The organism is Acidobacteriota bacterium, assembly GCA_009861545.1.
In the GTDB taxonomy this organism is placed as follows: Bacteria; Acidobacteriota; Vicinamibacteria; order Vicinamibacterales; family UBA8438; genus WTFV01.
Genome location: VXME01000042.1, coordinates 57,672 through 141,319 on the forward strand (window position 1 = coordinate 57,672; position 83,648 = coordinate 141,319).

The 83,648-nt window shown below is 69.4% G+C and carries 75 protein-coding genes and 3 pseudogenes (1 of these 78 only partly in view); 47 read left to right on the plus strand and 31 right to left on the minus strand.

All coding sequences use genetic code 11. The features are described from left to right. The 6 genes from F4X11_06580 to F4X11_06605 all read right to left on the minus strand — a co-directional run. On the minus strand, positions 1–466 hold the 5' portion of the coding sequence (locus tag F4X11_06580) for an OmpA family protein (protein MYN64680.1). 209 nt of this gene lie to the left of the window's left edge; the window shows 466 of its 675 coding nt (coding positions 1–466); it begins with the start codon at positions 464–466; its stop codon lies beyond the left edge, outside the window. Positions 467–494: 28 nt separating this feature from the next. Continuing rightward, a complete protein-coding gene (locus F4X11_06585) occupies positions 495–1,454 on the minus strand; it encodes a VWA domain-containing protein (GenBank protein MYN64681.1) in 960 nt (319 codons plus the stop codon). Between the two features lie 61 nt (positions 1,455–1,515). Continuing rightward, positions 1,516–3,933: a carbohydrate binding family 9 domain-containing protein gene (locus F4X11_06590; protein ID MYN64682.1), complete on the minus strand. Its 2,418-nt coding sequence runs from the start codon at positions 3,931–3,933 to the stop codon at positions 1,516–1,518. Positions 3,934–4,072: 139 nt separating this feature from the next. Further along, complete coding sequence (locus tag F4X11_06595; GenBank protein ID MYN64683.1) at positions 4,073–5,131, minus strand: hypothetical protein; 1,059 nt, start codon at positions 5,129–5,131, stop codon at positions 4,073–4,075. A 131-nt stretch (positions 5,132–5,262) separates the two neighbouring features. Continuing rightward, entirely contained in the window at positions 5,263–6,423 is a 1,161-nt protein-coding gene (locus tag F4X11_06600) for an aminotransferase class I/II-fold pyridoxal phosphate-dependent enzyme (GenBank protein MYN64684.1), read from the minus strand. Between the two features lie 77 nt (positions 6,424–6,500). Further along, positions 6,501–7,916, minus strand: coding sequence for an MATE family efflux transporter (locus F4X11_06605; protein ID MYN64685.1), 1,416 nt, complete (start codon positions 7,914–7,916; stop codon positions 6,501–6,503). Between the two features lie 32 nt (positions 7,917–7,948). Here F4X11_06605 and F4X11_06610 point away from each other — a divergent pair, with 32 nt between their 5' ends. The 6 genes from F4X11_06610 to F4X11_06635 all read left to right on the plus strand — a co-directional run bounded on the left by F4X11_06610 (position 7,949) and on the right by F4X11_06635 (position 17,475). After that, positions 7,949–8,617, plus strand: a complete 669-nt coding sequence (locus tag F4X11_06610; GenBank protein ID MYN64686.1) for a CoA pyrophosphatase — start codon at positions 7,949–7,951, stop codon at positions 8,615–8,617. A gap of 116 nt (positions 8,618–8,733) precedes the next feature. Further along, positions 8,734–11,154 carry a DNA topoisomerase 4 subunit A gene (locus F4X11_06615; GenBank protein ID MYN64687.1) on the plus strand — a complete coding sequence of 807 codons (2,421 nt, stop codon included), beginning with the start codon at positions 8,734–8,736 and terminating at the stop codon, positions 11,152–11,154. Positions 11,155–11,197: 43 nt separating this feature from the next. Further along, on the plus strand, positions 11,198–12,616 hold the full coding sequence (locus tag F4X11_06620; GenBank protein ID MYN64688.1) for an alanine:cation symporter family protein: 1,419 nt from the start codon (positions 11,198–11,200) through the stop codon (positions 12,614–12,616). Positions 12,617–12,758: 142 nt separating this feature from the next. Beyond that, complete coding sequence (locus F4X11_06625; protein ID MYN64689.1) at positions 12,759–14,675, plus strand: type IIA DNA topoisomerase subunit B; 1,917 nt, start codon at positions 12,759–12,761, stop codon at positions 14,673–14,675. 557 nt (positions 14,676–15,232) lie between these two features. Next, complete coding sequence (locus F4X11_06630) at positions 15,233–16,327, plus strand: hypothetical protein (protein MYN64690.1); 1,095 nt, start codon at positions 15,233–15,235, stop codon at positions 16,325–16,327. Positions 16,328–16,359: 32 nt separating this feature from the next. After that, positions 16,360–17,475, plus strand: coding sequence for an AAA family ATPase (locus tag F4X11_06635; GenBank protein ID MYN64691.1), 1,116 nt, complete (start codon positions 16,360–16,362; stop codon positions 17,473–17,475). Positions 17,476–17,666: 191 nt separating this feature from the next. On the opposite strand, the pseudogene F4X11_06640 reads toward F4X11_06635, so the two are convergent. From F4X11_06640 to F4X11_06650, 3 genes and pseudogenes are all read right to left on the minus strand, one after another. Beyond that, positions 17,667–17,756 (minus strand): annotated as a pseudogene (locus F4X11_06640) (type II toxin-antitoxin system VapC family toxin). Then, positions 17,753–17,998, minus strand: coding sequence for a type II toxin-antitoxin system Phd/YefM family antitoxin (locus F4X11_06645; GenBank protein MYN64692.1), 246 nt, complete (start codon positions 17,996–17,998; stop codon positions 17,753–17,755). The pseudogene F4X11_06640 and the gene F4X11_06645 overlap by 4 nt, the downstream one beginning before the upstream one ends. A gap of 350 nt (positions 17,999–18,348) precedes the next feature. Beyond that, positions 18,349–19,242, minus strand: coding sequence for a hypothetical protein (locus tag F4X11_06650; GenBank protein MYN64693.1), 894 nt, complete (start codon positions 19,240–19,242; stop codon positions 18,349–18,351). On the opposite strand from F4X11_06650, the gene F4X11_06655 reads away from it, so the two are divergent. The 14 genes and pseudogenes from F4X11_06655 to F4X11_06720 all read left to right on the plus strand — a co-directional run bounded on the left by F4X11_06655 (position 19,184) and on the right by F4X11_06720 (position 33,830). After that, positions 19,184–20,359, plus strand: coding sequence for an aminotransferase class V-fold PLP-dependent enzyme (locus tag F4X11_06655; GenBank protein ID MYN64694.1), 1,176 nt, complete (start codon positions 19,184–19,186; stop codon positions 20,357–20,359). The genes F4X11_06650 and F4X11_06655 overlap by 59 nt on opposite strands. Beyond that, a complete protein-coding gene (locus F4X11_06660; GenBank protein MYN64695.1) occupies positions 20,356–20,835 on the plus strand; it encodes a glycine cleavage system protein H in 480 nt (159 codons plus the stop codon). The genes F4X11_06655 and F4X11_06660 overlap by 4 nt, the downstream gene beginning before the upstream one ends. Before the next feature lie 55 nt (positions 20,836–20,890). Next, a complete protein-coding gene (locus tag F4X11_06665) occupies positions 20,891–21,976 on the plus strand; it encodes a cobalamin biosynthesis protein P47K (GenBank protein ID MYN64696.1) in 1,086 nt (361 codons plus the stop codon). After that, a pseudogene (locus F4X11_06670) lies at positions 21,973–22,314 on the plus strand (hypothetical protein). The gene F4X11_06665 and the pseudogene F4X11_06670 overlap by 4 nt, the downstream one beginning before the upstream one ends. 107 nt (positions 22,315–22,421) lie before the next feature. Continuing rightward, a complete protein-coding gene (locus F4X11_06675) occupies positions 22,422–23,309 on the plus strand; it encodes a ferredoxin family protein (protein ID MYN64697.1) in 888 nt (295 codons plus the stop codon). Positions 23,310–23,313: 4 nt separating this feature from the next. After that, positions 23,314–24,507 (plus strand): radical SAM protein, encoded by a 1,194-nt coding sequence (locus F4X11_06680; GenBank protein ID MYN64698.1) that lies wholly within the window; start codon positions 23,314–23,316, stop codon positions 24,505–24,507. 125 nt (positions 24,508–24,632) lie between these two features. Next, positions 24,633–26,324 (plus strand): DUF116 domain-containing protein, encoded by a 1,692-nt coding sequence (locus F4X11_06685; protein ID MYN64699.1) that lies wholly within the window; start codon positions 24,633–24,635, stop codon positions 26,322–26,324. Further along, positions 26,284–27,144, plus strand: coding sequence for a hypothetical protein (locus tag F4X11_06690; GenBank protein MYN64700.1), 861 nt, complete (start codon positions 26,284–26,286; stop codon positions 27,142–27,144). The genes F4X11_06685 and F4X11_06690 overlap by 41 nt, the downstream gene beginning before the upstream one ends. A 106-nt stretch (positions 27,145–27,250) precedes the next feature. Then, a complete protein-coding gene (locus F4X11_06695) occupies positions 27,251–29,218 on the plus strand; it encodes a squalene--hopene cyclase (GenBank protein MYN64701.1) in 1,968 nt (655 codons plus the stop codon). Positions 29,219–29,259: 41 nt separating this feature from the next. Beyond that, complete coding sequence (locus F4X11_06700; protein MYN64702.1) at positions 29,260–30,465, plus strand: DUF262 domain-containing protein; 1,206 nt, start codon at positions 29,260–29,262, stop codon at positions 30,463–30,465. 21 nt (positions 30,466–30,486) lie between these two features. Beyond that, the gene (locus F4X11_06705; GenBank protein ID MYN64703.1) at positions 30,487–31,026 is read left to right on the plus strand and encodes a hypothetical protein; all 540 of its coding nucleotides are present in this window, start codon (positions 30,487–30,489) and stop codon (positions 31,024–31,026) included. Positions 31,027–31,099: 73 nt separating this feature from the next. Next, positions 31,100–31,435 (plus strand): toxin-antitoxin system HicB family antitoxin, encoded by a 336-nt coding sequence (locus F4X11_06710; protein ID MYN64704.1) that lies wholly within the window; start codon positions 31,100–31,102, stop codon positions 31,433–31,435. A gap of 98 nt (positions 31,436–31,533) precedes the next feature. Beyond that, on the plus strand, positions 31,534–32,676 hold the full coding sequence (locus F4X11_06715; GenBank protein MYN64705.1) for an iron-containing alcohol dehydrogenase: 1,143 nt from the start codon (positions 31,534–31,536) through the stop codon (positions 32,674–32,676). Then, entirely contained in the window at positions 32,604–33,830 is a 1,227-nt protein-coding gene (locus F4X11_06720; GenBank protein MYN64706.1) for a PQQ-binding-like beta-propeller repeat protein, read from the plus strand. The genes F4X11_06715 and F4X11_06720 overlap by 73 nt, the downstream gene beginning before the upstream one ends. Before the next feature lie 28 nt (positions 33,831–33,858). On the opposite strand, the gene F4X11_06725 is transcribed toward F4X11_06720, so the two are convergent. After that, a complete protein-coding gene (locus tag F4X11_06725) occupies positions 33,859–34,422 on the minus strand; it encodes a Uma2 family endonuclease (GenBank protein MYN64707.1) in 564 nt (187 codons plus the stop codon). Between the two features lie 89 nt (positions 34,423–34,511). Continuing rightward, positions 34,512–35,189: a Uma2 family endonuclease gene (locus F4X11_06730; protein ID MYN64708.1), complete on the minus strand. Its 678-nt coding sequence runs from the start codon at positions 35,187–35,189 to the stop codon at positions 34,512–34,514. On the opposite strand from F4X11_06730, the gene F4X11_06735 reads away from it, so the two are divergent. The 11 genes from F4X11_06735 (at position 35,188) to F4X11_06785 (ending at position 48,305) form a co-directional block, all read left to right on the plus strand. Then, complete coding sequence (locus tag F4X11_06735) at positions 35,188–36,534, plus strand: coproporphyrinogen III oxidase family protein (GenBank protein MYN64709.1); 1,347 nt, start codon at positions 35,188–35,190, stop codon at positions 36,532–36,534. The genes F4X11_06730 and F4X11_06735 overlap by 2 nt on opposite strands. Position 36,535: 1 nt before the next feature. After that, positions 36,536–37,087 carry a hypothetical protein gene (locus F4X11_06740; protein MYN64710.1) on the plus strand — a complete coding sequence of 184 codons (552 nt, stop codon included), beginning with the start codon at positions 36,536–36,538 and terminating at the stop codon, positions 37,085–37,087. Positions 37,088–37,092: 5 nt separating this feature from the next. After that, complete coding sequence (locus F4X11_06745; protein MYN64711.1) at positions 37,093–38,352, plus strand: NAD(P)/FAD-dependent oxidoreductase; 1,260 nt, start codon at positions 37,093–37,095, stop codon at positions 38,350–38,352. A gap of 77 nt (positions 38,353–38,429) precedes the next feature. Then, positions 38,430–38,861, plus strand: a complete 432-nt coding sequence (locus tag F4X11_06750) for an acyl-CoA thioesterase (GenBank protein MYN64712.1) — start codon at positions 38,430–38,432, stop codon at positions 38,859–38,861. Then, entirely contained in the window at positions 38,858–40,288 is a 1,431-nt protein-coding gene (locus tag F4X11_06755) for a phenylacetate--CoA ligase (GenBank protein MYN64713.1), read from the plus strand. Before F4X11_06750 ends, F4X11_06755 begins: the two co-directional genes overlap by 4 nt. Then, positions 40,285–40,638 carry a hypothetical protein gene (locus tag F4X11_06760; GenBank protein MYN64714.1) on the plus strand — a complete coding sequence of 118 codons (354 nt, stop codon included), beginning with the start codon at positions 40,285–40,287 and terminating at the stop codon, positions 40,636–40,638. The genes F4X11_06755 and F4X11_06760 overlap by 4 nt, the downstream gene beginning before the upstream one ends. A gap of 61 nt (positions 40,639–40,699) precedes the next feature. After that, positions 40,700–43,678, plus strand: coding sequence for a TRAP transporter fused permease subunit (locus F4X11_06765; protein ID MYN64715.1), 2,979 nt, complete (start codon positions 40,700–40,702; stop codon positions 43,676–43,678). A gap of 168 nt (positions 43,679–43,846) precedes the next feature. Next, positions 43,847–45,280, plus strand: a complete 1,434-nt coding sequence (locus F4X11_06770; protein MYN64716.1) for a circularly permuted type 2 ATP-grasp protein — start codon at positions 43,847–43,849, stop codon at positions 45,278–45,280. Position 45,281: 1 nt separating this feature from the next. Further along, the gene (locus F4X11_06775; protein MYN64717.1) at positions 45,282–46,256 is read left to right on the plus strand and encodes an alpha-E domain-containing protein; all 975 of its coding nucleotides are present in this window, start codon (positions 45,282–45,284) and stop codon (positions 46,254–46,256) included. Between the two features lie 97 nt (positions 46,257–46,353). Next, a complete protein-coding gene (locus tag F4X11_06780) occupies positions 46,354–47,634 on the plus strand; it encodes an ammonium transporter (GenBank protein MYN64718.1) in 1,281 nt (426 codons plus the stop codon). Between the two features lie 11 nt (positions 47,635–47,645). Then, complete coding sequence (locus tag F4X11_06785) at positions 47,646–48,305, plus strand: TIGR00730 family Rossman fold protein (protein MYN64719.1); 660 nt, start codon at positions 47,646–47,648, stop codon at positions 48,303–48,305. Positions 48,306–48,393: 88 nt separating this feature from the next. Here F4X11_06785 and F4X11_06790 read toward each other — a convergent pair whose 3' ends face one another. The 6 genes from F4X11_06790 to F4X11_06815 form a co-directional block, all read right to left on the minus strand. Then, positions 48,394–48,729 carry an STAS domain-containing protein gene (locus F4X11_06790; GenBank protein ID MYN64720.1) on the minus strand — a complete coding sequence of 112 codons (336 nt, stop codon included), beginning with the start codon at positions 48,727–48,729 and terminating at the stop codon, positions 48,394–48,396. A gap of 35 nt (positions 48,730–48,764) precedes the next feature. Further along, positions 48,765–49,190: an ATP-binding protein gene (locus tag F4X11_06795; protein ID MYN64721.1), complete on the minus strand. Its 426-nt coding sequence runs from the start codon at positions 49,188–49,190 to the stop codon at positions 48,765–48,767. A 112-nt stretch (positions 49,191–49,302) separates the two neighbouring features. Then, complete coding sequence (locus F4X11_06800) at positions 49,303–49,641, minus strand: STAS domain-containing protein (protein ID MYN64722.1); 339 nt, start codon at positions 49,639–49,641, stop codon at positions 49,303–49,305. A 46-nt stretch (positions 49,642–49,687) separates the two neighbouring features. Beyond that, positions 49,688–50,116 (minus strand): ATP-binding protein, encoded by a 429-nt coding sequence (locus tag F4X11_06805; GenBank protein MYN64723.1) that lies wholly within the window; start codon positions 50,114–50,116, stop codon positions 49,688–49,690. A gap of 85 nt (positions 50,117–50,201) precedes the next feature. Next, complete coding sequence (locus F4X11_06810) at positions 50,202–52,739, minus strand: SpoIIE family protein phosphatase (protein MYN64724.1); 2,538 nt, start codon at positions 52,737–52,739, stop codon at positions 50,202–50,204. A 27-nt stretch (positions 52,740–52,766) separates the two neighbouring features. Then, a complete protein-coding gene (locus tag F4X11_06815) occupies positions 52,767–53,561 on the minus strand; it encodes a nucleoside-binding protein (GenBank protein ID MYN64725.1) in 795 nt (264 codons plus the stop codon). 179 nt (positions 53,562–53,740) lie between these two features. On the opposite strand from F4X11_06815, the gene recQ reads away from it, so the two are divergent. From recQ to F4X11_06845, 6 genes are all read left to right on the plus strand, one after another. Continuing rightward, a complete protein-coding gene (gene recQ, locus F4X11_06820) occupies positions 53,741–55,585 on the plus strand; it encodes a DNA helicase RecQ (GenBank protein MYN64726.1) in 1,845 nt (614 codons plus the stop codon). Positions 55,586–55,611: 26 nt separating this feature from the next. Next, positions 55,612–56,337, plus strand: a complete 726-nt coding sequence (locus F4X11_06825; GenBank protein MYN64727.1) for a Lon family ATP-dependent protease — start codon at positions 55,612–55,614, stop codon at positions 56,335–56,337. A 202-nt stretch (positions 56,338–56,539) separates the two neighbouring features. Then, entirely contained in the window at positions 56,540–57,763 is a 1,224-nt protein-coding gene (locus F4X11_06830) for an alpha/beta fold hydrolase (GenBank protein MYN64728.1), read from the plus strand. A gap of 32 nt (positions 57,764–57,795) precedes the next feature. Beyond that, positions 57,796–58,197 carry a hypothetical protein gene (locus tag F4X11_06835; GenBank protein ID MYN64729.1) on the plus strand — a complete coding sequence of 134 codons (402 nt, stop codon included), beginning with the start codon at positions 57,796–57,798 and terminating at the stop codon, positions 58,195–58,197. 28 nt (positions 58,198–58,225) lie between these two features. Beyond that, positions 58,226–58,945, plus strand: coding sequence for a matrixin family metalloprotease (locus F4X11_06840; protein MYN64730.1), 720 nt, complete (start codon positions 58,226–58,228; stop codon positions 58,943–58,945). Between the two features lie 46 nt (positions 58,946–58,991). Continuing rightward, positions 58,992–59,435, plus strand: coding sequence for an NIPSNAP family protein (locus F4X11_06845; GenBank protein ID MYN64731.1), 444 nt, complete (start codon positions 58,992–58,994; stop codon positions 59,433–59,435). A 73-nt stretch (positions 59,436–59,508) separates the two neighbouring features. Here the strand turns inward: F4X11_06845 and F4X11_06850 are convergent, their stop codons facing one another. The 4 genes from F4X11_06850 to F4X11_06865 all read right to left on the minus strand — a co-directional run bounded on the left by F4X11_06850 (position 59,509) and on the right by F4X11_06865 (position 63,137). Next, positions 59,509–59,937 carry a type II toxin-antitoxin system HicB family antitoxin gene (locus tag F4X11_06850; protein MYN64732.1) on the minus strand — a complete coding sequence of 143 codons (429 nt, stop codon included), beginning with the start codon at positions 59,935–59,937 and terminating at the stop codon, positions 59,509–59,511. Next, complete coding sequence (locus tag F4X11_06855) at positions 59,937–60,065, minus strand: type II toxin-antitoxin system HicA family toxin (GenBank protein MYN64733.1); 129 nt, start codon at positions 60,063–60,065, stop codon at positions 59,937–59,939. The genes F4X11_06850 and F4X11_06855 overlap by 1 nt, the downstream gene beginning before the upstream one ends. A 247-nt stretch (positions 60,066–60,312) precedes the next feature. Further along, positions 60,313–61,449, minus strand: coding sequence for an ATP-binding protein (locus tag F4X11_06860; GenBank protein MYN64734.1), 1,137 nt, complete (start codon positions 61,447–61,449; stop codon positions 60,313–60,315). Positions 61,450–61,514: 65 nt separating this feature from the next. Continuing rightward, positions 61,515–63,137: a hypothetical protein gene (locus tag F4X11_06865; protein ID MYN64735.1), complete on the minus strand. Its 1,623-nt coding sequence runs from the start codon at positions 63,135–63,137 to the stop codon at positions 61,515–61,517. Positions 63,138–63,369: 232 nt separating this feature from the next. Here F4X11_06865 and F4X11_06870 point away from each other — a divergent pair, with 232 nt between their 5' ends. The 4 genes from F4X11_06870 (at position 63,370) to F4X11_06885 (ending at position 67,482) form a co-directional block, all read left to right on the plus strand. Beyond that, complete coding sequence (locus tag F4X11_06870) at positions 63,370–64,203, plus strand: DUF4159 domain-containing protein (protein MYN64736.1); 834 nt, start codon at positions 63,370–63,372, stop codon at positions 64,201–64,203. Between the two features lie 286 nt (positions 64,204–64,489). Then, positions 64,490–65,710 carry a mandelate racemase/muconate lactonizing enzyme family protein gene (locus F4X11_06875; GenBank protein ID MYN64737.1) on the plus strand — a complete coding sequence of 407 codons (1,221 nt, stop codon included), beginning with the start codon at positions 64,490–64,492 and terminating at the stop codon, positions 65,708–65,710. Positions 65,711–65,771: 61 nt separating this feature from the next. Then, on the plus strand, positions 65,772–67,061 hold the full coding sequence (locus F4X11_06880) for a phosphopyruvate hydratase (GenBank protein MYN64738.1): 1,290 nt from the start codon (positions 65,772–65,774) through the stop codon (positions 67,059–67,061). A 1-nt stretch (position 67,062) separates the two neighbouring features. Beyond that, positions 67,063–67,482, plus strand: coding sequence for an ester cyclase (locus F4X11_06885; GenBank protein ID MYN64739.1), 420 nt, complete (start codon positions 67,063–67,065; stop codon positions 67,480–67,482). A 7-nt stretch (positions 67,483–67,489) separates the two neighbouring features. Here F4X11_06885 and F4X11_06890 read toward each other — a convergent pair whose 3' ends face one another. From F4X11_06890 to F4X11_06920, 7 genes are all read right to left on the minus strand, one after another. Further along, positions 67,490–68,374 (minus strand): hypothetical protein, encoded by an 885-nt coding sequence (locus tag F4X11_06890; protein ID MYN64740.1) that lies wholly within the window; start codon positions 68,372–68,374, stop codon positions 67,490–67,492. Positions 68,375–68,497: 123 nt separating this feature from the next. Then, positions 68,498–68,857, minus strand: a complete 360-nt coding sequence (locus F4X11_06895) for a hypothetical protein (protein MYN64741.1) — start codon at positions 68,855–68,857, stop codon at positions 68,498–68,500. 115 nt (positions 68,858–68,972) lie between these two features. Then, on the minus strand, positions 68,973–69,956 hold the full coding sequence (locus tag F4X11_06900) for a DUF547 domain-containing protein (protein MYN64742.1): 984 nt from the start codon (positions 69,954–69,956) through the stop codon (positions 68,973–68,975). A gap of 55 nt (positions 69,957–70,011) precedes the next feature. After that, positions 70,012–70,740 carry a glycosyltransferase family 2 protein gene (locus F4X11_06905; GenBank protein ID MYN64743.1) on the minus strand — a complete coding sequence of 243 codons (729 nt, stop codon included), beginning with the start codon at positions 70,738–70,740 and terminating at the stop codon, positions 70,012–70,014. Continuing rightward, entirely contained in the window at positions 70,710–72,011 is a 1,302-nt protein-coding gene (locus F4X11_06910) for a hypothetical protein (protein ID MYN64744.1), read from the minus strand. Before F4X11_06910 ends, F4X11_06905 begins: the two co-directional genes overlap by 31 nt. A 16-nt stretch (positions 72,012–72,027) precedes the next feature. Further along, positions 72,028–73,770 carry a sodium:solute symporter family protein gene (locus F4X11_06915; protein MYN64745.1) on the minus strand — a complete coding sequence of 581 codons (1,743 nt, stop codon included), beginning with the start codon at positions 73,768–73,770 and terminating at the stop codon, positions 72,028–72,030. Continuing rightward, positions 73,668–73,925 (minus strand): hypothetical protein, encoded by a 258-nt coding sequence (locus F4X11_06920; GenBank protein ID MYN64746.1) that lies wholly within the window; start codon positions 73,923–73,925, stop codon positions 73,668–73,670. The genes F4X11_06915 and F4X11_06920 overlap by 103 nt, the downstream gene beginning before the upstream one ends. Before the next feature lie 338 nt (positions 73,926–74,263). Here F4X11_06920 and F4X11_06925 point away from each other — a divergent pair, with 338 nt between their 5' ends. The 4 genes from F4X11_06925 to F4X11_06940 all read left to right on the plus strand — a co-directional run bounded on the left by F4X11_06925 (position 74,264) and on the right by F4X11_06940 (position 80,388). Beyond that, entirely contained in the window at positions 74,264–76,471 is a 2,208-nt protein-coding gene (locus tag F4X11_06925; protein ID MYN64747.1) for a PQQ-binding-like beta-propeller repeat protein, read from the plus strand. 120 nt (positions 76,472–76,591) lie between these two features. Then, the gene (locus F4X11_06930) at positions 76,592–78,916 is read left to right on the plus strand and encodes a TonB-dependent hemoglobin/transferrin/lactoferrin family receptor (GenBank protein ID MYN64748.1); all 2,325 of its coding nucleotides are present in this window, start codon (positions 76,592–76,594) and stop codon (positions 78,914–78,916) included. 13 nt (positions 78,917–78,929) lie between these two features. Then, a complete protein-coding gene (locus F4X11_06935) occupies positions 78,930–79,625 on the plus strand; it encodes a hypothetical protein (GenBank protein MYN64749.1) in 696 nt (231 codons plus the stop codon). A 268-nt stretch (positions 79,626–79,893) separates the two neighbouring features. Then, on the plus strand, positions 79,894–80,388 hold the full coding sequence (locus F4X11_06940; protein MYN64750.1) for a hypothetical protein: 495 nt from the start codon (positions 79,894–79,896) through the stop codon (positions 80,386–80,388). Here F4X11_06940 and F4X11_06945 read toward each other — a convergent pair. The 3 genes from F4X11_06945 to F4X11_06955 all read right to left on the minus strand — a co-directional run bounded on the left by F4X11_06945 (position 80,369) and on the right by F4X11_06955 (position 82,628). After that, positions 80,369–80,950 carry a flavodoxin gene (locus F4X11_06945; protein MYN64751.1) on the minus strand — a complete coding sequence of 194 codons (582 nt, stop codon included), beginning with the start codon at positions 80,948–80,950 and terminating at the stop codon, positions 80,369–80,371. The two genes, F4X11_06940 and F4X11_06945, sit on opposite strands and share 20 nt — an antisense overlap. An 80-nt stretch (positions 80,951–81,030) precedes the next feature. Continuing rightward, positions 81,031–81,447, minus strand: a complete 417-nt coding sequence (locus F4X11_06950) for a TonB-dependent receptor (protein ID MYN64752.1) — start codon at positions 81,445–81,447, stop codon at positions 81,031–81,033. After that, the gene (locus F4X11_06955) at positions 81,222–82,628 is read right to left on the minus strand and encodes a TonB-dependent receptor plug domain-containing protein (GenBank protein MYN64753.1); all 1,407 of its coding nucleotides are present in this window, start codon (positions 82,626–82,628) and stop codon (positions 81,222–81,224) included. The genes F4X11_06950 and F4X11_06955 overlap by 226 nt, the downstream gene beginning before the upstream one ends. A gap of 502 nt (positions 82,629–83,130) precedes the next feature. Here F4X11_06955 and F4X11_06960 point away from each other — a divergent pair. Next, positions 83,131–83,469: a DUF3649 domain-containing protein gene (locus tag F4X11_06960; GenBank protein ID MYN64754.1), complete on the plus strand. Its 339-nt coding sequence runs from the start codon at positions 83,131–83,133 to the stop codon at positions 83,467–83,469. After that, positions 83,466–83,585, plus strand: a pseudogene (locus tag F4X11_06965) (PepSY domain-containing protein). The gene F4X11_06960 and the pseudogene F4X11_06965 overlap by 4 nt, the downstream one beginning before the upstream one ends. Positions 83,586–83,648: the final 63 nt, after the last annotated feature.

An 83,648-nucleotide genomic window follows, 5' to 3' on the forward strand; every position in this document is an offset into this window, starting at 1 on the left:
GGCCTTCGATCTCGATGAACCCGCCGTCCCCCGCCGCGTGAATCTGGGCCACCAGTTGGTCGAGGCGCGACTGCGCGGCCGGCGGCAGATCCGCCCGGCCACTGTCGAAGTTGCCCTGCGCCTCGTTGAGGGTGACCTCCATGATCAGCCGCCCGATCCGGTTCTCGACCTGATCGACGCGCCCGTCGGCGTCGTCGGCCGCCATCTGCGCCGCGTCGGCCGCCGCCTGCGACGTCTGGGCCGCCATGTTGGCCGACTGCGCCCGCTGATCGACCTGGTCGATCCGCTCCGCGTTCTGGACCGTCCGCTCCTGGGTCTCCTCCACGGTGCCCGCCAGCGTGTCCACCTTGGCGTCCACCACGGCGTCCTCGGTGCGTACGAAGCCCCGCGTTGCGCAGGCCGATGCGACCAGAACGATCACCGCCGCCAGCGCCATCATCTTCACCGTCGTCCGCATCTTCCGCATGATTCCTCCTGAAACGATTCTTGTGACCCTACCACTTCAGCCGGGCCCGCCCCGCCACGTAACCGCCGCGGGCGTGAACCACCAGATTATCATCAGCCGTCCGTATCTCGATGGGATGCCATCCGCGGCGGAAGCCGGGCTGGAACGTCAGGACGTACTGGTAGCGCAAGCCGGTCAGCAACTCGGCCAGCGCCGCAAGCAGATCGTCGCGGGTTCCGGTGGCGCGCACGCTGCCGCCGGTCCAGCGGGCGAGGTCCGCCAGCGAGGCCGCCACGATCTCGCCGTCGGCGCCCGCCGCGCCGCCGATGCCGTCGCGCCGGTCCAGGGGTCCACCCACCGTCATCACGTGAACCGGCACGGCGATGGCGCTTGCGACGCTCGACACCTCCCCCGCCGTGCGGAGGCTGCCGTTGTCCACGCCGTCGGTCACCACGAGCAACGCACGGTGGCGGTTGCCGCGCCGGCCCACGAGCGTGGCCGCGTCGGCGACCGCGTCGTAGAGCGATGTCTGGCCGAAGGGCGACTCCGTCAGGGTCGGGACACCGATCCGCGCCAGGTCGCTCGTGAAAGGCGCGATCTCCCGCAGCACGGTGTCGAAGGTGAAGAGCGCCAGCTCGTCGCGCCCGGACTGCAGCGAGTCGACCAACGCCTCGACCGCGCGCCGGGCCCTGTCGATGTTGCGGTCAATCGCCATGCTGCCGCTGATGTCGACGAGCACGGCGACGCTGAGCGCCGCGTCGCTGGCGAAGACGCTCTCGATGGGGCGGCCGAAGCCGCTGTCGATCAGCCGGAAGTCGTCACGGGAGAGATCGCGAACGATGCGTCCGTTCCGATCCCGCACGGAGACGCGCACCGTCACCATCTCGACGCCCGACCTGAACGTCGGCGCCGGGTCGCGCTCGACCGGGACGGGCCGGCCCTGCGCCGCCGCTCCGGAAGCGGCAAGCGCGGCGAGGCCGAGAATTGCGAATAGGGTGCGAACGCGCATCGTGTCGAATCGAGGCGGCCCCGCGCCGAAGGCTCCCGCAGTGATTCTACGGGTTTTCGCGCTAGAAGCGGAACAGCCGGTTCATCTTCACCACGAAACCGCGATTGCGAAGTGCGGAGAAACGGTCGAAGCGGTCCGGCCGCAACGGGTCGCTGTCGCGATCCTCCGTGTAGACGACGAAGAGCTCGCTGCCGGGGCTGTACTCCCAGCGCAGGCGGAGGTTGGTGCTCACGCTGTTGGCGGCGGAGTTGTACTGGATGAGCCCGCCGAAGAACATGCGGGGCGAGAACGTGTAGGTGACGCGGGAGACGATCAGGCGGGTGTGGAACGAGCCCGCCGGCGTGTCGATCCAGTTCTCCGATACGGTCGGCTCGATGGACAGCTCCGGGGTCACCGCCAGGCGACCCTGGCTGAAGCCGATGGAGCGGATGTTCCCGTTGAAGTACTCGCCGCCCCGCACCGTGACGATGCCGGTCAGCCGGCGCTGCGCCCCGACCTGGTACGTCGCCTCGATGTCGCGGAACCCGTAGCCGCCCACCGGCAGCACGACGCCCGGTCCCGGCTCGAACGGCCGCACCAGGAACTCGTAGTTGTCCGCGAGCGTCATTCCCAACCGGTCGCTGGTCTCGAACTCGGTGCTGAAGCCCACCTGCGCCTGCTTCGTCTCCAGAATGCCGGTATCGGCGGTCAGTATGTGGTCGTAGCTCGCCTCGAGCCGGAACTGCCGCACCGCCTCCAGCGACGCCGGGCGCGGACTGAAGCGTCCCGCGAGGTACGATCGCCGGAAGTTGTCGCGCCGCAGGAAGCCCACCTCGGGAATGAAGTTGTCTTCGACGACGAGGTGCTCGGCGGTGACGCCGTAGCGGTCCCCGGCGTACATGAACTGGCCCTGGTAGCTCGTGTCGCGCCCTTCGAAGCCGGGCGTCTGCGTCCTGGCGGCATACCCGACCACGCTCACGTTCTCGTAGAACGCCATCGTGGCGTCGGCGCCGAACACCCGGTTGGCGCCGGCCCCGTTGCCGACGACCGAGACGGAGCGGTTCGTGAACAGGGCGCCGACGGCGCTGCGGCGCAGCACGTCGCGCTTCAGCCGCACGACCGTGAAGTTCGTCGACTCGACGCCGGCCGCGCCCCGGGTCCCCGGTGACAGCTCGCCGGTCTGGATGTTCAGTAGTCCCACATCGAAGTCGCCTGCTTTCCCCGTGACCCGGCCACCGCCGACAATCGGCACCACCGCGCCGTCCTGGAGCCCGATCCGCCGCGAGTAGAAGAGCGTCGGCGCGTTGCCGCTGCCGCGCGAGCTGCGGCCGCCGCCGCCGATCTGGCGCAGGGCGCTCGACCGCGAGCTCGGGCCGCCGCCGCGGGCGAACTCGAAGATGCCCCGGCCTTCGAGAAAGAACTCGCGCTTCTCGGGAAAGAACAGGCTGAAGCGGGTCAGGTTCACCTGCTGCTCGTCCACCTCTACCTGCGCGAAGTCCGTGTTGTACGTGAAGTCGGCCGTCAGGTTCTGGGTGATGCCGTACTTGAGGTCCACGCCGCCGTCGCCGTCCCAGGCCGTCGCGGGGCTGGCGGTGACGTCGGTGGTGGACCCGCCGATGCCGTACGGCTTGACTTCGAGAACGTTGCCCTCGTCCGGCACTTCCAGACCGACCAGCATCGCCGCGTCGGACAGACGGAAGATGCCGCGTCGTCCGGCCGAGATGGGCACGGGCGTGAGGTAGGAGCGTTCGTTCTTGCGGCGCACCATGCGGCGGAACTGGATCCCCCAGACCGGCGCCGGTCCCGGCCGGTAACGCACCGACTTGAAGGGAATCTCCATCTCGACCGTCCAGCCGCCCGCGAAGCGCCCCGTGCGCACGTCCCACACCGGATTCCAGTCGCCGTTCGGATTGCCCTCGTTGGTGATCTGGAAGTCCCCGAGCGCGCCGAGCGGGTTCGTGTAGAACGCGATGCCGTTGCGCCGGTCGTTGAACGTATCGAAGGCCACCCAGAAGGTGTCGTTCTCGCGGAGCTGGGGCGTGTCCCGCTGCATCTCGTTGGCCACCCACGCGCCCGGGGGCGCCGAGTCCCACAGGCGGGCGGCGACGTAGAGGCTCGCCGCGTCGAAGAAGACCCAGGCTTCGGTTCTCTCGCTGGCCGGCGCGCCCTCGTTCGGCTCCTGCTGGATGAAATCGTCCATGGCGGGGACGATCTCGTACGCCGGCTCGTCGAGGACGCCGTCCAGACGCAGCCCGGCGGCCAGCTTGACGGCGCGGACGGTGGCGCGCCGCAGCGCATCGCGCGCGATCACCGCGGGCGGCGACGGCGGGGGCGGGCGATCGACTGCCCCGGTCACTGTGAATCCGGCGCCGGCGGCGGCCACCGGGCTCGCCGTTTCGAGCAGATCCGGCGTGCCCGGAACGGGATCGGACTGCGCGTGGGCGACATCGGCGCTGCCGGCCGCAGCGAGCAAGGCCAGGAGCGCGCCGACACCGGCCACGATTCGGCAGCGCCCGCGGGGGCGATGCGTGTGACCGGACGAGCCGCGGTCGACCGCGCCGGAAATCATGGGAGCAGGAACGCTTGGTTGGTCGCGTTTCCGGCAACGCATCGCTGCTCGAACCTGCCGGCGCCGCCTCTCACCGGCCGCCGGCGGCCTCGGCGGCCTCCCGCTCCTCGGCGCGATGGCCGGCGAGGATCCCCTCCATGCCGATGTTGCCCTCGTGGCAGGCGTACTCGAAGAGCGCCTCGTCCTTGCGCGACAACGGAATCATGGCCGTCCATTCGGCAGCGTAGGTGCCCGGATCGTCGACCGTGAACTCGTGCTGCAGCGTGTCGGGTCCGACGCGCGTGAATCGCTCGACCAGGCGCAACCGCTCCGCAGAGCCGCGTTGCCGCTGGTAGAGGGCGGCCGGGGATTCGCTGCCGGCGGAGAAGTTGGTGGTCTCGACGACCAGCGTGTCCCCGTCCCAGTAACCCCGCGCGTCGCCGTGCCACTGGCGGATGGCGTCGTCGGCGTGGGGCGAGCCGTCCAGCGGAATGATGCGCGCGTCGTGGATCATCTCGTGCAGGAACACGACGTGGTCGGGCGTCTGGACGATCTGGTAGTAGGTGTTGTAGCCGGCGAACAGGTTCGGCATCCCGAAGGTGATGCAGCGCTCCTGGAGCCGCCGGTCGGTCCACGAGGACGCCGGGTTGTCGGCGATATGGGCGACCCGGGCGTCGATCCACCGTTGCGCCTCCGCGGTGAAGGCCGGCAGCCGCCCGTTCGGGGGATCGATCACCAGCGAGGTCCGGTTGTCGAACTCGCGGTCGACCAGCCAGAACTGGTTGTAGTTGCCGGTCGCCGCGTCACGGGAGGAGAACTCGTCCTGCTCGCCGAGCGCGGCCACGAATACGCTGTCGGCGAATGCCGCATCGCTCTCGCCGCTCGCGAAGAGCTCTGCATAGCGCGCCTCCAGGCGGGCCAGCTCCTCGTCGGTCAGCGTCGCCTTGTCGCCGAGGACCTCCGGGCGCTCGAGCGGCGTGGCGGTGTTGTTGGCCCACACGCCCTGCAGGTCGGGCCGCCCGTCCGGGGTCCGCGGCATGGTCCACTGCGCGTCCTGCGACGACTGCGCCCCGCTCGCCGCCGGCACGACCAGCATCGCTGCCGTGACAACGCCGCCGATCACGCGGCGCACGGCTCGTGACTGACTCATCCTCTGCCTCCCGGTTCGGACTTCCGCTTTCCGAAATTATATGGCGCGAGCCGCACGCGCACCCATGGGTCGACCGCGGCCGGGCCACACTGCCCGCAGCAGCGCGTTCGCTCGTCGCGCCGCGGCTCTGCTCACCGTGGAACCACCGCGTCGAGCGCCCGATCGAGGTCGGCGATGAGGTCGCCGGCATCCTCGATCCCGATGGACAGGCGGACCAGATCGTCGGGCACCGGCGAGCCGGGTCCCTCGACCAGGCCCCGGGCCTCCGCGAGACTCTCGACCCCGCCGAGCGACGTCGCGTTGTGGAACAGTCGCAGCTCGCGCACCACCCGGCGCGCGGCTTCGGCGCCGCCCTTCATCCGCAGCGAAACGACCGCCCCGAAGCCGCCGTCCATCTGCCGCGCCGCCACGTCGTGGCCGGGGTGTCCCGGCAGCCCCGGATAGAGAACGGCGGATACCGCGGGATGCCCGTCGAGCGCCTCGGCGATCCGCTGCGCGTTCCGCGCGGACGCGGCGACCCGCAGGCAGACGGTGCGCATGCCGCGCAGCAGCAGCCAGCTCTCGAAGGGGCCGATGACGGCGCCGCGGTACGCGCGCTCGCGGCGGCAGCGCTTCCACAGGTCGTCCTCGCGCGCCGTGACCAGCGCGCCGGCCAGAACATCCGAGTGCCCGTTGAGCTGCTTGGTGGCCGAGTGCATGACCAGGTCGGCGCCATGCTCGAGCGGCCGGCTGAGCACCGGCGTCGGCAGGGTGTTGTCGACGACGAAGCGGGCTCCCGCTTCATGCGCGGCGGCGGCGGCGGCAGCGAGATCGGTGACCGCTCCGTTCGGGTTGGCCGGCGTCTCGGCCCAGACGATCTTCGTGGCTCCGGGCCGCAGCGCCCGCCGCAGCGCGGCCATGTCCCCGTTCGGCACGAGATCGAGAGTGATCCTGCCCCGCCCCGCCTCGCCCTGCAGCCAGCGGCGCAGCATCCAGTACATCTGCTCCGGCGCCACGACGTGATCCCCGACGTCCAACGTCTCGAACACCGTGGTGGCCGCCGCCATGCCCGCGCTGAACAGCATCGCCGCCCGCCCGCCTTCCAGCGACGCGAGCAGCGCCTCGGACTGGTCGTAGGTCGGATTCTGGTCGCGCGTGTAGACCCGCCCGCCGGTCGGCGCGCCCTCGGCCGTCCGCTCGTACTGCACGGCCGGGTAGATGGGCGGCACGAGCGAGCCGGTCGCCGGATCCACCGCGCCGAGCGCCTGCGCGGCCCGTGTGGAGGGTTTCTGGCCGGCTGGAAAACGGGACATGCGGAACCTCCGAGAACGAGAACCGTGGACGACTCGTGCGCGGATACCGGCGCGCCCGGCGGGAACCGGCGCTCCCCTCAGGCACGCGCGGGACCGATGTCGACCGCGATGTCGCGCCACTTGCCCTGACGGAAGCGCATCACGCTCAGGCTCGCGCGGGCGACGTGGCCGAGCACGATGGCCAGCCATATGCCGGACGCCTCCAGCTCCCCGGTCATCTGCAGGTAGGTGCAGAGGCCGATGGGAATGACGACCTGCGACACCATCGAGATGTAGAGCGGGCTGCGTGTGTCGCCGGTCCCCTGCAGGCCGCCGGTATAGACGAGCGCCACGGTGACGAAGAGCCCGGAGACGGCCAGGTAGGCCAGGAGCTGCCGGCCCAGCTCGAACTGGATCCCGTCGGCCATGCCGAACACGCCGAGCAGCGCCCGCGGCACGGTGACCAGCGCGAGGCCGATGACGCACGCCACGCCCACGCCGATCGACGACGCCACGAGGGCGGCGCGCTGGCTCCGCTCGGGTCGGCCGGCCCCGAGGTTCTGCCCCGCCACCGCGGCCGTCGCGCTCATCAGGCCGACCGACGTCCAGGTGATCAGGGCGAAGAGCTGCGTGTAGCCCACCGCGTAGGCCGCCTGCGCCTCGGCGCTCTGCTCCAGCGATCCGACGAAGCGCAGCATCAGGACCCCGGCCAGGTTCATCACGATGCCCTGGAATCCGGTCGGCAGGCCGAAGCGGAAGAGCTCGCGAATGATGTGCCAGTCGGGCGCGAACGACATGCTGCGCGAGAACCGGACGACCAGGCGCCCCGAAAAGAGCAGCCAGAGGAACGCCGCGGCCGTCACGCCCGCGGCGATCGCGGAACCCATCGCCGCGCCGACCGTGCCGAACGCGGGAATCGGGCCGAGCCCGCGGATCAGCACGACGTTCAGCACGACGTTCAGCACCGTCATGGCGACGCCGAGGCGCAACGGGGTCCGCGCATCGCCGGCGGACCGCAGCGCACCGCTCATCATGAAGAAGATGAGCATCCCGATGCTGAAGACGAACATGACGCGGATGTAGCCCAGCGCCTCGCCCTGCACCTCGGGCGCGGCGTTGATGAGGTTCAGCAGCGTCGGGGCGAGGAAGTAGCCGAGCGGCGCCAGCACGCCAACCGCCATGAACACCGCGGTCAGGAAGGCCTGGTAGACCGTCCGGTTGACCTTGTCGGGCTCGTTCGCGCCGGCGAAGCGCGCCACCAGCACGCCCATGCCGCTGAAGACCGACGCGACGAACACGATGACGAGGATGAAGATCTGGACGCTGACGCCGATCGCGGCGTTGCCGACGTAGCCGACGTAATGGCCGACCATCGCCTGGTCGACGATGCCCTGGATGCCGCCGAACACGTTCTGCAGCATCGTCGGCCAGGCGAGCTTCCAGACCGTGCGCGCGAGCGGCCCTTCGACGATCGCCCGGTCAAACGCTTTCTGTGGAGGGCCCTTTGCGCTCATGTCAGCGGGAGGTCGGCGCGGGCCGCAGTAAGATGGGAAGTCTCACCGTGCCGGTCGAATCTCCGAAACTCTATCAGATCGACGCGCTGCTCCGGTCGGCGTTCCGGGCGCCCCTCCCCGGCGGGGACGCGCACCGGCGGCTCGCACCGAAACCGCGCCCCGGCTGGCGGCCCGGCGTGGTGCCCGACCACGCCACGCCCGCCGCCGCTCTCGTGCTTCTCTATCCTCTAGACGACGCACCGCACGTTCTGTTGACCGTCCGGGCCGGCCGACTGGGAAAGCACGCCGGCCAGGTGTCGTTCCCCGGCGGCCTGATCGACGCCGGCGAATCGGTTCGCGACGCGGCGCTGCGCGAGGCGTTCGAGGAGGTCGGCCTCGACCCGGCGGCCGTGCGCGTGGCCGGTGCGCTGTCCCCGCTCTACATCACGGTCAGCAACTTCGCGATCCACCCGGTGGCCGGGGTCGCGGCGTCGACGCCGCGCCTGCGTCCTTCGGCCGCGGAGGTGGCGCGCCTGCTGCCGGCGCCGCTGGCCGCCCTGGCCGATCCCGCCAACCTGCGGCGCGGGACGCGCTGGCGCGGCGATCTCCCGTGCGACGTGCCGTACTTCGAGGTGCGCAACGAGCGCGTCTGGGGCGCCACCGCGATGGTGCTGGCGGAACTGCTGACGCTGCTCGATCTCGCCCCCCGCAACCCGTGGTGACATGGTAGATTGACGGTGGCCCCCGTGCGGCCCCCACCGTCTTCCTCCCGCCCCCGGCGGCGGCGCGTTCCCGGACGCCGCCAGCAGCAACGCGACGTTCGAGGAGACCGGATCCGATGGCGAAACGGACCAGCAGGCGAACCGGGACCGGAAAACGCGGCACGCGCGACGCGCCGCTGTTCGACGCCGCCGGCGACGGCGACGGGATCGACGTGCTCGCGCGACGGGGCGGCGGAGACACCGTCGTCGGGCTCCACGAGGCGGCCCAGGCCCGCTATCTCAACTACGCGCTGTCGGTCATCACGTCGCGGGCCCTGCCCGACGTGCGGGACGGCCTGAAGCCGGTGCAGCGGCGCATCCTGTACACGATGTGGCAACAACGGCTGCGCGCCGACGCCAAGCCCCGCAAGTGCGCGAAGGTGGTCGGCGACGTGATGGGAAGCTACCACCCGCACGGAGATGCGGCCATCTACGACACCCTCGTGCGCATGGCGCAGCCCTTCACGCTCCGCGCGCCGCTCGTGGACGGCTCGGGCAACTTCGGATCGCTCGACGGCGACGGCGCCGCCGCCATGCGCTACACCGAGTGCCGGCTGGCCGCGATCAGCGCCGAGCTGCTGCGCGAGATCGACGAGGAGACGGTCGCCTTCCAGCCGAACTACGACGGCACGCGCCAGGAGCCGGTGGTGCTGCCGGCCCGCGTGCCGAACCTGCTCGTCAACGGCGCCACCGGCATCGCGGTGGGCATGGCGACCAACATCCCCCCGCACAACCTCGGCGAGGTGGCGACGGCGCTCGTCAACCTGCTCGACGACCCGGACCTCACCAGCGCCCGGCTGGCCCGCGACGTCCGCGGCCCGGACTTCCCGACCGGCGGGCGGCTGGTGAACACCACCGAGGAGCTGACGCAGATCTACACCACCGGGAGCGGCACGGTGCGCGTCCGCGCGACGTGGGCGACCGGCGAGCGGCGCCGGTCGTCGAAGACCGTCCACGTCACCAGCGTGCCCTACGGCGTGAACAAGGCGCAGCTCGTGGAACGCATCGCCGAGGTGGTCGTCGGCCGCAAGCTGCCGCCCCTGCTCGACGTCAAGGACGTCTCGACCGACGACGTGCGCATCGAGCTCGAGATGAAGGCCGACGCCGACGAGCGGATGGTGATGGCCTACCTGTTCAAGCACACGCCGCTGCAGACGACCTTCCCGGTCAACCTCACCTGCCTGGTCCCGACCGACCAGCCCGGGGTCGGCCGGCCGGAACGGCTCGACCTGCAGCAGATGCTGTGGCGCTTCCTGCTGTTCCGCCTCGAGGTGGTCACGCGGCGGCTCGAGCACGAGCGCGCGGCCCTCGGCAGGCGGATCCACATCCTGGAGGGGTTCGAGAAGGTCTTCGACGCGCTCGACGCCATCATCGCGATGATCCGGCAGTCGGACGGCAAGGCCGACGCGGCGGCGAAGATCATGCAGATCTTCGGGCTCGACGCCGAGCAGACCGACGCGATCCTGGAGCTGAAGATCTACCGCCTGGCGCGGCTGGAGATCCTGATCATCCGCAAGGAGCTGGCGGAGAAGCAGGAACGCGCCCGGCAGATCGATACGGAGCTCGGCGACGAGGAGCGCCGGTGGCGGATCGTGCGAGACGAGCTCGTCGAGGTTCGGGAGACCTACGGCGAGCCCCGCCGGACCGCCATCGACGGCCCGGCCGACGACGATCTGGTGTTCAGCGCGGACGACTTCATCGTCGACGAGGATGCCGTCGTGCTGGTTTCCCGCGACGGCTGGGTGAAGCGGCAGCGGGAAGTGCGCGACCCGGCGGCGACACGACTGCGCGAGGGCGACGCCCTGCTGACCGCGGTGGCCGGCAGCACACGCGCCACGGTCGTCTTCTTCACCAACTTCGGGGTCGCCTACAGTTGCCGGCTGATCGACATACCCGCCACCACGGGCTACGGCGAGCCGATCCAGCGGCTGTTCAAGCTGAAGGACCGGGAACGGGTGGCCACCGTGCTCAGCCTCGACCCGCGCGTCGCGGGCGAGATCGCGGCCACGCCGTCGCGGCCGGAGCCGCCGACTCACGCGGTGGCGGTGTCCAGCGACGGCTACAGCCTGCGGTTCGGACTCGAGGCGTTCAACGAGCCGAGCACGCGCGCCGGGCGCCGGTTCGCGCGGCCCGCCAGGGGCGCCGAGATCGTGGGCGTGGCCGCGATTACGGGTGACGAGACGCTGATCGCCGCCACTCGCGAGGCGCGCGCCATGCTCTGCCCGGCGCGGGAGGTCAACTTCCTGTCCGGCCCAGGCAAGGGCGTGCTGCTCATCAAGCTGGCGAAGGACCGCGACCACGTCATCGGCTTCATCGCCTCGCGCGGCGACCGCGACCTGCTGACGGTGGAAACGAGCCGCGGCGCCGAGCAGAACATCAGCACCGCGAAGTACGATCCGGTAAGCCGCGGCGGCAAGGGCCGCGAGCTGCTGCAGCGCGGTCAGCTCACCCGTATCGTCCCGAGACCGATCGCGACGCCCGACATCGAGGAGGGCTGAAACCGCGGCGACGGTGTCGGGAACCTCGGAGAACGTCTACCTCATGGGCATCGACCAACTGATCGACCGGATCATGCGTCCGGTGGCGGACGCCGTGTCCGGCTTCGTTTTCTACCCGATCCCGCTCTTCGGGGCCGAGATGCCGCTCATCGTGCTGTGGCTGGTGGCCGGCGGGCTCTTCTTCACCTTCTACCTGAACTTCATCAACGTGCGGGGATTCGCGCAGGCGCTGCGCATCGTCTCCGGCCGCTACGCGCGCGAAGGCGACCCGGGCGAGATCTCGCAGTTCAGCGCGCTGTCCACCGCGGTCTCCGGCACCGTCGGCATCGGGAACATGGCCGGCGTGGCCGTCGCCATCTCCACCGGCGGGCCCGGCGCCACGTTCTGGTTGATGGCCGCCGGGCTGCTCGGCATGTCGTCCAAGTTCGCCGAGTGCACGCTCGGCGTGCTGTACCGGCGGCGCAACCCCGACGGCTCCGTCTCCGGCGGGCCGATGCACTACCTCGAGCGTGGCCTCGGCGAGCGCGGCTGGCCGGCGCTCGGCCGGAGTCTCGGACTCTTCTACGCCGCCGCCATGGTGTTCGGCTGCCTCGGCATCGGGAACATGTTCCAGTCGAACCAGGCCGCCGCCATCTTCATCGACATCACCGGCGCCGACGCCAGCTTCTTCGCCGGCCGGGGCTGGCTGTTCGGACTGCTGCTCGCCGCGATCGTCGCGCTGGTGATCATCGGCGGCATCCGTTCCATCGCCCGCACGACGGTCCGGCTGGTGCCCACGATGGCGCTGCTCTACGTATCGCTGGCCCTGCTGACCATCGCCCTCAACGCGGACCGGCTGCCGGGAGCCGTCGCGGCCATCTGGCACGGCGCGTTCACGTCGGAGGGGATGGCCGGCGGCGGCCTGGGCGCGCTGGTCATCGGCTTCCGGCGCGCCGTCTTCTCCAACGAGGCGGGGCTGGGCAGCGCCGCCATCGCTCACGCCACCGCCCGCACCCCCCAGCCGGCCAGCGAGGGCTTCGTCGCCCTGCTCGAGCCGTTCATCGACACCGTGGTGATCTGCACGTTGTCGGCCCTTGTCATCACCACCACGGTCTACGATCCGGCGCTCGCCACGGGCGACATCACCGGCATCGAGCTGACGACCCGGGCGTTCGCCTCGACCCTGCCCTGGTCCCCGGTCCCGCTGGCCGTCGCGGCCATCCTGTTCGCCTTCTCGACGATGATCGCCTGGGCCTACTACGGCCTGAAAGCCTTCACCTATCTGGCCGGGGAAGGCCGCCTGCAGCACCTCGGCTTCAACGCCTTCTTCTGCGCGTTCGTCGTCGTGGGGGCGAGCATCAATCTCGAGGCGCTCATCGACCTGTCCGACGCCCTGGTCTTCGTGGTCGCCATCCCGAACCTGATCGGGCTCTACCTGATGGCGCCGGTCGTGAGGCGGGAGCTCGCACGCTACCGGTGGTGACCGGCACGCACCCCCGGCCGGGGGCGTGGCCCATGCTAAACTGAGGCTCCTTCCCTGTAAGGCTCGCTGCAGCCACCGTCACCGCGGTGCGCGGCGGGTCGTACGCCGGCCTGGAGCCCAGCCGGGTCGCCCGGAAGACGCAATGGCGAGTTCATATTCGGCAAAGGACATCACCGTCCTCGAGGGCCTGGAGCCGGTGCGCAAGCGTCCCGGCATGTACATCGGGGGCGTTGGCTCGGCCGGCCTGCATCACCTCGTCTGGGAGATCCTCGACAACGCGGTCGACGAGGCCATGAACGGCCATGCCGCGAACGTCCAGGTGACGCTGCACGGCGACGGCTCGACGGTAACCGTGGTAGACGACGGCCGCGGCATGCCGGTCGACCGCCACCCGAAGACGGGCCAGAACGCGCTGGAGGTGATATTCACCACCCTGCACGCCGGCGGGAAGTTCGAGAACCGGACCTACCGCACGGCCGGCGGGCTGCACGGCGTCGGCGCCAGCGTGGTCAACGCCCTGTCGCAGGAGTTGGTCGCCACGTCGAAGCGGGATGGCTTCCTGTGGCAGCAGACCTTCCGGCGCGGAAGACCGGTGGCGGCGCTGCGGCAACTGAAGCCGGCGCGCGGCACCGGCACCACGATCCGTTTCCACCCGGATCCGCGAATCTTCCCCAGGACCACGTTCGATGCCGGGCTCATTCGGCAGCGGCTCGAAATCGCCAGCTACGTCCACGGCGGGGTGAGGTTCGTGTTCACGGACGAGGCGCAGGACTCCAGGGAGGAGTTCCGCCACGAGCACGGCCTGCCGGACTACCTCGCACGGCTCGTGAAGGAGCGCGGCGCCAACCCCGTGCACGAGGCGCCGTTCCTTCTCGTGCGGGAGCACGCGGACACGGGCTCGCGGATCGAGGTCGTGCTGCAGTGGACGGAGGCTACCGACGAGCACCTGCGCAGCTACGTGAACGGGATTCCGACCGGGTCCGGCGGCACCCACGAGACCGGCGTGCGGGCCGGCCTCGGCAAGGCCGTCCGCAACTTCATCGAGACGCACGGCCTGTCGCCGAAGGGCGTGACCCTGACCGCGGACGACATCCGCGAGGGACTGACCGGCGTCATCTCGATCTTCGTCCCGGAACCCCAGTTCCAGGGGCAGACCAAGGACCGCCTGAACAATCCGGAGCTCGCACCGGTCCTCGACGGGGCGGTACGGCCGGCCCTCGAGCACTGGCTGAACCACAACATCAGCATGGCCGAGGCGATCGTCGCCCGGATCATCCTGGCCGCGCGCGCCCGCGAGGCGAGCCGCGCGGCCCAGCAGGCCGTCTCGCGCAAGAGCGCGACCTCGAACCGGCTCAACCTGCCCGGCAAGCTGAGCGACTGCACGGGCAGCGCCCGCGGCGACAGCGAGCTGTTCATCGTCGAGGGGGACTCGGCCGGCGGCTCCGCCAAGCAGGGGCGGGACCGGACCCGGCAGGCGATCCTGCCGTTGCGCGGGAAGGTGCTGAACGTGGAGAGCGCGTCGGCGTCGAAGGTGCTGGCGAACAAGGAGCTGTCGGACGTCGTGACCGCGCTCGGCTGCGGCCTCGGGAAGAACTTCGACCTCGCGAAGCTGCGCTACGACCGCATCATCATCCTGGCCGACGCCGACTCGGACGGCAACCACATCGCCACGTTGCTGCTCACATTCTTCTACCGCTTCCTGCCCGGGCTCATCGCCCACGGGAAGGTCTTTCTGGCGCAGCCGCCCCTCTACCGCATCGACGTCGGCAAGGAGACGTTCTGGGCGCTCGACGACGTGCACCGCGACGCCATCGTCAAGGCGCACACCAACGGCCGCGGCGCCCCCGAGATCACCCGCTTCAAGGGACTCGGCGAGATGATGCCGAAGGTGCTGTGGGAAACGACCCTGAATCCGGACACGCGGCGCCTTCTGCGGGTCGCCGTCAGCGACCAGCTTCTGACGGACCGGGTCATCGCGGACCTGATGGGCAAGGATGCCTCGGCGCGATTCCGTTTCATCATGGAGCGCGCCGACGAGGCGCTCGATCTCGACGTCTAGGAATCTGCGCCGCAGAACGCAGCGAAGCGAAGCGCCGTGGCGCGCAGAGTCATGGAGCGGGGGGGATGGGCCGAAACACCGAACCGGCGAGGCTTTTCGGGGCGCTGGATTGATATGAATCAACTCGGCCTTGCGCGTATCGTCTTCTCTATCTATCGCGCGTCCCGACTACCGGCCCTGGCAACCACTCTACTCGCCAACAAACTCCACCGTTCCGACGGCGTGCGAATTCGTGCGATCACGCTATCGTTTGGTCTCGATATCTCTCAAGCCTACGCGCAGGCGCAGTGTACCTGCCCCGCCGGCTCACTTGACATTCCCGCCGCCACGGCGCATTGTAATTGCACGCTGCTCCGCACCGAGTACCGGAGCGCCCGCGGGGCGTGCTTCCCGCTGCGCCCGAGCCGGTCCATCCCGGTGCCGGAACTTCGGAAGAACGTGACGCAATCGACTCGACCTGTGTCGGCCAGCACGGACCATGCGGCGACTTGCGCGCGCAACGGTCGCGTCGTCGCTCACGCCGGCCAGCCCCTCGAAAGAAACGACAGGATCTAGAAGTGCATTGGTACCCACGCTATGTGCCGGTCGACGAGCAGCGCGCGCGAACCGTGTCCGAGATGCACGAATTGCGCGCCCGCGGCGTAAGGGTGCAGCCGGTCGAGCTGCGGGGACGGACCATCGCACAGCGCTTCTGGGGCCGCCATTGGTGCGAGCACCTCGAGTCGTTCTCGGAATACACGGCCCGTCTCGCACACGGTCGCGCCTACGTGCGCAACGGCTCCGTCTGTCACCTGGCGATAGAGGCCGGCGGTGTCGACGCGATGGTTGTCGGCTCGACGCTCTACCACGTCGTGATTCGCGTACGGCAACTGGACAGAAGCGCCTGGACCGCCATCGCGGCCGCGTGCGCCGGCGAGATCGGATCCGTGCGCGAGTTGCGAGAGGGTCGGTTCTCCGATCGAGTCGCCGAGGTCCTCACCGACCGCGACACGGGCCTGTTCCCGCATCCGAGCGAGATCGTGCCGGAGTGCGAGTGCTCCGACAGAGCGACGATGTGCAAACATGCGGCAGCGGCCCTCTCCGGGGTCGGCCGCCGACTCGACGACCACCCGGAACTTCTCTTCCTCCTGCGCGGTGTCGACGAGGCGGAGCTGATTGGAACGACCGCGACGCCTGCACGCGGGCACGCGGCGAGCGACCCGGCGGCCAACGGCAGCGTCGGCACGTTCTTCGACGTCCATCCCGGCGCCGGCGGCACGGCCGCGCCGGAATCCGCGATGACACTGCACCTCGCCGGACCGGCCGCTTCGGACGCGCCTGCGTTCGGAGCTTCGATGCCGGCTGCCCCTGCGGCACCCCGCAAGGTCAAGAAGACGCTCACCTATCGACCTCCCACCCCGACCGCCGCCCTCCCGGCCCGCGCACCGGCCGCCGGGGACGATGGAACGAACGAATTTCAGCCCACGGGCGAGCTGGTTTTCAGCCTGCGCGAGCGGTGCGGGTGCTCGGTAGCCGAGTTCGCGGATCTGATCCAGGTCACCGCGACCACGGTCCGCCGCTGGGAGACCACGTCCGGACCGCTCAACCTGCACGCCCGCCCCTGGGAAGCCCTGCTGGCGCTGCACCAGGAAATCGAGAGACACGCGGGATAGTTCCGCGACCGGTGTGAACCGGACAGGTTGCCATGGCCGCGCTCGACTGGATCACCGTCGAGGGATTCAAGAGCATCAAGCGCATCGAGCGCTTGCACCTCAAGCCCATCAATTTGCTGATCGGGTCCAACGGCTCCGGAAAATCGAACTTCATCGGCGTGTTCGCGTTGCTTCGCGAGATCCGATGCGGGCGGTTGCAGGAGTACGTGAGGCGGTCCGGCGGCGCGGACAAGGTCCTGCATTTCGGGTCCCGCAACACGTCGAGGTTGAACATCCACGCTTCGTTGGGCGACGAGGCGAACCAATACGTGCTCACACTGGCCTCGAACGCAGAGGACAGTCTCTTTCCGTTGCGGGAAGAGTGTCACGGAAGTGGACGAAGACACATCCTGTCACCATCGGGACCGGAAACCTGGATCAGCGACCCCGACCCGCGCAATCTCGATCGCGATGCGGCGATCCAGGACGTCCGCATGCACCTCGATAGTTGGCGTGTCTACCACCTGCACGACACCAGCTCCACGTCCCCGATCAAGAAGACGGCCGACGTGGACGACAACAGGTTCCTGCGTCACGACGGCGCCAACCTCGCGGCGTTTCTGTACTTCCTGTCTAACAAGCACGGGGACTCGTACGACCTGATCCGACGAACCGTGCACCTCGTCGCACCGTTCTTCGACGACTTCCAACTCCAACCGCAGGCGTTGAACCAGGACAAGATCCGCCTCGAATGGCGGCACCGTGGCTCGGACGCCTATTTCGACGCCTCGTCGCTGTCGGACGGAACCCTGCGCTTCATCGTGCTTGCGACGCTGCTGCTTCAGCCGGTATCGCTCCGACCCTCGGTGATCCTGCTAGACGAACCGGAACTCGGACTGCACCCCTACGCGATCACGATGCTGGCGTCGCTGGTCAGACAGGCCTCCGTCGAGACCCAGGTAGTCTTCGCGACTCAATCGACGCTGCTGTTGGATCACTTTCAACCTGAAGACGTTCTCGTGGCAGACCGCGTGGACGGCGGGACGAAGTTCACCAGGCTGGATGCCGCGGATCTTCAGGAATGGCTGCAGGACTACAGCCTCGGCCAGTTGTGGGAAAAGAACCAGTTTGGCGGCCGGCCCGTCCGTAGCGGCGCCGAGCGGCAGTAGATCCGATGTCCCGGCTGCTGGTTCACGTCGAGGGCCAGACCGAGGAGACCTTCGTCAACGAGCTGCTCTGCCCGCACCTCACGCGGTTCGATGCACGAGTCGAGGCGATGCTCTTCAGCGATTGCACGGCGTTCGGACGCGGAATCAGTCGCCCGCACCTTGGGGGTGTCAAAGATCGGATCCGTTCCCGGGTCCTCGATCAGCGCACGCGCATCCTCCGACAACTTCTCCGGAAAACCGGACGCCCAAAGCAGAACATGCGTGTCGAGGAGGACCTTCACTTGCCGCCCTCGAACCGAGCTTCGATCTCGGCGGACCCCATGCGGTCGAAATCTTCTGGCACCGAGATTCTACCGGCCAGAAATCCAAGCCGCCGTATCTCTCCGGACACCTGCGCCTCCACCGCGATGACTTTGACGACGGCCTTGCCGGCGCGCGTGATGATGAACGGCTGCCCCTCGGCAGCCGCGTCGACGAGACTCGACAGATGTGCCCTAGCTTCATCCATGTTAACGGTGCGCATGACTTCCCCTCCATCGCTCGGATTCCCGGATGTTACAGCCACGGTCCGCCCCGCTCGCAGGAACTCCGTCCGGCCGTACGAGCCGCGCTTGAAAGACGGCCGCGGACTCCTGTTCTTCGCGGGTCAGGAAATTGAAGCATCCGCTTCGCAAGGGCCTCAAGCTCCAAATCCGGCACGCCCGCACGCGCAAGTGTAGCGACTCCAAAGCGGATCGAGGTCGTTCTCATGCGACGCCTCCGATGTCGGTGTGCCCTGTTGCCGCGCCGGCGATGAGGACATCCCGTCTTTCTCTCGGCAGCGCGCTGGTGAGCGCGGACGGGACGTGCACCGTCGCGAACGACCGCACGGCTTCAGCCGGACGCACACCGCGCGCTGAGCGCGGGGAGCCGCCCGAGACGGCGCACGATTTCGGCGCGCGGCAGCGGCGCGTTGATCAGGAACTCGCGGTGGGTCCGCCGCCCGCGCCAGGCCGGGCGGCGCGGCGGCTCCGGCAGCAGCGCGTCGACGAGGTCGAGGTCGAAGTCGTAGAGCAGCACCCCGTGGTGGAGGAGGGCGCCGCGCACCCGCCGCTGGGCGTGCCCGGCGAACTTCCGCTCGCGAACCGCGAGGTCGGTCGACCGGATCGCGACGCCGTCGATGGCCAGAACGCCGGCCAGCCCGCCGAGCACCCACGCGTAGCTGCGTTCGACGTCGGCCAGCCAGGGGCGGGCGCCGAGCGACAGGACCAGGGCTATGTTCAGGCATCCGGGACCGACGACGACCGCACCGCCGCCCGACTCCCGGTACAGCAACGGAACCTCGCGCGAGACGCATGCGGGCACGCATGCCCACGCTTCGGGCTCGCCGTGCCGGGGCAGTACCACCGCCGGGCGGTCGGACTCCCAGATGAGCAATCGCTCGCCGGCGACCGCCGACGCGGTAGTGTCCCCCGATGCGCCGTGAGCTTGGCCGTGCGCTCGCGGGTTCATGCGCCGCGACGCGTCATGCTCCAGCCGACGCAGGGCCTCGATTTCGAGTCTGAGACCGCGCTCGGGCGGAACCAATCCGTAGTCCTCGACCTGCATGGGCAACGGCTTCAAGAAGATGCGTGGCAGGTTGACGGCAAGGTCGCATCCGGAAGGGCGCGGCGCGACGGTCGGGCCGCGGTAGCGTGCGCCGGCGTTCCAGGTACAATCCGGATCCACCGTGCCGGCACCTGAACGCTCCGGGCCAGTGTATCTGGACTGCGCGGCCACCTGCCCCATCGATCCGCGCGTGCAGGCCGAGTTGCGTCGCTTCAGCGAGGTGGACTTCGGCAACGCCGGTAGCCGCACGCACGCCCACGGTCGCGTCGCGCGGCAGGCGGTGGAACAGGCTCGCGCGCACGTGGCGCGGGTGGCCGGCGTCCGCCGCAACGAGGTGATCTTCACGAGCGGCGCCACGGAGTCGAACAACCTCGCAATCCTCGGGCTGGAGGCCTGCGGCCGCACCGAGGAGCGGACCCATCTCGTCAGCACCACGATCGAGCACCACGCGGTGCTGGAACCGTTGCGCGTGCTCGCCGCGCGCGGCTTCGATCTGACGCTGGTGGATCCGGAGCCCGGCGGCTGGGTCGACGCCGACCGCGTGGCCGCGGCGATTCGGCCCGACACGCTGCTGGTCTCGGTGATGCAGGTCAACAACGAGACCGGCGTTCAGCAACCGATCGGGGAGATCGCCGACCGGCTCGCCGCGTCCCCGGCCTTCCTGCATGTCGACGCCGCGCAGGGATTCGGGAAGGCGCTCGCCGCGCTCCGGCATCCCCGGGTCGATCTCGTCAGCGCGAGCGGCCACAAGCTCTGCGGCCCCAAGGGAACGGGCGCCCTGATCGCGCGGCATCGTGACGGGCGGCGGCCCCCGCTGACCCCGCTGCTCCACGGCGGCGGGCAGGAACTCGGGCTGCGGCCCGGCACGCTGCCGGTGGCGCTGATCGCGGCGTTCGGCAAGGCAGCCGAGCTCGCCCTGGACGAGCACGACGCCCGCCTGGCGGGGGCGAACGCCTTTCAGCAACGCCTGCTCGCGGGACTGGCCCCGCTCGCTCCCCGGGTGCACGGCGATCCCGACCACCGTCTGCCTTACATCCTGAACCTCTCGATTCCCGGCTGCGACAAGGAAACGCTGATCGAGGCCTGGGCCGATCTGGCCGCCATCTCGGACGGGGCCGCCTGCACGTCGCAGTCCTACACCTGCAGCCACGTGCTGGCCGCGATGGGTCTGTCCCCGGAGGACGAGGCCGGCGCCGTGCGGCTCTCCTGGTGCCACCTGTCCGAGGCGCCGGACGTCGAGGCGATGATCGGCGCCCTGGTCGCCGGCGCCGCATCCGGAGCCTCACGGTCATCATGACGACGTCGCCCGCGAGCCGATTCATCCGCTACAAGCGCTCCCGGTTCGCCACGCGGCTCCCGGTCGACCACCGCTACACGCGGTCGCACTACTGGCTGAAGCGGGACGATTCGGGATGCTGGCGCATCGGATTGACGACCTTCGCCACCCGCATGCTGGGCGACCTAGTAGAATGCACGTTTGCGGTGGGGCCGGGCGACCCGGTCGAGATCGGCCAACCGATTGGCTCGATCGAGGGCTTCAAGGCGATCTCCGACATCTACGCCGTGGCGTCGGGGCGCTTCGTGGGAGCCAACGAAGCCCTGGACACGGATATCACGCTGGTCGAATCGGCCCCGTACGGCGACGGATGGCTCTACGTCGTCGACGGGACGGCCGATCCGGAGAACCTCGACGTCGACGAGTACGTGCACGTGCTCGACGCGACCGTCGACCGCATGCTGGCGAGCCGCCGCGAGGGTGACAAGGATGCCTGACCTCGAACCGGAACCGAAGACACGCGGGTCGGACGAAGCGCGCGCCCGCTACGTCATGGTCGGCGGCTTCCTCGGGGCCGGCAAGACGACGGCCATCATCCGGCTGGCGCGGTTCCTGACCGACCGGGGCCGGCGCGTCGGGTTGATCACCAACGATCAGAGCGTCGGCCTCGTAGACACGACTCTCGCCCGCGCGCAGGGATTCCCGGTGGAGGAGATCACCGGCGGCTGCTTCTGCTGCCGGTTCAACACCTTGATGGACGCGGCGGACCGGCTGAACGCCGAGGCGCGGCCCGACGTCTTCATCGCCGAGCCGGTCGGAAGCTGCACCGACCTGCGGGCCGCGGTCAGCTATCCCTTGCGGCGGATGTACGGAGACGCGTTCGAGATCGCGCCGCTGAGCGTGCTCGTCGATCCGCTTCGGGCGCTGCGGGTGCTCGGTCTGGAAGCCGGCCGGTCGTTCTCGAAGAAGGTGCTGTACGTCTACGACCGGCAGCTCGCCGAGGCGGACGTCATCGTGGTGAACAAGGTCGACCTGCTCGACGAGACGCGCCTGGAGCGCCTGCGGGAGGCGCTGGCGACCCGGTATCCCCAGGCGGACGTGCTCGCCATGTCGGCCCGCGCGGGAGACGGCGCGGCGTCCTGGTTCGAGCGGGTGACCCGCGGTGCGATGGGTCTCGGGGCGTCCCCGGACGTCGACTACGCCGTGTACGCCGAAGGCGAGGCGCTGCTCGGCTGGCTGAACGCGACGGTGCGCGTCTCTTCCGGCACGCCGTTCGACGGCAATGCCCTGCTGCGCGACCTCGCCGGACACATGGCGCACGCCATCGGCACGGCGGAGATCGCACACCTGAAGATGACGCTGACGGCGGAGGAGCTGCCCTCGGACATCGCGGTGCTGAACCTGGTCGCCGGCGATCGGGGCGCGGAGCTGGCCCACACGCTGAAGGCGCCGGTCGACGCGGGCGAGCTGATCGTCAACCTGCGGGCCGAGGAAGACCCGCGGCGCCTGCACGACGCGGCCCTGGCGGCCCTTGCGGCTTGGGAAACGGGCGGCGCCGGCCGCCGGGCCGCCATCGACCACATCGAGCATTTCCGGCCGGCCAAGCCGACTCCGACCTGGCGACTGGCGACGGCATGAAGCGCGAGAACGAGGCATCGGCGGCGGCCCCGAACCTGGTCTACTGCCGCTGCACCTACGCGCGGGTGGTGCCGCGGCAGGTGAAGGACGGCGTCCTCGAGGCGCTGTCCGCCTCCGGCGTCGACTTCGACGCCGTGCCCGACCTGTGCGAGATGTCGGCGCGCAGGGACCCGCGGCTGGCGGAGATCGCCGGGGGCGAGGCGGTGACCATCGCCGCCTGCTATCCACGCGCCGTGCGCTGGCTGTTCTCGTCGGCCGGGTCGCCGCTGGACAAGGAACGGGTCACGATTCTCAACATGCGCGAAGAGACATCCGAAACGGTGGCTGCCTCGATGCTGGCGCCCGACGGCGACGGCGCGGCAGCCGACGATCCGGACACGGATCCTGCGGGCGACGCCGACCGGTCCGCGAAGAGCCGCTCCGGCGACGGCGGCGGAGGTGAGCTATGAGCCGCACCAGCACCCTGTCACTCCCCGTGCTGCGGGTGGCGCTGTACGAGGGCCGCGGCGCCGAGCCGCTGGACGGCGCGCACCGCTTCGCCCTCATGCAGACGCTGCTCGACAAGGGCTACCGGGTGACGCGCGTCGGGTCGGGCGCGGCAACCGCGGCCGCGGCCCGCGCCGACGACGGCAACGCGCTGGCGGTGCTCGGCCGTTTCACCGAGCGCCAGCCGGCCGAGGCGGTCGGCGCCGAATCCGGGGGCCGGGTCTGGTTCCGCGACATCGGCGACCAGACGCCCGACGGGGTGGCGGCGCTGGTCGAGGCCATCCGGGCCGATTGCGAGGTCCACGAGCCGGGCAAGTGGAAACCGTGGTTCCCGGTCATCGACTTCGACCGCTGCACCAACTGCATGCAGTGCCTGAGCTTCTGCCTCTTCGACGTCTACGGCGTCTCGAAGGGCGGCCAGATCCAGGTCCAGAACCACGACAACTGCAAGACCGACTGCCCCGCCTGCTCGCGCGTCTGCCCGGAGGTCGCGATCCTCTTTCCGAAGTACCGCCACGGCCCGATCCACGGCGGCGAGGTGAACACCGACGACGTGCGGCGCGAGGCGATGAAGGTGGACATCTCCGCCCTCCTCGGCGGCGACATCTACGCCGCCCTGCGCGACCGGAGCGCGAAGGCGAAGTCGCGTTTCTCGAAGGAACGCGACGAGGAACGGGCGCTCAAGGAGCGCCAGAAATGCCTGGTCAAGCTGCAGCAGAATCTCGACATCCCGGCCGAGGTGCTGGCGAGCCTGCCTACGCTCGACGAGATCCAGGCCAAGGCCGAGACCGCCAAGGCCCGGGCCCAGGCCGCCATCGACGCCGCCGCGGCGCGGCAGGAGGGCTGACGACGTGGTAGTGGAATTGGCCAGACGGATGCTCACCGAGCCGGACCCGCGCGCGTTGCGCAAGCTGGTCTGGAACATGGGCGTCAAGGGCGTCCGCTCGGTTCAGCTCTACAAGCAGCGGCTGAAGCGCGGCGAGCACTTCCCGCCGTTCCTCTTCATCTCGGTGATCTCGGGCTGCCAGTTGCGCTGCCAGGGGTGCTGGGTGGACGTCGAGGCGCAGAGCCGGAAGATCGAGATCGACGAGCTGAACCGCATCGTCGGCGACGCCAAGCGCCACGGCAACAGCTACTTCGGCATCCTGGGGGGCGAGCCGCTGCTCCACCCGGATCTGTTCGACCTGTTCGCCGCGCACCAGGACTGCTACTTTCAGCTCTTCACCAACGGACACCTGATCGACGACGCGCGGGCGGCCGAGCTGCGCCGTCTCGGCAACGTGACGCCGCTGGTCAGCATCGAGGGCACCTCGGTGGTGAGCGACGAGCGCCGCGGCCGGAGCGACGTCCTCGACAAGTCGCTGGCCGGGCTGGAAGCCTGCACGCGCAACCGGCTCGTCACCGGCGTGGCCACCAGCGTCTGCAAGACGAACATCGACGACCTCGTGCAGGAATCGTGGCTGCGGCGGCTCATCGGGATGGGCGTGCACTATGCCTGGTTCCACACCTACCGCGTCGTCGGGCCCAAGCCGACCGAAGCGATCGCCCTGACCCCGGAGGAGGTGCTCCGGGTGCGCCGGTTCATCGTGCGCATGCGCGCGAAGCTGCCGATCGCCATCGTCGACGCGTACTGGGACGACGAGGGGCAGGCGCTCTGCCCGATGGCTACCGGGGTGAGCCACCACATCAGTCCCTACGGGGACATCGAGCCGTGCCCGATCATCCAGTTCGCCACCGAAACGGTCTATGATCGACCGAGCGTCTACGAGACCATGACGAGCTCGTCGTTCCTCAAGGACTTCCGGGAGACCGCGGCGAAGACGACCCGCGGCTGCATCGTGCTGGAGCGGCCGGATCTGGTGCGCGAGCTCGTGGAGCGCCACGGCGCCCGGGACACGACGCAGCGGCAGACCGCCTCGGCGGAGCTGGCGCAGCTCACCGGCCGCAGCAGCCAGCACAACCCCGGGAACGAGATCCCGGAGGAGCACTGGGCCTACGCCTTCGCCAAGAAGCACTGGTTCTTTGGATTCGGGGCGTACAGCTAACGGCCGACAGGCTCCCGCGGCCAAGAGAAAACAACCAGCGAGAACGCTGAACATCGACGGAAGAGATTCCTGTGAGTTATCAACTGCCGGTCGTTTCGCTCCCGCGCGCGGTGCCGCCGACGGTCATGAGACCGCCGCAGGAGAACATTCCGCAGACCCGTTCGGAGCGCGAGGTGATGCTGCGGCAGGTCCAGGACTACGTCGCGGCGCGCCGCAGCGAGATCACGCCGCCGCTGGTCATGGGCGAGCTGCAGGCGCGGTCCGACGAGATCCTGGGCGCGCACGGCATCGACGGCAAGTACCGCGACTACGTCGGCGTGATCCTCGGCAACGAGGTGTGGCGCGAGCATCTGGCCGCGGTGCCGTACGACAAGCGCCTGCTCTTGCTGCCGAAGTGCCTGCGCGTCGAGGACCGCTGCCCCGCCCCGTTCGACGAGTTCGGCCTGCTGTGCAAGCAGTGCGGCCTGTGCACGATCCAGGACCTGCAGGAAGAAGCGGAGAAGCTCGGCTACGCGGTGCTCGTCGCCGAGGGCTCGGCGCTCGTCATGGCGCTGATCCAGACCGGCAAGATCGAGGCCATCGTCGGCGTGAGCTGCCTCTCGGTACTCGAACGGGCGTTCCCCTACATGGAGGCGGCGGCGATCCCCGGCGTCGCCATCCCGCTGCTGCAGGACGACTGCAAGGACACCGGCGTCGACGTCGAGTGGGTCTGGGACTTCATTCACGCCACCAGCGACGACCGGACGCGCCGGCTCGACCTCGACGCCCTGCGCCGGGACGTGGAGAGCTGGTTCGCGCCCGATGCCCTCGAGGCGGTGTTCGGCGGCCCGCCGGCCGGCGAGACCGAGACGCTCGCGCGCGCCGAGCTGACCCGCGCCGGCAAGCGCTGGCGGCCCTTCCTCAGCGTCTGCGTCTACCAGGCGCTGCAGGACGACCCGCACGCGACGCCGCCCGACGCGCTTCGCAAGGTGGCGGTGGCGGTGGAGTGCTTCCACAAGGCCTCGCTGGTGCACGACGACATCGAGGACGGCGACGCGCGCCGCTACGGCGAGCCGACGCTGCACGCCTCGCACGGGATTCCCGCGGCGCTCAACGCCGGCGACTACCTGATCGGCGAGGGCTACCGGCTGCTCGCGGAGAGCGACTTCGCCCCCGAGATCCGCGCCGAGATGACGGCCATCGCCGCGCGCGGCCACCGCACGCTCTGTCTCGGGCAGGGCGAGGAGCTGGCCTGGGCGCGCAGTCCGAAGCCGCTCAGCTCGCAGCAGGTGTTGCAGATCTTCCGCCAGAAGACGGCGCCCGCGTTCGGCGTGGCGCTCGAGCTCGGGGCGGCCTGCGCCCGCGCCGACGAGGACGTGTTCGAGAAGCTGCGGGCGTACAGCGACGCACTGGGGATCGCATACCAGATCCGCGACGACCTCGACGACTTCGAGCCATCCGCCGATGCCCCGGACGACGTGGCCGCGCTGCGCCCGTCGCTGCCGCTCGCGGTCGGCTACGAGCAGGCCAAGTCCGAGCCGGAGGCGCGCTCCACCCTCGAGGCGGCGTGGCGTCGCGAGCAGGCCGTCGACGGCCGCTCGGACGAGGTGCGCGAGGTGCTGACGCGATTCGACGCAGCCGACCGCAGCCGCCGGCTGATGGAGGGCTACAAGGAAGAGGCCATTCGCTGCCTGCCCGGCCTGACCAACCCGAGCCTCAAGGGGTTGCTGCGCCGGGTCATCGGCAAGATCTTCAGCGTCGAGATTCAAGGCTGGTGCAGTGAGTTCGAGGCTCGAAATGCTGCAGGTGGCCAGGCTGTCGCCGACGCTGCTCGGTGACGCGGCGGACCTGACGGCGGATTTCCTTTCCACCAGGCTGAATCCGGACGGCGGCTTCCAGGATCGCGACGGCGCGAGCGACCTCTACTACACCGTCTTCGGTCTCGAAGCGCTGACCGCCCTGCGGCGCGACCTGCCGGCTCCCGCCGTGCGGCGGTTTCTCGAGCGCCACGAGGACCCGGCCGAGCTCGACTTCGTGCACGCCGCCTGTCTCGCCCGCTGCTGGGCCGACATCGGGGCCGCGAGCGATGCGCCGGCCCAGGCGCTCCTCGCCCGCCTCGAGTCCTTCCGCACGCCGGACGGCGGTTACAGCCCGACCGACGGCGCCGACCATGGCACGGCGTACGGCTGCTTCCTGGCCCTCGGGGCGTACGAGGACCTCGGCGCCGCGCTGGACAACCCCGATCGCCTCCTGGCGTGCCTGGCCGCGCTGCGCGCCGCGGACGGCGGGTACGGGAACCGGCCCGGCGTACCGACGGGGCTGACGCCGCCGACCGCCGCGGCGGTGACCGTGCAACGCCGCCTCTCCCGGCCGGCCGACCGCGAGGCGGCGGAATGGCTCCGGGCGCGCCATCTTCCGGCCGGCGGGTTCTGCGCGTCGCCTTCGACGCCGATGCCGGACCTGCTCTCTACCGCCACCGCGCTGCATGCGCTGGCCGGCGCCCACGCGCCGCTCGAGCCGATCCGGGAGCCGTGCCTCGACTTCGTCGACAGCCTCTGGAGCAACTCCGGCGGCTTCTACGGAAGCTGGGGCGACGACGTGCAGGACTGCGAGTACACCTTCTATGCCCTGCTCGCCCTGGGGCACCTGAGCCTGTGAGCGTGCATCCCCTGTCGCGCCTTGGTGTACCCGTGCCCGCTCACTATCGCCGTCACGCGCGGCTGCACCACGGGCTCGCAGGAATCCAGCGGTGGGAACCGCTCCCATGAAGCCGGCAGCGCCGGCTCCCACCGACCATGCCGAATGGCTCGCAACGCTCGACCGGCTCACGGACGGACTGCTCGCCGCGCGCAACGCGGACGGCCACTGGGACGGCGAGCTGTCGTCGTCGGCGCTGTCCACGGCCGTCGCAATCATCGCGCTCACGCTGGTCGACCGCTCTCGATCGCGGGCCGCGTACGGCGCCCTCGTCGGCGGCGGCGCGGCATGGTTGATCCGGACCCAGAACGCGGACGGCGGCTGGGGCGACACCACCGACAGCCCCGGCAACGTCAGCACCACCGCTCTCTGCTGGGCCGCGCTCACCATCGCCGGGACGGACGACCCGCCGTGCGCCGCCGCGCTCGGGCGGGCGCGCGACTGGATGCGGCGCGCGGCCGGCGACCTGGGTCCGCGGGCCCTCGCCGAGACGATCAGCCGGCGGTACGGCAGGGACCGCACGTTCTCGGTGCCGATCCTGACCGTGCTCGCGCTGGCCGGACTTCTGGACGGAGACGAACAGCGGGCCGACGGTAGCGACGACGAACCGCGCGCCGCCGCGGGAAACCTGCGCGCCCCCGGCGCCGGCGATGGTCTGCCGGGCGGGGCCGGCGGCGTCATCGGCAGCGGCTGGCGCCACGTTCCGCAACTCCCGTTCGAGCTGGCCGCCGTGCCGCCGTCCTGGTACCGTTGGCTGCGGCTCCCGGTGGTCAGCTACGCGCTGCCGGCCCTGATCGCCATCGGGCAGGCCCGCCACCGGCAACGCCCCACGCGCAATCCCCTGACGCGTCTCGTGCGCCAGGCGTCTCGCAAGCACACCCTGCGCCGTCTGGAGGCGATCCAGCCGCGCGGCGGAGGGTTCCTCGAGGCGACGCCGCTGACGAGCTTCGTCGTCATGAGCCTGGTCGCGGCCGGCGAATCGACGCACCCCGTGGTGGAGCGCGGCGTGGCGTTCCTGGCACGGTCGGTGCGCGCCGACGGGAGCTGGCCCATCGACACCAACCTCGCCACGTGGGTGACGACGCTCGGCATCAACGCGCTGGCCCGCCGGCCCGACTGGGCCGATCTGCTCCGCCCTGCGGAGCGTTCGGCGCTGAGCCGCTGGCTTCTCGATCAGCAGTACCGCGAGCCGCACGTCTACACCGACGCCGATCCGGGCGGGTGGGCCTGGACCGACCTGCCGGGCGGGGTTCCCGACGCCGACGACACGCCCGGCGCGCTGCTGGCTCTCCATGCGCTGGGCGCCGACGAACCTGCGCACCGGGAGGCCGCTTGCGCCGGCATCGGCTGGCTGCTGGACCTGCAGAACGCCGACGGCGGAATACCGACCTTCTGCCGCGGCTGGGGAGCGCTGCCGTTCGACCGCAGCAGCCCCGACCTGACCGCCCACACGCTGCGGGCGTGGACCGCCTGGCGGCGGTTGCTGCCCGACACGCTACGGACCCGCACCGAGCGCGCCACCACGCGCGCCGTCCGATTCCTGGAGAAGGCGCAGCGGCCCGATGGGTCGTGGATTCCCTTGTGGTTCGGAAACCAGGGCGCCCCGGACGAGGCCAACCCGGTCTACGGCACGGCGCGGGTGATAGAGGGGCTCGCCGCTCTGCCCGAGGCGGAGGCGATTCCGGCGTCCGAGCAGCGGGCGGCGCGCTGGCTCGTCGATGTCCAAGGAGACGGCGGCGGCTGGGGCGGCACGCCCGGCGTCTCGCCGTCCATCGAGGAAACGGCGCTGGCGGTCTCCGCGCTGGCGACGTTCGGACGGCTGCCACGGGCCGCGGTAGTCCAGGGCATCGACGAGGCTGTCGCCGGGGGCATACGGTGGCTCGTGGACGTCACCGACGGCGGGCGGCAGGCTCCGGCCACTCCCATCGGGCTCTATTTTGCCAAGCTCTGGTACTCCGAGAAGCTCTACCCGTGGACCTTCGCGCTCGGCGCACTGGCGGCTGTCCGGAACGCCAATCTCCGGTACGATGAATAGAGACCGCGACGACCCAGGAGACCGGGACGGGTTTGCAGAACATGGACGTACACAGAATCGACAGGCCGGAGCCGGAAATGGACAATCAGTCGAACACTTGGTTCGCAGACGATGCGGAGGACGACGACGGGATTCACATCGACCAGTACGACATCACCGCCTCCCCAAACGACTTCAACCTCGTGACGCTCGGCAGCTTCATCGACCGCGGCGCCGTCAGGATCCCCGGGTTTCAACGACACTTCGTCTGGGATCTTCCTCGCGCGTCCAGGCTCATCGAGTCACTCATCCTCGGTCTGCCTGTGCCGCAGTTGTTCCTGTACGAGGAGTCCCGCAACCGATTCCTGGTCATCGACGGCCAGCAGCGGCTGATGTCCATCTACTACTTCATCAAGCGGCGGTTCCCGCGCCAGGAAAGCCGTCAGGAGCTGCGAGCCGTCTTCGACGAAGCAGGACACATCCCGGACGAGGTGCTGAACGACGACAAGTACTTTCGGCCATTCAAGCTGCAGTTGTCGGGGCGGTTCTCCGATCGGCCCAGCAGGTTCCATGGCGTCGACTACGATTCGCTCGATGAATACCAGTCGCAGTTCGATCTGCGTCCGCTCCGAAACATCATCGTGAAGCAGGTGTCACCCTCGGACGACGACTCGTCTATTTTCGAGATCTTCAATCGACTGAACACAGGGGGGATGAATCTTCGGCCCCAAGAGATCCGGACCAGCATGTACCACTCCACCTTCTACTCGATGCTGTACGACGTCAATGTCGAATCGACGTGGCGTTCGCTCCTCGGAGCACCGGCGCCGGATCTCCATCTCAAGGACATCGAGGTTCTTCTTCGCGGATTCGCCATGCTCGTGGACGGCGACAAGTACGCACCGTCGATGCTCAGATTCCTGAACCGCTTCTCGAAGAAGTGCAGAACGCACGACAGCCAGCAGAATGAATACCTGAAGGAGCTCTTCCTGTCCTTTCTGGAAGCGTGCAGCGAACTGCCCGATGATGCCTTCCAGAACCCGCATGACAATCGCTTCAACATAACGCTGTACGAGGCCGTCTTCACGGCCGTCTGCGGACGGGCATTCGAGGAGCGGCGCCGTGTCGCCGGCGAGCTGACGTTGGACCGCGTACGCGCGCTGAGAAAGGACCGGGAGTTCACCGCGGCGGCGGCTTTCGACACGACGAGTACGGCGAACGTCAGGAAGCGTCTGTCCAGATCCCGTGAAATCGTCGGCGCCCTGTGACGACTGAAGGGAGTGGACGGCGTGCCAGCCACCGTGGTCGACGAGTTGCACGAAAGCTTTGCCGGTCTGCTATCGGTCCTCGACAAAGCCGGCGAGGTCTCTTTGCGCGCCGTCGCGGACGAGAATTTCCGCAAGTCACTGCTGCTCGCCGCCGCGAGCTACTTCGAGCATCGAATGACGGACACGGTGATGTCCTTCGTCGAAGATGCGACGAACCGCAACCTGCTGGTCGCAGCGCTGGTGCGCAATAAGGCGGTACGCCGCCAGTACCATACGTGGTTCCAATGGGAGGAGAGCAACGCCAACAGCTTCTTCGGGCTGTTCGGAAGCGACTTTCGCGACTTCATGAAGCAGAGAGTCAAGACGAACGACGAGCTCGACAGCTCCGTCCGGGCGTTCCTCGAGCTCGGAAGGGAACGCAATCGACTCGTGCATCAGGACTTCGGTACCTTCCCGCTGGAGAAAACGACGCGGGAGATTCACGCCCTGTACACGCGCGCCATGCTGTTCGTCGACGCCGTTCCGGGCGCCTTGCGGGAGTTCGACGCCGACCGCGCCTGACGGTTCCCATGCGCAAGCCGATCAAGCCGTTCTACATCAGACGGCTGACGGGGCTCATCGAGGAGGCCGCGACATGAGATTCGAAGACTATCCGATCACGCTCAGCCCGATCCCGCAAGACGAGGGCGGCGGCTACATGGTCACCATCCCCGACCTGCCCGGATGCATCGCGGACGGCGAAACCGTCGAGGAGGCAATCGCCGAAGCCCGCGACGCTTTCGAGGCATGGACGATCGCGGAACAGGAGGATGCCGGCACGTTGCCGGCACCGAAGACCTATAGCGGACAGTTCGTGCAACGCATCCCCAAGACCCTGCATATGCGACTTGCGAGGCGGGCCGAGAGCGAGGGCGTCAGCTTGAATCACCTCGCTGCAACGCTCCTTGCGGAAGGGCTTGCCGGCCGATGAACGCCACCGACTGGAGTGCTGCACGAGCACGCCGGGAGATCGATCGTACCCCCGCGCCGTCGGGGTATATTCGGGTGGCGGACGGCTCCGCACGAGCGATGACACCCTTCGATTTTCACGCGCCTACGCGCCTCGTGTTCGGGTCCGGCACGCTGGACCGCCTGGGGATGCTCGCGCGGGAACTCGGCTTCTCGAAGCCGCTGCTGGTCTCCGACCGCGGCCTGGAGGAGGCCGGCCACGTCGACCGCGCGCTCGGCCTGCTGCGGAGCGCCGGACTGGAGGCGGCAGTCTTCGACGACTTCGACGTCAACCCGGACGCCGCGATGGTGGAACGGGGCGTCGCGTTCGCGCGCGCACGCCGGCCGGACTCGGTGATCGGCCTGGGCGGCGGCAGCTCGCTGGACTGCGCCAAGGGGATCAATCTGCTGCTGACGAACGGCGGCGCCATGGCCGACTACCGCGGCTACGGGCTCGCCCACAAGCCGCTGCTGCCGATGATTGCCGTCCCCACCACCGCGGGCACCGGCTCGGAAGCGCAGAGCTACGCGGTGGTCGCCGATGCCGAGACGCACATGAAGATGGCGTGCGGCGATCCGCAGCTCGCGTTCCGGGTGGCGGTTCTCGACCCGGACCTCACCCTGTCGCAGCCGGCCGCCGTCACCGCCGCCGGTGGATTCGATGCGATCGCCCATGCGGTGGAGACGGCGGTGACCAAGCGCCGCACCGCGATCTCGACACTCTTCTCGCGCGAAGCCTTCCGCCTGTTGAACGCCAACTACGAACGCGTGCTGGACCAGCCGGACGATGTCGCGGCGCGCGGCGCGATGCAGCTCGGCGCGTTCTACGCGGGAGTGGCGATCGAGCAATCGATGCTCGGGGCGGCCCACGCGTGCGCCAACCCGCTGACGGCGCGCTACGCCATGACGCACGGCGTGGCGCTGGCGATACTGCTGCCCCACGTCGTGCGGTGGAACGCACAGGCTACGGACGATCTCTACCGCGAGCTCGTCAACGGGGCGCCCCAGCCGTCCGCCGTTCCGAGCGCCGGAGAGCATCTGGCCGAGCGTCTCGTCGCCATCGGCAGGTCGGGCGGTTTCCCCGCCGATCTGCGCACGACCGGCGTGCCGGAGCGCGACCTGTCGGCACTCGCCGAGGCCGCGGCCACGCAATGGACCGGCACGTTCAACCCAAGACCCTTCGGGGCGCGCGAAGCGTTGGAGGTATATCAATGCGCCTACTGAGCCAGTCATACCGAGATTCGTGCTCGACCACTCCAGCCGCAATCACCGTGCTCGCGGCGTTCGCGCTGCTGGCCGGCGCGGGCGCGGCAGCCGCCCAGGACGCGGCGCCGCCGGACGCCTGGACGCAGTTCCGCGGCACGGCCGGCCTGACCGGGGTTTCTTCGGCCACGGTCCCGGAGAATCCCCGGCTGCTCTGGTCGTTCGAGGCGGGCGAATCCATCGACTCGTCGGCCGCCATCGCCGACGGGACGGTCTACGTCGGCACCTACACCGGGGAACTCATCGCCCTCGATCTCGACACCGGCGAGCTGAAATGGCGCTACCGCGCGAGCGAGCGTATGGGCATCGGCGAATCGTCGCCGGCCGTCGGGCACGGCCTGGTCTTCGTCGGCGACCTCGCCGGCGTGCTGCACGCCGTCGACGCCGACACCGGCGAGGAGGTCTGGACCTATGCGACGCAGGGCGAGATCAAGTCCTCGCCGGTGCTGGCGCAGGGCCGCGTGATGATCGGCTCGTACGACGGCTACCTGTACGGGCTCGATGCAGCCACCGGCGAGCTGGCGTGGCAGGTCGAGACCCAGAACTACGTTCATGCCACTCCGGCCGTCGCCGACGGCGTCGCCTACTTCGGCGGCTGCGACGAGACCTTCCACGGGGTCCGGATCTCGGACGGCACGGAGATCACGAGCGTGCCGGCCGGCGCCTACACCGCGGCGTCCTCCGCCATCCACGACGGACACGCCTACTTCGGCACGTTCGACAACGAGGTGGTCAGCCTCGACCTGGAAACGGGCGACATCGTCTGGAGCTACGAGCATCCGCGGCGGCACTTCCCCTTCTATTCGTCGGCGCTCAACGTGGACGGCACCGTCGTCATCGGCGGCCGCGACCGGATGGTGCACGGCATCGACGCCGAGACCGGCGCGATGCGCTGGACGTTCATGACCCGCGCGCGCGTGGATTCGTCTCCCGCCGCCGCCGGCGGACGCGTCTACGTCGGCTCCGGGGACGGGCGGTTCTACATCCTCGATCTGGAGAGCGGCGAGAAGCACTGGGAGTTCGACACCGGCGCACCGCTGTCGGCGTCCCCAGCGATCGCGGACGGCAAGGTGGTGATCGGCTCGCAGGACGGCGTGCTCTACTGCTTCGGGTGACGGTCGGAGTGTGTCCTGCTGTCGCCGGCTACGGGAAGGTGAAGATGGCCGCGGCTGCGAACGACAGGTCCGGGAGCAGGACCGAGCGTACGATGTCGCCCCCGGTTGCCAATTGCGCCTGACGGTAGGCGCCCTTTTCGAGCGTGTGGACCTCGACCTGCAGGGCGACGGGGTCGACGATCCAGTACTCGGGCACGCCGTACCGCGCGAACATCCGCATCTTCCGCCCGCGGTCGATGGCGGCGGTCGAGGGGGAGAGCACCTCGACGACGATGTCCGGCACCGCCCGCGCCACCGAGTTCGGGTCAAGCAGATGAAGCCGCTCGGCGCGGAAGAACACAACGTCGGGCTGCACCACGTCGTACTCGTCGAACACGACGTCGAACGGGGCCGTGACCGCGACTCCACCGAACTTCCGGCGGTAGTCGTTCAGCAGGGTGACGATCTCCATGGCGGCGATCTGATGACGCAGCAGGGGTGACGGAACCACGACGAGCTCGCCTCCATGGATCTCGTAGCGGCGCCCGTCGTCCGGCATGGCCAGGAGATCGGTGTAGCCGAAACGCGGCTGCACGTCCTGCATGGACGCCATCGTACCACCGCTTGGGCTTCGAAATCCGTGCCGACACCGCGCGCGGATGGCGATGCCCCGGATACACGACGGGAGGCCGAACCAGAAACCTACGCGAACGGAAAGATGCCGGCGGCGGGGAACGACAGGTCCGGGAGAAGAACGGAGCGCACGGTGTCTACTCCGGTTGCGAGCTGCGCGCGACGATAGGCACCGTCCTCGAGAACGTGCACTTCGATCTCCAGCCGGACCGGGTCGACGATCCAGTACTCCGGAACGCCGTAGCGCGCGAAAATGCGCATCTTGCGACCACGGTCGACCGATGCCGTGGAAGGCGAGAGCACCTCGACAGCGATGTCCGGCGCCACGCGGGTCGCCGCGTACGGCTGCACCAGGTGGCGCCGCGAAGCCCGGAAGAAGACAACGTCCGGTTGCACCACGTCGTGCTCGTCCAGCACGATGTCGAGCGGCGCGGCCAGTGCGATGCCACCCGACCTGCGCCCGTACTCGCACAACAGCGTAACGAGCTCGGTGACCGCGATCTGGTGGCACGGCAGCGGCGACGGAACCACGACGAGCGCTCCTCCGTGGATCTCGTAGCGGCGCCCGTCCTCCGGCATGACCAGAAGGTCGCGGTAGCCGAAGCGCGGCTGCACGTCCTGCATGGGCGCCATGCTATCACCGCCGCCTGCATGCGAAGCGCGTGCCGGGGCAAGCGCTCGGGACGGAGATCCGGGCGGCGACGGGGAACCGGCGTCCCCGTGCACGGCGCAGCGGGCTGCTATCATGAACGCTATGAGCGAAGCGGCAGCGGCAGCGACGGCCCCCAGCGATACGGAGGTCGGGAGCTACTTCGTCGCCAACTACCCGCCGTTCTCCACCTGGACGACCGACGCGGTCGCCGGTGCGGCCCGGCCCGCGCTAGCCACGCCCGGCGCGAAAGACGTCCCGCTCGGGCTGTACCTGCACATCCCGTTCTGCCGCAAGCGCTGCCACTTCTGCTACTTTCGGGTCTATACGGACAAGAACGCGGCCGAGGTGCAGTCGTACCTCGACGTGCTGGGCCGCGAGTGGGAGCTGTACGCCGGGCAGCCGGCCATCGCCGGACGCCCGCTCGACTTCATCTACTTCGGGGGCGGCACGCCGTCGTTCCTCTCGGTGCGGCAGCTCCGCGGCCTGGTCGACCGGCTCTCGGCCGTCAGCCCCTGGTCGGACGCGAGCGAGATCACGTTCGAGTGCGAGCCGGGTACGCTGACCGAGCCGAAGCTGCGCGCCATCCGCGACATGGGCGTGACGCGGCTCAGTCTCGGCGTCGAGCACTTCGACGACCACGTACTGGAACTGAACGGCCGCGCGCACCGGTCGGCCGAGATCTTCCGGGCCTACGAGTTCGCCCGCTCGATCGACTTCCCGCAGATCAACATCGACCTGATCGCGGGCATGCTCGGCGAGACCGACGAGAAATGGCAGCATGCCGTCGACAGGACCGTGGCGCTCGATCCGGACAGCGTGACCATCTACCAGATGGAGCTGCCCTTCAACACCACCATCAGCAGCGACCGACTGCACGGCAACGGACAGTTTCAGGAGACCGTCGCCCCCTGGGCGACGAAGCGCCGCTGGGTGGACGAGGCGTTCGCCGCGCTGGAACGAGCCGGCTACACGGTGGGCAGCGCCTACACGGCCGTGAAGCACCCCGGCCGCACGAGCTTCGTGTACCGCGACCGGCTCTGGCAGGGCGCGGACCTCGCGGGCCTCGGCGTGGCGTCGTTCGGGCACGTCAACGGCGTCCACATGCAGAACCTCGACTCCTGGGGCGCCTACGCGCAGGCGATCGAGGAAGGACGCATCCCGCTCAACCGGGCCTACCGGCCGACCGACGAGGAACGCCTGATTCGCGAGCTCGTGCTGCAGCTCAAGCTCGGCTCCATCCGCCCGGCCTACTTCCGCGACAAGTACGGCGTCGACGTGCGGGAGCGGTTCACGGACCCGTTCGCGTCGTTGGCTTCCGACGGCTACCTGGCCGACTCGTCGCCGGAACGGGTCCGGTTGTCGCGCGAGGGCCTGCTGCGCGTGGACAGCCTGCTGCCCCGCTTCTTCCTGCCGGCGCACACCGACATCCGCTACACGTAGGATGCCGGACGAATCGCCGGAAGGCGGCCTCCTCTACCCGCTCGACCTGGTCTACGAGCGGGCCGGCATCGAGGTGCCGCGGGTGGAGGTGGTCCGGCCGGACGACATCCCGCTCCCCTACCGTTCGCTGCTCGTGCACGACATCGACATGACGCTGACCCTCGAGCGCCATTTCGGCGGGCGCGTGGTGCTGCGGCCGCTGTCGACCTTCACCGAGGGCGGTTCCTATTTCCGCCGCGTCCTGCTGGTGCAGGAGTACGCCGGCCAGCCGGTCGAGATGGGGGCGATCCGGATGCGGCTCGATGCGTTCGACGACGGGATCCGCCGCCAGATCCTGGAGAACGAGGTGCCGCTCGGACGCATTCTCCGCGACGGGCGCTTCGAGTACCGGAGCCGCGTCAAGGCGTTCCTCGCCGTCACCCCGAACCCCGAGATGATGGGCGTCTTCTGGATGCGCGAGCCGCGCGTGCTCTACGGCCGGCGCACCGAGGTCGTCCGAAAGGGCGCCAGGATCGGCGACATCGTCGAGGTGCTGCCGCTCGTATTACGATGAACGGCATGGACACGGGCGAGCGCTACGACTGCATCGTCATCGGCGGCGGCCCGGCGGGAGCCACGGCGGGAACCGTGCTGGCGCAGCACGGGCGGCGCGTGGCGGTTCTCGAGCGCGACGCCTTCCCGCGGCATCACATCGGCGAATCGCTGATGCCGTATACGTGGTTCACGTTCGAGCGGCTGGGGGTGCTCGACTGGTTCGAGCAGGCCGCCTGCCCGAAGAAGTACAGCGTGCAGTTCGTCTCGACCACCGGCAAGGTGTCGCAGCCGTTCTACTTCTTCGAGACCATCGAGCATCCCTGCTCGACGACCTGGCAGGTGCTGCGGAGCGATTTCGACCGCATGCTCCTCGACAACGCGCGAGCGAAGGGGGCAGAGGTCCGGCAGGGCGCGACGGTCCGCGAGCTGCTGATGGAGGGCGACCGCGCCGTGGGGGTCCGGGTGCAGGGCGCCGATGGCGGCTCGGAGACGTTCCGCGCGGACGCGGTCATCGACGCCTCCGGCCGGGACACGTTCCTCGCCTCGAAGCTCGGCTGGAAGCGGCGCGACCCGGACCTCACGAAGATCTCCATCTTCACCTACTACCGCGGCGCGAAGCGCGACCCCGGCCTCGACGAGGGCGCGACGACCGTCGCCTACATCCCGGAAAAGGGCTGGTTCTGGTACATCCCCCTTCCGGACGACGTGGTCAGCGTCGGGGTCGTGGCCGAGGCGGACTACCTGTACCGGGACACGCGCGACCCGGAGGCGATCTTCGCGCGCGAGGCGGCCGACTGCATCTGGATCGCCGATCACCTGAGCACGGGGACGCGCATCGAGCCGGTGCGGGTGACCGGCGAGTTCAGCTACCGCGCCGAGGCGATCGGCGGCGACGGCTTCTGCCTGGCCGGCGACGCGTTCTCGTTCCTCGATCCGGTCTTCTCCACCGGCGTGTTCATGGCGCTCAAGAGCGGCGAGATGGCGGCCGACGCCGTCCACCGCGGCCTCGACGCCGGGGGCGTGACGGCCGAGACGTTCGTGGAGTACGAGCGGGACATGCGCTGGGCGCTGGACCAGTTCCGGCAGCTCGTGCTCTCGTTCTACAACCAGACGTTCAGCTTCCGGGACTTCATCCGCGCCCACCCGGACCTGCACCCGCGACTGGTGGACGCTCTCGTCGGCAACGTGTTCGCCGATCTCGGGCCGCTGTTCGACGCGCTCCGCGAGTTCTCCGCGCGGACGTCGCAGCCGGAGGTCGCGCAACCGGCCGGCGCCCGCCCGTGAGCTGCCGCGCGCAGACAGGGCGACGCGGCGCCTGCGGCGAGGCGGGGCGAGTGCGTCCCGACGGCGCGGCATAGAATGTGCCGGTGATCAGCGAGTACCGGCTGAAGCGCCGGGTGCAGTTCTACGAGACCGATACCGCCGGCATCGTCCATTTCTCCTGGTTCTACCGCTACATGGAGGAGGCCGAGCATGCGTTGTGGCGCGCCGCCGGCCTGAGCATCGCGGCGCCGGGCGCCGCGGTCGGCTTCCCGCGCGTCGCGGCCTCGTTCGACTTCCACCGGCCGCTGCAGTTCGAGGACGAATTCGAGGTGCTCATCCGGATTGCCGCCATCGGCGCGCGGTCGATCCGCTACACCGCGCACGTGACGAAGGACGCGACCGCGGTTGCCACCGGCAGCCTCACCATCGCCTGCATCGCCAGACACGCGGACGCCCCGCTGCGATCGACGGTGATTCCGCACGAGATCGCCGGTCGTTTCGAAGTCGCGCCGCCGCTCCCCGACGCATGACCGCCGACCACGGCAACGCGCCGGACCCCACGCAGACGACGGGGACGCCGATCCACGCACCGGAAGGCGAGTGCGAACCGCGCGCCGCGATCGAGGCGCTGCAGGCCGAACGGCTCACGACTCTTCTCCGTGCTCTGCGGGGCCGGAATCCCTTCTACGACCGCAAGTTCTCCCGCGCCCGCGTCGATATCGGCAAGCTCGCGTTCCCCCGGGATCTGGCCGCGCTGCCGTTCACCACGAAAGCCGAGCTGGTGGCCGACCAGGCCGCGTCGCCGCCCTGGGGAACGGCGCTGACCGAACCGCTCGGGCACTACACCCGCTACCACCAGACGTCGTCGACGACCGGCCAGCCGCTGCGCTGGATCGATACGCCGGCGACCTGGCAGTGGATGCTGGAGTGCTGGAAGGCGGTGTATCGCGCGGCGGGTGTCACGGCCCGCGACCGCGTGTTCTTCCCCTTCTCGTTCGGGCCGTTCCTCGGCTTCTGGACGGGATTCGACGCGGCGACGCAGATCGGGGCGCATGCGATTCCGGCCGGCGGCATGACGAGCGGGCAGCGACTGGCCTCGATCGAGACCCTGGCCCCGACGGTGATGTGCTGCACCCCGACCTACGCGTTGCGACTGCTGGACGTGGCGCGGGGTGCGGGAGGGCGCGAGGCGCCGGCCGCCGGTCCGGTTCGCATCATCATCGTCGCCGGCGAGCCCGGCGGCAGCATCCCGGCGACCCGCGAGCGGATCGAGCGCGGCTGGGGGGCGCGGGTGATCGACCATCACGGGCTGACCGAGGTCGGTCCGATCAGCTTCGAGTGCCTGCAGGCGCCCGGCTTTCTGCACGTCAACGAACGGGAGTTCATCGCCGAGGTGATCGATCCCGACACGGGGGAGCCGGCGGCGGACGGCGTGCGGGGCGAGCTGGTGGTCACGAATCTCGGACGGACCGCAAGCCCGGTCATCCGCTACCGGACGCGCGACCTCGTGGTCCGGACCCGCGAGCGCTGCGCCTGCGGCAGGACGCTCGCGCGGCTCGCCGGCGGCGTGGTGGCGCGGGCGGACGACATGGTGAACGTGCGCGGCGTCAACGTCTATCCGGCGGCGGTGGAGGCCGTGCTGCGCGCCATCGAGCCCGTGGTCGAGTACCGCAGCACGGTACGAACGGCGGGGTCGCTGCGGGGCATCGCCGTCGAGGTGGAGATAGCGGATGCGGCAGACCCCGCCGCGGTCGCCGCGGTCGCCGCGAGCCGCCTGCGCGAGGCCCTCGGCCTCACCGTGCCGGTCACGCCCGTCGCGGCCGGGACGCTCCCGCGCTTCGAGATGAAGGCGCGCCGCTTCGTCGTGGATCGCGGGACGCCGCCGGCCGATCCGACCGCGCCCGCCGGAAACCCACAGTCGGCCGCTTCCGTCCGGACCGGCCAGGAGGACACATGACCATCACCGGCATCGCCAACATCATGCTGGGCGCGTCGGATCTGGACCGTTCGCGCGCGTTCTATCGGGACAAGCTGGGGCTCGCCGTCAAGCAGGAGATTCCCGGCTTCGTATTTCTGGAGACCGGACCGGTCACGCTCTGCCTCAGCACCGCGCACGCCAGGCTGGCCGAGCAGCCGGGTCCACTCGAAGTCGTGCTGGCGGTGGCGAGCGTGGGCGCCGCCTACGCGGCGCTGAAGGACAGGGGCGTCGAGTTCCTGCGCGAGCCGGCCAACGTCACCGGCGACTCGTGGGCGGCGAATTTCCGGGATCCGGACGGCCACCTGCTGTCGATCTTCGGCCCGCGATGAGGAAGCGTAGTAGCATGGGCGGGTTCAAGGAGGACAGTTTCTTGCGTCGATCCAACACTCGGTGGCCGGTCATGGTGGTGCTCGCCGTTCTGGCAGGCACGGTTGCCGCCTGCGGCGGTGGGGGCGAAAGCGGCGGGGCCGGCGACAGCGCGCCGGCGCGCCAGTTCCTCAGCATGGGCACCGCGCCGCCCGGCGGCGCGTTCTTCGTCGTCGGCAGCGCGCTCGCGGAGGTGGTCAACGAGACCGGCGGCAACCTCGGCTACAGCGTGACCGCCGAGGCTACGAGCGGATCGCAGGAGAACATCCGGCGGCTCGCGAGCGGCGAGCTCGACTTCGCGTTGTCGAACGCCGCCATCACCTATTTCGCAGTCCGCGGCAGCGAGGGCTGGGACCGCGCCTACCCGGTCCGCTCGGTCATGACCCTGGCGCCCAATGTCGCGCTGTTCGTGACCCAGGCATCGTCCGGCATCACGAGCATCGACGACCTGCGCGACCGGCGCGTCAGCGTCGGGCCGGCGGGCGCCGGCTTCGAGTACTTCGTCGGCCCGCTGCTCGAGGCGCACGGGGTGACCTACGACGACTTCTCGCCGCTCAACGCGACGCAGCAGGCCGCCGTCGACATGCTGACCGACGGCTCGGCCGACGCCACCTTCCTCGGCGGCGCCGTGCCCACCGCGTCGATCACCCAGGCCGCCGCCTCGATGGAGCTCACCTTCATCCCGTACGGCGACGACGAGAAGCAGGCGCTGATCGACGAGTACCTCTTCTTCCGACCGGCCAGCATCCCGGCCGAGACCTACCGCGGGCAGGCCGCGGCGTTCGAGGGGCTCGACGTCGGCTCGATGCACGTCATCACGTCGGCCGGCGCCCCGGACGAGCTCGTCTACAACTGGACGAGGCTGCTCTACGAGAACCGGGAGCTGGTCGTCGAGAAGCACGCCGCCGGACGCGCCATCAACCCGAACAACGTGGTGCGCGACACCGGAACGGAGTTCCATCCCGGCGCGATTCGCTTCTACGAAGAGGCCGGGATCTGGCCGCAACAGGCCGCGCCGTGACGCCGGACACTCCACCGCGCGACCTTCGGCTCCTGGCGACCGGCACGCTCGGCGTGCTGCTGTGCGCCTTCACGCTGGTCGAGGTCAACTACCCGCTGCTGGCGCCGCAGAGCCGCCTGGCGTTCTTCGCGCTGGTGGGGCTGGCGCTCTGCTTTCTGAACGTCCCGATCCATCCGTCCCTGAAGGACGACCCGCGCGCCCGGGCCGGCGACATCGTGCTGGCCGTGCTGGCCGCGGCCTGCTGCGGCTACATCGTCGTGCAGACCGATCCGCTGTTCGCGGCGTGGTGGGTCGATGGGCAGACGCTGGGGAACCGGGCCGGCTTCGAGACGACGTTCGACACCGCCATCGGCCTCCTCGGCCTGCTGCTGGTGATCGAGGCGGCCCGGCGCGCGCTCGGCCTGGCCCTGCCGCTGCTGGCCGCGGCGTTCATCCTCTACGCGCTGTTCGGGTCGGCGTTCCCCGACTGGCTGTTCCCGCACCGCGGCTACACCGTCCCGCGCATCGTGGCGCAGACGTTCCTGCACAGCCAGGGGATCTTCGGCGTGGCGCTCGGCGTGATGTTCACCTACGTCTTCCTGTTCGTCATCTTCGGTGCGTTTCTGGAGGCGACCGGGGCGACGCGGTTCATCGTGGATTTCGCCGAGCGGGTGTTCGGGCGCAGCTCCGGCGGTCCCGCGAAGGTGGCGGTGCTGAGCAGCGGCCTGATGGGATCCCTCTCCGGCAGCGCCGTCGCCAACACCGCGACCACCGGAACGTTCACCATCCCGATGATGCGCAGCGCCGGCTTCCAGCCGGTGACCGCGGCCGGCGTGCAGGCGGCGGCCAGCTCGGGCGGGGCGCTGATGCCGCCCGTGATGGGCGCGGGCGCCTACATGATGCTGGAGATCGTCGACCCGCCGGTGACCTACCTGGAGATCATCCGGGCGGCGCTCATTCCCGCGCTCCTGTACTACCTGTCGCTGATCCTCATCGTGCACTTCCACGCGCAGCGGATGTCGATCGCGACCGGGGAGACGCCGGCCGCAACGGCGCCGGCCGGCGACGAGACGCCCGATGCCGCGGCGCGGTCGCGTGCGGCGGGAATCGTCTTCGCCTCGGCGCTCGGCAGCCTCATCCTGTTCCTGGTGCTCGGCTACACGGCGTTCCGCGCCGTCACCCTGTCGCTGGTCGTGATCATCGCGGTCAGCAGCGTGAGCAAGGCGACCCGGCTCGACTGGCGCTTCACGATCCTGAGCCTCGTCACCGCGGCGCGCGGCGTCGTGCCGCTGGTGGCCGCCGCGGCGTGCGTCGGCATCATCATCGGCATCGTCACGCTGACCGGGATCGGGACCCGTCTGCCCGCGACGATCATCCCGCTGGCCGAGCAGAGCCTGTTCCTCGCCCTCGTCCTGATCATGATCTCGTCGATCGTCCTGGGCATGGGGCTGCCGTCGGCGGTCTGCTACCTGCTGATGGCCACGCTGATCGGCCCGGTGCTCGGCAACCTCGGCGTCATCCCGCTGGCCGCGCACCTGTTCATCTTCTACTTCGGGATGATGTCGATGGTGACGCCGCCGGTGGCGCTGGCCGCCTATGCCGCGTCCTCCATCGCCGGCACGCGCATCATGCCGACCGGGCTCGCCGCGTTCCGCTTCGCGCTGGTCGGCTTCACGCTGCCCTACATGTTCATCTACCGGCCCGAACTGCTGATGCTGACCGCCTCCGGCGAACCGGCCGGCTGGGTGCAGATGCTGCTGCCGGTCGCGATCGCCACGCTCGGCGTCACCTGCTTCGCCGCGGGAATCGCCGGACAGTTGCGGAACCCGCTGGCGCTCGGCCCGCGTCTGGCCATCTTCGGCGCCGCGGCGCTGCTCCTGGCGCCGGGACCCTCCGTGGAGCTGGCCGGGTTCGGAATCCCCCTCCTCGACGTGGCCGGCGTCGCGCTCTTCGGCGGCGTGCTGGCCGCCAACCGGGAGTCGACCCGGAAGTCTGCTCCGTAGAGCGGCGGGGACTTCCGGATCGACTGGCTCCCGCGGCGGCAGGGGGCCGGCGTGAAGGGTTGCCGTTCGTGACCACACGTGCCACACTGGCGCGGGGCGCGCGATGGTCCTGCCCCACGAGGACGTCGCGCGGTTCGCGGCGACCGACGACATCGAGAGTCCGCGCGGATGGACTTCAGCGACTACCGGCTCGAAGCCGAGTTCTACGACGAGGTACTGCTGCCCGACGGCACACCGCGGCAGCACTGCCGGACCCTCCACGACGCCCTCGCAGAGACCTCGGGAGCGGAGCTCGGGGAGATTCAGGAACGGGTCACCCGCTCGTTCCTCAACGAGGGCATCACGTTCACCGTCTACGGGGACGGCGAGGCCGACGAGCGGATCATCCCGATCGACTGCCTGCCCCGCATTCTGGCCGCGGCCGAATGGCGGGAGCTCGAGGCCGGCCTCGCCCAGCGCATCCTCGCCCTGAACCGCTTCCTGTGCGACGTCTACGGCGAATGCCGCGCACTCGCGGACGGCGTCATTCCCGAAGAGATGGTGCGGGGCTGCCCCCAGTACCGCCCCCAGATGCGCGGCGCCTCTCCGCCGCACGGCACGTGGGTGGCGATCTGCGGCACCGACGTCGTGCGCACGAACGACGGGTTCATCGTGCTGGAGGACAACCTGCGCGTGCCGTCCGGCGTCTCCTACATGATCGCCAACCGCAAGGCGGTGAAGTCCAGCCTGCGCCGGCTCTACCGGCGCTGCCGGGTCCGGGAGGTCGAGCACTACGGCGATCTGCTGCTGGCGACCCTGCGCGAGCTGGCCCCGCCGAACCGGTCCGATCCGTGCATCGCGCTGCTGACGCCCGGCGTGTGGAACGCGGCCTTCTACGAGCACATGTTCCTGGCCCGCGAGCTGGGCGCGGAGCTGGTGGAGGGCCGCGACCTGCTGACGCGGAACGGCTTCGTCTACATGCGCACGACGGAGGGGCTGCGGCGGGTCGACGTGATCTACCGGCGCGTGGACGACGACTTCCTCGATCCCCAGGTCTTCCGTTCCGACTCGATGCTCGGCGTGCCGGGTCTGCTGCAGGCCCACCGGCTCGGCAACGTCACGTTGGCGAACGCGCCGGGGACCGGCGTGGCCGACGACAAGAGCGTGTACGCCTGGGTGCCGGATCTGATCCGCTACTACCTGGGCGAGGAACCGATCCTCGCGAACGTGCCGACGCGGATCTGCCGCCGGCCCGAGGACCTCGAGTACACGCTCGACAATCTCGACCGCCTCATCGTGAAGCGGGTCGGGGAGGCGGGCGGCTACGGCATGCTGGTGGGTCCGCAGGCCGCGCCGGCCGAGCGCGAGGCCTACGCCGCGGAGATGCGGGCCAATCCGGCCGACTTCATCTCGCAGGAGATACTGTCGCTCTCGCGGGCTCCGTGCCTGATCGACGGGCGGCTCGAGCCGCGGCACGTCGACCTGCGCCCTTTCGTGCTCCGGGGCCGGGAGACGCGCATCGTGCCGGGCGCCTTCTGCCGGGTGGCGCTCCGCCGGGGCAGCATCGTCGTGAACTCGAGCCAGGGCGGCGGCGGCAAGGACGTGTGGGTGCTGGAGTCCTGAGATGCTGGCGCGCAGCGCGGAGGGTCTGTACTGGCTGGGCCGCCACATCGAGCGGACGGAAGACCTCTGCCGTCTGCTGCGCGAGCAGATGGGCGCCCTGGTGGACCGGCCCGTGCGCGAGATCAACTTCGGCTGGCGCCGGATCTATGGCGCCCTCGGCAGGCGCCCGCCGGGCCCCGCCGTCGGCGTGACGGAGAGCGAAGACGACTACGCCCTGGCCGATTCGTACACGCTGGCCGACGACCTCACCTTCGAGCGCGCGAATCCGGGCTCGGTCCTGAACAGCTTCTCGAACGGCCGCGAGAACGCGCGCCAGATGCGCCACTGCATCAGCGGCGAGATGTGGACGTGCCTCAACCTGGCCTGGCTGCGTCTCGGCACGCGGCGCATCGAGGACATCTGGAAGGCCGCACCCGAGAGCTACTACGCGGACATGGCGCGCGAGATGAACCTGTTCGCCGGCGTGGCGGACACCACGTTGTACCGCGACGACGGCTGGCGCTTCCTGCAGCTCGGACGTCTCGTCGAGCGCGCCCAGTTCACGATCGCCCTGCTGCTCGCGCATCTCGAGGGCGTGCGTGCGAACCCGGAAGCGGGCGACCGGGAGTGGACGAGCCTGCTGTGGATCTGCCAGGCCTTCGACACCTACAGGGGACGCTACGGGGTGGAGATTCGCCCGGCGCGCGTACTGGATCTGCTCGTGGAGGATGCGCGGCTGCCACGCTCCCTCTGCACCGCCGTCGACGCGGCGGCGGCCACGCTGGGCGCCCTCGCACTCGGTCCCGGTCCCTGCGGCGCCGCCCGCCGGTGCGCCGGAGACCTGGCGTCCAACGTCAACCAGCCGTGGCCGTCCGCACCGAGCCTGCCGGATCGAGCGGCGCGGCTGCGGCAACTGGAGGGAGGCTGCTGCGCCCTGCACGATCTCGTGATGGCCGCGCATGTCGGCTACGATACCGACGGTGCGCCGGTGCGCTGACGTGCCGGACTCCCACGCGCCGTTGCACTCCACGGCTGGCAGCGGCCTTGGACAACCGGCGCCGGCCTGCTGTCGGCCCCGAACCAGGAGGTAACGCATGAACGAGTTGACGAGCAGCGAACTGCAGTTCATTTTCAACACGTTTTCGTTTCTGCTCTGGGGCGCGCTGGTGATGTGGATGGCGGCCGGCTTCACCATGCTCGAGTCCGGCTCGGTGCGCACCAAGAACGCATCGGTCATCTGCCTGAAGAACATCGGCCTGTACTCGGTCGCGGGAATCGCCTACTACGTCGTCGGCTACAACCTGATGTACGTCGACGTGGGCAGCCTGATCGGCTCCTTCAGCTTTCTTCGTACGCCGTCGGCCGACGAGCTCGCGCTGCTGGCGGGCGTGGAAGGGGCGCGGGAGGCGGTGATCGCCACCGGCTACGCGGTCATGTCGGACTGGTTCTTCCAGATGGTGTTCGTGGCGACCGCGGCCTCGATCGTCTCCGGCGCGCTTGCCGAACGGGTCAAGCTCTGGTCGTTCTTCGTCTTCACCCTGGTGCTGACCGCGTTCATCTACCCGGTCGTCGGCGCCTGGACGTGGGGCGGCGGCTGGCTGAGCCAGATGGGCTTCCAGGACTTCGCCGGTTCCACCATCGTGCACGGCACGGGCGGCTGCGCCGCGCTGGCCGGCGCGCTGGTCGTCGGCCCGCGGCACAACAAGTTCCGCAAGGACGGCACGGTCACGAGCACGCCCCCGTCCAACATTCCCGTGGTCACCCTGGGCGTGTTCATCCTGTGGTTCGGCTGGTTCGGCTTCAACGGCGGTTCCCAGCTCGCCCTCGGAAGCGCAGCCGACGTGCTCGCGATGAGCCATGTTCTGGTCAACACCAACCTGGCCGGCGCGGCCGGCGTCATCGCGGCCATCGCCGTTTCGCGGCCGATCCTCGGGCGCGTCGATCTGCTCGCCGGCCTCAACGGCGCAATAGCGGGTCTCGTCTCGATCACCGCGGGTCCGGACATCACCAGTCACTACTGGGCAATCGTGATCGGCGCGGTCGGCGCCATCATCTGCACCGCGGCCATCAGGCTTCTGGAGAAGCTCAAGGTCGACGACGTGGTGGGGGCCGTTCCCGCTCACCTCTTCGCGGGCGCCTGGGGTACGATAGCCACGATCATCGCCGCCGGATCCGACATCGGCGTGCAGTTGCTCGGGGTGGTCTCCATCGGCGCGTTCGCATTCGCCACGTCGTGGCTGACATGGCTGGCGCTCGAGAAGACCATGGGCGTGCGCGTGTCCCACAAGGTCGAGCAGATGGGTCAGGACGTGGCGGAGCTGGGTATCGACGCCTACCCCGAATTCGTGATCATGCCGGAACGGGACGACGAGTAGATTCGAGACCAATGTCGAATATCGGCAACCGGGAAACGGGCGACGATCGCGACGCAACCGCAGAGCCGCGCGGTGGGAAGCACATCTGCGTCTACCTGGGCGGCAACCTCGGGCGCGAGCAGCGCTATATCGACGAGGCCGACGCGCTGGGCCGCCTGATGGCGGCCGAGGGAATAGGGCTGGTCTACGGCGGCGCCCGAGTCGGACTGATGGGTGTTCTGGCCGGCGCCGTCCTGGCGAACGGCGGCTTCGTCACCGGCGTGGTCCCCCGGCAACTGTCGTACCAGGAGCTCGCCCACGAGGGACTCAGCCGTCTCCTCGAAGTCGACACGATGCACGAACGCAAGCACCTGATGCAGGAGCTGTCGCAGGGCTGCATCGCCCTGCCCGGCGGCTTCGGCACCCTGGAGGAAATCCTCGAAGCCCTGTGCTGGTCGCAGAGGCCGCTCGAGCTGCACGAGAAGCCGTGCGTCTTCGCCAATATCGACGGCTACTACGATCACCTGTTCGAGTTCCTCGATCACGCGGCGGCGCGGGGGCTGCTGCTGCCGCAGAACCGGCTGCTCGCCAGGCAGGCGCCCTCCGCAGCGGGAGCGCTGAAGGCGATTCAGGCGGCCTGGGAGAAAGAGGAACAGGCGATCCTGGACGCGATCAAGTCGTACGAGGCCTGACGCGCGGCGCCCCCGCGTCGGTTGGTCCTGTCGTGGGGCACGGGCGCGAGCAGGCGGCGCGAGGCGCCTCCGGCGGGGCGGCCTCGCGTCAGGCGGAGGCGGCGAGGGCTGCTTCGCGGGAGTCCTTGATCGGGATGATCCGGTCGAAGCCGCTGATCCGGAAGACCTCCTCGATGTGGTTCTTCATCGCGCAGAGCACCAGCGTTCCCTCGCCGGCCTTGAGCGCCTTCGCCGCGATCAGCAGCACCCGCATGCCGGAGCTGCTGATGAAGTCGAGGCGGCTGAAGTCGACGACCAGACGCCGCTCGCCGCTGCTGACGTGATCCATGACCACGGACTCGAACGAGCGGGCGTTTCCGCTGTCCAGGCGTCCGACGGGCAACAACACCAGCACCTCGTCGTTCCGTTCTTCCGCGACTTCGATATCCATCCGTTCACCTCTTCGCTCGGACGGCCCCGTCACCCGGCCTCCGGCGTGAGATCGTGTTCCAGCGTCAACCGGTTCTTCCCGTCCGCGTACTCGTACGTCACGCGGTCCGCAAAAGTCTTGATCAAGTGCAGCCCCAGACCGCCTATCGGCCTCTCGTCGACCGGTGACGACACGTCGGGGTTCGTGTTCTCCGTCGGATCGAACTTCTCGCCGTTGTCCACGATGGACAGCACCAACGAAGAATCATGGACCTGCAGGCCGACTTCGATCCTGGGGCGGGCGACCCCGCGGAGACCGTAGCTCACCGTGTTCGTGATCAACTCGTCGAGCGCCAGGTTGATCATGTAGACCTGCTGGTCCGGCAGCTTGTTGGCGTCGCCGAACTCCTCGACCATCTGCGCCAGACTGCGCACCGCCGACAACCTCGGCGACAGCGAAACGCGCAGTTCATCCATCCTAGCCACGTATCTTGCCCTCCATGCGAAGCCGCGCAGACTGACGGCGGCGCGGCGGCCGCCCACGCTCGCCCCGCAGGAAGCGCCGGCGGGTCGCCGGTCCGCCGCAGCGTCAGGCCTCGTCCACCGCGGACTCGCGGGTGTCCCGGATCGGGATGATCTGATCGAAGCCGCTGATGCGAAAAACTTCGTGTATATGGTCCGGCATGGCGCACAGCACGAGCTTTCCCTGACCGGCCTGCAGCTTCTTCGCGGCCATCAGGAGCACGCGCATCCCGGAGCTGCTGATGAAGTTCAGGCGGCCGAAGTCGACGACCAGACGCCGCTCGCCCCGGTCGACCCGCTCCATCACGATGGATTCGAACGACCGCGCGTTCGCGCTGTCGAGACGCCCAATCGGCAGGAGCACGAGGGCCTCGCCTTCCCGCTCTTCCGCTACTTCGATGTCCATAGACTCGTCACCTGCGCGTCTGGTTGATCGGACAAGGCGCGAGGCGTCACTCCGACGCCCTCGCGAGATCGTGCTCCATGGTCAACCGGTTTCGGCCTTCCACGAACTCGTAGGAGACGCGGTCGGCAAAGCTCTTCACCAGGTGCAGACCCAACCCGCCGACGGCCCGCTCTTCGAGGGACGACGTGACGTCCGCGTTCGTGTCCTGCGTCGGATCGAACGGCTGTCCGTTGTCCTCCATGACCAGAATCAGCGTGCCGGCGACGACCCGCATCCTTATCCGGATCTCGGCATCGGCCATGTCCTCGAGGCCGTGCGTCACGGTGTTGGTGATCAACTCGTCGAGCGCGAGGTTGATGACGAACACCTTCGGATCGGGCAGATCGTTGGCGTCGCCGAACGCCTCCACCATGCTCGACAGTTCGCGAACTTCCGACAGCCGTGCCGGAATCGTCACGCGCAGTTCCTCGGCCATGCGGTCTCGCCCTCGCTCGAACGACGCAATACTCTAGCAAACTCCGAACGGCCCGCTGCAAGTCCGGGCGAATTCCCGGGCGGCGTCACCGGCGCCGCCGCAGCACCAGGCAGGTCATGTCGTCGGCGGCGGGAGCGCCGGCGGAGTACGTGCCGATCTCGCTCCACACGTGATCCACGATCTCCTCGGGAGAGCGCGCCGACGCGCCGTCGAGCGTCGCTTCCAGCCGTTCCTTGCCGAACAGCTCGCCGGTCAGATTCACCGCGTCGGTCAGGCCGTCCGTATAGAGAAACAGCGCCTCGCCGGGAGCCAGCTTCTGTTTGCGGCTCTCGTACCGAAAATCGTCGAGCACGCCCATCGCCACCCCGCCGGTCATCGGGAGCGGCCGCCGCGAATCGTCGCCGGCCACGAGAAACGCGGGCTCGTGCCCGGCGCAGACGTACTCCATGACGGCCCGCTCCAGATCCACGATGGCGAGCACGCCGGTAACGAACAGCCCCATCGGGTTCTCGGCGCAGAGGCGGCGGTTGGCCTCGGTGGCGATGGCGCCGACGTCCCCGCTCTGGCTCTCGGAAGCCGCCGCGTTGATCGCACCCTGCGAAGCCGCCATGAACAGCGCCGCCGCCACCCCCTTGCCGGAGACGTCGCAGACGGTGAAGAAGAGCTTGCCGCCGGACGGCTCGAGCACGTCGACGAAGTCGCCGCCCACCTGCTGCGCAGGCGTCATTCTGGCGTAGGCCGCGAAGCCGCCGAGATCCACGTTCCCTTCGCGGACCAGCGCGGCCTGCACCACCTTGGCCATCTCCAGATCCTGCTCCAGCGCCTGCTGGGCGAGGCGCAGGCTGCGGTTGCTCTGCTGGAGCTCGTCGGTGCGCGCCGCGACCATCATCTCGAGCTGCTCTTCGCGGTTGAAGACCTGCACCGTCATGGCCTCGAACACCCGCGCCAGACTGCCGAGCTCGTCCGTGCGTTTCATCACGGTTTCCATCGGGCCCTCGTCCGGCTGCCTGCCCATCTCGACCTGACGGGCCGCCGCGGCGATCGCCTCGATGGGTTGCGTGAGCCACCGCGTGCCCCAGAGTGCGGCGGCGGCGGTGAAGCCGAGCAGGACGAAGGCGATCAGGGTGGTATTCCTGGCCTCCGCCTGGACGCTGTTGGCGATGTCGTCCAGGCTCACGGCGAGGGCGAGGCCGCCGATCGGGATGCCGCCGGCGTTGATGATCGGCGAGGCGACCCAGATGCCCCGGTCCGCGGGCGACAACAGGCTGAGGCTGGTCTCGCTGACCACCTGCCCCTGCTCCATGGCCTGTCCCATGACCGCCTCGGCCCGGCGCGCGAAGGCCCCGGCGGCATCCGCCGTCCCGGCCGCCGCCTGTCCGGCCCGCGGCGCGGCCGCCGCCAGCTCGCGGTCGAGGTTGACGACCCAGAGCGCCTCCAGGTTGCGTGACCGGACCAGCAGGTCCGCCTCGCGCTGGTATACCGAGTACAGCAGGTTGCCCGAGCTGCCCTCGATGGGGATGCCGATCTGCACCACCCGCGGGGAGCCCGCGCCGGCAACCGCCACGTACTTGTAGACCTGTCCGTCCGAAGCGCGCGGCGCGGTCGCGAGCTCCACGCTGCGCTCGGCGCCCTCGAGAAGCGGAGCGAGCTCGCCGGCATGCGGCACGCCGGCGGCGGCTCCGCCCGCCAGTGGCGGCAGCAGGGTGGAATAGGCCACCGTACCGTCCGGATTCACCACCCGGATCTCGCCGATGACGGTCGAGCCGACGATGCGCCGCAGGCGTCCTTCGATTTCCTGGGCCGGCCACGCGGCTTCCTCCGCCGCGGCCACGAAGTGCCCCACGATGGTCGCCTGCACCAGCATCTGCTGGCCGACGATCCCCTCCACCACGGCCGACACGTCGGCACGCTCGGTGGCGTAGACGTTGGTCAGAATCTCCTGCTCGCCGAAGACCAGCGCATTGCCGATCTGCACGATCCGCTCCTGATCGACGCCGCCGACCCCGACGTACTTGTAGACCTCCTGGTCGATCTCCCGCACCTGGGCGGGCTGCGTGATCACGTCGTCGACGTCCGATCCCAGCAGCACGTAGAACTTCGACGCCTGCGGCTGCACGGTCGGATCGGGGTCGAACCGAAAAGGCACGAGCGCGCCGGCTGCGTCGCGCACATTGGTGAGGTACGAGAATCCGACGCTGTCGGTAATCCAGAACTCGTCGAGGACGGTGCTCGCCACGATGGCGTCGAGAGTCTCGATGATGCGCGGCGGATCCTGTCCCGCCTCCTCTGCCGCGGCAACGAGGTGGGCGGCCAGACGGGCCTGCGCGATCATCTGGTCGTCGAGCGTCGCGTCGAGGGTCCGGGCGACGTTGGCCAGCGAGATCTCGCCCATGTCGGCGAAGCTCGCCGACAGGAGCTCGGCCAGATGGACCGCGGACGCTTCCGCCTCGTCGCGCAGGGCGAGGGCGGAGTTGTAGAGCATGGTGGCCGACGTCGCCGTGATCGTGACGGTGAGGAGCGCGGCCAACGCCAGGAAACCTCGAACCGCAAGGCGCAGACCCTTCCTCATCGTCCCTGCTTCAGTGCCCGGCGCATCCAGTGCTTGCGTCACGATTCGGTTCATCTCAGGCTCCCGCGCGGCGGCGGGACGTCACAGACGCCACATCACCCAGAGCTGCGCGACGTTGTCGTCCTCGTCCACGCCCAGCTTGTTCCGCCAGTACTGGTACTCGACGCCGAGAAAGAGCTGATTGGCGGCGCCCGTCAGCGCCTTGCCGATGTCCCAACCGAGCTGCGGCTGCGCGAGGGTCCACCCCTTCACGGGCAGACCGAGCTCGTTGGTGGTCGCGCCGATGTACTCGGCATGGCCGGTGAACCAGAAGGACTGGCTGCCGATGTCGAAGGCGGCCCCCCAGCTCGCGTCGAACATGAAGCTGTCCGTCGTCCGGGGCGCCCCGCCCCGCTCGAGCCCGCTGCTGGCGTCGATGAAGGCGGTCACATCCGTGTTGAAGAAGACGAAGCCGGGCACGTCCCAGGAAAGCCGCACCCCCGGCAGCCACTTGAGAACGTTGGCGTCGCCGTCGAAGTTGATGCCGCCGATCAGCGCGACGTCTCGCACCGGCCCGGCGCCGACGGTCCGATCCGCCAGCCTGCCGAAGCTCAGCGTGGGATACCACTCGCCGTAGAACTCCAGGTCGTTGAAGCCGTCCGCGACGCCGTCCTCGAGAATGTCGATGAAGACGAAGCTCTCGCCGAGCGACCAGATCGACGCCTGCTGCACGGTCAGAATCTGCGTGTAGTGGCGCGCCCCGGAAAAAGGATTGGCGAGACGGCCGTACTGGTAGTGGAACTCCGTCTGCGCGACGGCGGCGGCCGGCGCAGCCAGCAGAAACACCGTGGCCGCGGTCCAGCGCCCGAGCGAACGGGTCCACGCGATGTTGTGCATTCGGAATGATAACCCTTCGCCGGCAGCCTGTCCGCCGGAATCCGCACGGCGGCGCGTCGGGCACCGAGATTCGTCCGAGTCGCGACTACGCTGGCCCCGGCCGTTCGGGCACACGCGAACAGGGGCGCGCCGCGCGGGGCATCGAAGTCGCTCCCCGGCCTGCGTAGTACGATGGCCGGATGCCCGGTTCGGCTCGCGAGTTGCTCGGCCGCGTCTTCGGCTACGACCGGTTCCGCGGACAGCAGGAAGCGATCGTCGAGCATACGATCGCGGGCGGCGACAGCCTGGTGTTGATGCCGACGGGCGGCGGCAAGTCGCTCTGCTACCAGCTCCCGGCGCTCGTCCGCCCCGGCGCCGCCGTGGTCGTCTCGCCGCTCATCGCGCTGATGCGCGACCAGGTGGACACGCTGCTGCAGGCCGGCGTGCGGGCGGCCTGCCTCAACTCCACGCTCGCGTACGAGGCGGTGCGCGACGTGGAGGACCGACTGCGGGCGGGCGGGATCGACCTGCTCTACGTGGCCCCCGAGCGGCTGCTCGGGGAGCGGACGCTCGCGCTGCTCGACGAGGTAGAGCTCGCGCTGTTCGCGATCGACGAGGCGCACTGCGTGTCGCAGTGGGGTCACGATTTCCGGCCGGAGTACCTGCAGCTCTCCGCGCTTCACGAGCGCTTTCCGGCCGTGCCCCGCATCGCCCTCACCGCGACCGCCGACGAGCCCACGCGGCGGGAGATCCGGGAGCGGCTGCGCCTGCAGGAGGCGCGCGTGTTCATCGCCGGTTTCGACCGGCCGAACATCCGCTACCGGGTCGTGCCGAAGCAGAGCCCGCGCGAGCAGCTCGCGCGGCTCCTCGACAACGAGCACCGGGGAGACGCCGGCATCGTCTACTGCCTGTCGCGCCGCCGGGTCGAGGAGACGGCCGAGTGGCTGCGCGCACGCGGCGTGGACGCCCGCCCCTACCACGCCGGCCTCGGCGGGCGGGAGCGCGGCGACACGCAGGACGCGTTCGTGCGCGGCGAGGGCGTCGTCATCGTCGCGACGATCGCCTTCGGCATGGGCATCGACAAGCCCGACGTCCGCTTCGTCGCCCACCTCGACCTGCCGAAGAGCCTCGAGGCGTACTACCAGGAGACCGGCCGGGCCGGACGGGACGGCCTGCCCGCGACGGCCTGGATGGCCTACGGGCTGCAGGACGTGATCACCCTGCGGCAGATGGTCGACGGATCCGAGGCCGGCGAGGCGCGCAAGCGGCTGGAGATCCGCAAGCTGGACGCCATGCTCGGCTACTGCGAGCTGACGACCTGCCGGCGGCGTACGCTGCTCGCCTACTTCGGCGAGACGCTGACGGAACCGTGCGGGAACTGCGACAACTGCCTGGAGCCGCCCGAGTCGTGGGACGCGACGGAAGCGGCGCAGCAGGCGCTGTCGTGCGTCTACCGGACCGGGCAGCGTTTCGGGGTCGCCTACGTGGTCGATGTGCTGCGCGGGAAGGACGACGAGCGGATCCGGCGCTTCGGCCACGATCGGCTCTCGACGTTCGGGGTCGGCGCCGACCTCGACGCCCGGCAGTGGCGATCGGTGATCCGCCAGATCGTCGCCCGTGGGCTGCTGCGCGTCGACGTCGAGAAGTACGGGTCGCTGCAACTGACCGCCGCCGCGCGGCCGGTGCTGCGGGGCGAAGCCGCGGTCGCGCTGCGGCGGGACGCGCTCCCGGCCCGGAAGGTGCGGCCGGCCCGGGAGGCGCGCGACCGCGTGCAGTCGGTGCTCGGGGCACAGAGCCGGGCGCTGTTCGACGCGCTGCGGGCGCGCCGCCGCGAGCTGGCCGAGGAGCAGGGCGTGCCGCCCTACGTGATCTTCCACGACGCGAGCCTGGTGGAGATGGCCGAGCGACGGCCGGGCACGCTCGACGAGTTCGCGGCGATCCCGGGCGTGGGCGCGACGAAGCTGGAGCGCTACGGCGAGACGTTCATCGAGATCATCCGCACGCACGAGGCCGAACAGCCCGCCCCGGCCGCCGCGGCCCCGTAGCCGGATGGACCCGCGCCCGCAGCGTTATGATGGACGCACCGATGACTGCAAGCACCTCGCGGCGTCGCATCCGCGTCGGGGTCGTTCTGTGGGGCCTGCTGTGGATGGCGGCAGCCGCGCCGGAGCAATCCGGCGCGCAGACCGCCCAGGCTCCCGGTTCGCTCCCGTCGGCCATCCCGATCTTCCCGCTGCAGGACGTCATGCTGTTCCCCGGCGCCTCGCGGCCGCTGCACATCTTCGAGCCGCGCTACCGCGAGATGGTGGCCGACGCGCTCGAGGGGGATCGCATCATCGGCATGGTCATGCTGCACGCGGGGTACGAAGAAGAGTACGCCGGCAACCCGCCGATCTACGACATCGGCTGTGCGGGCGTGATCACGAACGTGCAGCGCCTGGAGGACGGCCGCTACAACATCGTCCTCGGCGGGCTCGTGAAGTTCCGGATCACGAGCGAGGACCGGAGCCGCTCCTACCGCGTGGCCGAAATCGATGCGATCCCGGAAACGCTGGGCGACGCCGACCGGGACGTGCTCCGTGGCCACCGCCCGCTGCTGATGGAACTGCTGGCGTCGGTCGCGCCGGGTCAGGCGCCGACGCCGGACGAGCTGTCCGACGAGATGCTGGTGAACGGACTCTCGCAGTTCCTGGGAATGAGTGCGCTCGACCGGCTGGACCTGCTGCGACGGGAGGGGCCGCTGGCGCGGGCCGAGGCGCTGATCGGCCTGCTCGAACGCGGAGAGCTGTCGCGGTGAAGCGGGAACGCGGTCGCGGCGAGCGAGAGCCTGCCGCCGTCGCAAACCGGGGATGGAGTCGAACAACGGGATGTCGCACGCAGAGAGGCGGAAGACGATGGCCAGAGAGGCAACTACGTCGGGTGAGTCGGTTGTACAGGGTCAGGTCACGCGGCGCGAGGCGCTGGCGGGCGTCGGCGCGGTCCTCGGAGCCGCCGCGGTGATGCGGGAGTTGCCCGGTCACGCGGCTGCCCCGCGCCCCGCACCCGCGCAGAGCGCGCCCGCACCCGCCGAGCAGGCCGAGGCGATCGGCCCCTACGATCCGAGCTGGCTCCCGGACGGCGTCCGCTCGCGCTTCGTCCACAACGTCAACGGTCTGACGATGCACGTGCTCGAAGCCGGCTTCGAGACGGCGGGGCGTCCGGCCCTGCTCCTTCTCCACGGCTTCCCGGAGCTCGCCTACAGTTGGCGGCACGTCATGGCGCCGCTGGCCGACGCCGGCTACCACGTCATCGCCCCGGATCAGCGCGGTTACGGGCGCACGACGGGCTGGAGCGCCGACTACGACGGCAGCCTGCGGCCGTTCAGCCGGCTGAACGCGGTACGCGACGCGCTGGCGCTGATCTCGGCGTTCGGCTACCGCACGGTGGACGCGGTGATCGGCCATGACTTCGGCTCCCCCATCGCGGCGTGGTCGGCGGTGGCGCGGCCGGACGTCTTCCGCGCCGTCGCCCTGATGAGCGCCCCGTTCGGCGGCACCCCGACGTTCCCGTTCGACACCGCGGACGACGGTCCGCTGTCGGATCCGCCGGGAGGTCCGGACATCTACGAGGAAATGGCCCGCCTGCCGCGCCCGCGGAAGCACTACCAGCGCTACTACCGCACGCGCGAGGCGAACCCGAACATGTGGCGCGCTTCCCAGGGCGTGCACGACTTCATGCGCGCCTACTACCACCACAAGAGCGCCGACTGGGCCGAGAACCGGCCCTACCGGCTGGCCGGGTGGACGGCGACCGAGGTCGCCAAGATGCCGACCTACTACATCATGGACCTCGACATGGGCATGGCCGAGACGGTGGCGCTGCACATGCCCACGCCGGCCGAGATCGCCGCCAACCGGTGGCTGCCGGACCGCGAGCTGCACGTCTACGCCGTCGAGTACGAGCGCAACGGCTTCCAGGGCGGCCTGCAGTGGTACCGCTCCGGCGTCATCAACGACGAGCCGCTCACGTTCGCCGGCCGGACCATCGACATCCCGTCGCTGTTCATCGCCGGATCGAGCGACTGGGGCGCCTACCAGCGGCCCGGCTCGCTGGAGCGGATGCAGGAGACCGCCTGCACCGACATGCGCGGCGTGCACTTCGTCGACGGCGCCGGCCACTGGGTGCAGCAGGAGCAGCCGGAGGAGACCGTGCGCCTGCTGCTGGAGTTCCTGCGCGAGGCGTAGGCCGGTGGGCCGCATGCGCGAGCCCCGAACTCATGACACCGCGAAGCGTCGAGACGACGATCGCCCGGTTCACGCTCGGCCTCCTGCTCGTCTACGTTCCGGTGGAAACGTGGGTCTCCTGGCCGTCCGGCCTCACGGACCCGTTCTATCTCGTGGACGTGGTCGCCTTCGCCCTGCTCCTGTGGGGTGCCGTGACGTCCCTGCGCGCGCGCCCCGATGTCGCACCCGGCGTGCTCTGCGCCGGATACGCCTGGAGCGCGGCGAACGGCTGGCGGGCCCTGGCGCTGCGCATCCAGACCCTGCAGCAGGGCGGTGAGGTCGATGTCACCCTCGTCTGGCTGCTCGTCATCTCGGAAGTCGTGGCGCTGACGGGACTTGCGCTGCTGCTCCTGCTCGTCGTGGAATCGAGGACGTCTCCGCGCGGGTCCCGATGACCTCGGCACCGGCCGTGTGGTAGCTTCGATGCGGGAACCGAGCAGACTCGCGAACATCGGCATGCCCCACTTCATCGTCACGACACGCCGGCGGCCAACGACGCCCGGGCGAACCGCATGGAGGCCGCTGGCGTTGCTGATCCTGGCCCTGCTCCCGGGTCCCGTCGGCTCCGCGCACGCGGAACCGGTCGAGCACCGCGTGGTCATCATCGCCTACGACACCAACGACGTCCGGCTGCCGATGGCGCTCGACGCGATCGCGTTCTGGAACGGCGTCATGGAGGAGCTCGAGCTGAACGTGCGCCTCGTCGAGGAGCTCCATATCGCCTCGCCGGTCACGCGCGCGCTGGAGAACTACGCGCGGTCGATCTCCCAACGCGCCGGTCGCCGCCGCGGCGGGCCGGGCGAGCCGGACGCGCCGGCCGAGATCACCGACTTCGGCGTCGAGGCCGTCCTGCTCCTCTCGCGCCAGGACCTGATGTCGTTCGCCTGGCCGCTGCCGCGGTACCCCGGCCACTTCGTGGCGATCGAGGAAGATCGGACCGCGATGGCGGTCAACCCGAACATCGCCCGGAACATCATCGCGCACGAAATCGGGCACACCCTCGGGCTGCGCCACAACCGCGATCCGACCACCCTGATGTGCGGTCCCTGCCGCACCCACGAGCTCGCCGTGGACCGGCCGGAGTACATGCGGTTGACCGAGCGCGACCGCCGGCGGCTCATCGAGCGCTACGCTTCCCGGTAGAATTGCAACCCGTTCGTCCCACTCGATTGGATGGAGGAGTGACACCATGTTGAAGCAGAAGCGGTACCTCGTCGCGATCCTCGGTCTCGCGGTCTTCGGCCTCGGCTACGCCGCCGGCCAGTTCTCCGCGTTCGAGAGCGTCGCCCAGGCGCAGGGCGAGCGCATCTTCGAGATGCGCACCTACACCGCGCTCCCGGGCCGCCTCGACGCCCTGAACGCCCGGTTCCGCAACCACACCACGCGCATCTTCGAGAAGCACGGCATGACCAACATCGGCTACTGGACGCCGCAGGAAGCGCCGCTGGCCGAGAACACGCTGGTCTACATCCTGGCGCACGACAGCCGCGACGCGGGCCAGGCGAGCTGGGACGCGTTCCGGGCGGATCCCGAATGGGCGCAGGTGTCCGAGGAATCACAGCGCGACGGCCGCATCGTGGAGGGCGTCGACGTGCTGTGGCTGGAGGCGACCGACTACTCGAAGATCAAGTAGGGGCAAGAATGTTCGGCGGCTGGACCGGAACGCCAGCGGGTGTTCCGGTCCGCTCGATCCCCGGAACCCTCCCCTACGCAACCCGGTCTTCAACGGCCAGCCGCCGCCCGACCACCCGCAGCGCCTTCTCGATCTGGCTGATGTGAGACCGGTGATCGGGATTGAGGAGGCGGCGGACGACAGACTCGCTCAGCCCCAACCGGTCCGCAAGAGCGGTCTTGGTCATGCCCTGCTCGCGCATCGCGGAATAGAGCACCAGCTTCGCCGCAACCAGCGGCGGAACGGCGACCAGGACCTGGCCGGGCGCGGCCGGACTCGGAACGGGAATATCCCACCGCTCGTGTACGTGGCCGGCGAGAGCAACCGCCAGGGCATCCTCCGCCATCGCCAGCGCCTCGGCCCGATCATCCCCGCAGGTGTTGGCCCCCGGAACGTCCGGAAACGAAACCACGAAGCCGCCGCCTTCCTCCTGCTCGAGGACGCAGGGGTACAGGTAGCGCATCAGAACGCCTCCTTGTCCATGTCGAGGTCTCTCAACATGGCGGCCAACAGCCCTTTGCCAATCTCCTTGCGCGGGACGGTGGTGAAGCGACCATCGACATGAAGGCGGCCATGGCTGCCCTTGCCCACGCTCGCGTCGAAGCGGAAGGACAGGCCGAATCTCCGGGCGTAGCGTTTGGCGCGCCGGATGAACGACCCCGCTCATGGACGACAATCGAGCATTTGTGCTCGATTGTCAAACTCCTGGTTCCCGAGCAGGATCGAGGCGCAACTTCCGGTCGATCCGGCCGTTGCGCTGCTCGATGCGGCCCGGGTTCCAGGACCAGTTCGCCCACGCGCGGCGTCCGTTCGGGCAGCGTCGAGGGTGAAGAAACGTTCACCCTGCCAGCGCCTTCTCCCGCACGAAATCCATCAGGCTGGGGATACCCGCCTCCAGTACCGTGCTGCCCGGCGGAATCCAGACGTAACCGAGCGCCCTGAGATCGGCGTCGAGTGCGTCCAGACGCTCCGGATCGGTATTCGCCGGCTGGCTGTCGCCGATCACGCGCGTGAATTCGTTCTCGGTCAACGTCGACTTCCCCGCGAACGCCTCCGCCACGGCTCGGGCCGCGGGCAGCAACGGCTTTCTATTGATCTCGCCGTAGCGATTCTGGTAGTAGGCCGTCTTTCTGCGCTCCACGGCTGGTTGGACCCGATCCATCAGCGCGCTGTCGACGACTTCGGCCCCGGTATCCCGGGCTTCGTTCCATAGCGCCGCACCCCAGAGCTGCAGAAAGTAGGGATAGTGCTGGCTGGACTCCACCACGCGTCCCAGGGCGGCCTCCGTAAAGGAGATCGGCGGATCCTGCGCCGCCATGGGTTTCGTCAGCGCCTCGGCTGCCGCGGCCGGCGCCAGCCGACCGACGCCGATGAGTTCGCCACGGTCCCAGAAAGTAGTGGACAGCGAGTTCAACTTCGCCGCCAACCCCGGCGTACCCGCCAGGGCGAGCAGGAACGGCGCCTCGCTCCGCACCTCCTGGCTGACGTTCAACAGGGGTTGCCCCACCGCCTGATCGAGCGTGTGCGCCTCGTCGAGCAGCAGCACCAGCGGCTGCGCCCGGCAGCGGGCCGCCAGCAACCGGGCCAGGGAGCGAAGCCCGCCGCCCAGCTTCCAGCCTGCCCGGCCCAGTCCGATGGAGACGGACAACGTATCCGGCGACATGCCCTTGAACCGGCCCGGCGGCGCCAGCTCGGTGGCCAGCGCATCCAGGTCCCGGATCGAGCCGGGCGTCATCCAGACCACGTCGATCGCAGGCTTCCCGGCCTCGATCTCATGCTGAAACCAGCGCATCAGCGCCGTCTTGCCGTTGCCACGCGGCCCCGTCAGCACGGCGACGCCGGGCGCGCCGCGGCCGGCGCGCAGGTAGGCCAGGAGGCCCCTCAGCGCCTTCTGCTCGGCGTCCCGTCCGGCCAGATGCGGCGGCAGTTGGCCATCGCCGGGAACGAACGGATTGAGTTGCAGGTGCTCCGTCATCGCATACGATTCGCGGCAAGGCGCGACGGGGCCGGCCGCGGCCAGAGGTTGCGCCGTAGGAGCTCCTAGAACCGCGACGCCGCCATCCACGTGTCCGACCGCGCCCAGCTCTTCTCGAACTCGGCCTCTACGTCCGCCGACGGCTTGCCCTGCGCGTCGAGCGCCTGCTGGAGCCCGAGGAACGACCAACCGTTGTTGGGGTGGTCCTCCAGCTCGGCGCGGTAGACCTGCTCCGCATCGGCGAAGCGCTCCGCTTCCAGCAGCGCCGCGCCCAGCCAGTGCCGCGCCGCGAACGGCAGCGGCTCCGGCTCCGAGTACTCCAACTGGTCCTCCACCTCGACGGCCCGCTCGAACGACTCGATGGCGGCGTGCAGATGACCCTCGGACCGCCGGATCTCGCCCTCCAGGATGCCGCCGACCGTCTTCAGCAGCAGCTCGACCGAGTCGAAGCGGAAGCGCGCGTTGGTCTCGTCGGCCAGCTTCAGCACCCGGTCCAGGTAGACCTGCGCGAAGTCGGCGTCGCCGGCACGCAGGTGCGCGTAGCCCTGCGCGAAGTCCCACAAGCCGCCGGGGCCGTCCTGCTCGGGGCGCTCGGTGACGGCGAGCACCTCGTCGAAGCGGCCGAAGCGGATCAGCGTCAGCACGTGGAACACGCTGTCGCCGGTCAGCTTGGCGTAGTCCTTTCCCGCCTGGATGGCGATGGCGCCCTGCCCGTCCATCGACGCGGCGAAGAGCAGCATGTGGAGGTTGTGGGTCGGATAGATCGCCACGCCCTCGCCGACCTCGGCCTTCAGATCGGAATGCCAGGCGTCCAGGTTCGACCGCACGCCGTCGGCCCAGCGGCCGATCTCGTTCCAGGTGTGCGACGGCATGTGGTTGATGTGGCTGGCCCCGGGAATCTGGCTGCCGAGGTGCTCGGCGCACCCGGACGCGAGGCCGGGATTCGCGGTCGACTCCGTCGCGTGGATGTAGAGGTGGCAGGCGCCCGGGTGCGTGATGTCGCGGTCGAGCACGCTCTCGAGGACGCCGTGCAGCCGCTGCACGTTGGGGTCGTTGAGGTCGCGGGTGCCGCGGCGCGGCTCCAGCAGGAAGAGCGCGTCGCCGTAGAGGGTCACGGCGTCGAGGTCGTCGGGGTACGACTCGGACAGCTTCCGCATCGCCTCGGCGTAGGCCTCGTCCTGGTCGCGTCGCCGCGCCGGGTCGAAGTCCTCGACGTAGCGGGTGGTGATCGCCTCGATGTAGGCGCGCTCCTTGGGGCTCGCCCCGTCGATGCGCGCCACCGCCTCCTGCATCGCCGCGTAGGCGTGCGGAGCCTCAAAGGGGCGCATCGGGCCGTTGAGGTACGACCCCCACGCCCACGCCTCGCCCCAGTAGCAGATGGCGCAGTCCGGATCCTGCTTCCACGCCTCGCGGAAGGAGCGCACCGCGTCCTCCTTGCCGAAGGCGTACATCAGCCGGAAGCCCTGGTCGAACCAGGCCTGCGCCATCTCGTTCTCCGACGAGATGGGGTGGTGGTGGTTGCCGAGCGCGGTCTCGAAGAGCGGCATCGGCTCGGAGAAGCTCTCCGGCAGCTCCGCCGAGCTCTCGCCGGCGCCGCCGGCATGCTGGGCCATCGCCGGCACGGCGACCAGCGCACACGCCGTCAGGATGAACGCGCGCGGGAAAAAGCTGGACTTGCGGTTGGTCATCGGGCTCCCGTTCCTCTCGTCGGAATTGACTGAACCTCCAATCATAGCGTCCGCCGCGAATCGGCCGGACGGCGGCGGGAGCTCGGACGCCGCAGACGGCGGCGGGAGCGCCGACGTGCGCGACCGCAGCACATCCGGCGGGACGAACCGCGGGCGAAGGTTCGGGCCCGCAGGCGGCGGCGAGAAATCGGGGAGCCGCGCGCGACGGCAGGTGCGCTATGCTGTGGGGACCATGACGCGCCGGGTCGCTGTGCTCGCCGTGGCGTCGTTCCTCCTGTCCGGCATGCTGGCCGCCGCGGCGGCGCAGTGGGGTTGGGGAGTAGGGGAAGGCAACATGCCCGCGCGCTTCCCGCCCGCCTCGATGCCGGATCGCGGCTTCACCTTCTGCAAGCTGATGTACGACCAGGTGCGCTACGAGGCGCTCGGCATGGGCTGGTCGACCGACTATCCCTACGCCGGCATCAACCTGATGCACCGGATCGAGGACCTGACGACGACCCACGTCAGCAAGGATCGCCGCGGCGATCCGAACCACTGGGTCGTGCGGCTGACCGACGACGAGCTGTTCAACTGCCCGTTCGTCATGGCCGCCGACGTCGGCACGATCGGCATGAGCGCCGCGGAGGCGTCGCGGCTCCGGGAGTACCTGCTGAAGGGCGGCTTCCTCTGGGTGGACGATTTCTGGGGAACGCGCGCCTGGGACCACTGGGTCGGCGAGATCTCCCGGGTGCTGCCGCCGGCGCAGTATCCCATCCGGGACGTGCCGCTCGATCACCCGGTGTTCCGCGCCCTGACGCACGTCGAGAAGGTGCCCCAGATCACGTCGATCCAGTTCTGGTACCGGGCGCGGGGACGCACGACGTCCGAGCGGGGACGCGACAGCGACGTGGCCCATCTCCGCGCGATCAGCGACGAGCACGGGCGCTTCCTCGTGGTGATGACGCACAACACGGACGTCGCCGACGCGTGGGAGCGGGAGGCCGACGACCCCCGCTTCTTCGAGCAGTTCTCGCCCGACGGTTACGGGCTGGGCATCAACATGGTGCTCTACTCGATGAGCCGGTAGCGCCAGGGGTTCGCCGGTGGACCCGTCGCGCTGACGGTGCCGGTTCCGTTCGACGCCCGGCCGGTCGCGCCTTTCCCCCGGGCAACCCTGTGCCGCCGCGCCGGCGGCCATGCAATCCAATAAGCCGTCGTACAATAGCGGCGCCTGGGAGTGCGCGCCGCAAGAGCGGTGCAGACTCCAGTCGGGCCCGGTTGGCCGGCGATCGGAGCCGTAGGCGACGATTGTCGGGCTGGAGCGGCCCCCACGGAGCCCGGTCCGCCAGCAGAAACACCCGCAGGAGAACGCCATGACCACACGCTTCTCGCGCCGTGCGTTCCTCGGCAGCGTCCCCGCGCTCGCCGCCCTCCCGCACGTCTCGTCCGCCGCCGGGGCGGCGCCGCGGCTGCCGCTGGGACAGCCGGAGCTCGGGCTCCGCATCACCGGCATGGAGCTGATCACGGTGCGGGCCACCGCCCGCACGAACTGGATCTTCGTGCGGCTGGCGACCAACGACGGCATGACGGGCCTGGGCGAGGCGTCGATGGGCCGGCTGCCCGCGTTGCCCGAGCTGGACGAGTTCTTCGAGCTCGTCCGCGACCGCTCCCCGTTCGAGATCCAGCGTTACCGGCAGCAGGGCCGGCCGCGCGCGGCCGGCGGCGACCGCCGGCTGGCCACCGCGTTCAGCGCGATCGAGCAGGCGCAGTGGGACCTGGTCGGCAAGGCCCTGCAGGCGCCGGCCTACGACCTGACCGGCGGCGCGCTGCGGCACGAGCTGCCGGGCTATGCGAACATCAACCGCGCCACGTCGGATCGGACACCCGAAGGTTTCGCCGCCAACGCGCGGCAGGCGGTGGCGGACGGCTTCCGCGCCATCAAGGCGGCGCCGTTCGACGGGTTCCCGCCGCTCGACGGTCCGGCCGCCGAGGTGGAGGCGGCCACCGAGCTGGGCATCGCCTGCATCGAGGCGATGCGGGCGGCCATCGGGCCGGACGTCGACCTGAAGATCGACGTCCACAGCTTCTTCGACGTGCCGCTGGCGATCGAGGTCGCCGAGCGTCTTCAGCCGCAGGCGCTGTCCTGGTACGAGGAGCCGGTGCCGCCGACCGACGTGGAGAGCACCCGGGCGATCAAGGAAGGCATCCGCCAGACGATGGCGGGCGGCGAGTTCCTGTTCGGGGTGGAGGGCTTCGCCCCGCTGTGCCGGGAGCGCGCGGTGGACATCATCATGCCCGACGTCAAGCACTGCGGCGGCGTGGCGGAGCTGGGCCGCATCGCGACCGTCGCCGAGCTGCACGACGTGCTCGTCTCGCCGCACAACCCGAGCGGCCCCGTCAGCACGATGGTCTCGGCCAGCGTCTGCGCCGGCCTCTCGAACTTCGACATCCTGGAGTACCAGTGGAACGAGGTGCCGTGGCGCGGCGACCTCGTCGATCCGCCGGAGCGTTTCTCGGGCGGGATCATCGAGGTACCCGACGGTCCGGGGTTCGGCATCACGCTCAACGACACCCTGGCGCGCGAACACGCCTGAAGCGCCGCCGACTCACGGGAATCGTCGCGGATTTCGCGGACGACGGAGGGCACGAAGCGACATGAGGATTCGGGCGGTCGACGGACTGGAAGTGATCGATTCCCGCGGCAATCCGACGGTCGAGGCCCGCGTTCACCTCGACGACGGCACGGTCGCGGAGGCCCGCGTCCCGTCGGGCGCGTCGACCGGCGAGCGCGAGGCGACGGAGCTGCGGGACGGCGGCGCGCGCTACGGCGGCAAGGGCGTCCTGCAGGCCGTGGCCAACGTCAACGGCGAGATCAACCGGGCCCTCTCCGGTCAGGACGCCGCCGACCAGCGCGGGCTCGACCAGCGGATGATCGATCTCGACGGCACCCCGAACAAGTCCCGGCTCGGCGCCAACGCGATTCTCGGCGTGTCGATGGCGGCGGCGCGCGCCGCCGCCGCGGCCGCCGGCGTCCCCCTGTATCGCCACCTCGGCGGCGATGACTCGGCCGTGCTGCCCGTGCCTTGCCTCAACGTCATCAACGGCGGGCAGCACGCCGACAACACCGTCGATTTCCAGGAATTCAAGATCGCCCCGCACAAGGCGCCGTCATTCGCCGAGGCGTTGCGGATGGGCGTCGAGACCTTCCATGCCCTGCGAGCGCTCCTCAAGCGCCGGGGCAAGTCGACCGGCATCGGCGACGAGGGGGGCTTCGCGCCCGATCTGGCGACCAACGAGGAGGCGGTCGAGCTGATCCTGGAGGCCATCGAAAAGGCAGGCTACCGTCCGGGAGCCGATATCGCGATCTGCCTCGACCCGGCGACCAGCGAGATGTGGCGCGACAGCCGCTACGTCGCCTTCAAGTCCGACCAGTCGGCGCGCAGCACGGCGCAGATGATCGAGCTGTGGAGCGGATGGATCGACCGCTATCCCATCGTGCTCATCGAGGACGCGCTGGCCGAGAACGACTGGGACGGCTGGGCGCGGATCACCGCGGCGCTGGGATCGCGGATCGAGCTGGTCGGCGACGACCTGTTCTGCACGAATCCCGCCATCCTGCAGCGGGGCATCGACGGGAGCGTCGCGAACTCCATTCTCGTCAAGCTGAACCAGATCGGGACCGTCTCGGAGACCCTGGACACCGTGCGCCTGGCCCAGCGCAACGGCTACGGCGCCTACATGTCGCACCGCTCCGGCGAGACCGAGGACACCTTCATCGCCGACCTCGCCGTCGCCACCGGCTGCGGCCACATCAAGACCGGATCCGGCTGCCGCGGCGAGCGGACGGCGAAGTTCAACCGGCTGCTGCGCATCGAGCACGAGCTGGGCGACCGGGCGCGGTTCGCCGGTCTCGGCGGCTTCCGGCAGTCCGTGCTGTCGAGATGACGTGATCGCCACGGTCGAGACGCTCGTCCGGCGCTTCTACGACGACCTCTGGAACCGGTTCGACACGGCGCTCATACCGGAGCTCCTGACCGAGGACGTAACGGTCCGCGGCGCGCTCGGGCGCCACGCGGCCGGGCACGCCGGGTTCGCCGACTACCTGGAGCTGGTGCACGGCGCGTTCCCCGACTTCGAGCAGATCATCGAAGAGGTGATCGTCGACGCGGTCGGCGGTTCGGCGTTCGTGCGCCTGCACTGCCGGGGTACCCATCGGGGCGCGCTGTTCGGCCTGCCGGCCACCGGACGCCTGATCACCTACGAAGGAGCCGCCCGTTTCGAGACCCGCGCCGGCCGGATCGCCGACATCTGGATTCTGGGCGACCTGCACAGCCTGGTGCGGCAGCTCGAGACCCAGCGTCTGTGAACCCCGGTCAGAAGGTGTCGAAGGCGAAGCCGAGCGAGAGACCGAAGACGTTGGACGAAGCGGTGTTCCGTCCTTTGACCACCTTGCCGAAGATGCCGCTCACGCTGACGACGTCGGTGGCATTGATGATGAGGCGTCCGCCCACGAGGTGGATGTCCTCCTGGACCTCCGGAAATCGGGGAGGCGAGAAGGGCGGCACACCGATATCCAGCCCGGACATGGCGTTGACCATCCGGTAGTCGGCGCCGACGATCACTCGGCTTCCGGCCGGTACTAGGAGCGAGCCGTTGAAGAACATGTCCGCCGGAATATCGTCGGTCCGGTACCGATAGCCGACTTCCGCGCTTGCGCCGACCCGTTCCGCGAACTTGCCGACGATGATCGATCCCTCGAAGCCGTTCCCGCCGTCACCCAGGGCGTTGATGTGACCGGTTTCGTAGCCGCCGGCGGCGATCGCCGCCACGCGGAACGCTACGCTCGGCGCGTCGCTCACCAGCTCGTCGACGACGCGCCATGTCAGCGCGACATTCGTGTCCACCAGACCGGAGAAGCTCTCGGACGTGGTCGGGGTCCCGGCAGGCGGCCCCGGAAAGAGGCTCTTCGCCGCTCCCGTCTGCACGTCGATCGCCACGGCATCGGTAAACGCATAGTTGAACCCGAACCAGAAGGTGTTCTGCGACAAGGCCGCCGGCAGGGTCCTGTCCACGGGCAGGCTGTTCTCGCTGCGGAAGTACTTGTCCGTGAATTGCCTCACGAACGAAAAGTTGACGCTGCCGGTTTCGGGTTCGGCAATCCAGGCCGATCCCTGCGCCGATGCCGGTGCCGCCGACAGGCTCGCCAGCACCGCCAGACAAACCGGGACCGCCCAAAACGAACGCTGTGTGTCACGCATGATCTGTCCAATCCCCCCCTTCGGGTAGTTCCTTGCTACGGTAGCCGACCCCACGATGCCGGCCCTGGGAGCGTCGCCTACGGCCGCGGCACTTCGCTGCGCTGCGTTCTGCGGCACAAGCTCCTAGCCGAGCTTGTAGCGGCGCGTCAGGAAGTAGTACACGAGTTCCAGCCTGAGCGTGCACTCGTCGCCCTGCACGGCCGCGCCGCCGCACAGTGCCGTGACCTCCGCCGTGGCGTCGCCGGCCGAATGCGCCGTTTCGAGGTCGGACCGCAGGGTCTCGGCCCGGTTGCGGTCGAGCCGCTGCACGGGGCAGCCGTTGCAGACGAGCGTGTCGAACGTAAGGGCCTTGCCCTGCGAGTACGCGGCGCGCGGGCTCACCTTGCCCGCGCCGGCGCCGATGGAGCCGGATGCCTCCGCCCAACCGTGAAGCAGCAGGATACCGGCAGCGAACAGCACGCCAACGAACAGGACTCGCTTCATTTCATGCCTCCCTCAGTCATCGGTGTCAGTCGATTCCAGGTGATCGACGGTGTCTCATCCTTGCTCCGCGGGAGCCGACATCCGCTGCGCCGCGGCGGCGGGCACGCGGTCCGGATCAGCGCCCCTGCCGGTTCAGGCTCCAGTCGTAGTCGTACTCGATGAAGCCCTCGAAGCCCTCGAAGAACGCTGCCAGATCGTCCTCGGCGTGCTCGATTAGGTGCTCCATCACCGTTTCCTCGGTGTTTCCGAAGTCCTCGGCATACCAGTCGTAGATGCTTGAGATGACGATGAAGTCCTCGTCGACGACATCCACGCCCCGCGGGTTGTTCACGTAGTCCCGCGCGCCGGCGTCGAGCAGCTCCTCGGTGTTGGCGGCGGTGAACGCCGTGTCGAGCAGGTGCGGGCAACCGTAGGCCGCGCAGTTGACCGCGTAGTGAATCCGCTCGTCCTGCCAGATGGGGCGCAGGATGCCGTGCTCCATGTGGTTCAGCGTCAGGTCCTCGCCGGCGACGTTGGCGTGCACGTCGTCCCACGGACCGGTATAGGGAACCACGCCCTCGTGGATGTCCCGAATCGTGTCCACCGGATAGGCGTCCAGCACCACCTGGACCGTCAGCGCGTTGTAGAAGTTGATCCAGTACGCCATCTGCTCCGCGCGGCTGTAGTCGCGGGGATCGAGCCCCTGCAGGTAGTCGAGATAGCCGGCCAGCTTCGCGGCGTCCCCGGCATTGCCCTGCAGCGCCTCGTAGTCGACCAGATTCACGCCCGCCTCGTCGGGGGCGATATAGGCGTTCAACAGGTCCTGCCAGGCGGAGTGATCGATGCGCTCGGCGCTGGATTCGTCGCTGGCGTCCCAACCCGCAATCTCTTCCGGTTCCGGCGCGCCGCAGGCGGCGGCGATCAGCGTCGCGCCCAGCAGCCCCACGAGGATGTCCCGACGACGACGCGCCGGCGCCGTTGCCTTCCGTGTCCGGAATGCCTGCATGATCGCTCTTCCTGCTTGGTCCTGCGCCCGGGGAACCGTCGCCCACACCATTCCTGTCGCCTCCCTGCCGCGAGTCGAACTACATCGCAAGAATCGAACACCCCGCCACCGCATTATGCCATGCACGTAACTGCGAAGAACCAGGAGACCACCCTCGACGAAGCTGCGGTCATGGCTCCGGCGTCGCGCGACGGGTGCGGAGCCGGACGATCATCCCGATAATCCCAATGCCGGCCCCGACGACGCCCTTCACCGTCCCGCCGACCTTCGACCGGCCGAAACGCCGCCGCCGGGAATCCACCGGCGTCTCGACGATCCGCATCCGCATCTGGATCGCCTTGATCTGCATCTCCACGGTCCAGCCGTAGGCCGTGTCGCGCATGTCGAGCCGGCGCAGGGCATCCGCGCGGATGGCCCGGAAGGGACCGAGATCGGTCACCCTGTGGCCCCAAAGCAAGCGGATCAGGAGCGACGCCACCCGGTTGCCCGCAATCTGCGGCGGCGACAGGGCCCCCGACTCCATGCGTCCCAGGACGCGCGAACCGATCACGAGGTCGGCCCCGTCCGCCGTCGCGCGCAAGAGGTCGAGCGTCTGCCGCAGGTCGCACGACCGGTCGCCGTCCACGAACAGGATCACGTCCACCGGGCGGAGCGCGGCGAGGGCGGTCAGACAGGCGCGGCCGTAACCGGGCGTCTGCTCGACGGCCACGCGCGCGCCCGCCGCGCGCGCCCGCTCCGCGGTGGCGTCGGCGGAGCCGTTGTCGCACACGACGATGTCATCTACGACACGCTGCCCGGCCGCCGTCCGCAGCGCCAGCAGGCCACCGACCACCTCGCCGATGTTCTCCGCTTCGTCGCGGGCCGGAATCACCGCTCCGACAGTCGAGCCCTCGTACATGGTCTTCCAACGCCGCCGCGTCGTCGCGTCAGGTCGTAACCGAGACCCGCCAGAACGAGACCGAACTGCAGCCAGCGCGCCCACAGGGGCTGGGCGTACGGATGCATCTGGTAGTCCTGCAGGTTGAGTCCGGTAACGTAGCTCAGCAGGAGAGCGACCGAGGCCGTCCAGGCCCAGACGCTGGGATAGACGGCCGCGAAGGGCAGCAACCATAGCAGGTACCACGGATTGATCACCGGCGACGACGCCAGCAGCGCGCCGAACACCCAATCCCCGCGCGGAATGCCGTGAGCGCCTCTTCGTGTGTACAAGAAATAATAGCACCAGAACATGGCGAACGCGAACCCGAGCACGAGCCGGGCCTCGAACCGGGGCCTCACGGTCGCGAGCAGCCCGTACAGCGCGGAGTTGAACTCCCAGTCCCGCGCGAAGACCTGCAACGACGCGAGGTCGGTCCCGCCGAGCAGCGCGAACGGACCGTAGAGCGCCGCCAGCGTGACTCCGAAAACGAGCCAGTGCCTGACGCGCGCCCCGGCCAGCACCAGCGGGGCCAGCACCAGCCCGAAGGTCTTGGCCCCGGCGGCCAGGCCCAGGCAGACGGCGGCGCCCGGCCAGCGGCGGTTTCGCGCCAGGACGATGGCGGCGAGCAGCAGGCAGGCCCCGGCGCCGTCCGGGTGCGCCGTGAAGGCGATCTCCTTGACGACGAGCGGGCACCAGGCATACAGCAGGACGTTGACGGGGGACGTCAGGCGCAGCAGCAGGGCAATCGTCGCGAGATCGACCGCGATCAGGATGGCCTGCAGCGCCGTGACGCTCGCCGGCTGGAGCCCGTAGCCGATCAGGAACACGAGCTGCGTGGTCGGACCGTAGATGGTCGGCAGCTCCGGGTAGTTGATCCCGTCGAGCACGCCCTGAAACGGCACGGGAACGCCCGGGTCGACGAAGAACTCCTCCGGCGCCGCGCCGTAGGGCGTGCCGGTCGTCGCGAAGCGGTAGGCGTCCCACAGATAGCGATAGAAGTCGTCCTCGTAGAACGGACCGCCGGCCAGACCGCAGATCCGGAAGACGACCGCCCAGAAGATCAGCCGGCCGACCGGGAACGGCTCCCCGCGGCGGCGGACGTACAGGTAGAGGCCGAAGACCGGCAGGCCGGTCCAGGCGACGAGGACGAAGAACGTCGCCAGGTCGGGTTCGCCCGGTTGCCGCGCCGCGAAGGCGAGCGCGGCATAGCCCAGCGCGCACCAGGCGCCGACCGCATCCACGTGGCGCATCGGTGTCGCCGGCGGGTCAGGGCCGCGGTGACGGCGACCCGTCCGGGAAGTAGCGGTCCAGCGTCGCCGCGGCCGGCTTTGGGGTCGACCACGACACCACGATCATGAGCAGCGACGACCCGATCAGCATCGGCAGCACGGGCATGTAGCCGAGGACGTCGGTCCCGCCCGGCGTGCGGGTCACGACGTCGATCCCGGCGACCGTCCAGACCGGCACGACGGTCCCCGGCGGCGGGGCCGGCACGACGGCCTGCAGGATCGCAATCGCCGTCATGGTCGCGGCCGTCCAGGCGACCACCGCCAGCGCCCCCCACTTGGTGCTCCCGCGCCAGAACAGCGCCGCCACGAGCAGCGGCAGCAGCGTGGTGAATCCCGAGAACGCGTACTGCACGGCGATCCCGAAGATGCCGGGCGGCGCCTGCAGCGCGATGACGTACGCCACGAGGGCAATCAGAACGACGAACAGCCTCCCCGTCTGCACCTGCACCGCGGGTCCGAACCGCGTCTTCCCGCCGTACCAGGCGAACACGTCCTCCGTGAACATCGTTGAAAGCGCCAGGATCTGCGAGTCGCTGGCCATCACCGCGGCCATGATGCCGGCCCCGAGCAGTCCCGCGAGCCAGAGCGGGGCATAGTGCTCCAGCATCAGGATGATGACGTCGTCCCCGGCCGCGGCGCGCTGCAGGTCCGCCGTCTCCGCCGGAGACAGCGACTCGCGCTCGGCGGCGAGGGTGGCCCGCGCCTCGATCTTCGACTCGATGCCCGGCACGTCGGTCATCGCGTTGGCGGCGAGGCCGAGGAACGTGCACGGCAACCAGATCGCCAGGATGCACAGCGGATAGAAGACGACGGTCTTGCGGAACTGCCCCATCCGCCGCGCGGTGAGGCAGAAGATGGAGATGTGGGGGAACATGATCGACGAGAGCGGGATCAGCATGTAGCTGAAGAAGAACTCCGGCGGCACGCGCTCGCGGGTCAGCAATGCCGCCGTCTCCGGCGCGGCGGCCAACCGCTCCATGGCCTGCGGGAAACCGCCGATGCTCACCCCGATGAACACGATGGCCGCCGCCCCGAAGGTCAGGAAGAGGACCGTCTGGAACGTGTTGACCCACGCCGTCCCCTGCATGCCCCCGAAGAAGACGTAGCTCATCACCACGGCGGCCACGACCAGGCCCCCGAACCAGTACGGCACCACGCCCCCGCTCACCGCGTTCAGCGTCGTCCCGCCGCCCATCACCGCGATGACGATGTAGGGCACGAGCAGCGTCGCCTGCACCGCGAAGATGGCGGTCCCGATATGCCCGCACTCCCACCGGTCGCGGTACATCTGCACCGGCGTCATGAAGCCGAACCGCTTGCCGAGCGCCCAGATCCGCGTGCCGAACAGGTACAGCGTCAGGGGAATGACGATCGCCGAGGACGAGCCCATCAGCCCGTAGGTCACCACCCCGTTGGCGAAGGCGTGCCCCGCCGAGCCGAGGATGGTGAACGCGGTCATGTTGGTGCCGAAGAGCGAGAGCAGGAAGACGTACTGGCCGAGCGAGCGGTTGGCGAGGAAATAGCCTTCCGCCTCCTCGCGGCCCCCGGCGCGCCGGAAGGCGAAGATGCCGATGTAGAGGACGACGCCCAGGTAGAGGAAGACGACGATCGCGGGAATCACGCACGCTCTCCAGTCCCGGCCGGCGGGTCGGAGACCGTGCCCGCCGATTCTGCCTCGGCCTCGAGATGCGCGGGCCAGGCGAACCGCACCAGCGCCCACATCAGGACCGCGACGACCAGCGAGTAGACGGCATGGTAGAACAGGCCGACAGGCAGGAAACCGAAGACCAGGGGCCGCGCCGCGTTCCAGAACCAGACGTCCTGGTGCAGCAGGTACAGGGCGCACGCCGCGGCGGCCAGCAACCAGTTTCGCATCGGTCTTCGGCGCCCCGACCGAGGCGCCCGCGCCCAGCATACATCGTCGTCGGACACGTCCGTCGACGAGCGCCGCGGGAACCCGTCCGACTCGCCTCTCGAACTTTCGCCGCGATTTTCGCTTGACCGACCGAAATGGTCGGATATACAGTGCAACGACGCTGCAACTGAGACTCAGTCTCAGTTCAAGGGCAGGTTGCTCGCCGGGTGGTGCAGCACCCGGCGAGCCGGTTGAGCGCGAGGTCCGCCGCGCGGACCCATCACACAGAGCACGCATGACGGCGCTCGCCCGGTTCGAGTGTAGGCGACGCCCGTCGTGACGTGCAACGGGAGACGCCATGACTCGTTCCGTCCCGTCCCTGCTGGCAGGCCTCATCCCGGCCCTGGTACTGCTCTCACCCGCTCCGGTCCCTGCGCAGGACGCGGCCGCCGGCATGTGGCGCCCGCCGGATCTGGTGGACGCCGTCGCCAGCTTCGGGGCGGTCGCCCACGACGGCGCCCTGTACGTCTACGGCGGCCACGTCGGCCGCACCCACGTGCATTCGATGGAGAACATCAGTCCCGGGTTTCGCCGGCTGGTGCTCGAACCGGGCCGGACCTGGGAAGAGCTCGCCCGCGGTCCCCTGCTGCAGGGCGCGGCCCTGGTTTCCGACGGCGCGGCGATATACCGCGTGGGCGGAATGACAGCCACCAACGCCACGGCCGAGGAACCCGAGGTGCTCCGTTCGAGCCGGTCCGCCGCCCGCTACTCCATCGCCGAGGATCGCTGGGAGCCACTTCCCGATCTCCCGGCGGGACGCTCGTCGCACGACGCGGTGGTGGCCGGCGGCACGCTGTACGTCGTCGGCGGCTGGGAGCTGCGGGGTCCGGACGAGAACGCCGTCTGGGCCGCCACGGTGCTGGCCCTCGACCTGGACGACGCGACCGGGTGGCGCTCGATTCCCGCGCCGTTCGAGCGGCGGGCTCTCGGCGCCGGGACCGCCGGCGGCCGTATCTATGCCTTCGGCGGCCTGACCCCGGACGCGGGCCCGCAGCTCCGGGTAGACGTCCTGGACATCGCTTCGGGCGAATGGTCGAGGGGCCCCGACCTTCCCCCCGCCGGCAGCCTGCAGGGATTCGGGGTGGCCGCCGCGAGCCACCGCGACCGCGTCTTCATGAGCCAGGCCGACGGCAAGGTCTACAGCCTCGATGCCGGCACGAACACCTGGAAGCTCGCGGCGAACCTCGCCGACCGCCGCTTCATGCACCGGCTTGCGCCCGTCGGGGACCGGATACTGGCCGTCGGCGGCTCCTGGCTCAGCGGACACCTCGCCACCATCGAAGTCGTCTCCCCGGACGCCGGGACGGCGGACGAACCGGAGAACGCCACACCCGAAGCGGGCGCCACGCGCTGGCCCGGCTTTCTCGGCGGACGGGACGCCAACGTCAGCCGGGCCGCCCGCCTGCCCCTGACCTGGTCCGACGACAGCGTCGCCTGGCGGATCACGACGCCCGGGTTCGGCCAGTCGAGCCCGGTGATCTGGGACGACACGGTCTTCCTCACGTCCCTCGAAGGCGCGACGAAGGAGACCCTCTTCATCACCGCCGTCGATCTCGCGGACGGCGCCGAGCACTGGCGGCGGACCTTCGACGCCGCGGAGGCGTTCGAGTGGAACGACTACGTGTCGAAGGGCGCGCCGACGCCGGCCGTCGACGGCGAGCGGCTCTACGCGTTCTTCGACAGCGGCGACCTGCTCGCCCTGACGCACGACGGAGAGATCGTCTGGCATCGCAGGCTGGGCGCCGAGTACGGAACCGTGGGCGGCAACCACGGGGTCGGCAACTCCATACTGCTGACCGACGACGCCGTGGTGGTGCTGCTGACCCGCCGCACCTACTCGTACCTGCTGGCCGTCGATCCGGGCACCGGCGAGACGCTGTGGAAGGCCGACCGCGAGCCGGGCGTCGCCTGGAGCACGCCGGCGCTCACCCCCGACGGCGGCGAGATCGTCGTCAGCGCGTCAGGTCGGATCGAAGGGTTCGACGCCGGCACCGGCGAGCGGCGCTGGTTCTTCGAGGACCTGCGGGGCAACCACGTTCCCTCCCCCGCCTTCGCCGGCGAGCTGGTCATCGTCGGCGGCATGGCCGTGCAGGCGAACCTCGCCCTGCGCCGGGGACGCACCGGCGCACTCGATGGCAGCGACGTGGCGTGGACGGCCGGATCCGGATCGAACTTCGCCTCGCCTTTCGTCTACCGCGATTGCGTCTACTGGGTGAACCCGGCCGGGGCCGCCCGCTGCCTGGCGCCGGAGTCGGGCGCCGTCCGCTGGACCCACCGGCTGCCCGATTCGATCTGGGCGACGCCGCTCGGCCACGACGACCACGTCTACTTCTTCACGACCGAGGGCGTCACGCAGGTGCTGCGCGCCTCGGACGAGGTGCCCGAGGTGGTGGCGACGAACCGCCTGTCGGTCGACGCGCCGGTCACCGGATTCGCGGCGGTGGACGACGCCATCGTCATCCGCGCGGGCACCGAGGTGATTCGCGTCGGGCGGCCGGCTGAGTGATCGGAGTGATTGCAGAGAGACGGGCGCCCCCGCAGATGGCCTGGAAACCGCGCGGGGACGCCCTGGACGAGCCCCGGCGCCGCATGGTGCGCCGCCGGACACCCACAGGGAGTATAGGCAATGCGACCCGCCCCCGGAATCCGAGCAACTGCCGGCGCCGCCCACCGGGCGCTGCCGCTCATCCTCGCCGCCCTGGGCCTGATCCTGTCCGGCCCGGCGGCCGCGAACGCGCAGCAGAACGACCCGGTGCCCGCCGCGGCCGGCCAGTCCCAAGCCGAACCGCAGACCGGCAGCGCACCGCCGGCTGACGATCCGCTGACGTTTCTCGACTCCGTCACCGTCTCGGCAACGCTCCGGCCGGCTCCGGTGCGGGAGACGCCGGGCATGGTCTCGGTCATCGACAGCCAGACGATCGAGGAACGCCTGGTGCGGGACTTCGCCGATCTCGTCAAGTACGAGCCGGGCGTCTACATCGAGAACAACGTGACGCGCCTGGGGCTCAACGGCTTCAACATCCGGGGCATCGGCGGCAACCGCGTCATGACCCAGGTCGACGGCGTGCAGACATCCGAGCAGTTCGACTTCGGTCCGTTCAACGTCCATCAGGTCGGACTGGACGTCGACGCGCTGAAGACGGTCGAGATCGTGCGCAGCGCGAACTCGGCCCTCTACGGCAGCGACGCCCTCGGCGGCGTCGTGTCGCTCTTCACCAAGGACCCGGCCGACTACCTCGACGGGCAGCGAATTCACGTCGGCGCCAAGACGACCTGGGACGGCCGTTCCGACGCCGTCAGCGGCAACCTGGCGCTGGCCGCCGGCACGGAGACGCTCCAGGGCTCCGTCTTCGCGAGCGTTCACCGCGGCAACGAGATCCGCAACAAGGGCACCGTCGAGACGGCCGACGATACGCGCACGGCTCCCAATCCCCAGGACATCGCGGGTACGCAGATTCTGGCCAAGCTCGTCTTCACCCCGGCGCCGGGCAACATGCTCCGGACGACGGCCGAGGTCTACGACACGCGCGTCGAGACGGAGTGGTTCTCGGACCGCGGCCTGCTGGACTTCGGCCGCTTCCAGTACGTCACCGCGGACTCGGACGCGCTCGACACCCAGGACCGTTCGCGCGTCTCGGTCGATCACACCCTGGTCGACCGGGGACTCGACCAGCTCTCCTGGCGTCTCTACGGGCAGTTCAACGACACGTCGCAGGTCATCGACCGCGAGCGGATGACCTTCGGCTTCGGTCCGCCGTTTCCCTCCCTGCGGCACGGCACGCTCGACTTCGAGCAGGTCGGCTACGGTACGTCGCTGCAGGGCCAGCAGTGGATCGGCGATCCGGAGCGCGGCGTGCTCCTTACGGTCGGCGCCAACTACAAGAGCGACTACTTCGACATCCTGCGCGACCGGAGCGAGACTCACGGGATCACCCGGGAACCGGTGCCGACTAGCCTGATCTTCCCCACCAAGTACTTCCCGGAGAGCACCGTCTCGGAAGCCGGCGCCTACCTGCAGGCCGAGCTCCAGTTCGGCCGCCTCTCCCTCGTGCCCGGCGTGCGCTACGACCACTTCGCGCTAGACGCCAACCAGAACGACCCGGTCTTCATCGCGAGCCTCAACCCCGAGGCGGCCGACTTCTCGGACGGTGCGGTGTCCCCGAAGCTCGGCGTGGCGGCGAATCTCACCGACACCCTGACGGTGCACGCCCAGTACTCGGGCGGATTCCGGGCGCCGCCCTACAGCGCCATCAACACCGGGTTCACGAATCCGCGGGGCGGCTATACGACACTGCCGAATCCGGAGCTGCGGGCCGAGACCAGCCGGAACGTGGAGGTCGGCGTGCGAACCGCGTTCGACCGCGCGAGCCTCGGTCTCACGGTCTTCTCGAACCGCTACGACGACTTCATCGCCAGCACCTCCCTCGGCCTCAACCCGGTGACGGGACTGCTGGAGTTCCAGAGCCAGAACCTCGACGAGGCCGAGATCAAGGGCGTCGAGCTGCGGGGCGAGGCGTACCTGAGCGACAGCGTGATGCTGCGCTGGAGCTACGCGCGCATCAATGGAGTGGAGATCTTCGAGGATACGGTGGTCCCGCCGCTCGCCGAGGAGACGCAGCTCGGGGAGATCGCGCCGAACGAGGGGGTGCTCGGCCTGCGCTACGTCCGCCCCTCGGGACGCTGGGGCAGCGAGCTGTCCGTCCGCATGGTAGAGGGCTACCAGCACGGCGGCGAACAGCAGTTCGCGCCGGATGCCTACCAGGTCGTCGATCTGGTCGGCTTCGCCTCGCTCGCCGAATCGCTGACGTTCCGTCTCGGCCTGATGAACCTGACCGACAACAAGCACTTCGAGTGGTGGAACGTACGCGGTCGCCCGGCAAACGACCCGGTCATCGACAGATACACGAGCTCCGGGCTCAGCGTCGTCGCGTCGCTCGGGTACGACTGGTAGCAACAAGCGCACGATCCAGGATGCGGTGGATCGACTGGCGGAACGCGACGTCACGGAGATCGTCGCCGTTCCGCTGTTCATTTCGTCGCACAGCAGCGTCATGCGCGCCACGGAGTACCTGCTGGGCAGCCGCGCCGACGCACCCCCGGAACTGGAGGCCTTCGCCCGCATGGGCGCCCGTCGCGCGTCCGGCGGGCCCGATCACGACCCCGATTTCGAGTGGACCACGCCGCTCGAAGCGGCGGCGTCGATCGCGGTGACGACGGCCCTCGACAGCCACGCGCTGGTCGCCGAGATCCTGCTCTCGCGTGCGCTCGGCGTCAGTGAGCAGCCGGAACAGGAGGTCGTCGTGGTGGTTGCGCACGGCCCGACCTCGGAAGAGGACAATGCGTTGTGGCTCGCGAACATGGGCATCCTCGTCGAGACGATTCGCTCGCGCACGCGCTTCAGCCGCATCCGGTACCTGACGGTGCGCGACGATGCATCGGACCCGGTTCGGGAGCAGGCGACGGTGGAGCTGCGCGCCGTGGTGGAGGACGCCGTCGAGGAAGGCAGGTCGGTCTTGATCGTGCCGCTGCTGCTCTCCTACGGCGGCATCGAAGCCGGCATCCGCCGGCGCCTCGAGGGGTTGACGTACCGAATGGCCGAGCAGGCGCTGCTGCCGGACGAACGCTTGTCCGAGTGGGTGCTGATGCAGGCAACGCAATAGGAGCGCCCGCCGGGTGTGGCACGGCGGCGCGGGGACTGGCAATGACCCGTAGCCCGCATTCGTCTCCACTCCCCTGGATGGATGAAACAGCCCGAACGCCGCTCGCCGTGTAACCTCTCCATGGGCTCCGCGAGCGAGCGTTCGCGGGCCCGCCGGATGTTGCCGCACCCGGCGGGCCATCTCTACTTGTGAGCCTGAGTCCGTGAACCGGCGTCAGCCGCCGAGCGTGCGGTGCGCGTCAATCGTCTGAGAGGAGTCGGTAAGACTCATGTTGAAGAGCAACAGAACCCTCTGGTTCGTCCCCCTGTGTTTCGCGTTGCTGGCCGCCGCGTGCGGTGGCGACGACTCCGGTCCAACGGGTCCGACGACGAGCCAGCCGAGGCTCACGGGAGACTGGACCGGCTCGTTCGAGGGCCAGCTCATCTCCAGTGACCAGATGAGTACGAACCTCCAGCAGGGCGAGGGGCAACACGGCGAAAGGACGAATGTGGACGGCACCTGGTCGGCGACGGTCCGCCTGCCACCCGTGCCCGGTGCGCCCACCGAGGTCGAGCTCACCGGCACCGCGAGGGGCAACGCGGAGGGCGCGGACGTGGAGCTCAGCTTCACGATCGACGGGTTCCGCGATTACTTCCCCGAGGGATGCGCGATCGACCTGACCGGGACCTTCGACGCGACGACGCTGAGCGGGACGTGGACGACCAACGACATGTGCCAGCCGCCGGCCGTCGATCAAGGCACGATTACCTTGATGCGCCAGTGAGCGAAGCGCTCGCCGGCGCCACTTCGCCGGTATCCGCCAGGTCGGGGATACCGGCTTCCTGCAAGACCTGCGTGATCCACTCCTCGATGCGCCCGTCGGTCAGCTCCGATTCGTTGTCCTCGTCCAGGCCGAGTCCGAGGAAGTGGTCGTCGTCGTACATCCCCTTCGATTCCTCGAAGTTGTAGCCCTCGGTCGGCCAGACCCCGATGAGTTGTGGATTCCCGAGGGCCGTGACCGCCTCCCAGAGCTCGCCCAACGCGTCGAGGAAGTTCTCCGGATAGCCCCTCGCGTCGCCTACCCCGAAGAATGCGACCTTCTTGCCGGCGAGACTCAGCCCCTCCATGCGCGGGATGAAGTCCGCCCAGTCGTCCTGCATCTCTCCGACGTTCCAGGTCGGTACCCCGAACAGAATGAGGTCGTAACGCTCGAGCTGATCCGGTTCCGCGCTGATGACGTCGTGCAGATCCGGCACGCGCGCGCCGAGCCGGGCCTTGATCTTCTCGGCGGCCATCTGGGTGTTGCCCGTCGTCGAGCCGTAGAACACTGCAATGGATGGATTCACGATGAACGCTCCTTCCGCGGAGTGGACGCGCCGCCGGCTCACAGGGAGACGTTGGCTGCGCCCGTCATTCGACATTGCCGCTACATCCCGACCGTCAGCTCCATCGCGAAGGTTCTCGGCTCGGCGCTCCGGCCCATCAGCAAGCCGAGCTGGTTCTCCCAGGCCTGGTGCAGGAAGGCCTCGTCGAGCAGGTTGCGGCCGAGGAAGAAGAGTCCCCAGCGGTCGCGCTCGTATCCGACCCGCATGTTCAGCAGGTGCCGATTGCCCACCTTCAGCCGGGGATCGTTCTCGCGTTCGGAGAAGAACGAATCCTGCGACGCGAGATGCACGTCGCCGACCCACACTTCGTCGACGGTGAAGGCGACACCCAGCGCCGTCGACCAGTTCGGCGCGTAGGGGAACTCGTTGCCGGACAGGTCGAGATCGTTGTCGATGAACTCGTCGAAGCGCGTCTCGTTGAGCCCCAGGGAGCCGTAGAGATTGAGGCCGTCAAGCAGCCAGAATTACGCCCTGCGTCTCGAAGCCGTAGACGGTCGGTGAGATCGACAGTGCTGATCTGGTGGATCGAGCCCTCTTCGGCCGGGGCGTCCGACAGATTCAGCCGCTCGGCCGGGAACGTGCTGAGCTGCACCGTGTCTTCTCCGCCCCTGCTGTCGGTGTACGAGAAGGTCACCATGCCGCGGAACCTCGCGGTCGGGTCGAAGCGCAGCTTCGTGCGTACGTTCATCGCTTCCCGGAAGTCGTAGTCGTTCTGGTCGCGCGTGGGGTTGGTCACCCACCCGTTGCTCCGCCGGTTGTCGACCGACACCCGGAACGCCGCCTTGTTCTCCACGAGCGGCATGTTCACCGTGGCGGAGGTCTGGCTGGTCGCGAGAGTCCCCGCCGACACGCGTCCCCTCACGAGCGGCTCGTATACGGGATCCGCCCCTTCCATGACGATGGCCCCAGCCAGCGAGTTGCGCCCCTGCTGCGTGGACTGGGGACCCCGGAAGATCTCCACCTGCCCCATGTCCCACGTGTTGTACGGGCCGAAGAACGTGGCCTGGTTGTTCTGGACGGTCGCGCCGTCGACCTTCACGCTCACCAGGAGCCCGGCCCCGCCGCCTCCGAGGCCCCGCTGGTCTATGCCGCGGATGGCGAAGCCCTTCTCGCCGTAGGCGGAGGTGACGTTGGGCGTCAGCTCGACGAGTTGATAGAGGTTCCTGATCCCCGTTGCCTCGAGCTGCTCGGTGGTCGCCACCACGACGCTGGCCTCGGTGTCCTGGATGGAGCGCTCCTGCTGCTGGCCGATGACGGTCAGGTCCTCGGAGAAGGCGATATCGAGCGCGACGCTGACCGGCGCCTCCGTCGGGTGCGGGTGGACGACGTCGACGGTGCGAGGCGTGAAGCCCGAGCGGACGACGGTCACGCTATGGGTGCCTGCCGGCACCTCGTCGAACGTGAAGGTCCCGTCCTCTTCGGTCGTCGTCTCGACCACGCCGCCGGTGCCGAGCACCGCCATGACGGTGGCATCGGGGATCCGCAGCCCCTGGGGATCGAGCACCTCACCCTGGAGAGCCGTCGGAACGGACTCGCCGGAGGCCCCGCTCTGGGCCGACGCCACGTCCGGCGCCGCGAGACAGGAGAGAACCAGGGCGACGCAGACGGCCTGGTGGATGAACGCAATGACACGACGCATGACTCCTCCTTGCGGTCGAGTCCGCGCCGCGTCGCGCTACAATCGCGCTGTCGTGCGGCACGGGCGCAACCCGCGCTGGTTCGGTTCTCAGGGCCGACAGCCGTTCGACAGCCCGCCGGGGCGTTGCCCCGCCCCGCGGGCGCCTTTTCCGAATTGCTGTCTGCCTTCCCCATCGCCGCGGCGCCTGGGGACCGGCCGAAAACTGAGACTGCGACTCAGTCTCAGTTGAAAGTCTACCGCCGAGCCGACTCCGGATCAACCCGCATCCGCCTCCCGGTGGAGGGAACACCGGGAGGCTGCCCCCGAATCGGGCCGGGATTCGGCCTTGACCAGGAAGCCGGATGGGGTCTATCCTCGTCAAATTGCGACTGATACTCAGTCTCAATTGTGATCCTGCGCGCACGAGCTCGGCCCGGCAGCACGAGCGGCCTTCCAGGCACCGACGCCGCGCTCCTATGCCCTTCTGTCGCGGGTGTTGCACGAAGGGCACACAGGAACAGCCATGAACACCAACATGTCAACCGGGCCGGGCCGGCCAACGCGGGCGCAGGTCGAGAACAGACGCCGTCGCTGGCAAGTCGCCGCACGCGTCCTGGTGGCGACGTTTCTCGGGTACCTGCTCTCCAACTCCCTCGGTCTGTTCCTGGTGTTCGCGCTGCCGATGGACCGCCTGACCGGGGTCGCGTTCGGCACGGTCCTGAGCTTCGTGATCTGGGGCGCGGTCATCATGTGGGTCTTCGGCGCGAAGCGCCTGCGGACGGTCACGCTCAGCCTGGCGGCGGCCATCTCGCTGACCGGGGCCGCCGCCTGGGGCCTGTACGTGCTGGAGCAGTCATCATGAAAAGCAAGTTCAGACAATCCATGACCTGGCTCCACACCTGGACGGGGCTGGTCTTCTGCTGGCTGCTCTATTTCCTGTTCGTGACCGGCACCCTCGGCTACTTCGACACCGAGATCTTCACGCTGGGGATATTCTGGATGCCGTTGATGGTCCTGGGCGGCTACGGGTTCGACGCCGCG

Coding starts and splice junctions, on each gene's coding strand:
- F4X11_06585 (MYN64681.1), bottom strand. CDS start 1,454: ATGCGCGTTCGCACCCTATTCGCAATTCTCGGCCTCGCCGCGCTTGCC.
- F4X11_06595 (MYN64683.1), bottom strand. CDS start 5,131: ATGAGTCAGTCACGAGCCGTGCGCCGCGTGATCGGCGGCGTTGTCACG.
- F4X11_06600 (MYN64684.1), bottom strand. CDS start 6,423: ATGTCCCGTTTTCCAGCCGGCCAGAAACCCTCCACACGGGCCGCGCAG.
- F4X11_06605 (MYN64685.1), bottom strand. CDS start 7,916: ATGAGCGCAAAGGGCCCTCCACAGAAAGCGTTTGACCGGGCGATCGTC.
- F4X11_06610 (MYN64686.1), top strand. CDS start 7,949: ATGGGAAGTCTCACCGTGCCGGTCGAATCTCCGAAACTCTATCAGATC.
- F4X11_06615 (MYN64687.1), top strand. CDS start 8,734: ATGGCGAAACGGACCAGCAGGCGAACCGGGACCGGAAAACGCGGCACG.
- F4X11_06620 (MYN64688.1), top strand. CDS start 11,198: ATGGGCATCGACCAACTGATCGACCGGATCATGCGTCCGGTGGCGGAC.
- F4X11_06625 (MYN64689.1), top strand. CDS start 12,759: ATGGCGAGTTCATATTCGGCAAAGGACATCACCGTCCTCGAGGGCCTG.
- F4X11_06635 (MYN64691.1), top strand. CDS start 16,360: ATGGCCGCGCTCGACTGGATCACCGTCGAGGGATTCAAGAGCATCAAG.
- F4X11_06645 (MYN64692.1), bottom strand. CDS start 17,998: ATGCGCACCGTTAACATGGATGAAGCTAGGGCACATCTGTCGAGTCTC.
- F4X11_06650 (MYN64693.1), bottom strand. CDS start 19,242: ATGGGGCAGGTGGCCGCGCAGTCCAGATACACTGGCCCGGAGCGTTCA.
- F4X11_06660 (MYN64695.1), top strand. CDS start 20,356: ATGACGACGTCGCCCGCGAGCCGATTCATCCGCTACAAGCGCTCCCGG.
- F4X11_06665 (MYN64696.1), top strand. CDS start 20,891: ATGGTCGGCGGCTTCCTCGGGGCCGGCAAGACGACGGCCATCATCCGG.
- F4X11_06675 (MYN64697.1), top strand. CDS start 22,422: ATGAGCCGCACCAGCACCCTGTCACTCCCCGTGCTGCGGGTGGCGCTG.
- F4X11_06685 (MYN64699.1), top strand. CDS start 24,633: ATGAGACCGCCGCAGGAGAACATTCCGCAGACCCGTTCGGAGCGCGAG.
- F4X11_06690 (MYN64700.1), top strand. CDS start 26,284: ATGCTGCAGGTGGCCAGGCTGTCGCCGACGCTGCTCGGTGACGCGGCG.
- F4X11_06695 (MYN64701.1), top strand. CDS start 27,251: ATGAAGCCGGCAGCGCCGGCTCCCACCGACCATGCCGAATGGCTCGCA.
- F4X11_06700 (MYN64702.1), top strand. CDS start 29,260: ATGGACGTACACAGAATCGACAGGCCGGAGCCGGAAATGGACAATCAG.
- F4X11_06710 (MYN64704.1), top strand. CDS start 31,100: ATGAGATTCGAAGACTATCCGATCACGCTCAGCCCGATCCCGCAAGAC.
- F4X11_06715 (MYN64705.1), top strand. CDS start 31,534: ATGACACCCTTCGATTTTCACGCGCCTACGCGCCTCGTGTTCGGGTCC.
- F4X11_06720 (MYN64706.1), top strand. CDS start 32,604: ATGGACCGGCACGTTCAACCCAAGACCCTTCGGGGCGCGCGAAGCGTT.
- F4X11_06725 (MYN64707.1), bottom strand. CDS start 34,422: ATGGCGTCCATGCAGGACGTGCAGCCGCGTTTCGGCTACACCGATCTC.
- F4X11_06735 (MYN64709.1), top strand. CDS start 35,188: ATGAACGCTATGAGCGAAGCGGCAGCGGCAGCGACGGCCCCCAGCGAT.
- F4X11_06730 (MYN64708.1), bottom strand. CDS start 35,189: ATGATAGCAGCCCGCTGCGCCGTGCACGGGGACGCCGGTTCCCCGTCG.
- F4X11_06740 (MYN64710.1), top strand. CDS start 36,536: ATGCCGGACGAATCGCCGGAAGGCGGCCTCCTCTACCCGCTCGACCTG.
- F4X11_06745 (MYN64711.1), top strand. CDS start 37,093: ATGGACACGGGCGAGCGCTACGACTGCATCGTCATCGGCGGCGGCCCG.
- F4X11_06755 (MYN64713.1), top strand. CDS start 38,858: ATGACCGCCGACCACGGCAACGCGCCGGACCCCACGCAGACGACGGGG.
- F4X11_06760 (MYN64714.1), top strand. CDS start 40,285: ATGACCATCACCGGCATCGCCAACATCATGCTGGGCGCGTCGGATCTG.
- F4X11_06770 (MYN64716.1), top strand. CDS start 43,847: ATGGACTTCAGCGACTACCGGCTCGAAGCCGAGTTCTACGACGAGGTA.
- F4X11_06775 (MYN64717.1), top strand. CDS start 45,282: ATGCTGGCGCGCAGCGCGGAGGGTCTGTACTGGCTGGGCCGCCACATC.
- F4X11_06780 (MYN64718.1), top strand. CDS start 46,354: ATGAACGAGTTGACGAGCAGCGAACTGCAGTTCATTTTCAACACGTTT.
- F4X11_06785 (MYN64719.1), top strand. CDS start 47,646: ATGTCGAATATCGGCAACCGGGAAACGGGCGACGATCGCGACGCAACC.
- F4X11_06795 (MYN64721.1), bottom strand. CDS start 49,190: ATGGATGAACTGCGCGTTTCGCTGTCGCCGAGGTTGTCGGCGGTGCGC.
- F4X11_06800 (MYN64722.1), bottom strand. CDS start 49,641: ATGGACATCGAAGTAGCGGAAGAGCGGGAAGGCGAGGCCCTCGTGCTC.
- F4X11_06805 (MYN64723.1), bottom strand. CDS start 50,116: ATGGCCGAGGAACTGCGCGTGACGATTCCGGCACGGCTGTCGGAAGTT.
- F4X11_06810 (MYN64724.1), bottom strand. CDS start 52,739: ATGAACCGAATCGTGACGCAAGCACTGGATGCGCCGGGCACTGAAGCA.
- F4X11_06815 (MYN64725.1), bottom strand. CDS start 53,561: ATGCACAACATCGCGTGGACCCGTTCGCTCGGGCGCTGGACCGCGGCC.
- recQ (MYN64726.1), top strand. CDS start 53,741: ATGCCCGGTTCGGCTCGCGAGTTGCTCGGCCGCGTCTTCGGCTACGAC.
- F4X11_06825 (MYN64727.1), top strand. CDS start 55,612: ATGATGGACGCACCGATGACTGCAAGCACCTCGCGGCGTCGCATCCGC.
- F4X11_06830 (MYN64728.1), top strand. CDS start 56,540: ATGCGGGAGTTGCCCGGTCACGCGGCTGCCCCGCGCCCCGCACCCGCG.
- F4X11_06835 (MYN64729.1), top strand. CDS start 57,796: ATGACACCGCGAAGCGTCGAGACGACGATCGCCCGGTTCACGCTCGGC.
- F4X11_06840 (MYN64730.1), top strand. CDS start 58,226: ATGCGGGAACCGAGCAGACTCGCGAACATCGGCATGCCCCACTTCATC.
- F4X11_06845 (MYN64731.1), top strand. CDS start 58,992: ATGTTGAAGCAGAAGCGGTACCTCGTCGCGATCCTCGGTCTCGCGGTC.
- F4X11_06850 (MYN64732.1), bottom strand. CDS start 59,937: ATGCGCTACCTGTACCCCTGCGTCCTCGAGCAGGAGGAAGGCGGCGGC.
- F4X11_06860 (MYN64734.1), bottom strand. CDS start 61,449: ATGACGGAGCACCTGCAACTCAATCCGTTCGTTCCCGGCGATGGCCAA.
- F4X11_06865 (MYN64735.1), bottom strand. CDS start 63,137: ATGACCAACCGCAAGTCCAGCTTTTTCCCGCGCGCGTTCATCCTGACG.
- F4X11_06870 (MYN64736.1), top strand. CDS start 63,370: ATGACGCGCCGGGTCGCTGTGCTCGCCGTGGCGTCGTTCCTCCTGTCC.
- F4X11_06875 (MYN64737.1), top strand. CDS start 64,490: ATGACCACACGCTTCTCGCGCCGTGCGTTCCTCGGCAGCGTCCCCGCG.
- F4X11_06880 (MYN64738.1), top strand. CDS start 65,772: ATGAGGATTCGGGCGGTCGACGGACTGGAAGTGATCGATTCCCGCGGC.
- F4X11_06890 (MYN64740.1), bottom strand. CDS start 68,374: ATGCGTGACACACAGCGTTCGTTTTGGGCGGTCCCGGTTTGTCTGGCG.
- F4X11_06895 (MYN64741.1), bottom strand. CDS start 68,857: ATGAAGCGAGTCCTGTTCGTTGGCGTGCTGTTCGCTGCCGGTATCCTG.
- F4X11_06900 (MYN64742.1), bottom strand. CDS start 69,956: ATGCGGTGGCGGGGTGTTCGATTCTTGCGATGTAGTTCGACTCGCGGC.
- F4X11_06905 (MYN64743.1), bottom strand. CDS start 70,740: ATGTACGAGGGCTCGACTGTCGGAGCGGTGATTCCGGCCCGCGACGAA.
- F4X11_06910 (MYN64744.1), bottom strand. CDS start 72,011: ATGCGCCACGTGGATGCGGTCGGCGCCTGGTGCGCGCTGGGCTATGCC.
- F4X11_06920 (MYN64746.1), bottom strand. CDS start 73,925: ATGCGAAACTGGTTGCTGGCCGCCGCGGCGTGCGCCCTGTACCTGCTG.
- F4X11_06925 (MYN64747.1), top strand. CDS start 74,264: ATGACTCGTTCCGTCCCGTCCCTGCTGGCAGGCCTCATCCCGGCCCTG.
- F4X11_06930 (MYN64748.1), top strand. CDS start 76,592: ATGCGACCCGCCCCCGGAATCCGAGCAACTGCCGGCGCCGCCCACCGG.
- F4X11_06940 (MYN64750.1), top strand. CDS start 79,894: ATGTTGAAGAGCAACAGAACCCTCTGGTTCGTCCCCCTGTGTTTCGCG.
- F4X11_06955 (MYN64753.1), bottom strand. CDS start 82,628: ATGCGTCGTGTCATTGCGTTCATCCACCAGGCCGTCTGCGTCGCCCTG.
- F4X11_06960 (MYN64754.1), top strand. CDS start 83,131: ATGAACACCAACATGTCAACCGGGCCGGGCCGGCCAACGCGGGCGCAG.